This window comes from Microbispora sp. KK1-11 (genome assembly GCF_006874435.1).
GTDB classification, from domain to species: Bacteria; Actinomycetota; Actinomycetes; order Streptosporangiales; family Streptosporangiaceae; genus Microbispora; species Microbispora catharanthi.
In genome coordinates, this window is sequence record NZ_VIRJ01000022.1 from 1 (window position 1) to 114,426 (window position 114,426).

102 protein-coding genes (1 of these 102 only partly in view) are annotated in these 114,426 nt (G+C 72.1%); 39 read left to right on the forward strand and 63 right to left on the reverse strand.

What is annotated here, in order from left to right:
* Positions 1-125: 125 nt before the first annotated feature.
* From FLW16_RS27295 to FLW16_RS27305, 3 genes are all read right to left on the reverse strand, one after another.
* Positions 126-1,082 (reverse strand): YihY/virulence factor BrkB family protein, encoded by a 957-nt coding sequence (locus FLW16_RS27295; RefSeq protein ID WP_260615634.1) that lies wholly within the window; start codon positions 1,080-1,082, stop codon positions 126-128.
* Between the two features lie 91 nt (positions 1,083-1,173).
* Complete coding sequence (gene trpS / locus FLW16_RS27300) at positions 1,174-2,187, reverse strand: tryptophan--tRNA ligase (protein ID WP_142563012.1); 1,014 nt, start codon at positions 2,185-2,187, stop codon at positions 1,174-1,176.
* Positions 2,188-2,377: 190 nt separating this feature from the next.
* Positions 2,378-3,691, reverse strand: a complete 1,314-nt coding sequence (locus FLW16_RS27305) for a hemolysin family protein (protein WP_142563013.1) — start codon at positions 3,689-3,691, stop codon at positions 2,378-2,380.
* A gap of 163 nt (positions 3,692-3,854) precedes the next feature.
* Between FLW16_RS27305 and galE the strand changes: the two genes are divergently transcribed.
* Positions 3,855-4,808 carry a UDP-glucose 4-epimerase GalE gene (gene galE, locus FLW16_RS27310; RefSeq protein ID WP_142563014.1) on the forward strand — a complete coding sequence of 318 codons (954 nt, stop codon included), beginning with the start codon at positions 3,855-3,857 and terminating at the stop codon, positions 4,806-4,808.
* 84 nt (positions 4,809-4,892) lie between these two features.
* Here the strand turns inward: galE and FLW16_RS27315 are convergent, their stop codons facing one another.
* Positions 4,893-5,756, reverse strand: a complete 864-nt coding sequence (locus tag FLW16_RS27315) for a CARDB domain-containing protein (RefSeq protein WP_142563015.1) — start codon at positions 5,754-5,756, stop codon at positions 4,893-4,895.
* 117 nt (positions 5,757-5,873) lie between these two features.
* On the reverse strand, positions 5,874-7,301 hold the full coding sequence (locus FLW16_RS27320) for an MDR family MFS transporter (protein ID WP_142563016.1): 1,428 nt from the start codon (positions 7,299-7,301) through the stop codon (positions 5,874-5,876).
* Positions 7,302-7,357: 56 nt separating this feature from the next.
* Between FLW16_RS27320 and FLW16_RS27325 the strand changes: the two genes are divergently transcribed.
* Positions 7,358-7,894 (forward strand): PadR family transcriptional regulator, encoded by a 537-nt coding sequence (locus FLW16_RS27325; RefSeq protein WP_142563017.1) that lies wholly within the window; start codon positions 7,358-7,360, stop codon positions 7,892-7,894.
* A 29-nt stretch (positions 7,895-7,923) separates the two neighbouring features.
* On the opposite strand, the gene FLW16_RS27330 is transcribed toward FLW16_RS27325, so the two are convergent.
* Entirely contained in the window at positions 7,924-10,152 is a 2,229-nt protein-coding gene (locus tag FLW16_RS27330; RefSeq protein ID WP_185949615.1) for a serine/threonine-protein kinase, read from the reverse strand.
* A 262-nt stretch (positions 10,153-10,414) separates the two neighbouring features.
* On the reverse strand, positions 10,415-10,957 hold the full coding sequence (locus FLW16_RS27335; protein ID WP_221891320.1) for a helix-turn-helix domain-containing protein: 543 nt from the start codon (positions 10,955-10,957) through the stop codon (positions 10,415-10,417).
* A gap of 68 nt (positions 10,958-11,025) precedes the next feature.
* On the opposite strand from FLW16_RS27335, the gene FLW16_RS27340 reads away from it, so the two are divergent.
* Complete coding sequence (locus tag FLW16_RS27340; protein ID WP_142563020.1) at positions 11,026-11,916, forward strand: alpha/beta hydrolase; 891 nt, start codon at positions 11,026-11,028, stop codon at positions 11,914-11,916.
* 192 nt (positions 11,917-12,108) lie between these two features.
* Here the strand turns inward: FLW16_RS27340 and FLW16_RS27345 are convergent, their stop codons facing one another.
* The 3 genes from FLW16_RS27345 to FLW16_RS27355 form a co-directional block, all read right to left on the reverse strand.
* Positions 12,109-13,326, reverse strand: a complete 1,218-nt coding sequence (locus FLW16_RS27345; protein ID WP_030508449.1) for an NADP-dependent isocitrate dehydrogenase — start codon at positions 13,324-13,326, stop codon at positions 12,109-12,111.
* A 107-nt stretch (positions 13,327-13,433) separates the two neighbouring features.
* Positions 13,434-13,718: a DUF3017 domain-containing protein gene (locus FLW16_RS27350; RefSeq protein ID WP_142563021.1), complete on the reverse strand. Its 285-nt coding sequence runs from the start codon at positions 13,716-13,718 to the stop codon at positions 13,434-13,436.
* 46 nt (positions 13,719-13,764) lie between these two features.
* Positions 13,765-14,886 (reverse strand): citrate/2-methylcitrate synthase, encoded by a 1,122-nt coding sequence (locus FLW16_RS27355; RefSeq protein ID WP_142563022.1) that lies wholly within the window; start codon positions 14,884-14,886, stop codon positions 13,765-13,767.
* Between the two features lie 181 nt (positions 14,887-15,067).
* Here FLW16_RS27355 and FLW16_RS27360 point away from each other — a divergent pair, with 181 nt between their 5' ends.
* Positions 15,068-15,724 carry an FHA domain-containing protein gene (locus FLW16_RS27360; protein ID WP_030508446.1) on the forward strand — a complete coding sequence of 219 codons (657 nt, stop codon included), beginning with the start codon at positions 15,068-15,070 and terminating at the stop codon, positions 15,722-15,724.
* Between the two features lie 222 nt (positions 15,725-15,946).
* Here the strand turns inward: FLW16_RS27360 and FLW16_RS27365 are convergent, their stop codons facing one another.
* From FLW16_RS27365 to FLW16_RS27375, 3 genes are read right to left on the reverse strand one after another with little or no spacing between them, the layout of a single operon-like run.
* Positions 15,947-16,519: a hypothetical protein gene (locus FLW16_RS27365; protein ID WP_142563023.1), complete on the reverse strand. Its 573-nt coding sequence runs from the start codon at positions 16,517-16,519 to the stop codon at positions 15,947-15,949.
* Between the two features lie 6 nt (positions 16,520-16,525).
* Entirely contained in the window at positions 16,526-17,356 is an 831-nt protein-coding gene (locus FLW16_RS27370; RefSeq protein ID WP_142563024.1) for a hypothetical protein, read from the reverse strand.
* A gap of 16 nt (positions 17,357-17,372) precedes the next feature.
* Positions 17,373-18,710 carry a PE-PGRS family protein gene (locus FLW16_RS27375; protein ID WP_142563025.1) on the reverse strand — a complete coding sequence of 446 codons (1,338 nt, stop codon included), beginning with the start codon at positions 18,708-18,710 and terminating at the stop codon, positions 17,373-17,375.
* Positions 18,711-18,767: 57 nt separating this feature from the next.
* Here FLW16_RS27375 and FLW16_RS27380 point away from each other — a divergent pair, with 57 nt between their 5' ends.
* Together FLW16_RS27380 and FLW16_RS27385 are read left to right on the forward strand one after the other, a co-directional pair.
* A complete protein-coding gene (locus FLW16_RS27380) occupies positions 18,768-19,022 on the forward strand; it encodes a hypothetical protein (RefSeq protein WP_142563026.1) in 255 nt (84 codons plus the stop codon).
* An 84-nt stretch (positions 19,023-19,106) separates the two neighbouring features.
* The gene (locus FLW16_RS27385; protein WP_142563027.1) at positions 19,107-19,769 is read left to right on the forward strand and encodes a hypothetical protein; all 663 of its coding nucleotides are present in this window, start codon (positions 19,107-19,109) and stop codon (positions 19,767-19,769) included.
* Here FLW16_RS27385 and FLW16_RS27390 read toward each other — a convergent pair.
* Positions 19,708-21,492, reverse strand: coding sequence for a phosphatidylglycerol lysyltransferase domain-containing protein (locus FLW16_RS27390; protein WP_221891321.1), 1,785 nt, complete (start codon positions 21,490-21,492; stop codon positions 19,708-19,710). The two genes, FLW16_RS27385 and FLW16_RS27390, sit on opposite strands and share 62 nt — an antisense overlap.
* A gap of 174 nt (positions 21,493-21,666) precedes the next feature.
* On the opposite strand from FLW16_RS27390, the gene FLW16_RS27395 reads away from it, so the two are divergent.
* Entirely contained in the window at positions 21,667-22,920 is a 1,254-nt protein-coding gene (locus FLW16_RS27395) for an alpha/beta hydrolase family protein (protein ID WP_142563029.1), read from the forward strand.
* A gap of 109 nt (positions 22,921-23,029) precedes the next feature.
* Here the strand turns inward: FLW16_RS27395 and FLW16_RS27400 are convergent, their stop codons facing one another.
* The 4 genes from FLW16_RS27400 to purN form a co-directional block, all read right to left on the reverse strand.
* On the reverse strand, positions 23,030-23,875 hold the full coding sequence (locus FLW16_RS27400; protein ID WP_142563030.1) for a bifunctional methylenetetrahydrofolate dehydrogenase/methenyltetrahydrofolate cyclohydrolase: 846 nt from the start codon (positions 23,873-23,875) through the stop codon (positions 23,030-23,032).
* 36 nt (positions 23,876-23,911) lie between these two features.
* The gene (locus FLW16_RS43940; RefSeq protein ID WP_167538689.1) at positions 23,912-24,079 is read right to left on the reverse strand and encodes a hypothetical protein; all 168 of its coding nucleotides are present in this window, start codon (positions 24,077-24,079) and stop codon (positions 23,912-23,914) included.
* A gap of 127 nt (positions 24,080-24,206) precedes the next feature.
* Positions 24,207-25,748, reverse strand: coding sequence for a bifunctional phosphoribosylaminoimidazolecarboxamide formyltransferase/IMP cyclohydrolase (purH, locus tag FLW16_RS27405; RefSeq protein WP_142563031.1), 1,542 nt, complete (start codon positions 25,746-25,748; stop codon positions 24,207-24,209).
* Positions 25,745-26,401: a phosphoribosylglycinamide formyltransferase gene (gene purN, locus FLW16_RS27410; RefSeq protein WP_142563032.1), complete on the reverse strand. Its 657-nt coding sequence runs from the start codon at positions 26,399-26,401 to the stop codon at positions 25,745-25,747. Before purN ends, purH begins: the two co-directional genes overlap by 4 nt.
* Positions 26,402-26,568: 167 nt before the next feature.
* On the opposite strand from purN, the gene FLW16_RS27415 reads away from it, so the two are divergent.
* From FLW16_RS27415 to FLW16_RS27425, 3 genes are all read left to right on the forward strand, one after another.
* Complete coding sequence (locus tag FLW16_RS27415; protein ID WP_142563033.1) at positions 26,569-26,973, forward strand: hypothetical protein; 405 nt, start codon at positions 26,569-26,571, stop codon at positions 26,971-26,973.
* 142 nt (positions 26,974-27,115) lie between these two features.
* A complete protein-coding gene (locus FLW16_RS27420) occupies positions 27,116-28,132 on the forward strand; it encodes an NADP-dependent oxidoreductase (protein WP_142563034.1) in 1,017 nt (338 codons plus the stop codon).
* 19 nt (positions 28,133-28,151) lie between these two features.
* Positions 28,152-28,568, forward strand: a complete 417-nt coding sequence (locus FLW16_RS27425) for a MerR family transcriptional regulator (protein WP_142563035.1) — start codon at positions 28,152-28,154, stop codon at positions 28,566-28,568.
* On the opposite strand, the gene FLW16_RS27430 is transcribed toward FLW16_RS27425, so the two are convergent.
* From FLW16_RS27430 to FLW16_RS27445, 4 genes are all read right to left on the reverse strand, one after another.
* Positions 28,547-30,208 (reverse strand): DUF6350 family protein, encoded by a 1,662-nt coding sequence (locus tag FLW16_RS27430; RefSeq protein ID WP_142563036.1) that lies wholly within the window; start codon positions 30,206-30,208, stop codon positions 28,547-28,549. The two genes, FLW16_RS27425 and FLW16_RS27430, sit on opposite strands and share 22 nt — an antisense overlap.
* A 176-nt stretch (positions 30,209-30,384) precedes the next feature.
* Complete coding sequence (gene sucD / locus FLW16_RS27435; protein ID WP_079318281.1) at positions 30,385-31,260, reverse strand: succinate--CoA ligase subunit alpha; 876 nt, start codon at positions 31,258-31,260, stop codon at positions 30,385-30,387.
* Positions 31,260-32,441, reverse strand: coding sequence for an ADP-forming succinate--CoA ligase subunit beta (gene sucC / locus FLW16_RS27440; RefSeq protein ID WP_142563037.1), 1,182 nt, complete (start codon positions 32,439-32,441; stop codon positions 31,260-31,262). Before sucC ends, sucD begins: the two co-directional genes overlap by 1 nt.
* A gap of 157 nt (positions 32,442-32,598) precedes the next feature.
* Positions 32,599-33,000 (reverse strand): cobalamin B12-binding domain-containing protein, encoded by a 402-nt coding sequence (locus tag FLW16_RS27445; RefSeq protein WP_076433118.1) that lies wholly within the window; start codon positions 32,998-33,000, stop codon positions 32,599-32,601.
* A gap of 318 nt (positions 33,001-33,318) precedes the next feature.
* On the opposite strand from FLW16_RS27445, the gene FLW16_RS27450 reads away from it, so the two are divergent.
* A complete protein-coding gene (locus tag FLW16_RS27450) occupies positions 33,319-34,221 on the forward strand; it encodes a hypothetical protein (protein ID WP_142563038.1) in 903 nt (300 codons plus the stop codon).
* Between the two features lie 288 nt (positions 34,222-34,509).
* On the opposite strand, the gene FLW16_RS27455 is transcribed toward FLW16_RS27450, so the two are convergent.
* Both FLW16_RS27455 and pcrA read right to left on the reverse strand, forming a co-directional pair.
* Complete coding sequence (locus FLW16_RS27455; protein ID WP_185949616.1) at positions 34,510-35,076, reverse strand: copper chaperone PCu(A)C; 567 nt, start codon at positions 35,074-35,076, stop codon at positions 34,510-34,512.
* A 494-nt stretch (positions 35,077-35,570) separates the two neighbouring features.
* A complete protein-coding gene (gene pcrA, locus FLW16_RS27460; RefSeq protein ID WP_142563040.1) occupies positions 35,571-37,844 on the reverse strand; it encodes a DNA helicase PcrA in 2,274 nt (757 codons plus the stop codon).
* A gap of 66 nt (positions 37,845-37,910) precedes the next feature.
* Here pcrA and FLW16_RS27465 point away from each other — a divergent pair, with 66 nt between their 5' ends.
* The 4 genes from FLW16_RS27465 (at position 37,911) to FLW16_RS46005 (ending at position 41,237) form a co-directional block, all read left to right on the forward strand.
* Entirely contained in the window at positions 37,911-38,630 is a 720-nt protein-coding gene (locus tag FLW16_RS27465) for a PIG-L deacetylase family protein (RefSeq protein ID WP_142563135.1), read from the forward strand.
* Positions 38,631-38,740: 110 nt separating this feature from the next.
* Positions 38,741-39,229, forward strand: a complete 489-nt coding sequence (locus FLW16_RS27470; RefSeq protein ID WP_142563041.1) for a hypothetical protein — start codon at positions 38,741-38,743, stop codon at positions 39,227-39,229.
* A gap of 29 nt (positions 39,230-39,258) precedes the next feature.
* Positions 39,259-40,419, forward strand: a complete 1,161-nt coding sequence (locus tag FLW16_RS27475; protein ID WP_142563042.1) for a sensor histidine kinase — start codon at positions 39,259-39,261, stop codon at positions 40,417-40,419.
* Positions 40,416-41,237, forward strand: coding sequence for a response regulator transcription factor (locus FLW16_RS46005; RefSeq protein ID WP_142563043.1), 822 nt, complete (start codon positions 40,416-40,418; stop codon positions 41,235-41,237). The genes FLW16_RS27475 and FLW16_RS46005 overlap by 4 nt, the downstream gene beginning before the upstream one ends.
* Here the strand turns inward: FLW16_RS46005 and FLW16_RS27485 are convergent.
* The 5 genes from FLW16_RS27485 to FLW16_RS27505 are packed head-to-tail and all read right to left on the reverse strand — an operon-like array spanning position 41,201 to position 46,113.
* Positions 41,201-41,983, reverse strand: a complete 783-nt coding sequence (locus FLW16_RS27485) for a CPBP family intramembrane glutamic endopeptidase (RefSeq protein ID WP_260615636.1) — start codon at positions 41,981-41,983, stop codon at positions 41,201-41,203. The two genes, FLW16_RS46005 and FLW16_RS27485, sit on opposite strands and share 37 nt — an antisense overlap.
* A gap of 55 nt (positions 41,984-42,038) precedes the next feature.
* Positions 42,039-42,725 carry a neutral zinc metallopeptidase gene (locus FLW16_RS27490; RefSeq protein WP_142563045.1) on the reverse strand — a complete coding sequence of 229 codons (687 nt, stop codon included), beginning with the start codon at positions 42,723-42,725 and terminating at the stop codon, positions 42,039-42,041.
* Positions 42,726-42,784: 59 nt separating this feature from the next.
* Positions 42,785-44,245, reverse strand: a complete 1,461-nt coding sequence (locus FLW16_RS27495; protein WP_142563046.1) for a glutamate-cysteine ligase family protein — start codon at positions 44,243-44,245, stop codon at positions 42,785-42,787.
* Positions 44,246-44,302: 57 nt separating this feature from the next.
* Positions 44,303-44,941 (reverse strand): response regulator transcription factor, encoded by a 639-nt coding sequence (locus tag FLW16_RS27500; protein WP_076432599.1) that lies wholly within the window; start codon positions 44,939-44,941, stop codon positions 44,303-44,305.
* Positions 44,938-46,113 carry a PspC domain-containing protein gene (locus FLW16_RS27505; protein WP_396686811.1) on the reverse strand — a complete coding sequence of 392 codons (1,176 nt, stop codon included), beginning with the start codon at positions 46,111-46,113 and terminating at the stop codon, positions 44,938-44,940. The genes FLW16_RS27500 and FLW16_RS27505 overlap by 4 nt, the downstream gene beginning before the upstream one ends.
* A 142-nt stretch (positions 46,114-46,255) precedes the next feature.
* Here FLW16_RS27505 and FLW16_RS27510 point away from each other — a divergent pair, with 142 nt between their 5' ends.
* From FLW16_RS27510 to FLW16_RS27545, 8 genes are all read left to right on the forward strand, one after another.
* A complete protein-coding gene (locus tag FLW16_RS27510; protein ID WP_142563048.1) occupies positions 46,256-48,208 on the forward strand; it encodes a PspC domain-containing protein in 1,953 nt (650 codons plus the stop codon).
* Positions 48,198-48,404, forward strand: coding sequence for a hypothetical protein (locus tag FLW16_RS27515; RefSeq protein ID WP_142563049.1), 207 nt, complete (start codon positions 48,198-48,200; stop codon positions 48,402-48,404). The genes FLW16_RS27510 and FLW16_RS27515 overlap by 11 nt, the downstream gene beginning before the upstream one ends.
* 60 nt (positions 48,405-48,464) lie before the next feature.
* A complete protein-coding gene (locus FLW16_RS27520) occupies positions 48,465-49,052 on the forward strand; it encodes an ABATE domain-containing protein (protein ID WP_142563050.1) in 588 nt (195 codons plus the stop codon).
* Positions 49,053-49,122: 70 nt separating this feature from the next.
* A complete protein-coding gene (locus tag FLW16_RS27525) occupies positions 49,123-49,659 on the forward strand; it encodes a PadR family transcriptional regulator (RefSeq protein WP_142563051.1) in 537 nt (178 codons plus the stop codon).
* 56 nt (positions 49,660-49,715) lie between these two features.
* Positions 49,716-50,399, forward strand: a complete 684-nt coding sequence (locus FLW16_RS27530; RefSeq protein ID WP_142563136.1) for an ABC transporter ATP-binding protein — start codon at positions 49,716-49,718, stop codon at positions 50,397-50,399.
* Positions 50,396-53,020, forward strand: coding sequence for an FtsX-like permease family protein (locus tag FLW16_RS27535; RefSeq protein WP_142563052.1), 2,625 nt, complete (start codon positions 50,396-50,398; stop codon positions 53,018-53,020). The genes FLW16_RS27530 and FLW16_RS27535 overlap by 4 nt, the downstream gene beginning before the upstream one ends.
* A 91-nt stretch (positions 53,021-53,111) precedes the next feature.
* A complete protein-coding gene (locus FLW16_RS27540; protein ID WP_142563053.1) occupies positions 53,112-53,555 on the forward strand; it encodes a VOC family protein in 444 nt (147 codons plus the stop codon).
* A gap of 2 nt (positions 53,556-53,557) precedes the next feature.
* Positions 53,558-54,439 (forward strand): pyridoxamine 5'-phosphate oxidase family protein, encoded by an 882-nt coding sequence (locus FLW16_RS27545; RefSeq protein WP_142563054.1) that lies wholly within the window; start codon positions 53,558-53,560, stop codon positions 54,437-54,439.
* Here FLW16_RS27545 and FLW16_RS27550 read toward each other — a convergent pair.
* The 4 genes from FLW16_RS27550 to FLW16_RS27565 are packed head-to-tail and all read right to left on the reverse strand — an operon-like array spanning position 54,426 to position 58,316.
* Positions 54,426-55,262, reverse strand: coding sequence for a TIM barrel protein (locus FLW16_RS27550; RefSeq protein WP_142563055.1), 837 nt, complete (start codon positions 55,260-55,262; stop codon positions 54,426-54,428). The two genes, FLW16_RS27545 and FLW16_RS27550, sit on opposite strands and share 14 nt — an antisense overlap.
* Positions 55,259-56,095 carry a carbohydrate ABC transporter permease gene (locus tag FLW16_RS27555; protein WP_142563056.1) on the reverse strand — a complete coding sequence of 279 codons (837 nt, stop codon included), beginning with the start codon at positions 56,093-56,095 and terminating at the stop codon, positions 55,259-55,261. Before FLW16_RS27555 ends, FLW16_RS27550 begins: the two co-directional genes overlap by 4 nt.
* Positions 56,089-56,976 carry a carbohydrate ABC transporter permease gene (locus FLW16_RS27560; RefSeq protein ID WP_142563057.1) on the reverse strand — a complete coding sequence of 296 codons (888 nt, stop codon included), beginning with the start codon at positions 56,974-56,976 and terminating at the stop codon, positions 56,089-56,091. The genes FLW16_RS27555 and FLW16_RS27560 overlap by 7 nt, the downstream gene beginning before the upstream one ends.
* Positions 56,977-56,990: 14 nt before the next feature.
* Complete coding sequence (locus FLW16_RS27565; protein ID WP_142563058.1) at positions 56,991-58,316, reverse strand: ABC transporter substrate-binding protein; 1,326 nt, start codon at positions 58,314-58,316, stop codon at positions 56,991-56,993.
* A gap of 402 nt (positions 58,317-58,718) precedes the next feature.
* Between FLW16_RS27565 and FLW16_RS27570 the strand changes: the two genes are divergently transcribed.
* From FLW16_RS27570 to FLW16_RS27580, 3 genes are all read left to right on the forward strand, one after another.
* Positions 58,719-59,720, forward strand: a complete 1,002-nt coding sequence (locus tag FLW16_RS27570) for an SIS domain-containing protein (protein ID WP_142563059.1) — start codon at positions 58,719-58,721, stop codon at positions 59,718-59,720.
* A 66-nt stretch (positions 59,721-59,786) separates the two neighbouring features.
* Positions 59,787-60,665 carry a PfkB family carbohydrate kinase gene (locus FLW16_RS27575; RefSeq protein WP_142563060.1) on the forward strand — a complete coding sequence of 293 codons (879 nt, stop codon included), beginning with the start codon at positions 59,787-59,789 and terminating at the stop codon, positions 60,663-60,665.
* A 24-nt stretch (positions 60,666-60,689) separates the two neighbouring features.
* Entirely contained in the window at positions 60,690-61,787 is a 1,098-nt protein-coding gene (locus tag FLW16_RS27580) for a LacI family DNA-binding transcriptional regulator (RefSeq protein ID WP_142563061.1), read from the forward strand.
* A gap of 18 nt (positions 61,788-61,805) precedes the next feature.
* Here FLW16_RS27580 and FLW16_RS27585 read toward each other — a convergent pair whose 3' ends face one another.
* Positions 61,806-62,846, reverse strand: coding sequence for a sulfotransferase (locus FLW16_RS27585; protein WP_142563062.1), 1,041 nt, complete (start codon positions 62,844-62,846; stop codon positions 61,806-61,808).
* Between the two features lie 121 nt (positions 62,847-62,967).
* Positions 62,968-63,858 carry a CDP-alcohol phosphatidyltransferase family protein gene (locus FLW16_RS27590; protein WP_142563063.1) on the reverse strand — a complete coding sequence of 297 codons (891 nt, stop codon included), beginning with the start codon at positions 63,856-63,858 and terminating at the stop codon, positions 62,968-62,970.
* Between the two features lie 155 nt (positions 63,859-64,013).
* Between FLW16_RS27590 and FLW16_RS27595 the strand changes: the two genes are divergently transcribed.
* Positions 64,014-65,594, forward strand: a complete 1,581-nt coding sequence (locus tag FLW16_RS27595; protein ID WP_142563064.1) for a stealth family protein — start codon at positions 64,014-64,016, stop codon at positions 65,592-65,594.
* On the opposite strand, the gene FLW16_RS27600 is transcribed toward FLW16_RS27595, so the two are convergent.
* From FLW16_RS27600 to FLW16_RS27620, 5 genes are all read right to left on the reverse strand, one after another.
* Positions 65,561-67,231 carry a glycosyltransferase family 39 protein gene (locus FLW16_RS27600; protein WP_142563065.1) on the reverse strand — a complete coding sequence of 557 codons (1,671 nt, stop codon included), beginning with the start codon at positions 67,229-67,231 and terminating at the stop codon, positions 65,561-65,563. The two genes, FLW16_RS27595 and FLW16_RS27600, sit on opposite strands and share 34 nt — an antisense overlap.
* On the reverse strand, positions 67,228-70,227 hold the full coding sequence (locus FLW16_RS27605; protein WP_185949617.1) for a bifunctional glycosyltransferase family 2 protein/CDP-glycerol:glycerophosphate glycerophosphotransferase: 3,000 nt from the start codon (positions 70,225-70,227) through the stop codon (positions 67,228-67,230). The genes FLW16_RS27600 and FLW16_RS27605 overlap by 4 nt, the downstream gene beginning before the upstream one ends.
* A 105-nt stretch (positions 70,228-70,332) precedes the next feature.
* Positions 70,333-73,728 (reverse strand): glycosyltransferase, encoded by a 3,396-nt coding sequence (locus FLW16_RS27610; RefSeq protein ID WP_142563067.1) that lies wholly within the window; start codon positions 73,726-73,728, stop codon positions 70,333-70,335.
* Positions 73,729-73,767: 39 nt separating this feature from the next.
* Complete coding sequence (locus tag FLW16_RS27615; RefSeq protein ID WP_185949618.1) at positions 73,768-75,381, reverse strand: glycosyltransferase; 1,614 nt, start codon at positions 75,379-75,381, stop codon at positions 73,768-73,770.
* Positions 75,378-77,279 (reverse strand): glycosyltransferase family 2 protein, encoded by a 1,902-nt coding sequence (locus tag FLW16_RS27620; RefSeq protein WP_142563069.1) that lies wholly within the window; start codon positions 77,277-77,279, stop codon positions 75,378-75,380. Before FLW16_RS27620 ends, FLW16_RS27615 begins: the two co-directional genes overlap by 4 nt.
* Before the next feature lie 220 nt (positions 77,280-77,499).
* Between FLW16_RS27620 and FLW16_RS27625 the strand changes: the two genes are divergently transcribed.
* Positions 77,500-78,240 carry a polysaccharide deacetylase family protein gene (locus FLW16_RS27625; RefSeq protein ID WP_142563070.1) on the forward strand — a complete coding sequence of 247 codons (741 nt, stop codon included), beginning with the start codon at positions 77,500-77,502 and terminating at the stop codon, positions 78,238-78,240.
* On the opposite strand, the gene FLW16_RS27630 is transcribed toward FLW16_RS27625, so the two are convergent.
* The 4 genes from FLW16_RS27630 to FLW16_RS27645 form a co-directional block, all read right to left on the reverse strand.
* Positions 78,176-79,399, reverse strand: coding sequence for an acyltransferase (locus tag FLW16_RS27630; RefSeq protein ID WP_260615639.1), 1,224 nt, complete (start codon positions 79,397-79,399; stop codon positions 78,176-78,178). The two genes, FLW16_RS27625 and FLW16_RS27630, sit on opposite strands and share 65 nt — an antisense overlap.
* Before the next feature lie 78 nt (positions 79,400-79,477).
* Entirely contained in the window at positions 79,478-81,025 is a 1,548-nt protein-coding gene (guaA, locus tag FLW16_RS27635) for a glutamine-hydrolyzing GMP synthase (protein WP_142563071.1), read from the reverse strand.
* A gap of 108 nt (positions 81,026-81,133) precedes the next feature.
* Positions 81,134-81,991 carry a class I SAM-dependent methyltransferase gene (locus tag FLW16_RS27640; RefSeq protein WP_142563072.1) on the reverse strand — a complete coding sequence of 286 codons (858 nt, stop codon included), beginning with the start codon at positions 81,989-81,991 and terminating at the stop codon, positions 81,134-81,136.
* A gap of 39 nt (positions 81,992-82,030) precedes the next feature.
* On the reverse strand, positions 82,031-82,675 hold the full coding sequence (locus FLW16_RS27645; RefSeq protein WP_142563073.1) for a TetR/AcrR family transcriptional regulator: 645 nt from the start codon (positions 82,673-82,675) through the stop codon (positions 82,031-82,033).
* 101 nt (positions 82,676-82,776) lie between these two features.
* On the opposite strand from FLW16_RS27645, the gene FLW16_RS27650 reads away from it, so the two are divergent.
* Positions 82,777-84,762: an AAA family ATPase gene (locus FLW16_RS27650; protein ID WP_142563074.1), complete on the forward strand. Its 1,986-nt coding sequence runs from the start codon at positions 82,777-82,779 to the stop codon at positions 84,760-84,762.
* On the opposite strand, the gene FLW16_RS27655 is transcribed toward FLW16_RS27650, so the two are convergent.
* A complete protein-coding gene (locus FLW16_RS27655) occupies positions 84,698-86,425 on the reverse strand; it encodes an FAD-dependent oxidoreductase (protein WP_142563075.1) in 1,728 nt (575 codons plus the stop codon). The two genes, FLW16_RS27650 and FLW16_RS27655, sit on opposite strands and share 65 nt — an antisense overlap.
* Before the next feature lie 16 nt (positions 86,426-86,441).
* Positions 86,442-87,998 carry a succinic semialdehyde dehydrogenase gene (locus tag FLW16_RS27660; protein ID WP_142563076.1) on the reverse strand — a complete coding sequence of 519 codons (1,557 nt, stop codon included), beginning with the start codon at positions 87,996-87,998 and terminating at the stop codon, positions 86,442-86,444.
* Positions 87,999-88,106: 108 nt separating this feature from the next.
* Between FLW16_RS27660 and FLW16_RS27665 the strand changes: the two genes are divergently transcribed.
* On the forward strand, positions 88,107-90,056 hold the full coding sequence (locus FLW16_RS27665; protein ID WP_142563077.1) for a beta-propeller domain-containing protein: 1,950 nt from the start codon (positions 88,107-88,109) through the stop codon (positions 90,054-90,056).
* Here FLW16_RS27665 and FLW16_RS27670 read toward each other — a convergent pair.
* Positions 90,049-91,809, reverse strand: coding sequence for a glycerol-3-phosphate dehydrogenase/oxidase (locus FLW16_RS27670; RefSeq protein ID WP_142563078.1), 1,761 nt, complete (start codon positions 91,807-91,809; stop codon positions 90,049-90,051). The genes FLW16_RS27665 and FLW16_RS27670 overlap by 8 nt on opposite strands.
* Positions 91,810-91,996: 187 nt before the next feature.
* On the opposite strand from FLW16_RS27670, the gene FLW16_RS27675 reads away from it, so the two are divergent.
* The 4 genes from FLW16_RS27675 (at position 91,997) to nagA (ending at position 94,644) form a co-directional block, all read left to right on the forward strand.
* Complete coding sequence (locus FLW16_RS27675) at positions 91,997-92,446, forward strand: histidine kinase (RefSeq protein ID WP_185949619.1); 450 nt, start codon at positions 91,997-91,999, stop codon at positions 92,444-92,446.
* 159 nt (positions 92,447-92,605) lie between these two features.
* The gene (locus FLW16_RS27680) at positions 92,606-92,887 is read left to right on the forward strand and encodes a response regulator (protein ID WP_142563080.1); all 282 of its coding nucleotides are present in this window, start codon (positions 92,606-92,608) and stop codon (positions 92,885-92,887) included.
* A 9-nt stretch (positions 92,888-92,896) separates the two neighbouring features.
* Positions 92,897-93,061 (forward strand): LuxR C-terminal-related transcriptional regulator, encoded by a 165-nt coding sequence (locus FLW16_RS27685; protein WP_142563081.1) that lies wholly within the window; start codon positions 92,897-92,899, stop codon positions 93,059-93,061.
* 437 nt (positions 93,062-93,498) lie between these two features.
* Positions 93,499-94,644, forward strand: coding sequence for an N-acetylglucosamine-6-phosphate deacetylase (nagA, locus tag FLW16_RS27690; protein WP_142563082.1), 1,146 nt, complete (start codon positions 93,499-93,501; stop codon positions 94,642-94,644).
* Between the two features lie 58 nt (positions 94,645-94,702).
* Here nagA and FLW16_RS27695 read toward each other — a convergent pair whose 3' ends face one another.
* Both FLW16_RS27695 and guaB read right to left on the reverse strand, forming a co-directional pair.
* Positions 94,703-95,821: a GuaB3 family IMP dehydrogenase-related protein gene (locus FLW16_RS27695; RefSeq protein ID WP_185949620.1), complete on the reverse strand. Its 1,119-nt coding sequence runs from the start codon at positions 95,819-95,821 to the stop codon at positions 94,703-94,705.
* A gap of 191 nt (positions 95,822-96,012) precedes the next feature.
* Positions 96,013-97,494 carry an IMP dehydrogenase gene (guaB, locus tag FLW16_RS27700; protein ID WP_142563083.1) on the reverse strand — a complete coding sequence of 494 codons (1,482 nt, stop codon included), beginning with the start codon at positions 97,492-97,494 and terminating at the stop codon, positions 96,013-96,015.
* Positions 97,495-98,083: 589 nt separating this feature from the next.
* Here guaB and FLW16_RS27705 point away from each other — a divergent pair.
* Both FLW16_RS27705 and FLW16_RS27710 read left to right on the forward strand, forming a co-directional pair.
* Positions 98,084-99,088, forward strand: a complete 1,005-nt coding sequence (locus tag FLW16_RS27705) for a LuxR family transcriptional regulator (protein WP_142563084.1) — start codon at positions 98,084-98,086, stop codon at positions 99,086-99,088.
* Positions 99,089-99,171: 83 nt separating this feature from the next.
* On the forward strand, positions 99,172-99,549 hold the full coding sequence (locus tag FLW16_RS27710) for a DUF5319 domain-containing protein (RefSeq protein ID WP_142563085.1): 378 nt from the start codon (positions 99,172-99,174) through the stop codon (positions 99,547-99,549).
* On the opposite strand, the gene FLW16_RS27715 is transcribed toward FLW16_RS27710, so the two are convergent.
* The 5 genes from FLW16_RS27715 to FLW16_RS27735 all read right to left on the reverse strand — a co-directional run bounded on the left by FLW16_RS27715 (position 99,510) and on the right by FLW16_RS27735 (position 103,990).
* Positions 99,510-99,725 carry an anti-sigma-D factor RsdA gene (locus FLW16_RS27715; protein ID WP_139573619.1) on the reverse strand — a complete coding sequence of 72 codons (216 nt, stop codon included), beginning with the start codon at positions 99,723-99,725 and terminating at the stop codon, positions 99,510-99,512. The genes FLW16_RS27710 and FLW16_RS27715 overlap by 40 nt on opposite strands.
* Complete coding sequence (locus FLW16_RS27720) at positions 99,722-100,348, reverse strand: sigma-70 family RNA polymerase sigma factor (RefSeq protein WP_142563086.1); 627 nt, start codon at positions 100,346-100,348, stop codon at positions 99,722-99,724. The genes FLW16_RS27715 and FLW16_RS27720 overlap by 4 nt, the downstream gene beginning before the upstream one ends.
* A 312-nt stretch (positions 100,349-100,660) precedes the next feature.
* Positions 100,661-102,286 carry a chaperonin GroEL gene (groL, locus tag FLW16_RS27725; RefSeq protein WP_142563087.1) on the reverse strand — a complete coding sequence of 542 codons (1,626 nt, stop codon included), beginning with the start codon at positions 102,284-102,286 and terminating at the stop codon, positions 100,661-100,663.
* 66 nt (positions 102,287-102,352) lie between these two features.
* Positions 102,353-102,667, reverse strand: coding sequence for a co-chaperone GroES (gene groES / locus FLW16_RS27730; RefSeq protein ID WP_111699864.1), 315 nt, complete (start codon positions 102,665-102,667; stop codon positions 102,353-102,355).
* Positions 102,668-103,147: 480 nt separating this feature from the next.
* A complete protein-coding gene (locus FLW16_RS27735; RefSeq protein ID WP_142563088.1) occupies positions 103,148-103,990 on the reverse strand; it encodes an NAD-dependent epimerase/dehydratase family protein in 843 nt (280 codons plus the stop codon).
* 140 nt (positions 103,991-104,130) lie between these two features.
* Here FLW16_RS27735 and FLW16_RS27740 point away from each other — a divergent pair, with 140 nt between their 5' ends.
* The 3 genes from FLW16_RS27740 (at position 104,131) to FLW16_RS27750 (ending at position 106,977) form a co-directional block, all read left to right on the forward strand.
* Positions 104,131-104,736, forward strand: a complete 606-nt coding sequence (locus FLW16_RS27740; RefSeq protein ID WP_142563089.1) for a MarR family winged helix-turn-helix transcriptional regulator — start codon at positions 104,131-104,133, stop codon at positions 104,734-104,736.
* Positions 104,737-104,764: 28 nt separating this feature from the next.
* Positions 104,765-105,973, forward strand: coding sequence for a class I SAM-dependent methyltransferase (locus tag FLW16_RS27745; RefSeq protein WP_142563090.1), 1,209 nt, complete (start codon positions 104,765-104,767; stop codon positions 105,971-105,973).
* A 155-nt stretch (positions 105,974-106,128) separates the two neighbouring features.
* The gene (locus tag FLW16_RS27750; RefSeq protein WP_142563091.1) at positions 106,129-106,977 is read left to right on the forward strand and encodes a hypothetical protein; all 849 of its coding nucleotides are present in this window, start codon (positions 106,129-106,131) and stop codon (positions 106,975-106,977) included.
* 25 nt (positions 106,978-107,002) lie between these two features.
* Here the strand turns inward: FLW16_RS27750 and tsaD are convergent, their stop codons facing one another.
* From tsaD to FLW16_RS27795, 9 genes are all read right to left on the reverse strand, one after another.
* Positions 107,003-108,040: a tRNA (adenosine(37)-N6)-threonylcarbamoyltransferase complex transferase subunit TsaD gene (gene tsaD, locus FLW16_RS27755; RefSeq protein ID WP_142563092.1), complete on the reverse strand. Its 1,038-nt coding sequence runs from the start codon at positions 108,038-108,040 to the stop codon at positions 107,003-107,005.
* A 94-nt stretch (positions 108,041-108,134) separates the two neighbouring features.
* Positions 108,135-108,593 carry a ribosomal protein S18-alanine N-acetyltransferase gene (gene rimI / locus FLW16_RS27760; protein ID WP_142563139.1) on the reverse strand — a complete coding sequence of 153 codons (459 nt, stop codon included), beginning with the start codon at positions 108,591-108,593 and terminating at the stop codon, positions 108,135-108,137.
* 49 nt (positions 108,594-108,642) lie between these two features.
* Positions 108,643-109,365: a tRNA (adenosine(37)-N6)-threonylcarbamoyltransferase complex dimerization subunit type 1 TsaB gene (tsaB, locus tag FLW16_RS27765; protein ID WP_142563093.1), complete on the reverse strand. Its 723-nt coding sequence runs from the start codon at positions 109,363-109,365 to the stop codon at positions 108,643-108,645.
* 111 nt (positions 109,366-109,476) lie between these two features.
* Positions 109,477-110,031 carry a class F sortase gene (locus FLW16_RS27770; RefSeq protein WP_142563094.1) on the reverse strand — a complete coding sequence of 185 codons (555 nt, stop codon included), beginning with the start codon at positions 110,029-110,031 and terminating at the stop codon, positions 109,477-109,479.
* Positions 110,032-110,033: 2 nt separating this feature from the next.
* Complete coding sequence (locus tag FLW16_RS27775; RefSeq protein ID WP_142563095.1) at positions 110,034-110,672, reverse strand: hypothetical protein; 639 nt, start codon at positions 110,670-110,672, stop codon at positions 110,034-110,036.
* A 237-nt stretch (positions 110,673-110,909) separates the two neighbouring features.
* Positions 110,910-111,371, reverse strand: coding sequence for a tRNA (adenosine(37)-N6)-threonylcarbamoyltransferase complex ATPase subunit type 1 TsaE (gene tsaE / locus FLW16_RS27780; RefSeq protein ID WP_142563096.1), 462 nt, complete (start codon positions 111,369-111,371; stop codon positions 110,910-110,912).
* On the reverse strand, positions 111,368-112,420 hold the full coding sequence (locus FLW16_RS27785; RefSeq protein ID WP_142563097.1) for an alpha/beta fold hydrolase: 1,053 nt from the start codon (positions 112,418-112,420) through the stop codon (positions 111,368-111,370). Before FLW16_RS27785 ends, tsaE begins: the two co-directional genes overlap by 4 nt.
* Positions 112,421-112,444: 24 nt before the next feature.
* Entirely contained in the window at positions 112,445-113,590 is a 1,146-nt protein-coding gene (alr, locus tag FLW16_RS27790) for an alanine racemase (RefSeq protein ID WP_142563098.1), read from the reverse strand.
* Positions 113,591-113,644: 54 nt separating this feature from the next.
* On the reverse strand, positions 113,645-114,426 hold the 3' portion of the coding sequence (locus tag FLW16_RS27795; RefSeq protein ID WP_142563099.1) for an NAD(P)H-hydrate dehydratase. 721 nt of this gene lie beyond the right edge of the window; the window shows 782 of its 1,503 coding nt (coding positions 722-1,503); the start codon falls outside the window, past its right edge — the gene reads right to left on this strand; its stop codon occupies positions 113,645-113,647.

Sequence of the window (114,426 nt, forward strand, 5' to 3'; positions counted from 1 at the left end):
GACCCAAAAGCCGCGGCCTGACCCTCTACACGATCCTCAAAGAACTCCAGATACTCCTGGCCACCTGGACCGGCCGCTGCCCCACCTGCTCACAGCGCCCACCCTGAGCACCTAACAAAGCACTACTAGACGGGATCGGTCGTGGGCGTGGTCGCGGGCGACGGGAGCGGGGTGGGCTCGGGCGGCGGGCCCAGCGTGGCCGTCGCCGTCCACGCGGCGGCATAGAGGATCACCCGGGCCGACAGGTTGATCCACAGCAGCAGCCCCACGACCACCGCGAACGTGCCGTACACGGGGTTGCGCAGGGTGCCGGACAGGATCAGCGCCGCGAGCTGCTTCAGCACGCCGAAGCCGACCGCGCCCAGCAGCGCGCCCTTGAGCACGACGAAGAACGGCTGGGACGGCTTGGCCAGCCAGCCGAGGATGACCAGGAAGAGCAGCAGGTCGGCGACGAGGCTCGCGCCGATCCCCGCGAGCCAGACCCCGAAACCGGCCAGCGGCGAGGAGCCCAGGCCGAGCCATCCGGCGACCGTGCTCGTGGCCCCGGTGGCGAACCCGCTCGCGATCACCGAGGCCAGCATGGCGAGGCCCATCAACACGAGCGCGACGAGGTCGCGGAGCTTGCCGACGAAGTAGTTGAGCGGCGGCTCGCAGGTCATCCAGACGGTGCGCAGGGCCCCGCGCAGGGCGTCCATCGCGCCCAGCCCGGCGTACAGCAGGCCGAGCAGGCCGATCAGCCCTGCCCGGGCCCGTGCCCCGGCGAGCTGGTCGATGTGGAGCTGCCCGGCGAGCCCGGGAAGCTGGCTGTTGATCGCCTCGGTGAGCGTGGCGAGCGCGTCCGGGCGGATCGTCACGACGTAGCCGAACAGGGCGAACGCCAGCGCGATCAACGGGAAGAACGACAGGAACGCGAAATAGGTGATGGCGCCCGCCAGCCGGTCTCCCGACTGCACCTGGTAGCGCTGGACGGTCCTGATGAGGTGGTCGAGCCAGGGAAAGCGGATCCGGTCACGCTCGATCCACATCCGGCCCCATGCCCTGACTTCGTCGACGCGCCGGGTGACCTGGTCGATCATCGCCATCCCCATCGGCATTGTGTACCCGGAGAAGGCATCTCGATGCGTGCGGCGACCGCGGCCCGGCCCGGGGCGGGGCCGCGGTCTCAGGCGCGGTTCACTCGGAGTGCGACGTGGGCAGCAGGCCGAGGCGCTCGCGGACCTGCTCCATCGTCTCGCGGGCCACCTTGCGGGCCCGCGCGGCGCCCGCGACCAGCATCCGGTCGAGCTCGGCCTCGTCGGCCAGCAGCTTCTCCGTACGCTCCCGGATGGGAGAGAACGTCTCGATGACGGCCTCGGCGACCTCCTTCTTGAAGGTGCCGTACCCCTGCCCGGCGAACCGCGTCTCCAGTTCGGGGATCGGCGTGCCGGTCAGCGCGGACAGGATCCGCAGCAGGTTGGTGACGCCCGGCTTGTTCTCCTCGTCGGCGACGACGTCGCTGCCGGTGTCGGTCACCGCGCGCATGATCTTCTTGCGCAGGACGTTCGGCTCTTCCAGCACGTCGAGGATGCCCTGCGGGCTCGACGACGACTTGGACATCTTGGCGGTCGGGTCCTGGAGGTCGGTGATCTTCTCGACCTCCTTGAGGATGTACGGGCTCGGCACCTTGAACGTCTGGCCGTAGCGGCTGTTGAAGCGCTGCGCGAGGTCGCGGCTGAGCTCCAGGTGCTGCTTCTGGTCCACCCCGACCGGCACCTGGTCGGCCTGGTAGATCAGGATGTCGGCCGCCTGGAGGATCGGGTAGGTGAACAGGCCCACGCTGGCCGAGCTCTCGCCGTACCGCGCGGACTTGTCCTTGAACTGGGTCATCCGCCCGGCCTCGCCCATGCCGGTCTGGCAGATCAGATACCAGGCGAGCTCGCTGTGCTCGCGCACATGGCTCTGCGCGAAGACCGCGGCGCGCTCCGGGTCGAGCCCCGCGCCGAACAGCTGGGCGGCGGCGATCCTCGTGCGCCTGCGCAGCTCCTCGGGCTTGGGCGCGACGGTCAGCGCGTGCAGGTCGGCGATGAAGAAGAAGGCCTCATGGGTGTCCTGCAGTGCCACGTACTGACGGATCGCGCCGAGATAGTTGCCCAGGTGGAACGAGTCGGCGGTGGGCTGGATACCGGACAGGACGCGAGCAAGAGCCATACGGCAATTCTGTCAGCAGTCGCGGGCTGCCCGCGACAGACGCGGCCAGGGGCGCGGGCCCCCGATCCGGCCGGGGACGCCTCTCCCGGGCGACGGCTGAGCTTCGGCTGAGCTTCGGCTGAGCTTCGGCGGGGCTTCGGCGGGGCTTCGGCGGGGAGAGCACTCGACCCGCCCCGCACGCGCCCGCGGCTCAGCCGGCCGTCGCGGGCGCCGCGTCTTCGGGGGGATTGCGGGTGACGCGGACGCGGGAGACGCGGCGGCCGTCCATCTCCGTCACGGTCAGCCTCACGCCCGGCGCCTCGGCGACCTCGCCACGCTGGGGCAGGTGGCCGAGGGATGCCATGACGTATCCGCCCAGGGTCTCGTACGGCCCGCTGGGCAGCCGCACGCCCGTCTGCGTGTGGAACTCGTCCAGGTTGACCAGCCCCTCGACCTCGACGTCTCCGGCGATCACGCGTACGGCGTCGCCGCTCTCGTCGTACTCGTCGCGGATGTCGCCCACGAGCTCCTCGACGAGGTCCTCCAGCGTCACGATGCCGTCGGTGCCGCCGTACTCGTCCACCACGATGGCGAGGTGGTGGCCCTCGTCGCGCATCTCCGCGAGCGTGGCCAGGACCCGCTTGCTCGCCGGCACGAGCTTGACCGGGCGGATCGGCACGACCTCGCTGATCGGCTCCAGCCGCCCGGTGCGCACCGGGTCGAGCAGGTCCCGCACGTGGACGAACCCGATGACGTCGTCGTAGGTGTCGCGGTAGACGGGGAACCGGGAGTGCGGCATGGCCGCGGCGAGCACGGCGGCCTCGGCGAGCGGGGTGTCCGCCGCCATGAACTCGACCTCCGTGCGGGGCAGCATGACCTCCCTGAGCTGCCGCTTGCCCGCCGCGAACACCTCGGCGATCACGTCGCGCTCGTCCTGGGTGAGGTCCGTGTGGCCCACCACCATGTCGCGCAGTTCCTCGGTGGTCATGGCCGCCCTGTCTGCGGACGGGTTGCCGCCGAGCAGCCGTACGACGCCGTTGGTCGACTTGGACAGCAGCCAGATCACCGGCCTCGACAGCGTCGCGATCCGGTCGAGCAGCGGGGCGGTCGCGAGCGACAGGCTCTCCGCCCGCTGCCGGCCGAGCCGCTTGGGCGCCAGCTCGCCGAGCACCAGGGTCACGTACGAGATGGCCAGCGTGACGGCCACGAACGCGACGGGCGCGGCCACGCTCGGCCGCAGGCCCCACTGCTGCAGGACCGGAGCGAACCGCGGGCCCAGCGCGTCGGCGCCGAGCGCGGCCGACAGCACGGTCGCCACGGTCACCCCGACCTGGATGGCCGACAGGAAGCGGTTGGGGTCACGGGCGAGCTTCTGCACCCGCGCGCCACGGCGTCCCTCGTCGCGGCTCAGGCGGCGGATCTGGCTCTCCCGCAGCGAGACCATCGCCATCTCGGCTGCGGCGAAGAAACCGCCGATCAGGATGAATATCAGGACCAGGGCGATGGTCACCGCGACGTTGCTCACGTCATCTGTCCGTTCGGGTGTCAGGCAGGCCAGGCCGGTCGTCGCAATCTCCCGTCACTTGCTGAGATTGCGGTACTGGTGGCATTTAACCCGCTCCTCATGGGAAGCGCGTAAGCTAGGCCCTGGACGTACATAATCCAACACTTTTGAACAGGAGCAAACAGTGAAGCTGCTGGTTACTGGTGGAGCCGGGTACATCGGCAGCGTCGTGGCGGCGCAACTCCTGGAGGAGGGGCACGAGGTCACGGTGCTCGACGACCTGTCGACCGGGCACGCCGACGCCGTGCCGCCCGGAGCCGCGTTCGTGCAGGCGTCGATCACCGAGGCGGGCGGCGTGCTGTCCGAAGGATTCGACGCCGTGCTCCACTTCGCGGCCAAGTCGCTGGTGGGCGAGTCGGTCGAGAAGCCGGGGCTGTACTGGTCGCACAATCTCGGCGGCACGCTCGCGCTGCTCGACTCCATGCGGCAGGCCGGGGTGAACCGGATCGTGTTCTCCTCCACCGCCGCCACCTACGGCGAGCCGGAGCGCACTCCCATCCTGGAGACCGACCCGACCCGCCCGGGCAACCCCTATGGTGCGTCCAAGCTCGCCGTGGACACCGCGCTCACCGCCTTCGCCGGGCTGTACGGCCTCGGCGCGGTCAGCCTGCGCTACTTCAACGTGGCCGGGGCGTACGGCGAGTTCCGCGAGCGGCACACGGTCGAGACCCATCTGATCCCCAACATCCTCAAGGTGGCCCAGGGCGAGCGCGAGTCGGTCAGTGTCTTCGGCACCGACTACCCCACTCCTGACGGCACCTGCGTCCGCGACTACGTCCACGTCGCCGACCTCGCCCGCGCGCACCTGCTCGCCCTGGACGCCTGCACGCCCGGCGAGCACCGGATCTACAACCTCGGCAGCGGCACGGGCTTCTCGGTCAAGGAGGTCGTGGACGTCTGCCGCGAGGTGACCGGGCACCCCATCCCGACCACCGTCGCACCGCGCCGTCCCGGCGACCCGGCCGTGCTGGTGGCGTCGTCGGAGAAGATCCAGCGCGAGCTGGGCTGGAAGCCGGCTCACGCGACGCTGCGGGACATGGTCGCCGACGCCTGGACCGCCTCCACGATGCCCGCCTGACCCCGATGCCCGCCTGACCCCGACGCCCACCTGACCCCGACGCCCACCTGACCCCGATGTCCGCCTTGGGCCCCGCGTCGCCGGTCAGGCGCGGCGCAGGCCCACCCGTACGCTCGCCTTGTTGTTGGCCGGGCGGCGGTCGCCGTAGCGGCGCGAGTAGACGGTGGCCATCGTGGCCACGGCGTGCGAGGCCCGGGACGGCACCCGGAACACGAGTTCGAGCAGCCCGCGCGACCCCGACCTGATCGGCGGCAGCGAGCATCCCACGAACTGGCGGTTCCCCCGGCAGCGCCCGCCCCTGGCGGACAGCAGCCGGGCCTCGCGCGGCTGGAAGAACACGTAGGCGTCCCGCACGACGCGCGGCCCCCGGTTGCGCACCTCCGCGCGTACGGAGAACCAGTGGCCCGGGCGGATGAACCTGGTCGAGGAGCGGAACCGCATCGCCAGGTCGGCCCCCTCGTCGACCCTGGTCACCGCCTCGGCCGAGTTGTCGGTCTCGTCCTTGTCGAGCACCTCGGAGGACAGGTCGGCCCGCGCCCGCAGCGGACCGTGCGCTCCCGGCGCGATCACTCCCGTGATCGTCATGTCGCCCGAGCCACCGGGCAGGACGTCGTCGGACGAGTGGCAGACGACCCGGTTGCGCGCCCGGCCGGGCTCGCACTCCGCCACGCCCACGTTGACGATCTGGAAGTCCTTCGGCAGCGCGACCCGCAGCGTCGGCAGCACGGCGTCCCCCGGGCCCTTGTTGTGCACGGTGACGTGGTAGGTCAGCGGCTGCCCCGGCTGCGCCACCTTCGGCGAGGCGGTGATGCCGACCGCGAGATCGGCCGTGCCCCACTGATCCTTCACCGGCGCCGGCCGGGGTGGCTCCCCGGAGAAGGCGAGCGCCGGTTGCGGCGCTCCGGCGACGAACACACAGACCAAACCCGTGACGACCCTACGACCCACTGCCGCTCCCCCGAACGCTTGAGATCAATTCAATCGTGTCGGACGGGCCCCGCGCACCGTCCGACACGCCGCTCGGAGCGCCGCTGAAGTGCCGTCCCACGCCGTCTCACGCCCGTCTCACGCGGCGACGAGGTCCTGCTGCGGTGCCGGCCTGTCGAGCCGCACGCCGCCCCGGGGCAGCAGGGCGAGCGCGAGGAGGGCGACGACCGCGCCCACGACCCCCAGCCACGGAATGACGGTCGCGGTCGCGGCGGCGTGGGCCGCGGGCATCCCGTGCACGGGCGCCTCCCGCGTCACCACCGACGTGTACGCCGTGCCCGCGACGGCCAGCGCGACCGAGCCGCCGATCTGCCGGAAGAACGTCAGGTTCGCGCTTGCCGTGCCGATGTACCGGGGCGGGACGGACGTCTGGATCGCCACGGTCAGGCCGGACAGCATGGGCCCCATGCCGAGCCCGATCAGCGCCATCCAGGCGACGAGCAGCGGGGTCGAGGTGCCGACCTCGAGGTTCGCGCACAGCGCCGTGCCCGCGACGAGGAAGACCGGCGCGATCACCAGCCACGGCTTGTAGCGGCGCGTGCGCGAGATGAGGGCACCGGTGACCGCGCTGCCCACGACCATCGCCAGCATCAGCGGGTAGATGTGCAGCCCCGAGGAGGTCGCGCTCAGGCCGTGCGCCTCCTGGAAGTAGCGGGGCAGGAAGACCACCCCGGCGTACATGCAGAACGCCGTGAAGAACGACGCGACGTTGACCAGCGAGTACGTGCCGTTCGCGAACAGGTGGAGCGGCACGATCGGCTCCGCGGCCCGCCGCTCGACGAGGACGAACACCACGAGCAGCGCGAGCGCCGCGCCGATCGGCCCGGCCACCGGCCCGCTCGTCCAGGTGTGGCCGTCGATCCCCTTCTCGGTCAGGCCGACGAGCAGGGCGCTGATCGCGGCGCTGAACACGGCGATGCCGAGATAGTCGGGCCGCGCCCCGCCGTGCCCCGGCCGGTGCGGCAGCCGCCACACGATGATGGCCACGAGGACGGCGCCGATCGGGACGTTCACGTAGAAGGCCCAGCGCCAGCTCGCGTGGTCGGTGAACAGGCCGCCGAGGAACGGCCCGGCGATGTAGCTCAGCGCCATGACGCCGCCGAGGGCGCCCTGCACCCGCCCGCTGCGCTCCGGCGGGAACAGGTCGATCACCAGCGCCAGCGACAGCGGCAGCAGCGCGCCCGCGCCGAGCCCCTGCACGCCGCGGAAGGCGATGAGCTGCCCCATGCTCTGCGCCGCCCCGGACAGGATCGAGCCGAGCAGGAACAGGACCACCCCGACCAGCAGGAGCGGCTTTCGCCCGTACGCGTCGGAGAGCCGGCCGTAGAGCGGGACCGTGACGGTCGAGGTGAGGAGATAGGCGGTCACCACCCAGGTGTAGAGGCCGGTGCCGCCCAGCTCGGTCGTGATCCTCGGCAGCGCGGTGCCGACGATCGTCTGGTCGAGCATCGCCAGGAACATGCCGCCGAGCACGGCGAACAGGAGGAGTCCGTTTCTGGATCGCATGTGTCGAAAGTGACATGTAAGTTCTTACATGTCAATCCGGAGATATAGTGAGGGGCATGTCCCTGCGCATCGCTCTTCTCGGTCTGCTGACGGCCTACGGCTCGGCGAGCGGCTACGACCTGACCAAGGGGTTCGAGAGGTCGGTGGCCCACGTCTGGCAGGCGGGGCACAGCCAGATCTATCCCGAGCTGGCGAAGATGACCGCCGACGGGCTGGTCACGGTGGAGGCGGAGGGCGCACGGGGGCGCAAGATCTACTCGATCACGCCGGAGGGCCGCGCGGAGCTGCGTGCCTGGCTGATCGGACACGACCCCACGGGTCCCGCGCGCAGCGAGGTCGCGCTGCAGGCGTTCCTGCTCCCGCTGCTCGACCCCGGCGAAGCGCTGGACGTGCTGGAGCGGCTGAAGGCGTACGTGGAACGGAAGCTGGCCGAACTGGAGGCCCTCTGGGCGGCCAAGCACGCCTCCCCCGTCCCGGAGGGGACGTCCGGGGTCAAGTTCGGCGACCTCGCCCTGGACCTCGGCATCCGGCAGACCCGCACCACGCTGGAGTGGGCGGAGGACGCCATGGCCCAGCTCGAACGCCAGGCCTGACCTGGGCCTGACCCGCCCGGCCGGAGGTCTCAGCGGCAGGCGAGCTTGGGCGGCGCGTCCCGTTCGGGATCGAAGTCGACGTTGCCGAAGTGCTTGCGCAGCAGGTCACGCATCGTGCCGTCGCCGTACATGCGGCTGATCACGTCCTCCACGGCCCGGCAGGTGCGCACGTCCTTCCTGGGCAGGCCGACGGCGTAGCGCTGGTCGGTCAGCCGCAGGCCGAGCACCGACAGCTTCAGGCTCGCCACGCGGTCGGCGAAGCCGGCGATGATGAGGTCGTCCCCCGGGACGGCGTCGACTTTGCCGTAGGTCAGCAGATCCATGCACTCGGCGTAGTTGCCCGCCCGGACCTGTTCGACGTTCACCTTGTCGGCGACGAGCCGGGCGGTGGTGCTGCCGGCGGGCGCGCACATCCGGCGCCCGGCCAGGTCCTCCAGCTTCTTGATCCGCGATCCGGCGAGCACCAGCAGGTCGGCGTGGGCCGTGTAGTACGGCCCGGCGAAGGTGACCGCGTCGTCGCGGTTGTCGTCGTAGGAGTAGGTCGCGACGATCATGTCCAGCGCGTGGTCGGTCAGCGCGCGCACCCTGTCGTTGACGCCGATCCTGCGGAAGGTGATCCCGCTCGCGGGAACCTTGAGGCTCCTGGCGATGGACGTCGCGACGTCCACGTCGAACCCGCTGAACCCGCTGGCCTGCTCCAGGCCGACGCCGGGCACGTCCCCCCGCACGCCGATCGTCAGCCGCTTGGTCCGCCGCGCCTTCTCATAGACGGAGGCGTACGTCGGGCTGGGCCGCGGCGTGACCACGGCGTCTCCGCCGTCCTCGGACGCGCCGCCGAACGCGAAGCCGGTCTTGGCGGCGATGATCGCGCCCCCGGCGGCCACGACGGCGAGCGCGGCCGCGAGCGCGCCGACGAGGCCCCTCCTGCGGCGCCGCGCCCGACCGGTCCCGGCCGGCATGATCCCGTCCGGCCCGGCCCCGTCCGGCCCGGTCCCGTCCGGCCCGGTCCCAGCTGGCCCGATCCTCGCCGGCGCGGGCCCCGTCGCGTCGGATTTCCCCGCGCCGGGCCGTACGGCCCCGTGACCGCCGGAGCCCGCACCCTCGTGGGGGGCGCCGCCGAACCTGGGATCGGTGGGGCCGGAGGACGACAGGGCCGATCGGGACGCCCCGGTCGGCATGTCGTTCCCGGCATGACCGCCTGTGCCGCTCCACGCGCCGCTTCCGGTGCGGGCACCGGTCCCGGCCTCCGCACCGGTTCCGGTCCGCACGCCGCCCCCGGTCCGCGCGCCGCCCCCGGTCCGCGCGCCGCCCGCGGGCAGGGGGCCCGCGCCCGTCGGCAGGGCGCGGCCCGGACCCGTGCGCGCGAGGCGCGTGGCGTCGGGGTCGGCCGCGTGCGCGGCCCCCTCGGACAGCACGACCGCCGAGGCGTCGCCCGACACCGCGCGGCCCAGCAGACGCAGCAGGATCTGGTCGGCCGTCGGCCGCTCGTCCGGCGACTTGCGCAGGCACGCTCGGACCACTCCGCCGAGCGGCTCGGGCAGCATCCCGGTGTCGATGTCGTGGTTGAGGATGCGGTTGAGCACGACCGCGATCGACTTGCCGCCGAACACGACGTCGCCGGTCGCGGCGTACGCGATCGTGGAGGCCCAGGAGAACACGTCCGCCGGGGGCCCGACCCTGCCGCCGGAGATCTGCTCGGGCGCCATGTAGGCGGGCGTGCCGATCGCCCGGCTGGTGATCGTGGCGGTCGAGTCGAGGATGCGGGCGATGCCGAAGTCCACCACCCGGGGGCCGTCCACGGCCAGCAGCACGTTGTCGGGCTTGAAGTCGCGGTGCACGATGCCCGCCTGGTGGATCGCGGTGAGCGCGGTGGCCGTGCCGACCGCCAGCCGCTCCAGGCCCGAGCCGGTCAGCGGCCCGTTCTCCTCGACGGCCTCGCGCAGCGACCGGCCGTCGATGAACTCGCTCGCGATGTACGGCGTGTCGCCCTCCAGGTCGGCCGCGAGGACCCCGGCGGTGCAGAAGCTCGCCACGCGCTGGGCGGCGCGCAGCTCCCGCGCGAAGCGGGACCTGGCGGTCGCGTCGCCGGAGAACTTGACGTGCAGCAGCTTGACCGCGGCCCGCTCGCCGGCCTGGTCCTGGCCGAAGTAGACCACGCCCTGCCCGCCCTCGCCGAGACGGCCGGACAGCACGAAGGGACCGAGCCTGGTCGGATCCCCCGGTTGCAACGGCGCGATCTGCGGCATCCCGTTCCCCACGATTCGGCAAAGTACCGGCCAGCAGAACTTTACGGCCCCGGTGCGACGGTTCCGCAGCTCGATACCGCGCCGTGACGTCAGGAAACCGTGACAAAGCAGAGAGCGGTCCCTACCTCGAAGTGACGGAAAAGGGGCCGCCCGGAAACGCCTGGACGGCCCTGGGGTGTGATCGCCCGGCATTCCGGGCAACGGCGCCCTCGGACTCACCCGCGCGCCCTCGCTCTCAGACACCGCCGTTCACGGGCATGTGGGCGTCAGGGCCTCATGCGTCACCTTCCGTGACGGTGCCGCCAGTGGGGAACAGGATCGGGCTCAGCAGGTATGGCCGGCGGCCCGCCGCCGGCCCGTTGCCCCGGTGGGCCGTCATCACGGCCTGCACCTGCCTGATCAGGTCCGCGAGCTCGTCAGGTGTCAGCCAGTACGTGGACTGGGTGTACCCCACCGAGTCGGCGAACGGGTCGGCTCCCTCCCTGTCCAGGTAGGCGTTGAACTCGCTGAGCAACACTCCCAGCCCTGTCGTGAACGCCGCGCGATGGTCCTCCAGTGACATCGACGCGGCCATGTCGCGGTCGATCACCGTCCGGGCTCGCTGCAGCCGGTAGGTGCGCTCGACCGCGCCGTGCACCCGTTGCTCGCCGACCACTTCGAGCACGCCCGCCTCGGCGAGCAGCCCGACATGCCGGTACACGGTGGTCCTCGGCACATCGGCCAGGTCCGCGCACAGGTCACCGACCGTACGAGCGCGACCGCCCGACATGGCGTGCCCGATCCGCAGGCGCACCGGGTGCAGAAGAAGGGTCAGCATGTCCATACGCCTACGATCCCATCCTTGGTACCATTTCCAAAACTGGGATCGCAGGACGGACACAGGCCATGAAGCCACCCCTGGGCGAGTACTACGACGTGAACGGCCGCAAGCTGCTGCTGCATCGAGAAGGGAGTGGCGGCCCCGCCGTCGTGTTCCTCCCCGGAGCCGGCGCGGTCGGCATGGACTACTGGGACGCTCAGCGGCAAGCGGCCGCCTTCACCACGAGCGTCTTCTACGACCGGGCCGGGACCGGCTGGAGCGACGGCATCGACCTGCCTCGCTCGTCCACCGAGGCCACCGACGAACTCCGCGCCCTCCTGGACGTCGCGGAGATTCCCGGCCCCTACGTGCTGGCCGGGCACTCGCTGGGCGGCCTGTACGCCCGTCACTACGCGATCCGCTTCCCCGGAGAGGTGGCCGGGCTCGTCCTGATGGAACCGGCCCACGAGGACTACCGCGCCTACATGCCGCGCGAACTGGTCGAACGATGGGACGCATGGGACCCCGCCGACGCCCTTCCCGACGAGCTGCCCGGAGAGATCCTGGAGTTCTACCGCGTCCTGTTCGAACAGGAGATGGCCGACTGGCCCGCCGGCCTGCGCGAGCCGCTCGTCGACAGCCACGTGAGCCGTGAGTGGCTGCTCACGGGCATCCGGGAGGCCGCGAACGTCAAAGCCGTCCACGACGAGATCCGCGCCGCGGGCCCGCTGCCCGACGTACCGATGATCATCCTGACCGCGGTGGCCGTCGACCCGTTCAAGCGGGCGGTGTCGGCGGGCGCTTCCGATGAACTGCTCCAGGCGGAGACCGACGGCAAGACGCGCCTCTACAACGACTTCGCCGCCTCCGTGCCGCGCGGCGAGAACCGCATCGTGGAGGACGCGGGGCACGTCACGCTGCCGTTCCGCCGCCCCGAGGCAGCGGTTCGGGCGATCCGCGACGTTCTCGCACAGTGATGTGGTCAGCCGCTGGTCACCGCCGCCGGCGCGGTCGAGACAGGGCGGATGAGCATTCGAGCCGGAAGGCCATCGTGGCCGCCTTCCGGGTCGTCCGGGGTGCCTGACGGCCCGCAGACGGCCCGGAGAGGCGAACGGGCCTCCGCCTGACGGTGGAACCGCAGGCAGAGGCCCGTTTCGTGACGGCTTTCCTTACAGCGCCATCTTCTTCTTGAGGTTCTCGTCGAGCGCCGCGAGGAAGTCCTGCGTGGTCAGCCACTCGGCGTCGCCGCCGACCAGGAGCGCGAGGTCCTTGGTCATCTGACCGCCCTCGACGGTCTCGACGCAGACCTGCTCCAGCTTCTCGGCGAAGTCGATGACCTCGGGCTGGTTGTCGAGCTTGCCACGGTGCTGCAGGCCGCGGGTCCACGCGAAGATCGAGGCGATCGGGTTGGTGGAGGTCGGCTTGCCCTGCTGGTGCTGGCGGTAGTGGCGGGTCACCGTGCCGTGCGCCGCCTCGGCCTCGACGGTGCGGCCGTCGGGGGTCATGAGCACGCTGGTCATGAGGCCGAGCGAGCCGAAGCCCTGCGCCACAGTGTCCGACTGGACGTCGCCGTCGTAGTTCTTGCAGGCCCAGACGTACCCGCCCTCCCACTTCAGGGAGGCGGCCACCATGTCGTCGATCAGGCGGTGCTCGTAGGTGATCCCTGCGGCCTCGAAGTCGGCCTTGAACTCGGTCTCGTAGACCTCGGCGAAGATGTCCTTGAACCGGCCGTCGTACGCCTTGAGGATCGTGTTCTTGGTCGACAGGTAGACCGGGTAGCCGCGGTTGAGGCCATACCGCATGGAGGCGCGGGCGAAGTCGCGGATCGACTCGTCCAGGTTGTACATCGCCAGGGCGACGCCGGAGCCGGGGAAGTCGAAGACGTTGAGCTCGATCGGCTCGCTGCCGTCCTTCGGCGTGAACGTCAGCGTCAGCGTGCCCTCGCCGGGGATCTTCAGGTCGGTGGCGCGGTACTGGTCGCCGAAGGCGTGACGGCCGACGACGATCGGCTTGGTCCAGCCGGGCACGAGCCGCGGGATGTTCGACATGATGATCGGCTCGCGGAAGATGACACCGCCGAGGATGTTGCGGATCGTCCCGTTCGGGGACTTCCACATCTTCTTCAGGCCGAACTCCTCGACGCGGGCCTCGTCCGGCGTGATCGTCGCGCACTTCACGCCCACGCCGTACTGCTTGATGGCGTTGGCGGCGTCGATCGTGACCTGGTCGTCGGTGGCGTCGCGGTGCTCAATGCCGAGGTCGTAGTACTTCAGGTCGACGTCGAGGTAGGGAAGGATCAGCTGGTCCTTGATGAACTGCCAGATGATCCGGGTCATCTCGTCGCCGTCGAGCTCGACGACCGGGCCCGCTACCTTGATCTTGGGCATGCGTGGGGTTCCCCTTCTGAATTAACTGGCCAGCACGTCCTTTTTGAGGCTCACTGGCCGTTGAGGCTATCGGACGGGTGTGGTAAGTCCGCGACGAGGTCGTGTCCCTACGAGTCGTGCAGCCGCAGCAGCATGAGCAGCGAGCCGATGACGAGTGCCGCACCGAACGCCGCCAGCGTGAGCGCGTCCACCCGTTTGCTGCGCACCGCGAGCGCGCCCGCCCGCCGTTCGGAGACCGTCACCCGGACCAGGGATCCGGCGAGAAAGCCACATCCCATGATCGCACCACCCGCGGGCACCGGCACACCCAGGCCGATCACACACAGGCCGGCGGCCGCACCCGCCACCACCAGCAGGTACGGCCCCCAGGCCGTGTTCTCGCTCGCTCTCACGTCTCTCCCATGCCTGCCACTGCGGTCCTCGGCGCGTTCCTCACTCTCACCGCTCGTCGATGGGCACCCACTTCTGGTCGCGCTCGCCGATGTACTCGCTGTCCGGCCGGATCAGCCGGTTGTCGGCGTGCTGCTCGATCACGTGAGCGGTCCATCCGGACATCCGGCTGACCGAGAACACGGGCGTGAACAGGTCCGTCGGGATGCCGAGGTAGTGGTAGACGGTCGCCGCGTAGAAGTCCACGTTCGGGTAGAGGTGCTTGTCCGCGAAGACGACCTCCTCCATCTCCCGCGACATCCGGTAGTAGGTGTCGTCGCCCGAGGCCTCGGCCAGCTCCTGCGACATCCGCCGCAGGTGCGTCGCCCGGGGGTCCTCGGTCTTGTAGACGCGGTGCCCGAATCCCATGATCTTCTCGCCCGCCGCCAGCTTGTCCCGTACGGCCTGCGCGACGCCGCGTGGGTCCAGCGCTTCCAGCGTACGCATGACCTGCTCGTTCGCCCCACCGTGGAGGGGGCCCTTGAGCGTACCGATGGCGGCGACGATCGCCGAGTGCATGTCGGACAGCGTCGCGGCGCACACGCGGGCGGCGAACGTGGACGCGTTCATCGTGTGGTCGGCGTGCAGCACCAGGCAGGTGTCGAAGATCTCGACCTCGCGCCGCTCGGGACGGCGGCCGGTGATCTGCAGCAGGAAGTTCGCGGCGGTGCTCAGCTCGGGGTCGGGCGCCGGGAGGTCCGCTCCCGACCTGGCCGCGTGGTAGCGGGCGACGAGGACCGGCTGCTGCGCCGTGAGCCTGGCGGCCTTACGGCGGTTGGCGTCGGCGGCGTTGGAGTCCTTGTCCGGGTCGTCGGCCCCGGCCAGCGAGACCAGGGTGCGCAGCGCCTCCATGGGCCCCTGCTTCCCGGCGATCTCGGAGATGTTGCTCTCGACGAGCGCGCCCAGGGACCGGCCTTCGGCCAGCTCCGCGCCGTATTCCGCGAGCTGCCGGCGGGTCGGCAGCGTGCCGCGCTGGAGCAGGTGGGCCACCTCCTCGAAGGTGGCGTGGCCGGCCAGGTCGTGGATGTCGTATCCCCGGTAGAAGAGACGGCCGGCCTTGCCGTCGATGTCGCTGAGCGCTGTGGACGCGGCGACGACATCGGCGAGGCCTTTGGTGGGCTTGTCCGCCATAAGTGTTTCCTCCGCTTATCTCCGCCCGAAGTCTACCCGTGAGCAGGTAAAGCGCCCCTCAAAGGTCCAGACCAATTTCACGATTGATTCTGCTCGTGGCAAAGGCGATTCCCCCTCGCCACGGGTGGGTAAGCCGCAGCTATAGGGAAAGTAACGGCGGGCTACCTGGGGAGGAACTGCCGTGGAGGGGCCGTTCATACGGATCGAGGACAGCGGCGAGGTGGTGCCGCTGCGCCCCGACGTCACCACGATCGGCCGCGGCCGAGGCGTGGACATCCGGCTGACGGATCCGAGCGTGTCACGGCTGCACGCCGAATTCGTCCGTCGCGGGCCCTACCTGTACGTCGTGGACCTGGGCCTGTCCCGCAACGGCACACGGGTGAACGGCAGGCCGATCGCCAGGAGGGTGCTGGACGACGGCGACGTCGTCTCCTTCGGGGCCGCCCGGGCCCGGGTCGGCGGGATCCCGCGGGAGGACCTCGCCCCCGAGGTCGAGCTGCGCCGCGCCGCCGCGCCGGAGCTCACCCGGCGGGAGGTCGACGTCCTCACCTCGCTGTGCCGCCCCGCGCTGTCCGACGAGGCGTTCGTGGCGCCCGCGACGGCCCGGGAGATCGCCGACGACCTCGTGGTGACCGAGGCGGCGGTCAAGCAGCATCTGCTGCGGCTTTACCAAAAGTTCCGCATCCCGGAGGGCACCAACCGGCGCACCCGGCTCGCCAACGAGGTCGTCGCCCTCGGCCTGGTGCGGCCCACACCGGTCGTGCCGCCACAGCGGGCGACCGGACCGGCCGAGCCGGAACCGCAGCCGCGCACCAGCGCGGGCCGCCGCGCGTCCTGACCCAGCGGCACACCGGCCGCCGGGGGCGGAAGCCGTCCACCCCCGGCGGCCAGTGGAGCGTTCCGAACGCCCCGCAGCCGGAGCTCGGGATGCCCTGCCGCTCGTCGTCATGCCTCAGCGAATCACTCGTGCGTCGAGAAACGTCTGCGGATCCATCGCCGTCCCCAGGTTCCGAGCCACAGCTTCGGCTTCCCGGGCCGTTGCATGTAGACGATCTCGGCGTCAGACATCGCCATGGCCGGGGTACAGGAATGACAGAACACCGAAGACGGCCGTCTGCGTGATGGTCAGCCCGGTCCTGTCGGCTCCTTGCAGGACAAGAGCCAGGGCGAGGTCGATGGGGTCGGCGCCCGGCAGCACGGTCACGCCGACCGTCGAGCTGCCGAGGCGGCTGCGCTGACGCACCAGCGGGCCGCGTTCGGCGTCACGCAACTCCTCCTCACCCGCCCCAATCCGGAGGTAGGCGTAGTCGCGCTCTCCCAGCCCTATGCGGATGCCACGGCCCTTCTTCCCGAAAGAGCGCCGGTTCCAGGTAAGGGTCGCCTTGAACCCGCCAACGCTAAGCAGTGTCCGCTCGTCGATGAGGATGAGGCCCTGCTTCAGATCGTTCGGATGGGAGACCGACGCCTCCGGCAGTCCCGGTGCGGCGAGCGTGGCCTGCCGGGGAACCGTCCCTACTGTGACGGTTACTTCTCCATACGGTCCCGCCGTACCGGTAAGGGAGAGGTAGGTGCTCCGCCGCTCGGCGGAGCGGACGGGCGTTCGCCGTACGAGATCGAAAGTGAACCCGGGCACGTGTGCTCACCGTTCCATCGAAGCGGGCAGTTCCTCGGCCTTGGGGAGGAGTTCAGTGATCAGCTCCCAGACGCGTGGCACCTCGGTGAACACCAGCCTCAGCTCGCTGTCGGGCGTCATCGTCCCCGGCAGGATCGGCTCCGCGGGACGCTCGCGCAGCCAGTATCCGAGGGGACCGCAGTCGAGCACGGTGATGCCCCGGATGTCGGTGCCCTTGCCCTCGCGGTTGTTCCATGCCGCGGTCATCCGCCAGTTGCCGTTGAGCTGAAGCAGAAGGTGAGTGAAGACCGTCAGTTCGTGGTCGGCGAGCCCGCCCTTGGCGGCCAGCACCGCCCGTAACCGCTCGGCCGCCTCCTCCACGTCGTCGGTGTCCGCTTCGGCCAGCGCCACGAATCCGGCGTCCATCACACCGATCGTCGTGGTGATGATCGGCGCTGCCGGTGGCTTGGCGTCCCTGTCACGCAGGCCCACCGCCCGCGAGAGCGACCACACGAGGGTGCTGAGGTCGGTGCGGACGTACTCCGACTCCAGTTCGCCCGGCCACCCCTCGTACACGTAACAGGCGTCGTTGCCGATGACCGCGCCGTGGTTCGTGATGCCCTGGCCTCCGGTGATCTCGATGTGGACGAGCACAACCGGCTCCGCGAGGGTGCCCGTCAGATCGGCGAGTTCGGGGATGACGGCGTCGTCGCCATTGATCAGGCCGACGGCCTGCAACTCGTCGCGAGCGTTGATCAGGTCGGCCGTGACTGGCCTCCCCTCATGAAGACAGCCCAGGACCCCCAGATGGGCGGGGCCGAGCCGGAACCGGTCACGTGCGCTGTCGAAGGACGGCAACAGTCATCTCCCTGCGCTAGCCGAACGGATTGAGACTCGTGAGGAGCTTCTTGGCCCCGTCGCCGATCGCCTTACCTGCCTTCTTCGCACCGGCTTCGATGTCGTCCCAGTGTTCGACGACCTTGGCACCGACATAAACGGCGCCCGTAATGACGGTAGCGCCGATGGTGACGGGATTAGGGCAGATCATCGCGGCGGTGAGGGAGGCGTTGAAACCCACCTCGGCGATGTCAGCGACACAGCCGGCACCGTTGCGCTTGAATGCATCGATCGGATTGCCCTGCGATATGACGTTGGCCGCACTGTAGCCGGTGGAGACGACCCCGCCCGCGATGCCCAGCACCCGAAATGTGCCGGCGGTCCGGGCCACCGTCCCCAGCCGGGTGAGAGCGGTGGGCTCGACCTTGAGGACCGCGGCAGCGGCTTCCATCTTCTTCGGATCCGCGGTGGCCGACCAGACCTTGAGCAGGTTGGCCTGACTGGAGACGCTCACAGCCTCGCCCGAGTGGGTGGTTCCGCCCAGCACGGCGGCGAGCTCGTTATTGCCGAAAGCCAGATTGAGGAGATTGTTCACCCGAGCGCCAGCGAGCGTCCGCCCCGCATGCACGACCCTGTTGACCTGGTCCATCTCCGCGTATTCGGGGAGCAGGGACACGTAGTCGCGGTAGAGGCTGCTTTTCATGAACAGCTGACGGGTGAGGCTCGCGACTCCGGCCCCCGGCGCGGTGGCGGACCTCGTGGGCAAGGTCCACGCGCCCCCCGTCAACGTGCTGACGAGCGGCTGCCAGGCGCGGTTGTTCAGCAACAGACGGCTGAGGGACACGGCTTGGGTGGTGACGATCGGGGCCGTCGTGGTGACTCCGCGGACATCGCCCACGATTTTGAGGATGTTGGCGACCGTCGCCTCGTGCGGTTCGAGGGCCGGAATGGCGTGTGCGACGGCGGCGGCCTTCAACCGCGTGAGGTAGTCGTCCAGCGACTCACCGGGCTTGCGCTGGAAATCGGAATTTCCAGTCTTGTTCGCCCAGTCCGCGACCGAGTTGACGGAGATGAGAGTCGCCGGGTCGATCTTGTTGCCATTCGCAACGATTTCCAGCGGCGGAAAACCCGCCCACACGAGCCCGGCGAACGGGTCACCGGTCTGCAGTCGCCCGATCGCCGCCCGCCGCCTCAGGTCCTTGGCCGTGTCACTCCCCCAGCGGGGCATTTCCCGCAGTGGTGCGACGAATTGGGACGCCTGCAGGGGCCAGGCACGCTTAAAAACCTCATCCGCCGACCGATTCAGGTCGTCCATAAGCCCGGCCAAGCGCTCAAGGTCTTCAGGCCTGAAGCTCCGCGTCACGCCTTCCCCCACGCGGCGGGAGCCTACCTGTAACTTATCCTCTGATAAAGCGCTTTGAGAGGAGAAAACGTGCCGCCTCCGCCCGAGGTGCAGGAACTCGAGAACAGGGCCGCCAAACTTCGGGAATTAGCCAATGACGTGGAAAAACTGGTCGATCGGGTGAACGGCATGGCGGCCACTATGGAGTGGTCGGGCCCGTTGACCGACCGGGTACGCGGTGAGATCGGCACCTGGAGAACACGCTGCGGCACGGTGGCGGCGAATCTTCTCGACGAGGCCGATCGGCTGCAGCGCGAGGCCCGCGACCTGGCGAACAGGCGCTGACGGGGCGACGGGCCCGACGAGGTGGTGAACAAAATCCGCGAAGGCCCCGTCGAACGGGGTGACAACCGATCACAAGGGGGACCGATGCGCAGGGTTCTGGTTTCTCTGGCGGCGGCCACGGCGGTGACGGCCATCGGCGCGGGTCAGGCGGTGGCGGCACCGGTGGCGCACATGACGGCCACGGTGACGAGCGCGGGCCGGGCACCGGCTCCGGCCACGCTGCCCAAGGGGTTCCTGCTGGACGAGGCCAAGGTGGACGGGCCACGCAGGCCGTGGGAGCACCTGAAGCTCACCGACAGCCTGAAGAAGCCCCTTGAGGTGAACCCGTGCGGCCGCAGGACGGCCCGCGACGGCCGCAGCGCGAGCCGTACGTTCACCTATGTGGCGGAGACCGTCTACCGGAGCGAGCAGGTCGTGCTCTACCCGTCGGAGCAGGCCGCGAAGGCGGCGATGAAGTCCGTACGCGCCGACCTGGCCGAGTGCGGCACGGGAGGCCGCGGCCCGAACCGTCACTCGTACACGTGGAAGAGCACCGACGTCGGCGACGAGGCCCTCCGGGTCGGCGGCTTCTTCTTCGAGAACCGCTCCCGCACCGTCATCGTCCGCAAGGGAAGCGCGGTGGCGGTCTACGTCAGGACCGGTCTGGTGACCAAGAGCCTTCCGGTCTCCCAGTTCCGCCCGCTGATCAAGGACGCCCGGACGATGGCCGCCAAGCTCTGCGACCTCCCCGGCGTCTGCCGCCGGTGACCGCGTCGGGGACGGCCTGCGGGCGGCGCCATCGCCGGAACAGGCCGCTCCCCCAGCCCAGGCCCGGCAGCGTGATGAACGCCTCCGCCTGGAGCGCGGAGACGCCGATGCGCGGCAGATCGCGGGCGGTCGGGTAGACCAGGAACCTCGGCTCCCACAGCGGCCTGAACTTGGCGTTGAAGCGGTACAACGACTCGATCTGGAACCAGCGGGACAGGAAGACGAGGATGCCGCGCCACGCGCGCAGCACCGGCCCCGCCCCCAGCCGCTCCCCCCGCGCCAGCGCGGAGCGGAACATCGCGAAGTTCAGCGACACTCTGGTCACGCCGAAGTCCGGCGCGGCCTGCAGGGCCCGTACGATCAGCAGTTCGTTGAGCCCGGGGTCGGCCTCGCGGTCGCGCCGCATGAGGTCGAGGGAGATGCCGTCGGCTCCCCAGGGCACGAAGTGCAGGACGGCCCGGATGTCACCGCCCGGCGGCTCCTCACCCTCGGGCGTGGCCCGGTGGGCGGTGACCACCAGGCAGCCGGCGTCGGCGGGGTCGCCGAACCGGCCGAGCGCCATCGAGAAGCCCCGCTCGGTCTCGGTGCCTCTCCAGAAGTCGGCCGCGTTGCGGATGCGCTCGCGCTCCGCCTCGCTCAGGTCGCCCGCCCGCCGCACCCGGCAGGTGTAGCCGAGCCGCTCCACCCGCTTGACCATCTGGCGCACGTTGCGCATGGCCCGGCCTTCCAGTGTGAAACCGGCCACCTCCACGACGGCCTCGTCCCCGATCTCCAGCGCGTCGAGGCCGCCCTCTCTGGTCCACACCTCGCCGCCGGTCTCGCCGCACCCGATCACGGCAGGGACCCACGCGTGCCGCCTGGCCTCCTCCAGGAACCGCCTGATCGCGCCGGGCCAGGCCTCCGGGTCGCCGATCGGGTCGCCGCTGGCCAGCATCACCCCGGCGACGACGCGGTAGGCCACGGCGGCCTTACCGCTGGGTGAGAAGATCACGCTCTTGTCCCGGCGGAGCGCGAAGTATCCGAGCGAGTCCTGCCGGCCATACCGGCCGAGCAGGGCCCGCAGGCGCCGCTCGTCGTCCTCGGTGAGCGCCGCGACCGGCCGTTCCGGCCGGAGGGCCAGGTAGATCGTGGTCACGGCGGTGAGCGCGCCGAGCCCGGCGAGCGAGAAGTAGACCAGGTCGCCGGTGCGCTCGGACGTGAACACGACCGGCCCCTCCAGGCCGACCAGGCCGAGCACGACGTGCCGCACCTGGTCGCCGAAGCCGGGGTGGCCTGCGACCGTCCGGTGGTGCGCGGCGACGAGGATCCACCCGATCACGACGTCGAACGCGCCGAGCGCCAGCAGGTTCCACAGCGCCCGCCAGCGCGAGCGCGGGTCGGACAGGGCGTAGAACTCCCGTCTGTTGACCAGCAGCACCACGCACAGGAGCAGCGACACCGACGCGGCGACCGGGTGCCGGTGCAGCCCCTCGAGCACGGTGCCCACCGGCAGCAGCACCACGACCGCGCGCCAGGCCCGTGCCTTCCGCCGCCTGAGAGCGTGGGCAAGCATGATCAGCAAAATGCCGACCAGCAACGACGCCGTCTCGGCGAGCGTGGTCACGCTGCCCGGCAGGACGCTCGCGATCTCGCTGATCCTGCTTCCGCGCAGGCGCGGGAACACGCCTTTGACGATGTCCAGGATGCCGATGAACAGCGCGGCGTACGCTGCCGCTGCGGGCACCCATGGACGCGCTATCCCGTTCCGGGAAATGTGTGTCCGACGGCTCACGGGACGAGACCTTAAATGGCGATATCCGCTTCGCGAGCGAGGATCGCAATCCTTAACCGCTCTCTTACGCCTCGCGAGTACCTTTGCATGAACCGGCACTACGGGGGACTTTAGGAGAGGCCGGATTTGGAGCTGACAACGGCGCAAGTGCAGGTCCTGTTCGTCGCGCTCGCCGTCGGCGGGCTGGTCGCGACGGTCTTGGTGTGGCCCCGGCTGAGCGGGCGGTCCTGGCGCTCCGTCGCCGGGCGGGTGGGCGTGCTGGTCGCGGACCAGACCCTGCTGCTGCTCGCGATCGCGGTCGTGATCAACGCGTACTTCGGGTTCTTCGGCTCGTGGGGCGACCTGCTGGGGACGAACGCGGCCGACGCGCCGGCGATCACGGCAGGCTCGGCGGGTACGGCGGCCGGTGGGGCGGGCCTCGTCCGGGTGCTCGGCAGCAGGCCGGTGGAGGTCACCAAGCCGAAGGCCGGCCTGCCCGCGGGGCGTCTGGAGCAGGTGACGATCGCCGGGGTGAGGACCGGACTGAGCTCGTCGGCGTACGTGTACCTGCCGCCGCAGTACTTCGAGGCGAAGTACGCCGGCCGGCGCTTCCCCGTGATCCTCGGGCTGACCGGCTATCCGGGCGACGCGGAGAACCTGGTCACCCGGCTCGACATGCCCACGCTCACGGCGACCTCGATCCTCACACACGAGATCGGCCCGACCGTCCTGGTGCTCATGCGCCCCACGGTCGCGCCGCCCCGGGACACCGAGTGCGTGGACGTGCCGGGTGGGCCGCAGGTCGAGACGTACTTCACCTCGGACGTGCCGCGGGCGGTGGCCGCGGCGTTCCGGGTCGGCACCGGAGCCGCCAACTGGGGCGTTCTCGGCGAATCGACCGGGGGCTACTGCGCACTCAAGCTGACCATGCGGCACCCCGAGGCGTTCTCGGCCGCGGTGTCCCTGTCCGGGTATTTCCACGCCCCGGTGGACGTGACCACGGGCAACCTGTTCGGCGGGAACCGGCGGCTCCAGGACGAGAACGACCTGATGTGGCGGCTGGCCAACCTGCCGGCCCCGCCGGTGTCCGTCCTGGTGGCGAGCAGCCGTCAGGGCGAGTCCGACTACCTGGCGACGACGGAGTTCCTGGCGGCGGTGAAGGCGCCCATGCGGGCGTCCTCGCTGATCCTGCCGAGCGGGGGCCATAACTTCGCCACCTGGAACAGGGAGCTTCCCCAGGCCCTGCCCTGGCTCGCCCAGCAACTGCACGCGCCCGCGCAGGCGCCGTCCCGGCCCACGAGCGAACAGGAAACCAAGAGCCTCGCCCGCGAATCGCCCCGGCGGCCTCGCCCCGGCCGTCGCTCCCTCGCCCACAAGGTCGCGAAGAGGAGGACGCCGTAGGCCGGCGGGGAGGACGTGACAGGCGGCCGCACCGCCCGCCTCCGCCGCCACCGCGTCGGCGCGGGTCGGGCTTCCCGGCGCCGCGGAGGGGCGCCGGGATGCCCCTGGATCAGTGCCGCTCGGCGGCCTCGACGACGTTGGCCAGCAGCATGGCCCGGGTCATCGGCCCCACCCCGCCGGGGTTGGGGGCGACGAAGCCCGCGACCTCGCGTACGTCGGGGGCCACGTCACCGGTGAGCTTCCCGTCGACCCTGGAGACGCCCACGTCGAGCACGGCCGCGCCGGGCTTGACCATGTCGGCGGTCACGAGGTGGGGCACCCCGGCCGCGGCGACCACGATGTCCGCCCGGCGCACGTGGGACGCCAGGTCCTGGGTGCCGGTGTGGCACAGCGTGACGGTGGCGTTCTCCGCACGGCGGGTGAGCAGCAGGCCCAGCGGCCTGCCCACGGTGATGCCCCGGCCGACCACGACGACCTCGGCGCCCTTGAGCGGCACGCCGTACTCCTGGAGGAGGACCACGATGCCGCGCGGGGTGCACGGCAGCGGAGCGTCGACCATGTGGACGAGCCTGCCCAGGTTGACCGGGTGGAGACCGTCGGCGTCCTTGGCCGGGTCCATGCGCTCGATGAGCGCCTGGGTGTCCAGGTGGCGCGGCAGCGGCAACTGGACGATGTAGCCCGTGCAGGCCGGGTCGGCGTTCAGCTCGTCGACCGCGGCCTCCACGTCCGCCTGGGTGGCGCTTTCCGGAAGGTCCTTGCGGATGGAGGTGATGCCGACCTCCGCGCAGTCGCGGTGCTTGCCCGCGACGTAGATCTGGCTGCCCGGATCGTCGCCGACGAGGATCGTGCCCAGGCCGGGGGTGACACCCCTGGCGGCCAGGGCCTTCACCCGCTCCGCCAGCTCACTCTTGATCTTGGCAGCGGTCGCCTTGCCGTCCAGAAGCCGCGCGGTCATGGCTCTCCCTGTCCTTCCGGGGTCCTTCCGGATGCTTTACTGTCCCCCCTCGCGCCGCTCGATGATCCGGCGGGTGAAGGGGATGAACTCCACGATCCGCCAACCGAAGTAGGCGGCCAGCGCGGCGACGGGCAGCAGCGCGATGGGGCTGTTCCACACGCCGTTCATCGTCGCGAAGGAGCTCATGATCGTATCAAGGGGCATGGAGGGACTCCGTGGGGAGGATGGGGTGGGGCGCTTCAGGCTAACCGCCCCATAGGGGTGATCGTGCCCTTTTCCCCTCATCCATCCCAACAGCCGCCCCTCCGTGGCGGTACGTCGGCTTTCTGGATCAGTGGAAGAAGTGCCGGGTGCCGGTGAAGTAGAGCGTGATGCCCGCTTCCTTCGCCGCCTCGATGACCAACTCGTCGCGGATCGAGCCGCCCGGCTCGACGATCGCCTTCACCCCGGCCTCCGCCAGCACCTGCAGGCCGTCCGGGAACGGGAAGTACGCGTCGGACGCGCCGACCGACCCGGCCGCGCGCTCGCCGGCCCGGGAGACCGCCAGCCGGGCCGAGTCCACCCGGTTGACCTGGCCCATGCCGACGCCGACGGTCGCGCCGCCGGACGCGAGCAGGATCGCGTTGGACTTCACCGAGCGGCAGGCCCGCCAGGCGAAGGCCAGGTCGGCCAGCACCTCGGGCGAGGCCGCCTCGCCGGCCTTGAGCTCCCAGGTGGACGGGTCGTCGCCGGGCGCGTCCACCCGGTCCACCGTCTGCACGAGCAGGCCGCCGTCGATGCGGCGGAACTCCGCGGCGTTCGACGGCCCCTCCGGGCAGGCGAGCAGGCGGATGTTCTTCTTCTCCCTGAGCACCTCGAGCGCGTCCGCCGCGAACGACGGCGCGACCACCACCTCCGTGAAGATCGGCGCGATCTGCTCGGCCAGCTCGCGGGTCACCTCGCGGTTGACCGCGATCACCCCGCCGTACGCGGAGACCGGGTCGCACTCGTGCGCCTTGCGGTGCGCCTCGACCACGTCGGCGCCCACCGCGATGCCGCAGGGGTTGGCGTGCTTGATGATCGCCACGCACGGCTCGGCGAAGTCCCAGGCGGCCCGCCAGGCGGCGTCGGCGTCCACGTAGTTGTTGTAGGACATCTCCTTGCCGTGGAGCTGCTCGGCGTTGGCCAGGCCGTCCTTGCCGCCGGTGTAGAGGGCCGCTCCCTGGTGCGGGTTCTCGCCGTACCGCAGGGCGGTCTTGCGCTTCCACGCCGCGCCCATGAAGGACGGCCAGTCGCCCTCGGGCGCGTACACATCGGCGAACCAGGACGCGACCGCGACGTCGTAGGCGGCGGTGTGCGCGTACGCCGTGGCGGCCAGCCTCCTGCGCTCGGTCAGCGTGAAGCCGCCCTCGGCGACCGCGGCGAGCACCTCGCCGTACGCCGCGGGGTCGACGACCACGGCCACCGTGCCGTGGTTCTTGGCGGCGGCGCGGATCATCGCGGGCCCGCCGATGTCGATCTGCTCGACGCACTCGGCGTCGGAGGCGCCGGAGGCGACCGTGGCGGCGAACGGATACAGGTTCACCACCGCGAGCTGGAACGGCTCGATCTCCAGCTCCTCCAGCTGCTTGACGTGGGAGGGGTTGGCGCCGTCGGCGAGCAGCCCGGCGTGGACCCGCGGGTGGAGGGTCTTGACCCGTCCGTCCAGGCACTCGGGGAATCCGGTGAGCGACTCCACCTTCGTGACCGGCACGCCGTAGGAGGCGATCGCGGCGGCGGTGCCGCCGGTCGACACGATCTCCACGCCCGCGGCCTCGAGCCCCCGCGCCAGGTCTTCGAGACCCGTCTTGTCGTAAACGGTGATCAGCGCACGGCGGATGGCGATGCGGGTCACTTCGTGATCCTTCCTGCTGTCGGGCCTTCTGCGGCCTGTCCTGCGACTCGTCCCGTCCCCAGGCGCACGGTCCGCCCGGTCAGGGTCCAGCCCTCGCGGGCCATGCGGCCCACCGTCTCGACGAGGAGGCGTCGCTCGACGGTCTTGATCCGCTCGTGCAGCGACTCCTCGTCGTCCCCCTCCCGTACGGGCACCGCCTCCTGGGCGATCACCGGGCCCGTGTCCACGCCGGCGTCGACCAGGTGGACCGTGCAACCGGTGACGCGGACGCCGTACGCGAGGGCGTCGCGCACGGCGTGCGCGCCGGGGAAGGCGGGCAGCAACGCTGGATGGGTGTTGACGACGGGGAACGCGCCCAGCACACGAGGGCCGAGGATCTTCATGAACCCGGCGGAGACCACCAGATCGGGCTTGTGCTCGGCGATACGCCCGGCCAGCCTCTCGTCCCACTCCTCCCGGGTGGGGTGGTCGCCCACCCTCTCGACGAACGTGGGGACGCCGGCGCGCTCGGCCCGGGCCAGACCCTCGATGCCGGTGCGGTCGGCCCCGACGGCCACGACGGTCGCGCCGAACGCGTCGTCTGCCGCCGCGTCCAGCAGCGCTTGCAGGTTGGTCCCCGAACCCGAGACGAGGACGACGAGCCGGACGGACAGAGCGGAACTCCTTCGTGAGCTGCCTTCGTTTTGCAGGTGATTGCCGGGAGATGGTTCCTTAGAGAGTGGTCGAGCGTGGAGGGCCGTCCCTCGACGCAGCTAAAGCGTATCGGGCGCCGGCCATCAGGACTTACGACGGGCTATGCGGAACGCGAGGCGAGGAGACCGTGACAACACCCCTACAGACGCCGACCCCTGCGACCGGAGGGCGCAGGGCCCTCGTGCTCGCCATCATGGCGCTCGTCTTCACGCTCATGCTGCCGGCGGCCGGGCTGGCGCTGTCACTGTTCGCGATCGTCATCGCGATCCGTGACCTGCGCCTGCTCAACCGCGAACGACGCGGGATCGGGATGGCGACCGGGGCCGTCGTGCTCTCGTCGCTCGCGTTCGTCCTGGGCATCGTGACCACGGGATTCCAGCTCTACTTCTCCGACGAGCTCACCGCGTACAACGAGTGCCGCAAGGGCGCGGGCACGGTGGCGGCCCAGCAGGACTGCTCCGAGCAGCTGATGCGGGCGTTCGAGCAGAAGATGGGCGTGGCCTGGCCGACGGGCGTCCCGGCGCCGGCCTGACCACACGACCGCAGGGAAGCCGTCCGCGCCGTCGCGGACGGCTCCCGGGTCTTGCCTTTGACCCGCGGGTCAGGGGTTAGCGTCGCGGGGCCGTGCGGCTGTGCCGCACGAGCGGTTCCCCTCCGACACCGTGGAGTTCCCCATGCCCCGAACCCTGCCCCGCACCGCACGGGAGATCCGGCTCGCCGAGATTCCTTCCGGCCTTCCCGGCCCCGAGCACCTGACCGTGGCCGAGGTCCCGCTGCCCGTGCCGGGCACCGGTGAGGTCCTGGTGCGCAACCGCTGGTTCCAGGTCTTCCCTTCGCTGCGCACGCTGATCGCCGGAGGCGTGCCGGGCACGCCCTTCCCCGCGCTCCGTCCCGGGGACACGCTGTTCGGCCCGGCCGTCGGCGAGGTCGTCACGGCACCTGAGGACAGCGGGCTGCGGCCGGGCGACCTGGTCGCGCACTTCCAGGGCTGGCGCGAGTACGCCGTGGTCCCCGTGTCCGCGCCACTGGGGGACGCCCTGCCCGATCCGGCCGCGCACCTGGCGTCGGGCGCCACCGCGTACGCCGCCCTGACCCGGATCGCCGGCCTGCGCGCGGGCGAGACGGTGCTCGTCACCGGGGGCGCCGGAGGCGTCGGGTCGCTCGCCGGCCAGATCGCCCGGCTGCTGGGCGCGGCACGCGTGATCGGCACCACCGGCTCACCGGCGAAGGCCGAGCGCATGACCGCCGAGCTCGGCTACGACGCGGTGGTGCTCCGCGACGGGAGCCCGATCGGGGGGCGGCTGGCCGAGGCGGCGCCCGACGGCGTCGACGTGGTCGTCGACACGGTCGGCGGCGAGCAGCTTCAGGCCGCGGCGGCCGCGGCGCGGCCCGGTGCCCGCCTCGTCGTGCTCGGCACCCTGGCCACGCAGTTGTCGGCCGCGTCCGGCGGCACGACGGCCCCGGTGGAGCTGGACGCCTTCCAGCTCATCGCCAAGAACATCACCCTCCGCGGCCTCACCGGCGTCGGCGACGAGATCCACGCGGAGTGGACGGAGCGTTTCGGCGCCTGGCTCCGCTCTGGCGCCGTCGTCTTCCCGCACACGCGGATCGCGGGCATCGAACGCGCCCCGCGGGCGTTACGTGAGTTGTTCGAGGGGCGGCACGTGGGAACGGTCGTCGTGGAAGCCTGAGGGCGGCACAGGAGGTCTCATGCGGATCGGCGACGCCGCGGCGGCGGCCGGGACCACGCCACGCGCGTTGCGCCTGTACGAGCAGCGTGGGCTGCTCCTGCCGCCCCCGCGGACCTCGTCGGGCCAACGGGAGTACGGCCCTCGGGACATCGCCCGCATCCGCCTGGTGCGCCAGTTGCTCACCCTCGGCCTGACCATCGAGGACGTCGCCCGCTGCGCCGACCGCCTGGACCTGCTGGAGGGCGACACGCTCCCGCCGTACGGCAGCCCCGGCTGCTCTGGTGGCAGCGGCGGCAGCGGCGGCGCAAGCGGCATCGTGCAACGCCGGATCGCCGCCCTGGACGCCGAGATCGCCCGACTGACGGACCTGCGGGACCGCCTCGCCTCGGCCGTCGCCGAGCCGCCCCGGAAGGCTCAGTCGCGGTCCCAGGCGTAGGGATCGACGTAGATGACGTGACCCCCGCGGTCGTCGGTCTCGTCCACGATGTCCTTGCGCGGCTTCGGCGGGGGGCTCGGGGCACGACGCTTCGCGGCCGCCTTGCGCGAGATGTCGGCTGCCGGCGGGACGGCGCCGGCCCGCCGCGCGCCCATGTCGTCGAAGGTCTCCGCCGCCGCCACGGCGTGCTCGTCGGTCCAGTCGTCCCTGATGACCGGGATCGGCTGGGTGTCCGCCTCGGTGGCGTCCAGCCAGTGGCCGGGCAGGTGCGCGCCGCGGGCCGGCCGCACCCGCCCGGCCGCCTTGGCGATCACGGCGCCGGCCTTCCGCACCGGCTCGGGCGGGGTGACCGGCCGCCGGGAGATCAGCCACCAGTTGGCGATGCCGGCCGAGATGCCGGCGGCCACGCCGACCTCCAGCGTGATCGACAGCGCCACCTCCCAGGGAGACGGCCCCACCGCGGCCAGGCCCGCCCCGCCGAGCGGGCCGCCCGACAGCGCGGCGAACGTTCCCGCGACGAGGCCGGAGGTGATCCCGCAGACGAACCCCCACAGCGGCGCGGCCTCGATCGACGGGGTCGGCGCGACGCGGGCCGTCACCACGCCGGCGACCGCCCCGGCCGCGAACGGCACCGCGATCACGCCCATGACCCAGGTGGGCGCGGCGCCGGACGACGGCAGGGCGCCCAGCAGCGGCAGCATGGGCACCGCGCTCAGCTTGACCCCGGTGGGCGCGACCAGCGTCCCGGCGCCCACCGCGAAACCGGGTCCCGAGATGTACGCCATGCCCCAGATGACGGCGTTGAAGAAGTACAGGACCTCCAGGAGCAGGAGCAGCAGGCCGCCGACCACTCCGGGGCTGAGTACCTCCGACATCTGCTGGATCCGGGCGAAGTTGACCACCACCGCCCCGAGGACCAGCACGGCCCCGGCCACGAACATCAGCGAGGTCGCGACGGCCGTGCCGACCACGAGCGACCGCGGCCGCTCGGGCAGCAGGCGCAGCATCGACCGCCACGGCCCGATCGTGCGGGCGGTGGCAACCGAGCCGGTGACGAAGGCCAGCAGCAGGTGGCTGACCAGCGCCTCCCCCAGGAACGGCTGCATGACCTCGTTGCCGGAGACGAGGGCGATCACCCCCGCGAGCAGCGCGTACGGCGCGGCCAGCGAGATGCCGGCCTGGGCGATGAGCACGAGCTGGGCGCGGCGCCGGGCGTTCTCGAGGTCGCGCGGCGTGCCCTTGGGCAGCCGGGCCGGCATCCGCACCCGCAGGTCGGCGTCCCGCGCCATCCACAGTCCGGCCCGGTAGAGCAGCACCCCCGGCAGGATCATCAGGCCGATGGGCAGCAGGCCCACCCGGCCGCCGGGGATCGCGAAACCGGCGTGATGGGCGGCGAGCCAGAGCTGGCAGGCCGTGCGGAAGACGCCGGGCAGGCCCTCGCCGAACGGCCCGCGGGGCGCGGCCATCCAGCCGATGAGCGTGAGCGTGGTGAGCACGGCGAGGCCGACGCCGAGCGTCCCGACCGCGGCCAGCATGCCGGAGACGGGGAGCGGACGGCGGGTCTCCTCGTCGTCGCCACCGCCCATGCGGCCGAGCACGGCACGGGGAGCGGTCCTGAACTGATCGAGAAGGCCCGTCACGCTACCGCATCATCCCAGCCCCGCGGCCTTCCTCCACGTCGCCACGCCGAGGAGTACGCAATCCGGACGCATCGGCACGCGTACCGGCCGGGCCGGAAAACGACCGCGACCTTGCGCTCGCACCGCCGGGGCGGTGGGAGCGCAAGGTCGCGGACGACAGTCGGATGTACGCGCGATCAGCGGCTGGACATGATCTCGCGCATCAGGCGGGCGGTCTCGCTGGGCGTGCGGCCGACGCGGACGCCGACCTTCTCCAGGGCCTCCTTCTTGGCCTGGGCGGTGCCGGCGGAGCCGGACACGATCGCACCGGCGTGGCCCATGGTCTTGCCCTCGGGCGCGGTGAACCCGGCGACGTAGGCGACGACCGGCTTGGTCACGTGCTCGTCGATGTAGGCCGCCGCGCGCTCCTCGGCGTCGCCGCCGATCTCGCCGATCATCACGATCGCGTCGGTCTCCGGGTCCTCCTGGAACGCCTGGAGGGCGTCGATGTGCGTCGTGCCGATGACCGGGTCGCCGCCGATGCCGACGCAGGTGGAGAAGCCGATGTCACGCAGCTCGTACATGAGCTGGTAGGTCAGCGTGCCGGACTTCGACACCAGGCCGACGCGGCCCTTGGTGGTGATGTCGGCCGGGATGATCCCCGCGTTGGAGGCGCCAGGCGAGGCGATGCCGGGGCAGTTCGGGCCGATGATGCGGGTCTTGTTGCCCTTGGAGACGGCGTACGCCCAGAACTCGGTCGTGTCGTGGACCGGCACGCCCTCGGTGATGACCACGCACAGCGGGATCTCGGCGTCGATGGCCTCGCGGACGGCGGCCTTGGTGGCGGCCGGGGGCACGAAGACGACGGACACGTCGGCGCCCGTCTGCTCCATGGCCTCCTTGACCGTGCCGAAGACCGGCAGGCCCTCGTGCGTGATGCCGGCCTTGCGGGCGTTCACGCCGCCCACGACCTTGACGCCGGCGGCGAGCATGCGGCGGGTGTGCTTGGTGCCCTCACCGCCGGTCATGCCCTGAACGATGATCTTGCTGTTCTCGGTGAGCCAGATAGCCATTACGCACCTACCGCGGCGAGCTCGGCGGCGCGCTTGGCCGCTTCGTCCATGGTGTCGACCAGCTCGACCCGCGGCAGCGCGGCGTCGGCCAGGATCTGCCGCCCCAGGGCGGCGTTGTTGCCGTCCAGGCGGACGACCAGCGGGTGGGTCACTTCCTCGCCCCGGCCCTGCAGGAGCTGGAAGGCCGAGACGATGCCGTTGGCGACGGCGTCGCAGGCGGTGATGCCGCCGAAGACGTTCACGAAGACCGACTTCACCGACGGGTCGGACAGGATGATCTCCAGGCCGTTCGCCATGACCTCGGCCGAGGCGCCGCCGCCGATGTCGAGGAAGTTGGCCGGCTTGGGCCGGCCGGGGAACTCCTCGCCCGCGTACGCCACGACGTCGAGCGTGGACATGACCAGGCCCGCGCCGTTGCCGATGATGCCGACGTTGCCGTCGAGCTTGACGTAGTTGAGGTGCTTCTCCTTGGCCCGGGCCTCCAGCGGGTCCTCCGCGGCCTTGTCGACGTACGCGGCGTGCTCCGCCTGGCGGAAGTTCGCGTTGTCGTCGAGGGTGACCTTGCCGTCGAGCGCCTTCACCTGGCCGTCGGCCGACAGGATCATCGGGTTGACCTCGACGAGCGAGGCGTCCTCGTCGACGAAGACGGCCCAGAGCTTCTCGATCAGCTCGGCGGCGCCGTCCAGCGCCTGCTGCGGCAGGCCGCCCGCCACCGCGATCTCGCGGGCCCTGGCGCGGTCGACGCCCGTCAGCGGGCTGACCGGCACCTTCGCCACCTTCTCCGGCGCGGTGTGCGCGACCTCCTCGATGTCCATGCCGCCGGAGGCGGAGCAGATGGCGAGGAAGGTGCGGTTGGCACGGTCGAGAAGGAAGGAGAAGTAGTACTCCTCCGCGATCTGGCTGGCCTCCTCGATCAGGACCTTGTGGACCGTGTGGCCCTTGATGTCCATGCCGAGGATCTGCGTCGCCTTCGCCTGCGCGTCGGCGGCGTCGTCGGCCACCTTCACGCCGCCGGCCTTACCGCGCCCGCCGGTCTTGACCTGGGCCTTGACGACAACGCGTCCGGTGAGCTGCTCGGCAGCCGCCCGCGCCTCCTCCACGGTGTGCGCGACGATTCCGCGCGGCACCGCGATGCCGTACTCCGCGAAGAGCTCCTTCGCCTGATGTTCGAACAGGTCCACGAGGGTCCGTCCCTTTTGATGTCCGAGGCCGGGCGCCGTCGTCCCGCCCGGCGTTTCCGCGCATGAAGCCTAGTCCCCGTACGAGCGTGGGCGCGTCGTCGGGTCCCACTGGAGCCTTGCCAACAACCATGGAGTACGGCAAGGTTGGGCAAAATGCCTAAACGGTGGCTGGAACCGCCGAACGGACCCATTCCACGATCTCCTGCGTCGTGGATCCCGGCGTGAAAATCCTGGCGACGCCCATCTTCGCGAGTTCGGGGATGTCGGCCTCGGGGATGATGCCCCCGCCGAACACGACGATGTCCTCGGCGCCCTCCTCGCGCAGGACCTCGAAGAGCCGGGCGAACAGCGTCATGTGGGCGCCGGACAGGATGGACAGCCCGATCGCCGCCGCGTCCTCCTGGATCGCCGTACGGACGATCTGCTCCGGGGTCTGATGCAGCCCGGTGTAGATGACCTCCATACCCGCGTCGCGCAGCGCCCGCGCCACCACCTTGACCCCGCGGTCGTGCCCGTCGAGCCCCGGCTTCGCGACGACGACCCGAATCCTGCCTGCCATGAAGACCTCCCTACGGTGCCCGCTGCCCGAAGCGTAACCGCCGCCGGAGGCCCGGCCACGGAACGGCCCCGCGTCAGCCGCCGATCGAACCGGTCGCGCATGCGCGCGACGCGTCCCCCGGCTCTCGGCACGCCCGATCCATTCGGCGGCCGCACATCCGCGCTTTTCGCGGCCGAAACAATATTCAGCGCGCATATCGCGTCACTCTCTGAATACTCACAGGAAATGTTGATTTTCGTTACTTTCCTGTGATCATAAGCCGCAAGGATTCCCAAGCTGCCCTCCGGATCTTGAGGGCACTTACGGGAGGAATCACCCTTGAAGCGAGCATTCATGGCGCTGGCGTGCGCCGCGACGGCCGCGCTCGTGGCGCCCGCCGTCGCCGCCCCCGCGCAGGCTCAGACCTCGACACAGGCGCAGGCCCCCGCCGCCGACCCGGTGGCCGCGCTGCGCGGACAGTACGTCGCCGGGCACGGCGTGCGATACGTCTCCACGGGCACGCTGCGCATGGCCGGCATCACGGCCATCAAATTCACCTCGAACGGCGGCCTCGCCTTCGGCCGGTCCGGCATCGTCGCCTCCGACAGCAGGCAGACGCTGAAGTACAACGACTTGCTGAAGGAGGAGAACGAGGACCTGAAGGACGCGGAGAAGCCCCTCCGCGCGATCGTCATCGGCAAGACGGGCTACCTCTCGGGCGGGATCTACACGAGCCTGCTGCCCGAGGGCAAGACCTGGCTGCGTCTCCCCGCCCAGCGGCCGGGCTCCTCGTCGAGCCTGGGCGAGCTCGTGAACCCCGCCGACTGGCGCAGCCTCAAGACGGTCCTCGCGACCACCAAGGCCAAGGGTCCGGGCGGCAGCGTCAACGGCGCGAAGACCACGCTCTACCGCGGCACCATCCCGCTGACGCAGCTCATCAAGGTCAGCCCGGGCATCAAGAACAGCTTCGCCAGCCTGGGGTCCAACCCCGCCAAGACCGTGGTGTCGTGGAAGCTGTGGATCGGCGCCGACCAGCTCGTCCGCCGCGCCTCGGCCACCGCCGACCTGAAGCTGAAGGTCCAGGGCGACACCGTCACCCTCACCCTCAGCGACGACACCACGTTCGCCGGCTGGGGCAGGAAGGTCACGGTCAAGGCGCCGCCGAAGAGCAAGGTCGCCAACCTGGCCGACCTCGACGGCAACGTGCCGGACACGCAGGGCACGGTCATCCTGCCCAACTGAGCCGGACGGCCGGTCAGGTGCTGGTGAACACCGCGCGGCCGAGCCCCACGCGCGGCGTAGACACAGCGGCGGCAGGCCCCCGGGTGATCTCCACCCGGGGGCCTGCCGCCCCGTTCGTTCCGGCCGCGCGCGCCGCTTCGGATGCCTGCGGCGGCCGCCGTTTCGGGCGCACCGAAATCGGCATCCTTCCAAGTCGGGCGACTTCCACGGACGTGGCCTACCTGACGCACCCGGTGCACCCCGCCGCGGCCACCCCCACCTACGGCGAGACGAAGCTCATGACCGCGACTAACTGCGGGCGGGTGTGGGCGATCCGGCCCCTCGTGACAGCGGGAGGACGGGGATGCGGAGGGTGATCGTGCCCGCGGTGGGGAAGCGGAACGTGACGTCGACGGGAGTGGCACCGAGTGGGCGGTGGATGTCGACGAGCTCCAGGTGCGGGCGGTCGTGGCCTTGCTGGAGGGAGACGGCCCCGTGAGCGGGGATCGTCACGTTCACGGCCTGCTGGAGGGATGACGGCCCTTGCCGGTAAACGACCCGCTCGGCGTGGACGGTGCTGACGCCGTCGAGCGTCTGCGGTCTGTCGCTGTTGTTGACCAGAGTCAGGTACAGCCCCAGGTCGTCGCCGGCCTTCTGCTCGTCCATGGGCGGGGCGAGGATGTGGACGTGCAGCAGCCGCACCGGGCCGACCTGACCGTCGACCAGGCCGCCCCTGCTCCAGGTGGCGTGGGGCCTGGCCCGCTGCCGCGGGGAGTCGCACGCCTGGAGCGCCAACGCCAGGCAGGTCGCGAGCAGGATGCACAGCGCCGCTACTCGCCGGTGATCCGTACGACGACGGTGAGATGACGTGTTCATACGGCGCTCCCTGGTCAGGCAGCTGAGAATGCGGCGCTGCGGTCGGTCCTTCCGGCAGGCGGTCCGATGATGTGAACATGAGCCGGCTGGAACCGCCGGCTGCGTCGCCGACGGTGATCCCGCCGAGTTCGCCGCTGATCGCCCCCCGCTTCGCGGGTCTTGCCCGGGCTCGGAGAAAGCCTCCACGCGCTCGCAGAATGCCCCGTCACGATCACACGGCGACGTCGTCGCGTTCATACGTGGCCATGGCGCATACACGCCAGGCCTCCCCGCGCGCGAGTGAGACCACCCCGCGCGCGTGTGGCATCGCTCCACGCCAGTATGCGACCGGTTCCGCGGCGGTCGCAAGACGACGGAAACGCCCGTGACCTGGGCTCTTACCTGCTCTCCAACGCTCGGGCAACGGCATGGCCGCGTTTCCCCGCCACCCAGTACCCGAGGAGCATGGGTACCCGGGGTGCGGGACTCAGAGCTTGTCGATCAGAGCTTGTGGATCAGAGCTTGTCGATAGGGGCGTAGGCGAGCAGCAGGGTCTTCTCGCCCTCGCTGCCGAAGTCGATCTTCACCCGCGTCTTCTCGGCCTGACCGTCCACCGCCACCACGGTGCCGAGCCCGAACGTGTCGTGGGTGACCCGGTCGCCGGGCGACAGGTTCGGGATCTGCCGGCCGCCGGTCTTCTGCGCGGGAGCCGTACGGGCGGCCGGGCGGGAGGTCGCGGCGGACCAGGCGGTCTTGCCCGGGTCGCCGCGCCACTCGACCAGGTCGCCCGGCACCTCCGACAGGAAACGCGAGGCGGGGTTGAACGACGGCGCGCCCCACGCCGAGCGGACCGCCGACCTGGACAGGTAGAGCCGTTCCTTGGCCCGGGTGATGCCGACGTACGCCAGCCTGCGCTCCTCCTCCAGCTCCTTCGGATCGCTCAGGGAGCGCATGTGCGGGAAGACGCCGTCCTCCATGCCCGTGAGGAACACCACGGGGAACTCCAGGCCCTTGGCGGTGTGCAGGGTCATCAGCGTGACCACCCCGCCGTGGTCGTCCCCCTCCGGGATCTGGTCGGCGTCGGCGACCAGCGAGACCTGCTCGAGGAAGTCGACGAGCGTGCCCTCCGGGTTCGCCTCCTCGAACTCGGCGGCCACCGAGATGAGCTCGTTGAGGTTCTCCAGCCGGCTCTCGTCCTGCGGGTCGCCCGAGGTCTCCAGCTCCGTCCGGTAGCCGGTGGCGCTCAGCACCTCCTCCGCCAGGTCGGACAGCGGAAGCTCCTTGGCGCGCAGCTCGTCGAGCAACGTGACGAAGTCGCGGATCGCGTTCAGCGAGCGGGTGGCCACGCCCGGCGCCTCGTCGGCCCGGCGCAGCGCCTCCCAGAAGGCGATGCGCTCCCGGTTGGCGAACGCCTCGATCATCGCCTCGGCGCGGTCGCCGATGCCGCGCTTGGGCACGTTGAGGATGCGCCGCAGCGACACGGTGTCGTTCGGGTTGGCCAGGACCCGCAGGTAGGCGAGCAGGTCCTTGACCTCCTTGCGCTCGTAGAACCGCACCCCGCCCACGACCTTGTACGGCAGGCCCGTGCGGATGAAGATCTCCTCGAACACGCGGGAGGCGGCGTTCGTGCGGTAGAAGACCGCCACGTCGCCGGGGGTGACGCCGTGGTCGTCGCTGAGCCGGTCGACCTCCTGCGCGACGAACATGGCCTCGTCGTGCTCGTTGTCGGCCGCATACCCGATGATCTTGGCGCCCGCGCCCTGGTCGGACCACAGGTTCTTCGGCTTGCGGCCCTCGTTGCGAGAGATGACCGAGTTGGCGGCGTTCAGGATCGTCTGCGTGGAGCGGTAGTTCTGCTCCAGCAGGATCGTCCGCGCGTCCGGATAGTCGCGCTCGAACTCAAGGATGTTGCGGATCGTCGCGCCGCGGAAGGCGTAGATCGACTGGTCGGCGTCGCCGACGACCACCAGCTCGGAGGGCTCGACGCCCTCCCGCACCACGTCGCCGTCGGCGGTGCGCACCTCGGGCCGCCCGACCAGCTCACGGATCAGCATGTACTGCGCGTGGTTGGTGTCCTGGTACTCGTCGACCATCACGTGCCGGAACCGCCGCCGGTAGTGCTCGGCCACATCGGGGAAGAGCTGGAACAGCGTGACCGTCAGCATGATCAGGTCGTCGAAGTCCATCGCGCCGGCCTCGGTGAGCCGCCGCTGGTAGGTGCGGTACGCCTCGGCGAGCGTCCGCTCCAGATGGGTCGAGGCCCGGTCGGCCGCCGTCTCGTAGTCGATCAGCTCGTTCTTGAAGTTGCTGACCTGGGCCGAGAAGGACCGCGGCGGGTAACGCTTGGGGTCGAGGTCGAGCTCACGGCACACCATCGCCATGAGCCGCTGGGAGTCGGCCTGGTCGTAGATCGAGAAACTGGAGGAGAAACCCAGCCGCTTCGCCTCGCGCCGCAGGATCCGCACGCAGGCGCTGTGGAACGTCATGACCCACATGGCCCTGGACCGCGGCCCGATGAGCCTGTCGACCCGCTCCTTCATCTCCCGGGCGGCCTTGTTGGTGAAGGTGATCGCGAGGATCTCCCCCGGCTGGACGTCACGCTCCGCCAGCAGGTAGGCGATGCGATGCGTCAGCACCCTGGTCTTCCCGGAGCCGGCCCCGGCGACGATCAGCAGCGGACTGCCCTGGTGGATGACGGCGTCCCGCTGTTGCGGGTTGAGGCCGTCGAGCAACGGATGAGTGGCGGCTCGGGTGGACACTCTCCTTAGGTTATGGCCGCGCGCCGACATTCGGAGCCCACTCGCCCGGCAAGTCACGTTTAAGGTGATGTGCCGGACCATGAGGAGGGGCTGCTCGTGCTGGACGAGGCGGAATTCAACAAGGTGCTGGTGGTCGTCGCACACCCCGACGACATCGACTTCGGCGCGGCGGGGACGGTCGCCCGGCTGACCGAGGCGGGGGCCGAGGTGGCGTACTGCCTGGTCACGGATGGCGACGCGGGCGGGTTCGACCGTGCGGTGGACAACGGGGGCATGGCGGCGCTGCGCCGGACCGAGCAGACGGCCGCGGCCAAGTGCGTGGGCGTGAGCGACCTGCGCTTCCTCGGCTATCGGGACGGCGCGGTCGAGCAGACGCTCGGCCTGCGGCGGGACATCGCCCGGGTGATCCGCCAGGTGCGGCCGGACCTGGTCATCACCTCGACCCCCGAGCGCAACTACGTGCGGATCAGTCCGAGCCACCCCGACCACCGGGCGGTCGGCGGCGCCACCCTCGACGCCGTCTACCCCGACGCCCGCAACCCCTACGCCTTCCCCGAACTGCTCGCCGACGAGGGCCTGGAGGCCTGGACCGTCCACGAGGTGTGGCTCACGGGCGGGATGACCGTCAACCACTACGTCGACGTCACCTCTACCATCGATCGCAAGATCGCCGCGCTGCGCGCGCACGAGAGCCAGACCGCGCACGTCCCCGACCTGGACGGCATGGTCAAGGGCTGGCTCTCCGGTCACGCCGCCGCCGCGGGCCTCCCCGAGGGCTCGTACGCGGAGGCGTTCCAGCGGGTTGTCACCGCCTGAGCCGGGCGGGCCGGGTCCTCCACCTCCGGGTGGAGATCGCCTGATCTCCACCCCGGTTCTCCACCCTCGCGCCGATCCGGGGCACGCCCGGTCTTCCTACCGTCGTGCCCATGGAAACCGCGCAGATCCTCGCCCTCGCCCTCGCCGTCGTCGCCTTCGTGATCTACCGGCAGATGACGCCGAGGCCCGTCGCCAGGCCCGTGGGGCTGATCATCGCCGCCGTGATGGTCCTGGCCGGTCTCGGCGGCGGCGGGCTCGTCGACCCCCGTCACACGACGCTGAGCCTCGCCGTGCTCGTCGCGGAGCTCCTCGTGGCCGCCGGCCTCGGTGTGCTGCGGGCCATGACGACGCGCGTGTGGCGCGACCAGCACGGCGTGGCGTGGTCGCAGGGCGGCGTCGCGACCCTGATCGCCTGGGTGGGCTCCGTCGCCGTCCGGGTCGCGATGGCCGCCCTGACCTCCCTCCTCGGCCTCGCCTCGGCGCAGACCTCCGTGCTCCTGTTCGTCGGGGTGACCCTCGGTGTCCAGTTCCTCGTCGTCGCCCGGCGGGCGAGCGCCCTGCCCACCGTCCCCGTATCGGGTGTCCGGACGGCCCGCTAGCGCGGCGGGAGGGGCGCTAACGTCGGGGCGTGCCCAGTCGTGACGGACATGCCGAGGCCGGCCCGGAATTCCGCCGCAGGAACGCGATCGCCGGCGCGTGCCTGCGGCTTGCCATGATCGCCCTGCTGGTCGGCGGGCAGGCGACCAGCCCGCCGGGGTTCGGCCTGACCGGCGACCGGCTCGCCGTCACCGCGCTGACCGCCGCGATCGCCGTCACACTGACGCTCATGGTCGTCATCCGCCTGCGGCCTGTCCTGCCGGGACTCCGGAACGACGGGCCGGCGGAGGCCGTCCTCATCGGGCTCACCCTCGTGGCGACCATCGCACTCGACATGGTCGCGGACAGCGGCCCGGCCGTCGCCGTGCTCATGTTCAGCGTCGGGGCCGCGGCCGTACGGCACCCGCTCAGCCGGTCGCTGCCGCTCCTGCTGCTGGCGCTCGCGGGCCTGGGATCGAGCGTCGCGGGCCTGCTGCCGCCGCCGATCACCCCGGAAGCGCAGCAGCGCGACCTCAGCCTGTGCGTCTCGATCTGCGTGGTCTTCGCGGTCGCCTACGCCATCAGGCAGCGCAGGGCCGCCACCGCCGCCCAGGCGGGCGAGGCCGTGCTGGCCGAGCGCGCCCGGATCGCCAGGGAGATCCACGACATCCTCGCGCACTCCCTGTCGGCGCAGATCGTGCACCTCGAAGGCGCCCGGCTGCTGCTGCGCGCCGACCGGTCGCAGGAGGCCCTTGACCGGGTCGAACGCGCCCGCGAGCTGGCCAAGCAGGGCCTCGAAGAAGCGCGCAGAGCCGTGGCCGCGCTCCGCGACGACGCCCAGCCGCTGCCCGCCGCGCTGGACGCGCTCGCCGAGGAGTTCCGCGACGCGACCGGCGAGGAGTGCGCCGTCGTCGTCTCCGGGATCGAACGCCGGCTGCCGCCCGAGACCGAGCTGGCGATGATCCGCACCGCCCAGGAGGCCGTCACCAACGTGCGGCGGCACGCCCCGGGCTCCCCCGCCACCGTACGGCTGAACTTCGGCGACCGGGAGTGCGAGCTGGAGGTCGTCAACCCCCCGAGTGACGGGCCCGGGACGCCGGGGGGAGGATACGGTCTCGTGGGCATGCGCGAACGCGCCGAACTCCTGGGCGGCACCCTGGAGGCCGGCGAGACCGAGGACGGTTTCCGGGTCCGGCTGCGGGTGCCGGCATGACCGCCCGCGTGCTCGTGGTCGACGACCAGGCCGTGGTGCGCGACGGGCTCGTCCTGCTGCTCGGCCTGCTGCCGGACATCGAGGTGGTGGGGTCGGCGTCCGACGGCGAGGCCGCGCTCCGCCTGGTCGCGGACGAACGGCCCGACGTGGTGCTCATGGACCTGCGCATGCCCCGGATGGACGGGGTCGAGGCCACCCGCAGGATCCGCGCCGGGTTCCCGGACACCCAGGTCGTCGTGCTCACGACGTACACCGACGACGAGTCGGTCTTCGCCGCGCTGCGTGCAGGGGCACGCGGCTTCCTCACCAAGAGCGCCGACGCCGAGGAGATCGCCCGCGCCGTGACCACGGTGATGAACGGCGACGCGCAGCTCGACCCCGGCGTGCAGCGCCGCCTTCTGAACACCGTCACCGGCACGGGCGGCGACACCGGCACCGCGCGGCCCGGTGAGACGCCCGGCCCGGCCGCCGCGCCGGCTCACCGGTCGCGGTTCTCGCCGCGCCACGCCCGCGAGGCGCCCCGAGCGGGCCGCATGCCGGGAGCGGGGACGCCCCCTGATGCCGGGGCGGCGCGAGGCGCCGGGCCGTCGTCCGGCGCCGGCACGCCGCCCGACGGGCTGACGCCGCGCGAGGCGGAGGTCCTGCGGCTCATCGCGCGCGGCCTGTCGAACGCCGAGATCGCCGCCGCGCTGTTCATCAGCGAGGCGACGGTCAAGACGCACATCAACAACCTCTTCGCGAAGGTCCGGGTGCGCGACCGCGCCCAGGCGGTCGCGTACGCCTACCGGACCGGCCTGGCCGACCCCCGCGAGGGCTGATCCAGGCGGCGGGCCGCCCGGGCGGCGGCGTAGCCGAGAGAGTTCGTCGCCAGGTGGAGCAGCGCGGGCGCGAGCAGCCCGGCACGGTGACGCAGCCCGTGGAACACGAGCCCCGCGACCGCGGTGGACGCCACCGTCCCCGCCACCAGCCGTCCCGTCTCCAGCCGCGCCGTCTTCATGGGGCCGGCCGCCTCGTCCGGGGCCTCCCCCGCGGTCAGCCGGCCGAGGGCGGGGTTGGCCCTGGCCATGTCCATGGCGGGCAGCACGTGCCACAGTCCGAACAGCGCGGCCGAGACGGCGACGGCCGTACGCGGCGGGAGCGAGCGGCCGAGCAGGGCGGGCAGCGCGCCGCGGAAACCCACCTCCTCCAGCAGCACGGTCCCGAAGGGCACCTGGACCAGGGCCTCCTCCAGCACCCGGCGGCGCGACAGCGCCAGCGCGCGCTCGTCGTGGAACAGCGCGCGGGTGCGGGGGTGGGCGACGCCCGCCGCGTAGACGGCGGCGACGCCGGCGGCGAGCGCTCCCCCGGTCGCGGCACCGGCGCGGGCGCGGCGGAAGCCCAGCTCCCGCCAGGTGATCCCCTCCCCGCGGGCGATCAGCAGCAGCGTGCCGGTCGCGACCGCCGAGGTCAGCGGCGCCCACCGCCGGGCGACCCGGTTGTTGAGCACGTTCGCGGCCATGAGCACGCCGAGTGCGCCGAGAGCGCCGCCCAGCGCACCCGCCCGCCTCGTCCGGTTCGTCGTCACGTCCGTCATGCTCCCATCGCCGCCGGGGCGTAGGGGGCTTCCGGCGACCGCCGCCTCAGCAGGCCCCTGCCCCCTCGGTGTAGCCGTGGGCGAAGTACTGCTGGCGCTGCTGGGGCGTGCCGTGGGCGTCCGGCGCCCACCAGATGTCGGTGGGATCACCCGCCGCCTGGAGGTTGGTGAGCAGCTCCTCCTCGTCGCCCTGCTCCGCGTTCAGCACTCCCACCCGGATCAGGCCGCTCAGCGCGGCGCCCGCGTAGCAGTCGGCCTGGAGCTCCCGCTGCACGTTGAAGCTGAAGTCCTCGACGAGCTGGGCCTGCACGGCGTGCCCCAGTTCGTGCGGGATCACGACGTAGACCGCCCCGTCGCCCATCTGGTCGTACATCGCCTTGAGCCAGGTCGCGTCGTAGGCGATGAAATGGCCGTACGGGCAGTAGAAGGCGTTCTCCGGCACGGCCGGCTGCCCGCCGCAGTCGGGCCCGTTGGTCCCCTGATAGGCCACGAAGCGGGTGATCGGGCGGTAGGCCCCGCCGCTCTCCTGGAAGCGTTGCGACCAGAACCACTCGGTGAGGCACCGGGCCAGCTTGACGTCGCCGGGGAAGTCGTCGCCGGTGCCCTCGCACGGCGTCCCCCGGGACGCCGCGTCCCCCGGCTGGGCGCGGTCGGGCGGGGAGCCGGTGAGCGTGCCGCAGGAGGCGACGAGGACCGCCAGGAGCAGGAGCACGGCCAGTGTTCGGCGGGTCATTTCCATGTGAATACCCATTTAGGCGGCGAAGATTTGCGCCGCCGCCGAACGCGGGAGTTTTACATGCCCCAGGTGTGGACGGGCTCGTTGGTGTGCATGTGCTGCAGGTAGCGGAGCGTCATACGGCGCAGCGCCTCGTGGTCCCCGCCGAACGCGCGGGCCGTCCTGACCTGCCAGTCCGCCCCCGTACGGCCGGTCACGCAGCGCCGCTCGATGATGCCGAGCAGCCGGTCGCGCTGGACCGGGTCGACCTCCCACAGGTCGAGTCCGTGGTAGGCCATGGGCAGCAGCCTGCGCAGGATCAGCTCGGCGGCGGGCACCTCCCCCAGGCCCGGCCAGTAGAGGCGGGCGTCGAGGCCGTGCCGCGCGGCGTTGCGGAGGTTGTCCTCGGCGGCGGCGAAGGACATGCGCGTCCACACGGGCCGCTCGGCCGCCGGGAGCACGCCCATGAGCCCGTAGTAGAACGCGGCGTTGGCGGCGATGTCGGCCACCGTCGGCCCGGCGGGCAGCACGCGGTTCTCCACCCGCAGGTGGGGGACCCCGTCGGAGACGTCGTAGACGGGCCGGTTCCAGCGGTAGACGGTGCCGTTGTGCAGGCGCAGCTCGTGCAGCTCGGGCACCCCGCCCTCGTCGAGCACCCGCCTCGGGTCCTCCTCGTCGCACAGGGGCAGCAGCGAGGGGAAGTAGCGGACGTTCTCCTCGAACAGGTCGAAGACCGACGTGATCCACCGCTCCCCGAACCAGACGCGCGGCCGCACGCCCTGGGCCTTCAGCTCCTCGGGCCGGGTGTCGGTGGCCTGCTCGAACAGGCTGATCCTGGTCTCGCGCCACAGCTCCTTGCCGAACAGGAACGGCGAGTTGGCCGCGACCGCGACCTGCGGACCGGCGATGACCTGGGCCGCGTTCCAGTGGTCGGCGAACGTCTCGGGGCTGACCTGCAGGTGGAGCTGCACGCTCGTGCACGCCGCCTCAGGGGTGATGCTGTCGGCGTAGGTGTCGAGCCGCTCCACCCCCTCGATCATGAGGTGCAGATCCTCGCCGCGGGCGGCGAAGATCTGCTCGTTCAGCAGCTTGTAGCGGGGGTTGGCCGACAGCGTCCCCTCGCTGACGTCGCTCTCGCGCAGCGTCGGCAGGATGCCGACCAGCATGAGCTGTCCGCCGACGCGCGCCGCCCGCTCCTGCGCCCGGTTGAGGCGCAGCCGTACGGACTCCTCCAGCAGGCGGCTGCCCTCGCCGGACAGCACCTGCGGCGGAATGTTGATCTCGACGTTGAACTGGCCCAGCTCCGTCGCCCAGTCGGGCTCCGCGATGGCGGCCAGGACCTCGGCGTTCTTCATCGCCGGCTCGCCCCGGGAGTCGACCAGGTTCAGCTCGATCTCCAGGCCCATCTGGGGCCGGTCGAACCCGAACCGCGACTCCCGCAGCATCTCGGCCAGGACGTCCAGCGACAGCTTCACCTTGTCCCGGTAACGACGGCGGTCCTCCCGGCTGAAGGAGACGGAGGGTACGTCACGGCCCATTCACTGAGCGTCGCACGCCAAGGGGCGATCGCACCAGACGGGTCCGCACAGATGGGTTCAGACCAGACGTCTGGCGGTGGCCCAGCGCGACAGCTCGTGGCGGTTGGACAGCTGCAGTTTGCGCAGCACGCTCGACACGTGCGTCTCGACGGTCTTCACCGAGATGAACAGCTCCTTGGCGATCTCCTTGTAGGCGTAACCCCGGGCGATCAGCCGCAGCACCTCGCGCTCCCGCTGGGTGAGCGAGTCGAGCTCCGGGTCGATGGGCGGGGCCTCCGTCGAGGCGAACGCGTCGAGGACGAACCCGGCCAGCCGCGGTGAGAACACCGCGTCGCCCTCGGACACCCGGATGATCGCGTCGGTCAGCTCCGCGCCGCTGATCGTCTTGGTCACGTAGCCCCGGGCGCCGCCCCGGATGACCCCGATCACGTCCTCGGCCGCGTCCGACACCGACAGCGCGAGGAAGCGCACCTGGGAGCCGGAGCCGAGCACGCGCCGCAGCACCTCCTGGCCGCCGCCGCCCGGCATGTGCACGTCGAGCAGCACCACGTCGGGCTGCAGCTCGCCGATCGCCGTCACCGCCGACTCCACGTCCTCGGCCTCGCCGATCACCTGGATCGACGGTCCCAGCTCGGCCCGTACGCCGGACCGGAACAGCCGGTGGTCGTCGACGATCAGCACGCGTACGGTCTTCATTGCTCCCTCTTCATGGTCAGCATGACCTCGGTTCCGTCGCCCGGCTCGGTCCTGACCCGGGCGCTTCCCCCGTTGCGCTCCATCCTGCCGATGATCGACTGGCGGATGCCCATCCGGTCACCGGGGACGTCGTCGAGCACGAAGCCCTTGCCCCGGTCCCGGACGAACACCGTCACCTCGTCGGGCTCGACCTCGGCGTAGACGGAGACGACCGGAGCCCCACTGTATTTGCACGCGTTGACCATCGCCTGCCGGGCGGCGTGCAGCAGGGCCACCAGGCCCTCGTTCAGCTCGCAGTCGCCCACGCAGACCACCTCGATCTGCACGCCGTGGGCGTCCTCCTCCTCGGCCGCGACCCGCCGTACGGCGGCGGCGAGGCTGGCGTCGGCGTCCTGCTTGGGCTGGTAGAGCCAGTTGCGCAGCTCACGCTCCTGCGACCGGGCGAGCCGGGCGACCTCCCGCGCGTCGTGGGCGTTGCGCTGGATGAGGGTCAGCGTGTGCAGCACCGAGTCGTGGACGTGCGCGGCCACCTCGGCCCGCTCCTCCTGCCTGATGCGCTCGGTGCGCTCCCGCTGGAGCTCCTTCACGAGCGAGGCCAGCCAGGGCGCGGCGATCATCAGCATGCCGCCGACGACGACCGCGGTGAACACGAGCCCGGTCCCGGCCTTGGCCAGCTCGCCGCTGGCGGCCAGGAAGCCGATCGCGCCCACGACGACGAGCAGCGCCCCGATGCCGGTGCGCACCCAGGTCGTGCTGACCTGCTTGACCGCGCCCGACATCCACCGCTGCCGCCGTCCCGGGTCGGCCTGCTGCCACAGGATCAGCGCGCCGATACCGCCGACCGCGATCGGCCACGTGCCGAACCCGCCGCTGGAGGCGCCCGTCATCCAGGCGAAGCCCGCGAGCGCCAGCCACAGCACGCCGTACGCGGCGAGCTGGCCCCACTCGCGGGCCGGCTCGCGGCCCTTCACCTCCTCCTTGGGGGTGAACATCCACAGCGCGGCGTACGCCACGACGCCCAGCCCGTCGACGACGGTGAGCAGCACGAACGCGAGGCGCAGCACGACGGGGTCGAGCCGCAGCTGGGCGGCGGCACCCTGCGCGACGCCCGCGACCACCCGGCCCGAGACGGGCCGGACCATCCGGGGGTACGCCGCGGGGGCGTTAGTCATCTCAGACATCTCGGAAGCATCGTCACACGTCACCGAGCATGAGCGCATCAGGGCATGCCCTGACGCCGCCCCTGAGGGGTCGGGGACGAGTCAGGGGTTCCCCCGATGGCAGGGGTATGGCAGGCAAGGCCAGGATGGGACCATGACCGAGGCACCACCGACCCCTGCTCCCGACTCCGCCGGCACGCCCGAGCCCGAGAAGGTGCTGAGCCGCTCCAGGGACGGGCGCATGATCACGGGCGTCTGCGCGGGCCTCGGCAGGTTCACGGGCATGGACCCCGTGCTCTTCCGCGTCGGATTCGCCGTGCTTGTCCTCGCTTCCGGCATCGGCGTCATGCTGTACATCGCGGCGTTCCTGCTGATGCGCCAGCCGGACGGCGGCCCAGGCCACCTGGAGCAGTGGACCCGGCGGACGTTCGACGCCGAGACCGTGCTCGCGCTGCTGGCCGCGGTCTTCGCGTTCGGCCTGATCATCAACGTCGCCTCCGGAGGGATCAACCGCGGCACGATCGTGGTCGGCACGCTGCTGGCCATCGTGCTGATGGCCGCCCACGCGCGCGGCGTCGACCTGCTGACGATGGCCAAGTCGATGCCCGAGCGGGCGACCGGACGGCGCGGCATGACCCGGGCGACGCCGAACTTCGCGCCGTTCTCGCCCTTCACCCCGCCGCCCGCGGGGGAGCCGTACGGAGCGGCCGGCGCCCCCGGGGCGCAAGCGCCGATGACGGAGACTCCGCTGCGGGAGACCCCGGCGCCGCAGGCACAGACACCGCAGGGGGCCACACCGCAGGCGCCCGGGGCGGACACCGCGGCCCCCGGCCCGGCCGCGGACAGGGCCACGGACAGGGCCACGGACGACACCGCGATCCAGGACACGATGGTCCAGGCCGCGGCCGTGGACGACACCGCGATCCACGACACGATCACCCAGGACCCGGTGGCGGCACCCCCGAAGGCCGTGGACGACACGCTCGTCCAGGAGGCCGTCGCGGGGGACGCGGCCGCACCGGCGGGGCGGGCCGACGGCGACCCGCCGACCCGGCCCTTCGAATCCGTCGCCCGGCTGGCCGCGGAGCCCGCCCCCGGCACGTCGTACCCCCCGGACCCGAGCGCCGCAGGCCCGAGCGTCCCCGGCCCGAACAGCATGGGACCGGACGTCCACGGGGCGCCGGCCGGCTGGGCTCCCGGAGGGCCGGGGCCCTCCGTCCCCGCGCCTCCTGCCGGCGACGGCTACCGGCGGCTGTCCGACCTGGCCCGCGAGGCACGGGCGGGCGCGTACGGTGACACCGGCGCCCGGGACCACCGGCACGGCATGCGGGGACACGGAGCCGGAGGGCACGGCTACGGAGCCGGAGAGCCCTTCGCCCCCCACGGCCCCTTCACGCGGCGGGAGCCGTACCAGCCCTACGGGTCGCCCTACCCCCCGCCGAGCCCCTACGCCCCGCCCACGCCGCCGCCCCCGCGGCCGGCGAGGCCCAAGCGTCCCAGGTCGTTCGTCGGCGGCCTCACCATCTGCCTCGCCCTGATCGTTGGAGGGATCATGGTCACCATGCAGCGGACCGGCTCCGGCTCGGTCGGCCTGCCGGTCGTCGGCGGGGCGGTCCTCGTCACGATCGGGGCGGGCCTGCTGGTCGCGGCCTGGTTCGGCCGGGGCGCGGCGCTGATCGCCGCGGGGACGATCGTGGCCCTCGTGCTGGTGGGAAGCTCGACGGTGAACGGCATCCCCCGCAAGGTCGGCAGCTTCGTCTGGCACCCCGTCGGCTCCGTCCAGTCGCCCGGCGCCTACGAACTGGGCATCGGCGAGGGCAAGCTCGACCTGAGCGACGTGACGCTCACGCCGGGCGGCCGGGTCAGGTTCGACGCCTCGGTGTCGATGGGACAGCTCACGGTGATCGTCCCGACGACCGCCCGCGTGGAGGTGCACGGCTCCGTCAAGCTGGGCGAGGTGAAGATCGACCACAAGGTCGAGGACGGCAGCGACGTGCAGTTCGACCGCGTCCTCGAGCCGGAGACGCCGGTCGAGGGCGACGTGCCGACGATCGAGCTGCACGTCAAGGCCGGGCTCGGCGACGTGGAGGTGCGCCGTGCGGCCTGAGTCGCAGCCCGAGCGCCCGCGCCGGGTGCACCGTACGAACTGGATGTGCCTGCTGTGCGGCCTGCTGTTCATCGGTATGGGCATCCGCTACCTGACCGGGCCCGATCCCGACGCGGTCATCATGGCGCCCGTCCTCGTCGGGGGGCTGGGCTTCGCGGCCTTCGTCGCCATCCTCGCCAAGGCCATCCGCCGCTGAAGCCTCCAGGCGCCTTCGGGTCTCACGGGTACGCCGGGCCGGTCACGTTAGACTGAACCGATGTCCTCGTTGCTGGCCCTGGAATTCGTGAGCACCGTCCGCGCGGACCGGTCCGGCCCGGTGGATGCGCTGGAGGACGTCGGCGGCCTTACCGCCTGGGCCGGAAACCACGCGCCCGAGCTCGGCATCGACCCCGCCACGTTCGTCGCCACTCCCGAGATGCGCGACGAGGTCGTGGCGCTGCGACAGGCGATCCGCGCGCTGTTCGCCCGGGCCGTGTCCCCCGGGCCGGTGAGCGGCGCGGACGCGGCCCGGCTGCCGGCCTTCGAGCCCTCCCTCGATCTCGTGAACGCCACCGCGGCGGCGGTGCCCGTCGCCCCCCGGCTCGAATGGCCGCCGGACGAGGCGCCCCGCGCCCGGACCCTGCCCGCGCGGGCCGCCGACGACTCCGCCCGCCTGCGGGCGGCCCTCGCCGCCGCCGCCATCGACCTGCTGGCCGGACCGCGCCGTGAGCAACTCCGCGCCTGCCCGGCGCCCCGGTGTGTGCTGTATTTCGTCAGGGAGCACCCGCGCCAGGAGTGGTGCTCGGTGGCCTGCGGAAACCGCGCCCGCGCGGCCCGTCACTACCGCCAGCACAAGAACGCCTGAGCCCCTCCGCATCCACTCTTTCCGATCCGACCGCTGACAGAGGCATACTCAGTATGCATACTGAGTATTCATGTCGGTACGACACGGCCTGCTCGCCCTGCTGAGCCGGGGCCCGCGCTACGGCTATCAGCTCAGGGCCGAGTTCGAGGCGTCCACGGCGACGACCTGGCCACTGAACATCGGGCAGGTCTACACGACGCTGTCCCGCCTCGAACGCGACGGCCTGGTGTCCCGCGACGACCAGGGCGACCAGGACGAGCAGGGCCGGGTCCGCTACGCCATCACCCCAGAAGGCCGCGACGAGCTCGACCGGTGGTTCGCCAAACCCGTCTCCCGTGCCGACCGGCCCCGCGACGAGCTCGTCATCAAGCTCGCGATGGCCGTCACCACGCCCGGCGTGGACGTGGCCGCGGTCATCCGCGCCCAGCGGTCCGCGACGATGCGGGGCCTGCAGGAGCTCACCCGTGCCCTGCGGAGCCTCGACACGTCGGCCGAGGCCGCACAGCGCCTGGTCATCGACTCGATGATCTTCCATGCCGAGGCGGAGCAGCGCTGGCTCGACCACTGCGAGGCCGTCCTCGCCCGTCCCTCCGAGGAGAACCCGTGACCGAAACCCGATCTCCGGACCGGTTACCCGCGCCGGACGGCGAGCCGGTCGTCCGCATGACCGGCGTCGTACGCGTCCACGGCGAGGGGACGGGGGCCGTCCACGCACTGCGGGGCGTCAGCCTGGACGCCGCCGCCGGAGAGCTGGTCGCGGTCATGGGCCCGTCCGGGTCCGGCAAGTCCACCCTGCTCAACCTCGCAGGCGGGCTGGACCGCCCGACGGAGGGGTCGGTGACGCTCGAAGGCCGCGAGCTGCGTGATCTGTCACCGAAGCAACTGGCGGAGCTGCGCCGCAGGAGCGCCGGTTATGTCTTCCAGGACCTCAACCTCATCCCGTCGCTGACCGTCGCGGAGAACGTCGCGCTGCCGCGCGAGCTGGACGGGGTCCGTACGGCGAAGGCCAGGCGTGAGGCCATGGCGGCGCTGGAGGAGGTCGGGCTCGCCGACCTGGGCGACCGGTTCCCCGACGACCTGTCGGGCGGCCAGCGCCAGCGGGCCGCCATCGCCCGCGCGCTGGCCGGGGAGCGGCGGCTGCTCCTGGCGGACGAGCCCACCGGCGCTCTCGACACCCGGGCGGGCGACGAGATCATCCAGGTGCTCCGGCAGCGGGCCGACGCCGGTGCCGCCGTGCTGCTGGTCACGCACGAGCCGCGCTACGCCGCCTGGGCCGACCGCGTCGTCTTCCTCAAGGACGGGCAGATCGTCGACTCGGCGGCCGCCGGGATGGAGGCCGCCCGATGAGCGGGCTGAGCGCGGCATTACGGATCTCCCGCCGCAACGCCCGGCGGTCGAAGTGGCGCAGCGCGTTGATCCTCGCGATGATCGGGCTTCCTGTCGCCCTCGTCTCCTTCGTGCTGAGCGCCCTCTTCGGCCCGGGGCCGGTGCCCGACCGTCAGCACTACCCCCTCGGGCAGGCCGACGCGCTGGTGACCGGCGCCCGCGAGTGGACAGGTGTCACCCAGGACGCGTGGGGAAACCGGATCGCCGCGCAGCCCGGGAACGATCCGACGCCGTTCACCCCGGCCGAGATCGCAGCGGCCCTCGCCCCCGGCAGCCGGATCGTCCCCTTCGCCCAGGCGGATTTCCGCTACCTGACCCCGCAGGGGTACGACATCGGACAGATCCGTCAGGTCGACCTGAACGATCCGATGTCCCGGGGCACCTTCCGGCTGACCGAGGGCAGGCTTCCCACCGCTCCCGGCGAGGCCGTCGTGTCCGCCGACCGGCTGGCCCCGGACACGGCCCCCGGTGTGACACTCTTCGTCGGCGAGAAACGCCGGCCGCTCCGGGTCGTCGGCGTCGCCCTGTTCGACCTGACGGGTACCCCGCCCGGCCTCGTGGCCTTCCCCGGCAGCCTGCCCGACGCCGCCTTCGGGCCGGTCCATCCCGAGCTGATGTCGCGCGGCTGGCTGGTGGACTCTCCGCGCCCCGTGACGTGGGCGGACGTGCGACGGCTCAACGCACGCGGCCTCGTGGTCGTCAGCCGCACCGTCGTCGAGGCGGCGCCGCCGGACGAAGCGCCGTCGCGCGTGCGCGTGTCCTCCCTCACCCAGAGCGCGCCGTGGGTCGCGATCATGCTGCTGGAGGTCGTCCTCCTGGCCGGGCCGGCCTTCGCCATGGGACGGCTGCGAAGGTCACGCGAGTTCGCGCTCGTCGCCGTCCAGGGCGGCTCCCCCGCCCACCTGCGGACGATCGCGCTCGCCGACGGCCTGCTGTTCGGCGTCGCCGCCTCGCTGCCGGGCGCAGCCCTGGGCGTCGGCGCGGCCTGGCTCGCGAGACCGCTGCTGGAGCGGCGCGCCGGATACCTGCTCGGCCCGTTCGCCGCGCCCTGGGCGGCGGTCGCGACGGCCGCGGCGCTGGGCGTCCTCGCGGGGTTGCTGGCCGCGCTCGCCCCGGCCGTCGCGGCGAGCCGTACGGACCCCGTGGCCGTGCTGTCGGGCAGGCGCGAGCGCGGCCGTGAGCGCGCGGGCCGGCCGCTGCTCGGGATCGTGCTCGTCGTCGCGGGCACGGCGGCGACCGTCGCGAGTGCGGATCACGAGCTCGGCTGGATCGCGACCTCGGCCCTGGTCACCCAGCTCGCCCTGGTCGCGCTGACGCCGGCGCTCATCGCGGCCGTGGCCCGGCTCGCCGCCCGGCTCCCCCTGCCGCTCCGGTTCGCCGCCAGGGACGCCGTACGCAACAGGGGCCGTACGGCGCCCGCCGTCGCCGCGGTGATGACCGCGGTCGTGGCGCTCACGGCGGTGGGCGTGACCTGGCAGAGCCGGCTCGCGCGGAACCCGGCGTACGCGCAGAGCCACCCGCAAGCGCCGGCCGGGGCACTGTGGATCGCCGGGACGAACCTCACTCCCGGCCTCTGGGATCGCGTCCGCTCCGCCGTGCGCGAGGAAGTGCCCGCCGGCGTGCCGCTGGTGGAGGCGCGGACGCTCACGTCGAGGTCCGGCGTCCCGGTGTACGCCTCGGTGCCGGACAGCGCCTCCGACGTCAGCAGGGTGGAATGGTCGGACGCGACGGAATCCGGAGGCCTTCTGGTCGGAAACGACGACCTGCTCCGCTACGTGCTGCGGCGTGACGACCCGCAGGCGGTGGCGGCTTTCCACGAGGGGAAGGCCATCGTGCTCAACCCCGTCGTCGTCCGGCAGGGGCAGGTGAGGATCGATGTCTCGCCCGCCGTCGCGCGGGGCGACTCGGCGCCGCTCACGCTGCCCGCCGTCGGCATACGGGCCACCGGGGAGGGCTGGGCCCGCGCGGTCGTCGCGCCCGAGGTGGCCGCGAAGAACGGGTACGGCACCGCGACCGCCATGCTCATGGTGGATCCCGCGGACTTCCGCGTCCCGAGGGCGACGGCGGAGCGGATCACCGCGAAGGTGGAGCGGATCAGCGGCAAGGCGATCGTGCGGCTCGAGGCTCCGGAGGCTCCCGACGACACGTTCCTCCTGGTCGTGCTGGGCATCGCCGCGGCCGTGCTCGTGCTGGGGATGACGTTCGTCGCCACCATGCTGGCCACCGCCGAGGCGCGTCCTGACCTGGAGACCATGTCGGCCGTGGGGGCGGCCCCACGGGTGAAGCGCGCGGTCGTCGCCGGGCAGGCCCTGGTGATCGCGTTGCTGGGCTCGGCCACTGGCGTGCTCGCCGGCTTCGCTCCGGGCATCGCCGCGGCCCGGCAGGCCGTGCCCCACCACGCGGAGGTGTTTCTGCGTCCCGACGGAGTGCAGGTGACCGCGCCGGCGGACGACACGTCGACGATCGCGATTCCCTGGCTGCTCGTCGGCCTGCTCGTCGTGGCACTTCCCCTACTGGCCGCGCTCGGCGGTGCGGTGTTCACGCGGTCGCGCCTGCCACTCCCCCGGCGAAGGATCACCTGATCTTCTAATGGACTTTTCCGCAGAGCCCCGTTAGCCTGCTCTCATGTTCTAACGTAACCATCCGTTAGACACCGGCACGGAGGGAGAGGCCATGAGCTTCACCACGGGGCACGTCGGGCTGAACGTCTCCGACCTCGACAGGTCGGTCGGCTTCTACCGGAAGGTCTTCGGCTTCGACGTGGCCGGCGAGTCGGCTGACGAGACGCGCCGGTACGCGTTCCTCGCCCAGGACGGCACGCTGGTGCTGACGCTGTGGCAGCAGAGCGAGGGCAGGTTCGCCGCCGGCCTGCCGGGGCTGCACCACCTGTCCTTCCAGGTGCCGGACATCGACTCCGTACGCAGGGCGGAGGCCGTCGTCCGGGAGACCGGGGCGACGATCCACCACGGCGGCATCGTGCCGCACGGCGAGGGCGCCTCCTCGGGCGGCCTGTTCTTCGAGGACCCCGACGGGATCCGGCTGGAGATCTACGCGCCGAGCGGCGCCGAGGAGCGCCCGGCTCCCCGGCCCGACGCCCCGACCTGCGGGTTCTTCTAAAGATGCGGCACGCGGGAGAGGTCGCGGTCCAGCGCCGCGCGGGCGTCCGGCTGGCCGGGCACGGATCGGCCCGCGTACGGGCCGAGATCCCGGAGGTCGCGGCGCGGTTCCTGGAGTCCCAGCGCATGGTCGTGATCGGCGCGGAGGACCGTGAAGGCCGGGTGTGGGCCGCGCCGCTCACCGGCCGGCCGGGGTTCGTCACCGCGGCCGGCGACCGCGCGATCCTCGTGGACGCGGTGCCCGGCGCGCCGCTCGCGGGACTGTTCGACGACGAGCACGACATCGGCATGCTGGCCATCGAGCCGTGGTCCCGGCGCCGGATGCGGGTCAACGGCCGGGCCCGGAGGGACGGCGACCGCCTGAACGTACGGACCGAGCAGGTGTACTCCAACTGCCCCAAATATCTGCAGAAGCGTGCGATCACCGAGGATCTGGAGCCCGGTGAGGGGACGTCGTGGTCCGGGGACCGCCTGTCGGAGGCCCAGCGGGAGTGGATCAGGGCCGCCGACACCTTCTTCGTCGCGACGCACGCGCCAGGGCTCGGCTCGGACGTCTCGCACCGGGGCGGCAACCCCGGGTTCGTCGAGGTGGTGGACGCCCGGCGGCTCGTCTGGCCCGACTACGCGGGCAACCTGATGTACATGACCCTCGGCAACCTGGAGCTGAACCCGGCCGCGGGCCTGCTCTTCCTCGACTGGACCACCGGCGACGCGCTGCACCTGACCGGCAGGGCGCGGGTCGACTGGGACCCCCATGGGGTGCCGGGAGCCCAGCGACTCGTGGAGTTCGACGTCGAGTGCGTGCTCCAGGTCGGCGGCGCGAGCCCGCTGCGCTGGGCGTTCGAGGAGTACTCCCGGTTCAACCCGCCCGTCAGGGGTGCGTGAGGGCGGCCTCCACGGCGGACAGGCAGCGCTCGACGACGGGCCGGGGAGCGAAGGCGTAGGTGCCGTCGCCGAACAGCTCGAACGTCATGAACCCGGCATAACCGCGGCGGGAGAAGGCGGCGAGGTAGTCGGCCAGCGGCAGCTCCCCGTCGCCCCACGCCAGGTGCCCGGCCGGGCTGCCGTCGATGAGGTGCACGTGGCGGACGCGGTCGCCGAGCGCGTCGAAGTAGTCGTCCACGCTCTCCCCCGCGACCGCCATGCCCACGGTGTCGAGCACGGCGGCGAGGTTCGGCGCGCCGACCTCGTCCAGCATCCGGGCGAGCGCCCGCGAGTCGTTGAGCAGGTTCGACTCCACCCGCTGGAGCGGTTCGAGCACGCAGGTGACCCCGAACCCCTCGGCGTACCCGGCGATCTCGGCGAGCGCGTCGGCGGACCTGCGCCACGCCGCCTCCACCGGCTCGTCCTCGTAGCCCCGGCCCGGCGTGAGCAGCAGCAACTCGGCGCCGAGCTCCGCGCACAGCTCGGCCGCCCGGCGGAACATCGCGATGCTGGAGGCGCGCAGCCGCGTGTCGGCCGAGGCGATGTTGACCGGGTACATCACCTGCTCGGGTGTGAGGCAGCGCACCCGCAGGCCGCGTGAGGCGGCCCGGCGGCGTACGGCGCGGGCCTCGGCGTCGCTCACCTGCGGCACGTGGAAGTGGGGGGCGATCCCCCACAGCTCCAGTTCCTCGTGGCCGAGGTCGGCGGCGTCGTCGAGGAACCGCTCGAACGGCAGGTGCTGATAGGAGAAGTTCGATCCGGTGATGAGGGGCATGGGACTCATTTTCCGACTCCGTCCGCGAGTCCTTTGACGATGTAACGCTGCCCGGCGAAGAACAGCAGCACGACAGGGAAGGCCGCGATCGCCATGCCGGCGAAGACGACGGGAAACTCGGTGCCGTGCTTGCTCATGAGGCTCATCAGGCCGACGGGAAGGGTCTGCACGCCCGCGCCGCTGGTGAAGACCATCGCGAACAGGTACTCGTTCCAGGCGAACAGGATGTGCAGCAGCACGGTCGAGGTGATGATCGGCTTGCACATGGGCAGGATGATGCGCCAGAAGGCGGTCCACCGGCCGCAGCCGTCCATCTCGGCCGCCTCGTCCACCTCCCGCGGCAGGTCGAGCATGTACGCCCGGATGAGGAAGGTGGTGAACGGCACCCGGAAGGCCGTGTAGAGGATGAGCAGCGCCCAGAAGCTGTTGTACAGGCCCATGGCCTGGAACATCTTCACCAGCGGCACGAGCGCCACGCTCGGGGCGAGCATGAGCCCGCCGAGGATGATCCCGGTGGTCAGCTTGGAGAACGGGATGTTCACCCGGGTGAGGCCGTACGCGGCCCACGCGCTGACGAACACGGTCGCGATCGTCGAGGTCACGGTGACCAGCACGCTCGTGGTGAGGTAGTTGCTCACCCCGCGGTTCCAGGCCTTCTGGTAGCTGTCGAAGCTCCAGTGGGAGGGCAGCGAGAAGGGGTTGCCGAAGATCTCGCCGTTGGTCTTGAACCCGTTGAGCACCATCCACAGCAGCGGATAGACCACCACCGCCGCGAGGCAGAGCAGGAACGCCCACAGGAACACCCGGGCGACCACTCCCAGGAAGCCGATGCGACTCACCACGCCACCCTTCTCCTGCGCGCGACCCACAGTTGCGCGACGGCGATGCCGAGCGTGACCACGAAGATGACGGTCGCGATCGCGGCGGCGTAGCCGAAGTCGTTGCGGACGAAGCCGCTGCGGTAGAGCCAGGTCCCCAGCACCTGGGTCGAGTTGTCGGGCCCGCCGCTGGTCATCACCATGACCTCGTTGAACACCTGGAACGCCCCGGAGATCGTGACCATCGACATCACGCCGGTCATCTCCCGCACCAGGGGGACGGTCACGTGGTAGAAGCGGCGGACCGGCCCGGTGCCGTCGAGGGCCGCGGCCTGGTAGATCTCGCGGGGGATCCGCTGGATGGCGACGGCGAACAGCAGCGTGGAGTAGCCGAAGCCCTGCCACTGGCTCATCGCGATGATCGCCGGCATGGCCGTGCTCTCCTCGCCCAGCCACGAGTGGCCGAGCCCGCCGAGGCCGACCGCCTGCAGCAGGTGGTTGAGCAGGCCGAGGTCGGGCTCGTAGATGACGTAGAAGAGCAGGCCGGCGACGGTCAGCGAGATCGCGGAGGGGATGAAGTAGATCGCCCGCAGGACGCGCTGCCACCGCTCGCTGCGCACGCCTTCGATGAGCGCGGCCAGCACGAGCGCGCCGAACACCTGGAACACGATCGACACCACGGCGTACAGCACGTTGTTGCCGAGCGACCGCCAGAAGACCGGGTCCTCGACGAGCTTGGTGTAGTTGGCGAAGCCGACGTACTCCTGGCTGCCGCTGTAGATGTCCCACTTGAGCGTGCTGAACCCGAGGTTCTCGGCCAGCGGGAAGTAGACGAACACCCCGACCAGCACGAGGGCGGGAACGACCCACGCGAGCCCGAGCGCCCTTTTGCCGATGGTGCGCACCTGCTCTCCTCCGGTTACTTCGCCGACGCCGAGGCCTGGCGGACGCTCTCGAGCACCTGCTCGGGGGTCTTGCCGCCGGTGATCAGCGCCTCGCCGCCGGACAGCCAGGCGTCGGCGACGTCGGGCACGGTGACGGTGTCGAGCCAGGCGGCCAGCTTCGGCGCCTTGTTGACCAGCCCGACGCCCTCGTAGACCGCCTTGCTGGAGGTCTCGGGCGTGACGGCCCCGATGACCGTGCTGGGCTGGCCGTACGGCGGGGACGACAGGGTCTTGGCGTTCTTCACGCTCGTGACGAACTTCATGAAGTCGACGGCGAGCGGGATGCGCGGGGAGGCGGCGTTGACCAGGTATCCCTCGGGCGCGCCCTCGATCACCGTGGGGTCGCCCTTCGCCCCCTGCGGCGCCGGCAGCTGGAAGATGCCGAAGTCGTCCGTGGGGAGCTTGCCCTTGGCGGTCTCGTTGTCGAACTCCAGGATCTCCTGGTAGTACATGGCCGCCTTGCCGTCGGCGAACTTCTCCTGCGCCGAGCTGTACAGCACGCCGTTGGTGCCGCTCTTGGTGTCGGTGCAGGTGTCGACGAGGGTCTTGAAGCGGGTCAGCGCGGTGACGTAGCCCGGGTCGTCCAGCTTCGCCGTCGCGGGCTTGAGGTCGGCCTGCAGCGTGTCCCACGGCACGTCGTAGGCGAACATCTGCTGCAGGTAGTGGAGGGCCGGCCAGCCGTCCTTGTTGCCGAACGCGATCGGCTCGTACCCGGCCTTGCGCAGCGGGCCGCAGGCGGCGATCAGGTCCTCGAACGTGGCGGGCACCTTCACCCCCGCCTTGGCGAACGCGGCCTTGTTGTAGCCCATGAACTTGCCGTTGCCGTACAGCGGGATCCCGTAGTACTTGCCGTCGTAGGCGAAGGCCGACAGCGCCCCCTCGCTGAAGGTCTTCCCCCACTCCGTGCCGGGCCCGACGACATTGGTCAGGTCGGCCGCGCGGCCGCCGCGGACGAAGTTCTCCGCCCAGTTACCGGTCCAGGTGAAGTAGACGTCCGGCAGGGCGTTCGACGCGGTCAGCGTCTTGGTCTTGTCCTTGATGCTCTGGTCGGTCTCCTGGATGAGCTCGATCTTCACCCCGGGATGGAGCTTCTCGTACTCGGCGGCCAGGTCCTCGAAGTACGGCTCCAGCGGCTCTCCGGCGAACTTGGTGAGGATGCTCAGGGTGCCCGAGTAGTCGGGGGCGGCGGTCACGTCGGCCGCGGGAGCCTTGTCCGCCTGCCCGCCGCCGGTGCACCCGGCGAGGGCGAGCACCGACGTCCCGGCGATCGCCGCGAACGTCGTGAGTGCGCGAGGGCGCATGGGCTTCCTCTCTCTCTGGTCTGTCTGGGGGCTGGTCCGTCTGCGGAGGGAGGACCGCCGGTGCCGGGGCCTGGGATGCCGGAGCACTGGGATCCCCAGACGCTGGGACCCCCGGGCACTGGGATCCGCCGGGACGCGCCGCCGGCACGACCCGCTGGTGTGGGGTGACTGTACAGAGCATCTGATACCGGTACCAGACCTAGTTCCAAGAATTTTTTCCCGCACGACGCGCCCAGGGCCGCGAGAGGCAAGAAAGCGCAGCTAGATGCCGCTTTATCAGGAGAAAAAAGGTGGCGGTGTTGACGTCTCACGTTCACCTGTGCCAGCGTGACCCCGGCGTGATACCGGTATCAGGCAGCAGGGGCGCCGCCGGTCCGCAGGTGATCCCGAAAGGACGCGACAATGCTCGGATTCAACGAGCCGGAATTCCTCTCCCAGCTGGCGAGCGCGGTGGCGCTGCGCCCGCAGATCGAGGAACTGGTCGATCGGCTCGTGGACGGGGGATTCGACAACCTCTACCTCGTCGGCGCCGGCGGCACCTACGCCCAGATGTGGCCGTACGAGCGCCTGGCGCGCCAGCGGTCCACCCTCGACGTGCGCGCGGTGATCGCGGCCGAACTGGTCGCCGCGGACGAGAAGGCGCTCGGCGAGCGCTCGGTGGCGATCTTCACCTCGGTCTCCGGCACCACCGAGGACGTCGTCCGGGCCATCGAGTTCTGCAAGTCGAAGGGCGCCTACACCGTCGGCTTCACCGGCTACCCCGACTCCCCGATCGCCCGGAACGTCGACCTCGCGCTGCTGACCGAGCCCAAGACGTGGCCGTTCGACATGCAGATGCTGCTCTTCATGGGCCGGCTGCTGTCGCGGCGGGGCGAGTTCGACGGCTACGAGAAGTTCGCCGCCGAGTTCGACGACATCCCGCGGATCCTCCTGGAGGTCTCCAAGCAGGCCGAGCCGGTCGCCGAGGCGTTCGCCGACGCCCACAAGGACAGCGACTACTACTTCCTCATCGGCGGCGGGAACCTGTGGGGGTTCACCTACCTCTACTCCATGTGCATCCTCGAGGAGATGCAGTGGCTGCGCACCACGCGGGTGCACAGCGCCGAGTTCTTCCACGGCTCGCTCGAACTGGTCGAAGAGAACACCAGCGTGCTCGTCTTCCAGGGCGAGGACGAGGCGAGGGCGCTCACCGACCGCGCCGAGGCCTTCGCCAAGCGGATCTCCAAGGACGTCACGGTCTTCGACACGAAGGACTACCCGCTCGACGGCATCAGCCCCGAGTTCCGCGGCCTGCTCGCGCCGCTCGTCCTCGACACCGTCATGAGCCGCGTCAGCAAGCACCTGGAGCGGGTGCGCGACCACTCGCTCGACCTGCGCCGCTACTACCGCGTCATGGACTACTGATCCCGCCGTCCCCCCTTCCGGGCCCTCGCGCGTGCCTGCGCGGGGGCTCGTCCACAGGAGAGTCCCTTGAGAGTCCTCGGCTTCGGCGACAACATCGTCGACCGGTTCGTAGACCGCGGCGTGGAGTACCCCGGCGGCAACAGCGTCAACGTGGCCGTCTACGCCCGCCGCCTCGGCCTCGATGCGGCCTACCTGGGCGTGTTCGGCGACGACGAGCTCGGCGACTTCCTGCGCGCCTCGATCGCCGACCAGGGAGTCGCGATCGACCACTGCGTCGTGCGGACCGGCGAGAGCGGCGTCTCCACCCTGCGCGTGGACGACGGCGACCGCGTCTTCCTCGGCTGGAACGGCGGCGGCGTCACGCTGCGGGAGCCGCTCGTCCTCGGCGACGACCTGCTGCGGTACGCCGCCTCCTTCGACCTGGTGCACTCCAGCGTGTACTCCCGAAGCGAGACCGAGCTGCCCAAGCTGGCCGGGCTCGGCCCGGTGGTGAGCTTCGACCTGTCCAGCGAGGATGAGTTCCGCACCCCCGGCTACCTCGACCTGATCTGCCCGCACGCCGACCTGGTGCTGCTGTCGTGCTCACATCTCGACGAGGCCGCCACGCGGGCGCTGCTGGCCGAGGCCGTACGGCGCGGCGCGCGGCTCGCGCTGGCCACGCGCGGCGTGGAGGGAGCGATCGCGCACGACGGCAGGGTCACGGTCGCGACCGCCGCGCGCCGGGTGGAGGACCCCGGCCTGATGGTCGACACGATGGGCTGCGGCGACGCCTTCCTCGCCGGGTTCGCCGTCTCGCTGCTGCGCGGCGGCTGGACCACCGGCACGTCCCCTGACCGCGACGCCGTCGAGCGCGCGCTCCACGACGGCGCGCGGTCGGCCTACGAGCAATGCCGGGTGGAGGGCGCGTTCGGCCACGGACGGCCCGTTCTCACTAAGCTTCCGTAGCATCGAGAGGGAGGGACGCCAGCCATGCCAGCTGAGCGGAGCCAGGCCGCCGGGCGGGTGACGATCTCCGAGGTGGCGGCCGAGGCGGGCGTCGGGCGGGCGACCGCCGCCCGCACGCTCGGCGGGTATGGACACGTCAGCCCGGAGCTGCGCCAACGCGTGCTCGCGGCGGCCGAGAAGCTCGGCTACCGCGCCAACGCCCTGGCCCGCAGCATGTCGACCGGCGTGAGCCACACCATCGGGGTGATCGTCGCCGACATCGGCAACCCCTTCTTCGCCGGACTGGTCCGCGGCGTCTGCGACGCGTCCCGGGCCCGCGGCTTCGACACGATCGTGCTGAGTACCTACGAGGACCTCGACGAAGAGGTCGCCGCCACCAACGTGCTGATCGACAAGCGCGTCGACGGCATGATCATCGCGTCCGCCGCGGTCAGCGGCCGGGAGGTCGGCCACGTCAAGGAGGCGCTGACGCGCGGCGTCCCGGTCGTCCTGGTCGACCGGGCCATCCCGGCGCTCGACCTCGACGCGGTCGTCATCGACAACCGCGACGCGGCGCGTGAGGCGGTCGAGCGGCTGATCGCGGCGGGGCACCGGCGGATCGGCTTCGTGTGGGGCCCGCCCATGGCGCAGCCGCCCGCGACCCGGCGCGAGCTGCTGGCGGCGGCCTCCCGCAACCTGTGGACCGACGGCGAGCGCCTGCGCGGCTACCTCGACGCGCTCGACGACGCGCGGATCCCCTTCGACCCCGAGCTGGTGATGGTCGGGCGCAAGGTCGAGGAGCGGGCGACCGAGGAGGTCGCGCGCATGCTCGCCCTGCCGAACCGCATCACCGCGCTGTTCTGCACGGAGACCGAGGCGATGACGGGGGCCCTGCGCGCCCTGCGGGCGGCCCGGCTGTCCTACCCGCGCGACGTCGCCCTGATCGGGTTCGACGACAGCGCCTGGGCCGCGGTCATGGATCCGCCGCTGACGATGATCGCGCAGCCGGTGCACGGGCTCGGTGCGAAGGCGGCCGAGGTGCTGCTCGACATCGTGCAGGGGGCCGAGGCCGGCCGGGAGACGCACACGCTCCGCTCGCGCCTCATCGTGCGGTCGTCGGTCGGCCCCCCGCCGGGCGCCTGAGATGGCCGAGAGGGGATGTCAGCGGGGAAGCAGTTCGTAGGAGCGCTGCTGGGGCAGGCCGGCGAGCCGCCGCTGGCCCTCCGTCAGCAGCGCGGCGATCGGACCGGGCTCGCGCAGCCGGGTGAGCCGGTCGCGGTTGTACTTGCGCAGCCGCGCCGCGCGCCGCTTGGCCGCCGCCGCCTTGAACGCGGCGACGTGCTCGCGGTCGGGCTTGCGCGCGCCGCTCAGCTCGTAGCCGTACGCGGTGAGCCGCTCGCCGAGCACCTCCTCGCACAGCGAGATCTCCCAGGGCTCCAGCCGGGAGGCCCACTTGCCCGAGTGGGCGGTGGTCACCTCCTCGTGCGTGTTGCTGTGCCACACCTTGTGCTTGGGCACGGCCAGCTCGGCCATGTCGCGCGGATCGCACATCGCCGGGTCGTACTCCTCGCCGATGAACACGCACAGCTTCTTCAGCTCGGTCTCCGGGTCGGCGGTGAGGTCCTCGTACCGCAGCTCGTAGAAGCTGTCGGCCGGCAGCTTGCGCGCGTGCCGGCGGCCGAAGTCGACGGCCTCGGCCCAGTTGGCCATGGCGTGCACGGCGTCCGCCTTGTACCAGGGCATCTGCTTGAGCGAGGCCACGCAGTCGCGGCCGTCCCTGACGAGGTGGACGAACTGCGCGTCGGGGAACATCCGCATCAGCATCTCGACGTGCCGGTAGTAGCTGGGCCGCTTGTCGCCCCAGCGCGGCTTGCCGAAGCGCTCGGCGTAGCACTTGAAGACCATGCCGACGACCGAGCCGAAGCTGCCCGGGCCGAGCATGGCCGCCTGGACGAAGTCGGGGCCGCTCAGCCCGAGCTCGTGGAACTTCGTGGTCCGGCCCTCGGCGATCCAGGTCGCCAGCCTGCGCCTGTTGTCGGCCAGCCGCATGTCGCCGTACGCCCGGCGGGAGAAGTAGGCCGGGACGAGGAACCGCGTCTCGGGCGGGACCGCGATGCGCGGGTGCGAGTGCAGCATGAGCTGCAGCATGGTGGTGCCGGAGCGCGGGCAGCCGACGACGAAGACAGGTCTGTCCGAATGCATGAGTTCTATCCCCCGTGGTGAAATTGCCAGACGCCAGGCCGCCCTCCCCCGAGCGCGGCTTGTGACGCGGGTCCTACGGCGTCACGCCGTAGGAACGTGCGGATCCGGCCGGGACGGCCGGTCAGACAAGGATCTTCTGCTTCTCGGCGGCGGTGCGGGGCACCTGGCGCGCCGCCAGCCAGACGCGGTAGACGAGGCTCATCTCGAACGTGAGCAGCAGCGCGCCGGCCACGACCGAGACCGGCACCAGGGCCTTGGGACCGAACAGCGGGCCCACGACGAAGATCGCGGCGTGGAACTCGATGCCGCTCACCACGTGGGTGCGCACCCGGTGCCGCACGAGGAAGACGCGGAACCGGTCGTACCAGGGGAAGCGGGCGTGGAACGCCTTCTGCAGGTCGACCACCGTCGCGCCGTCGTCGGCGGCGACCCCGCCGAACTCCGCGGCGGCCTGCCCCAGCTCGGTCCGCGGCCTGGAGCGAAGGACGCTCTCGGCGAGGACGTACTGCCCGTCCAGCCGCGCCTCCAGCAGCGCGCGGGTGGCGTCCTTGACCCGCTTCAGCTGCGGGCCGTTGATGTAGCGGAACAGGTCGAGCACGACGACGCCGACGGCGGCGAGCACCACGTCGGTGTCCCCCGTGCGGGTGTACTCCCCGAACCCCCAGCCGAAGGCGCAGCAGACCACCCGCACCCGGTCGCCGACATAGTCGAGCCACAGGCCGAAGGGCGTCCCCGTGCCCTTGAGCCTGGCGATCTTGCCGTCCATGCAGTCGACCGTGAAACTCAGATAGAACAGAGCCGCGCCGGCGACGAGCATGCCCTCCGCGAAGGCGGCCGCCGAGGCGAAGCCGATCAGCATGGACAGCCGGGTCAGCCCGTTCGGCGTGATCGAAGTGTGATTGGCCACGAGCAGCGCGAGCCGGCAGGCGAGCGGATCGACCATGAAGACGGTCCACCACGAGTCTCTCGGCTTGCGCGTCGCGAGTATGTCGTCCAGCGTGAAGCCTCCCATGCGAGCAAGAATGACTACAAGGGGTAGCCGTTGGCCTGCTCTTCGGTAACAGGCAGGGCATCTCATTGCCGGTTCTTGACCATCTCCCCCATCTGCGTAAACCATGCGCCAATCCGGTCGCCGATCGGTTACAGTCCGTGTTCGAGGGGGAGACCATGCCCGTTGTCACGTTGTACCGGCGGCTGCAGGGGCGGCTGCCGTCGTGGGAGCCCGCGCCGCGGGCCGCGCTCATCCGGGCGGACGCGGGTCCGCTCCAGGCCCAGCGCGAGACGCTGGACGTGGTGTGCGCCCTGCTGACCGAGGCGAATGTGCCGTACTTCTGTGTGCGGCCACTGCCCAACCGGCCGCCGGTGATCGCCGTGCCCGAGGACGACCGCACCCGCACGTTCGCCGCGCTCGCGGCCGGCAGTCATCCGCTGTTCGCGGCGCGGCAGCCGTACGGCAGGCAGGGGGCGCGGGCGCGCCAGGCGGACGCGGGCCGGATGCGCCCGGTGCGGCGGGCGGCGGCGCTGCTCGGCGACGCCAAGGTCGTGCGGCTGGCCATGTATTTCGCCAGTCCCTCGCGCACGCTGATGCTCGGTCCTGAGAACGGGTGCGACCTGGAGTTCTGGGCCCGGGAGGGCGACGAACTGGTCGCCCCGAGGCCGAACCCCGCCTGTGACCGCGTCCCCGCCGACGGCCCCGCCGTGGACGGCGGCGAGGAGCTGTTCACGCCGCTGGCGTGCGCCGCCCGCCGCGCCCGCGCCTACCGCACCCGGCCGGAGTTCGCCCGGCGGCTGCTCGACGACATCGACTTCCCGATCGACGCCGTCTACACCTGGGTGGACGGGGACGACCCGGCCTGGCGGGCGCGCCGCGACCAGGCCGAGCGCGACGAGGCGCTGCGCACCGGCGCCCCGCTGAGCGAGATGGCGACCACGGAGGCACGGTTCACCAGCAGGGACGAGCTGCGCTATTCGCTGCGCTCCCTGCTGATGTACGCCCCCTGGATCAACCGGATCTGGATCGTCACCGACGGCCAGACGCCGTCGTGGCTCGACACCTCCCACCCCATGGTCGCGGTGGTCGACCACAAGGAGATCTTCACCGACCCGTCGGTGCTGCCGGTGTTCAACTCCCACGCCATCGAGACGCAGCTTCACCACATCGACGGGCTCAGCGAGCACTTCCTGTATTTCAACGACGACTTCTTCCTGGGGCGGCCGCTGCCTCCCCGGACGTTCTTCGAGGGCAACGGGATCACCCGTTTCTTCCCCAGCACCGTCCACGTGCCGTTCGGCGTTCCGGAGACCGAGGAGTCCCCGGTCCACGCCGCGGGCATGAACAACCGGCGCATCCTGGAGAACCTGACGGGCCGCACGATCACGCAGAAGCTCAAGCACGTGCCGTACGCGCTGCGCCGGTCGCTCATGTACGAGCTGGAGGGGCGTTTCGCGGCGGAGTTCGCGGCGACCGCCCGCAGCAGGTTCCGCACGTCGCGGGACATCTCGGTGGTGTCCTCGCTGGCGCACTACTACGGCTACCTGAGCGGGCGGGCGGTCCCCGGCACGGTCGACTACACCTACGTGGACCTGTCGCTGCCGAAGACGCCGGCCAAGCTGCGCCGCATGCTCGCCCGGCGCAGGCACGACGTGTTCTGCCTCAACGACACCGCGCCCACGACCGATGACCAGGACGCGCTGCTGGCGCGGTTCCTGGATGCCTACTTCCCCACCCCGGCGCCGTTCGAGCGGTGAGCGTGCCGCAGGACGTACCTGTCCACGAACAGGCCGCGGAAGGTCCAGCGGCCGGCCGGGGCGAACGAACGCGCGACCAGGGCGCGTCTGCGGGCGGGCATCGCGTTCTTGCCCGTGTGGCCGACGACCCAGAGCGTGCGCAGCCCGTCGAGCCGGGCGGCGAGCACCCGGGTGCCCACCTCGCGGCCCGGGAAACTGCCGTCCTGCTCGGGTGACCGGGCCAGCGCCACGTCGCGGAGCCTGCCGAAGACCGACGGGTAGACCGTTTCGTACTTCCTGACCTTGGCGGGGACGAACAGCACCCCGTCGCCCGGCTGCGCCTCGGCCGCGAGCAGCGCCATGACCGGCCGCGGGTCGTCCTGCCTGCCGTCCGGCCCCCGTGTGGCGAGCTGCCCGGGAACCGACAGGCCGAGCCAGGCGGTCAGCACGGCGGCGGCGAGGCCCGGGGGCAGCGCGGCCAGGCCCGCCCCGGCGAGCAGCGCCGCCGCGGGGACGCAGCAGAAGACGTAGCGGAACACATACACGGGATGGGCGGCCCAGGAGGCCGTGAGCAGCGCCAGCGCGGGCACGAGCAGCCACGGCAGCGTCAGCCGCACGAGCGCGTCGAGCGTCGCGGGAGGCTTTTCCGCGGGCGTCTCGGCGGGCTTTTCGGGCTTTTCCGCGGGCTTTTCGGGCTTTTCCGCGCTGCGGGCCGCGCGAGCCCTGCGGACGCCCACGACCGCGGCGTACGCGAGGCCGAAGAGCGCGAGCGCCCAGGTCAGGGGGGCCACTCCGGGCCCGGTCGCCCCGCCGAGGTCGCCGAACAGCTGGACAGCCAGCCTGCCCACGTCGGCCGCCGCCGGCCGGGGAATCCACTCCACCTGCGCGCTCTGCCGCGAGCCGAGCCAGGCCAGCGGCGCCACGGCGGCGAGCGCCGGCGTCGCCGCGCACGCCCACCGGAGCAGCGGTCCCCTCGACAGGATCACGGCGACGCCGTGCGCGCCCACGACCAGGAACGCGAACAGGTTGAGGTAGGCCAGCACGGTCAGCGCCGCCGCGTACGCCGCCAGGACCGCCGACGTGGGCGACCGCAGCACGCGCAGGAACAGCAGGGTCACGCCGACGGTCGCCGCCGCCGTCATCGCGTACGGCCGGGCCTCCTGGACATACCTGGAGAAGATGGGCATCAGGGCCAGCAGCACGCCGCCGTACAGGCCCGCCCGGGGGGCGCCGAGCGCGCGGCCGATCGCGCCGGTCCCGGCGGCTGCCAGCGTGCCCGCGAGGACCGACGGGATCCGCAGCGCCACCTCGGCGGTGCCGGACAAGCCCGCGACGACGTGCATCAGCGCGTAGTAGAGGCCGTGCACCGCGTCGACCGACTGCAGCAGGTGCGCCAGCTGGGGGAAGGTGCGGCCGACCGCGCTGACGGTGGCCGCCTCGTCCCGCCACGGCGGCGGCCCGCCGAGGTCCCACAGCCCGGCGGCCAGCGCGAGAACGGCGGGCACGACGATCACGACGGGCGGCCGGTCCAGTCTCGCGGCCCGCTCGGGCGTCTCGGCCGGGCCCGCCGCGGGGACCGCGGGCGCGGTGCGTGGCGTCGGCGTTTCGGCCGTACGGCGGGGTGAATGGCCGGCCGCGTGCCGGAACGGGCGGGTCATGGCCGCATGCGCGCGACCACGCGCGCCGAGGCGTGCCCGTCGTCCCACGGGCAGTATCTGCGGGCGAACCGCTCGTAGCGCCCCGCGAACTGCCCGAGGTCGCCGTACCGCAGCACGTCGATCACGTCGTCGGCGGTCCCGAGGACGGGCCCGGGGGCCTCGGCCTCGAAGTCGAAGTAGAAGCCGCGCACCTCGTCGCGGTAGCGCTCCAGGTCGTGTGTGAAGAACACCATGGGCCTGCCGGTGCACGCGAAGTCGAACATCGCCGACGAGTAGTCGGTGACCAGCACGTCCGCGGCGGCCAAGAGATCCGCCATGTCCGGAAATCTGGAGACATCGCGGACGCGGTCGCCGTTCGGGATCGCCATGTCCCGCGCCACCAGGTAGTGCGCCCGCACGAGCAGCACGTCGTCGTCGCCCAGCGCCCCGGCCGCCCCGACCGGGTCCAGCGCGAGCCGTCCGGTGGTGTCGTCGTCCCGCCACGTCGGCGCGTACAGGATGATCCGCCGGTCGTCCTGCAGGCCCAGCCGTCGCCGGGCCGCGCGGGCGCGTGCGGGATCGAACAACACGTCGTTGCGCGGATAGCCCGACTCCAGGATCTCCCCCTCGTAGCCGAACGCGCCGCGCAGCGCGGAGGTGGCGAACGGGCTCGGCGACAGCAGCAGGTCCCAGGTCGCCACCTGCCGCGCCAGTTCGTCGCGCGGCACCCGCTGCGCGTACGGCATGCCCTCCAGGTCGAGCCCCAGGCGTTTGAGCGGCGTGCCGTGCCAGGTCTGCACGACCGTCTGTCCGCGCGGCTTGCGATACCACCCCGGCTGCGTACGCCGGTTCGCCACCACGAAGCGGCTGGTGCGCAGCGCCTCCTCGTGCTCGCGGGAGCCGTACAGGACCAGGCGCACCCCCGGCGGGACCGCGAACTGCCCGTCCCGGGTGACCCAGACGATCTCCATGTCCGGGTGGCGGCGCGCCAGCTCCTCCGAGACGGCCCGGGGATTGCACGAGTACTGCCCGCCGCCGTAACTGTCGAACACCGCAGCGTCCCGCAGGGTCGTGCGGCGCGGCGCCGCCGCCTGCCGCCTGCGCGTCGCGTACGGCCCACGCTCGTGCGGGCCGAGCGCGGGGCGCACCGCGAGGCTCAGGTCGCCGTCGCGTGAGGTGCGGACGGAGATCTCGTGGAACCCGGTGACCCGCGGCCGCGGCGGATCGGCGATCAGGGCCGGGCTCAGGCGCACGCGTACGTCCCCGCCCGCCGGCGCCGGGGCGAGCACCCGCCACGTCCCGCTGCGGAGCGGAAGACCCTCGGCCGTCCTGCCGACGGCGGCCGTCCATGTCTCCTCGTCCTGGCGGACCGGCCAGGAGTGCCGCTCCGCGCCGCGCTCCAGGACGATCCGGCCGGCCGGGCACCGGCCCGTCCCCTCCAGGACCAGCTCGCCGGACTCCGTCCACCGGACCATGCTTATCTCGCCGTCGGACTCCGTCTGCCGGACCGTGCTTATCTCGCCGTCGGACTCCGTCCACCGGACCGTGCTGACGTGGCCGCCGGGATCGGGATGCGGGCCGCCGGCGGTGCGGGGGCCGAGCGTCAGCCCACGGTCACGGGTGAGGGAGACACGCACGTTCCCTGCGTCGAAGACGCGCTCGCCCGGGGCTCCGATCGCCCGGCCCGTCCGGGTCACGCCCCGCGCCCGGACCCGCGCGTGCAACGCCCACCGGCCGGCGGGCAGGGTGTCGAGGGCGATCACGGTCTCGAAGCCGGAGTCGTCGTGGCAGGCGACCGACTGGCGGGAGTCGGCGGTCACGTCGGGCCTGCGGGTCCGCCGCACCGGCAGCGTGATCCGCTCCTCCCCCCGCTGGAGCCACAGCTCGATCCGGCTGCGCCCGCTGTCCAGATGGGCGATGTACGCGTGGCCGGTCAGGGCGAGCCTGTCGTCCGCGCGGCGTACGTCGTCCACGCAGGCGACGAGCCGCAGGTCGCGGGTGGCGTCGAACAGGGAGCGCGGGAGCCGGGGGTCACGGCGGAAGGGGTAGTCGAGATACCAGCGGCGGGGCCGCAGCCCCCGCCGGAGCACGCCCCTGTGCCTGATCTCCGACGCGGCGAACGTCCGCAGCTCCGCCAGCTCGCCGGTCATGCGGTGGGCGGCGAAGTGGATCTGGAGCCGCCTGAGGACCGGCAGCCGTTCCACCGCGGCGGGGTCCAGGCGGCCCAGGCGGCCCAGGACCTCGGCCAGCGCGTCGGGAACCCGGCCGCGTACGGCCTCCAGCACGGCGTCGAGGTCGGGGCCCTCCGCCAGGCGCAGGTCGTAGGCCGTGCGCAGCCGCGGCGCGTGCCGTCCGAGCAGGTCCGACACCTCCAGCATCGCCTCCAGGCGGCGCAGCGGGTCGGCCGGCGGCCGGGACCCGCGCGTGAGGCAGACCACGTCGCCGAGCACGTCGGCCGAGGTGGACAGCACATGCGCGGGAATCGTCACCGGGAAGTCCTCACCCAGGCCCGTGGGGAAGGCGAACCCGTGCCGGTTCCAGAACTCCCGGCGGAACACCATGCCGCCCGCCCGCGGGTCGTCCAGCAGCTTCTGATGCCGGGTGATGTGCGTGCGCAGCCTGGGCTTCGCCGCCGGGACGGGGGCCTGGCCCGGCGCGTACGGCGTCCAGGTGCGGATCCGGCCGCAGGCGAGGTCGGAGCCGGTGTGGTCGAGGGCGCCGACCAGCGCGCGGTAGGCGTCCGCGGGGACGACCGAGCCGGGGTCGGCGAAGGCGAGGTAGCGCCCGGTGGTGAAGGCCGCGCCCGCGTTGCGGGCCGTGCCGGGGTCGTCGCCGCCGTCGCCGAGTGTGAGGAGCGTGAACCTGTGGTCGGGCGGGCGAAGGCCACGCGGGCGGCCGACGAGGATCACCTCCATGTCGTCCAGGGTCTGGTCGCGCAGGGATTCGAGGCACTCCTCGGCGTGTTCCTCCCCGCCGTGCAGGGGGACGACCACCGAGAGCCTGGCAGGCACCGTCACGCCGTCAGGATGCCGACGCGAGGCCACACGCCACCCGGCCCATCCCCATTGCCTTACGGTCGCTTGGGCAGCTCTTGACCCACGAGCCATCCCGGATGGCGGCGGTCAGCCGAACAGGGCGTCCACCACCCGGCGGGCGGCCTGCCCGTCGGCCATCGGGCGATACCTCGCCAGGAACGCGGCGTACGCGTCCCGGTGCTTGTCCGCGACCTCGCCGAGGTGCGCGAGCGCGTCAAGCACCTCGTCCTCTCCCCCGGCGCCACCATGCAGCACCGGCCCCGGCGCCTCGGGCAGGAGCCACAGGTCCCGCGGCCGGCCGGCGTGCAGGAGCACCGGGCGTCCCGTCACGGCGAAGTCGAACACCGCCGCCACGTCCCCGGCGATCAGGACGTCGGCGGCGAGGTACAACTCGTGCGGGTCCGGATGGCCGCTCACGTCCCGCAGACGGACGCCGTCCGTCCCGGCCCCCATCGGATGACGGACCAGCAGGACGTGGTCGCCGGTCAGTCGCGCCGCGAGGCGTCCGGCGTCGAGCGTGTCGTGCTCCCCCGCGACGTACAGCAGGACGTGGGCGCGCTCCGGCAGGCCGAGGCGGCGCCGCACATCGGCGGCGCGCTCCCGGGCGCCGGGTCCGGTCAGCAGGTCGTCGCAGGGCAGGCCGGTCTCCAGCGCCTCTCCCTCGAAGCCGAACGCCCGCCGCAGCAGCGGCGTCCACCACGGGCCCGCGGAGACGAGATGGGTCCACTGACCCGCCCGGGAACCGCCGACGGCGGCGTCCCTCGATGTGTGCACGGGCTGCTGCCAGGTCTGCACGACCACCTGGCCGGGCCTGCGCTCGAACCACGGCGGCAGCGGCGCGTCGGTGACGACGTAGCGGCACCGGGCGAGGGCCTCGTAGTGCTCCCGACCCAGCTTGCGCACCGGTTCGACGTCGCCGGGCAGGGCGACCTGGCCGTCCCGCACGTTCCACAGCAGCGGCAGGTCGGTCCCCCGGCGGCGCAGCTCCTCGCAGACCGCCCTCGGACTGCCGCCGAAGCGGGTGCCCGCGCCGCCGTCGAACAGGACGGCGTCCCGCAGCGGCCTGTCCCTCATCTGGGGATAGGTCCTCGTGCGCAGCACCCGCTGGGCCTTCTTGCCGCGCTCGTCGGCGGTCAGGTCGCCGCTCACGGTCAGCACGGCCCGGCCCGGACCCGACGTGACGACCCCGAACGTACGGCGGGCCGTCTGGTGGGCCGCCGGCACGTCCGTGTCGAACTCCAGCGGCAGGTCCGTCCACTCTCCCCCGGCGGCGCGTGCCCGGATCGCCAGGGCGTACCGGCCGCGCGGCAGCGGCAGCGGCCCGGCGGGCGAGCCGACCTGCTCGGGCGTCAGCCGCGCCCGGAAGCGGGTTCCCGCTCCCTCGATCGGCAGCAGCCACTCGCCGCGCCCCGAGGTGATGGGGCCGAGGGCGGCCACCACCAGCGCCGACATCACGTGCGGCACCGCGAGGCCGCCCTCGATGAGCAGTTCGCCGCCTCCCCCTCGGCGCGCGGGCAGCCATTCTGCGAGATCGGCGTACGCCGCGACGGGCTGATCCCGCAGCACCAGGACGCCCGTGCGGTCGCGCGTCACGACGATCTCCCGTCCGGCCAGGCCGTACCGGCCGGTGGGCACGTCCTCGGCGACGGTCACGGGCGTCACGGTGCCGTCGGCGGCCCGCACCTCGACCTCCCACCACGCCTCGGGCGCGGCGACCTCCGCCGGCACGGCGATGCGCGGGGTCCGGGACGCGGGCAGCAGGTCCCGCAGGTCGACGACGGCCTCGAACGTACGCCGGTCGACGTGCACGGGATAGGTGCGGGGAACGCCTCCGGGCCGCCGGGTGACCTGGAGCACCGGGCTCGGGCCGAGGTCGTTGACGACGTGGCCCACCAGGCGCAGGCGGCCGTCGCGCACCTCACGCGTGACGACCCGGGCGGTCTCCCGCTCGGCCCGCAGCACGAGGACTCCGGTCTCTCCGAGCAGCGGCGCGACGTAGTGGTCGGGGCCCACGGTGCGATACCCCGCCTGCTCGACGGCCGAGGCGGCGGCGCGCGGGTCGCTCAGCCGTCCGCGCCGCAGGACGCCCCGGTGGAGCACGCGCAGCTCGACGTGCCACCGCCCGAGCCGGCCGGGCCTGGCCAGGGTCGCGGGGTCGATGGTGAGCCGGAAGCCGCCCCAGTCGCGCTCCTTCGACTTCGTGGACACCCGGGCCCTGATGACCGAGGCCGGCACCCGGACGCGCCGCCCGGTCCGCTCGTGGACGAGGACGGCGAAGACCTGCTGGTGGACCCGCCGGGTGGGGCGCAGGAACGGCGGGGCCGCGCGTCCCTCCACCACGAGCACGCCGTTCTCCCAGCGGACGGCGTCGATGCGGTGACGCGGGACGAGTTCGTCCCTGGCCCTGGTCACGGCGGCGGGGATCTCACGGTCGGCGGCGCGGGCGAGGGGCACGTTCAGATGGTGGCCGCCCATCCTGCGGACGAGCCGCCGGTCGGGGGTCACCTCCCGGTCCCAGGCCAGGACCTCCAGCAGGTCGGCCAGGCGGCGCAGGCGCACCAGGTGCCACTGTAGGCGCCGCAGCGCGGGCAGCCCGTCGAGCACCGGCGGCGCCACGTCCTCCAGGTACAGGCCGGCGAGGTCGAGGAAGCGCTCCCGGAACGCCGGGGAGGCCTGGTCGAGCACGTCGAGGAAGTTCGTGAGGTCGCCGTCGAGCACGGCGTGGTCCCAGGCGTGGATGTGCGCGGTGAAGTTGTGCTCGCTGAGGAAGCGGCGGACCTCGGTGACGGCGGCGAACCGGTCCTCCAGATGCACGGCCCGCGTCTTGTCCTGCGTGATCGAGCGGCCGCCGCCCTCGCGCCGCCGCCACAGGTAGACCGGCGCGGGCAGCACGTCCACGGCCCGCGCCAGGAAGTGGGCGCGCAGGGCCACCGCGATGTCCTCGTAGAGCACGCCTTCGGGGAAGGCGAACCCGTGGGCGTCCCAGAACGAGCGGCGCCACAGCTTGTTGGTGACCAGCCGGTCGCGCAGGAGCGCGTGCGCCCGGGTGATGTGGGTGGCCGCGGCGGCGTCGGCGAAGACGGCCCGGTGCATGGCCGACTGGCGGGCGCCGCGCCCGTCGAGGCGCAGCACGTTGCCCGTGGCGAGGTCCGATCCCGACCGCTGCAGGGACGCCAGGAGGCATTCGAGGGCGTGCGCCGGCAGCAGGTCGTCGCCGTCGAGGAACATCAGGTGCTCCCCGGTCGCGTGCCGCACGCCCGTGTTGCGCGCCGCCCCGAGCCCCGCGTTGGCCTGGCGGACCAGCCGGAACCTGCCGTCGCGCGCCGCGAAGCCGGCGGCGATCTCGGCGCTGCCGTCGGGCGAGCCGTCGTCGACCATGACGACCTCGATGTCCTGCCAGGTCTGCGCGGCGACCGAGGCCAGGCAACCGGCGAGGTACGGTTCCACGTCGTAGATCGGGATGATCACGCTGAGGCGGGGCACGGGCGGTCCTTAGGGTCGGCGAAGCGGGAAACACGCGGCTCAGGCCGGGCGCACGAGCGCGCGCAGGCGCCTGCGGAGCAGCCGGGCGGTGCGGCGCAGCGGCCGGGAACCGGAGCGGCCCTGATGGCGGGGACCGCCCAGCGCCCTCGCGGTCCCCGCCTCTCCGGGAGCGTCCGTCCAGGCGCGGCCGGGCACCGGCGGGGCGGTCGTCGCGGCGAGCGCGGCGGGCAGGAACCCCCATTTGTCGCCCGCGTCCCACACCGTGCCGTACATCTCGTGGACCAGGTCGCCGAGGTCGTCCCCCGGCCCCGCGCAGTGGCGGGCGCGGCTCATCGCGGCGGTCCGCTCCAGCCGGGCGTGCACGACACGGCCGTCCTCGCGCTCGTCCAGCGCGAGCGAGACGATCCCGAGCCGCTGCCGGTCGGCGTGTTTGACCACCGAGCCGATGGCGCCGCGCGACGGCACCCAGCCCGGCGGGCAGTGGAAGCGGAACGGCACGGGGAAGCAGTCGTCCGGCACGGCCTCGCGGAACCGCACGCGCGGCTCGCCCTGGTAGCACGCGAGCACCAGCCGCAGGTCGAGCGAGGGGTCGCCGAGCGGGTCCCGCCGCCCGCCGCCGAGCCGTCCCCACGGCCCGACGACCGTCACCCGCACGTCGGGCAGCCGCCCGGCGAGCACGGCGTCGACGGTCGCCCTGACCTCCTCGAACGACGCGTCCCCCACCTCGACCACGACCTCGACGTACGGCACGAGGTAGGTGCGGTGGGGGTGCCTGCGCAGCCAGCGGAAGCTCGGGACGCGCTCGGCGAGGTGGGGCCAGTTGTGCCGCTTCACGTCGGGCTCGCGGCGCATGACGGTGGACCGGCCGAGGTGCCAGCACCGGCTGCGGCGGTCGGGCACGAACACGGCCCCCGCCTGGGCCAGCCGGTAGCCGAGCTCGGTGTCCTCGCCGAGGACCAGCGAGGCGTCCAGCCCCCCGGCGGCGCGCAGCAGGCGGGCGGGCAGCGACGCGGTCGCCCCGACCATCACGGAGAACGCGCTGAAACCGGCCGCACGCAGGTCGTCGGTCTGGTCCCAGCGCCGCTCGGTCCACTGCGGCGTGGCGTCCTCCTCGGCGAAAAGCTTGGGCACCGCACCCGCCTCGACGGCCGCGAGCACCTCGCTCGCCGGGACCTCGTCGAGGCCGGGCACGAACCGCAGGTGTCCGAGGACGACCAGGTAGTCGGCCAGGTGGTGCCAGCGCATCTGGGCCTCCACGTGCTCGGGGAACAGCACGAGGTCGGCGTCCAGGTAGAGGATCACCTCGCCCTTGGCGGCCTCCGCCCCCGCCGCGCAGGCGCTCGCCCTCCCCCAGGCCCCGCCGCGCGGGCGGACCACCCGCAGCCGCTCCGGCAGCGGCCCGGATGATGACACTGCCGGCGACTCGGGCGGCGGCTCCATGGGCCGCTCGCCGTCATCCACCACCACGACCTCCATGAGGTGGGCCGGGTAGGTCTGCCGGGCCAGACTGGCCAGCGTCAGCGGCAGCGTGCGCTCCGCGCGGTATGCGGGGATCACCACGCTCACCGTGAGCGTGGGGGTCCACTCCCCCGGCGCGGGCGGCTCTCCCAGCACCCCGTAGTCGTTGAGCGGGATGCGCGCAGCCCCCGTCACGTCCTCACCTCCGCCCGCCATCGGGCACCGTCCTCCATCAGTTCGTTGAAGACCAGCCCGCGCCACTGCTCCTGGTAGGACGCGAGGAACGACTGCACGGGCTGGCGCCAGGTGTGGCCGTAGGCGCTGCGGCGGCGCAGCACGTAGCCGAGGCCGTGGGTGCGGTAGATCCGGCCGCCGACGGCCTCCACCGCCTGCAGCAGCTGACCGTCCACGGTCCTCGCCAGAGGCCGGAAGCCGCCGGCCGCCTCGAACGCCGCCCGGGTGACCAGCATCGTGCCCCCGGCCACCAGCGGCGCGAACCGCTCGGTGCCGATGCACCTCCTGATCGTCACGTCGAGCGGCTCCAGGTAGACGAACTCCGCGGCCGAGCCGACGAGGTCGGCGCCGCTGTAGCGCCGGGCGAGCAGGAGGTCGGCGAGATGGTCGGGCCCATACCAGTCGTCGTCGTCCACCTTGGCGAGGTACGACCCGGAGGCGACGGCCGCCATCCGGTTCAGGACCTCCCCGAACGGCGTCGCGGCGGGAGCCTCGATGACGGTGATCGGCAGCCGCGTGCGGGGGATCGCCGCCTCCCGCGCGGTGAAGCCGTGGAGCCCCACGATCAGCTCGGCGCTCACGCCGCGCTGGCGCTCCATCTGCTCGACCGCGAACGGCACCATCTCCGGGCGGCGCGTGCACAGCAGGATCGAGACCCTCGGGTCCGGCGGCACCGGCAGGCCGGCGGCCAGGGCCAGACGCCGCCAGCGGGCGGCGGCCCCGTGCGCGCGCAGCGCGGCCCTGCGCAGCCGGATGCTCAGCTCCTCGCGGCGCAGGTCGGACGCGAGCGCCTCATCGGTCGCGGCGGCGAGCGCGGCGGCGAGGGCGGGGCCCAGCGCCCGGTCGCGGGCGGGATCGGGCGCGGCGAGCACCGGGATCCCGGCGGCCGAGAGGGCGGCCACGACGCGGGCGACCTCACTCGCCCGCCCCTGCCCTGCCTGTGGGGCGAGCACGGGCACCTCGATCCCGCGCACGTCCCGCAGGCGGGCGACGTCCACGTCCGTGACCCGTCCACAGGCCGGAAGCCGTACGAGCCGGTCCGCGCCGAGGGTGACGACGAACCCGTCCCGGTGCGCGGCGAGCGCCGCCATCCCCTGCGAGGGATGCTGGCGGAATCCGATGGGGTTGACCACGGCCTCGTCCAGCGGCGGCAGCGGGCCGTCCACCACCGGGCCGGCAACAACAGAGCCGGCGGCCACAGGGCCGTCCGCCTCCGCCCCGCGTAGCGGCAGGTCGCAGCCCGGGGCGTCGCGGCGGTCCGGCACCGGCCCGCCGGGGGGCGACAGCGTCACGTTGGGGTCGCCGGGCCGCCAGTCGGCCGTGACACCGCCCTCCAGTCCCGCCACGGGAGTGGTCGCCTCGCATCCGCCGAACAGTCCGTGCGCGACGTGGGCCACGACGTCACCGGCAGGCACCGGCTCGGTGAAGGCGGCCTCCAGGTGCCAGCCGCGGCCTCGGCGGGAGACCCGCATCTCGGTCAGGTGCCGCCAGCAGGCGCCCGGCGCGGCGACCGGCAGCGGCTGGGCCGCCCAGGGCGGCACGTCGGCGACGGCGATGCGCACGCGCGTCGTGGCGGGCAGCAGGCCGCGCAGCGGCACCGCCCTGCGCAGGTCGGCCGGGGACCGCGTGGCGAGCACGACGCATCCGATCGCGCCGGTTCCGTCCGGCGCCGCGTCCCGTGCGGCGTCCCTGCTCGCGTCCGCGTCGTCCACCGGAGCGGTCGGGAGGCCGGGGACGGGAACGTCCTCAAGTGGGGTCCAGGGACCGGCGAAGCCCTCGACGAGGCGGCCGAGCAGCGTGGGACAGGACTCGAACCCGATCCACGTCCCCCACGCCGACCGGGTGGCGGTTCGCGTCACCCGCCCTCCTCACGCTGCCCGGTTCCTCTTCCGACCGGCCCAGCATCGCGAACCCCACTCGCGAGGGGGCAGCCTTAGTCCCTTCCTTGGCCGAAGGTTTAATCGCTCCCATCCCAGGTGGACGAAGGTTTCCGGTCAGTACGAAACCGGACTGAAGAGGAGGAAGTTACGCGGAGCACGTTACGATGCCGCGTTATAGATCCCCCCGAGGAGTTATCCCATGGCTGTACGTCGTCTGATCCCTCTGGCCGTCGCGTGCGCCCTCGCCGCGGCCGCCGCCACTCCTGCGCAGGCTCGCGGGACCGATGAACCGTACTGCGCGACCCACAAATGCATCGCCCTGACCTTCGACGACGGTCCGGGGCCATACCTGCAGACCCTGCTGAAGACCCTCGCCACCTACAAGGCGAAGGCGACGTTCTTCCTCATCGGCACCGAGGTGAAGAAGCACCCGAAGCTCACTCAGCAGATCGCCAAGTCGGGCCACGAGATCGGCAACCACTCGTGGGACGCCAGCTATCTGACCGAGCTGACGTACGCCCAGATCAACAAGAAGATCGGCGACACCCAGCGACTGATCAAGAAGACGACGGGGAAGACGCCGAAGCTCTTCCGCGCGCCCGGCGGGCTGCGCAACGGCGGCGTGGAGGAGATCACCGCCAAGTTCGGGCTCATCCAGGTGCCCGGCACGACCGCCACGAAGGACTACATCAAGGATTACCGGCATGTGGACCTTCTCACCACCCGGGCCCTGGATGTGGCCGGGGAGGGCGAGGTCGTGCTGATGCACGAGACCGTCAAGGAGACGGTGGAGTCGATGCCCGAGGTGCTCCAGACGCTGACCGCGGAGGGCTACAGCTTCGTGACGGTGTCCACCCTGCTCGAGGGCCAGGAGCTCACCCCGGGACAGGTATATCCCGACCGGTCGGGGACGATGGAGACGACGACCGCCGTCGAGTGATCCTGCGGCCCAGCGCCTGGGCCGGGGCCTCCACGAAGCGATAGGTCAGCCAGCTCAGCGTGAGCAGCGCCACGAGATAGCCCAGCGCGACGGCCGCCTGGCCGGTCGGCGTGAGCGACCGCAGGTCTCCGGCGAGGGCGTTCAGATACTTGAGCAGCGGGTGGTGCACCAGGTAGACCGAGTAGCTGATCAGGCCGAGCCAGGTCAGCACGCCGGGGACGCGCCGCCCGCGCAGCACCATGCCGAGCGCGAACGTCCCGCCGGCGAGGACGATGGTGGTGATCCACACGTCGGGCTGCACCCACCACCAGCCCGCCTGGATCGACCACACCGGCGCGGCGGCCACCAGGGCCGCCGCGGCCACGACCGGGCCGAGCCCGCCCGTGCCCCGCTCCCAGCGGTACAGGGCCGTCCCCGTGAACATCACCGCGAGGATGGCCGCGCCGAACCACGGCACGAAGCTGCCGAACACGAGCAGCACGAGCGCCATCAGGCCCAGCGCGTACGCCGCGACCGTGCGGAACCGGCCGGTGATCAGACAGGCCAGACCGGCGAGGAACAGCACGCAGGCGGCGACGGCGGGCCACGGCCCGGGCAGCAGCGGCGCCGACAGCACCAGTCCGGCGGCGACCGCCACGGCGCCGAAGGCGATCGCCAGCGTCCCGCTGCGCCGGTGCACCCCGCCCACGAACAGCGCGGTCACCAACAGGTAGAACACCATCTCGTACGACAGCGTCCACATCGGGTCGGCCAGGGCGCCGGTGTGGACGACGTCGAGCAGCATGCTCACGTGCGCGGCCACGGCCGACGCATGCCGGGGCACCTCCTGGCGCACCGGAACCCAGAACGCCATGACGAGCACGGCGGCGATCACCAGCAGGTAGAGCGGGTACAGCCGGAACACCCGGCTGACCCAGAACGCTCCGACGTCGCCCCTGTTCTCCAGGGACGCGGGGATGATGTACCCGCTGACCAGGAAGAAGACCAGCACGCCGTACATGCCGAGGCTGAACCAGTAGGGGCGCAGCGACGGCATGAGCCAGGGCAGCGCGTGCTCGGCGACCACCGCCATCGCGCCGATCCCCCGCAGGGCGTCGAGCCATGCGAGCCGGGTGACCTTCGCACCTGACCGATCGGTGACGGGGTGAGTGGCAATCACACCGCGCCACTCTATCCGGCACGGCCGGGATCAATCCGATTGATCCCCACTCATTGATCCCCGATCAGTGGTCCGCGGTCACTCCCACTCGATGGTGCCCGGCGGCTTGCTCGTCACGTCGAGGACCACCCGGTTGACCTCCCGGACCTCGTTGGTGATCCGGGTGGAGATGCGCGACAGCACGTCGTACGGCACCCGCGCCCAGTCGGCGGTCATGGCGTCCTCGGAGGTCACCGGCCGCAGGACGACGGGATGGCCGTAGGTGCGGCCGTCGCCCTGCACGCCGACCGAGCGGACGTCGGCGAGCAGCACGACCGGGCACTGCCAGATGTCGCGGTCGAGACCGGCGCGGGTGAGCTCCTCGCGGGCGATGGCGTCGGCCTCGCGCAGCAGGTCGAGGCGCTCGCGGGTGACCTCGCCGATGATCCGGATGCCGAGGCCGGGCCCGGGGAACGGCTGGCGCCAGACCATCGCCGCGGGCAGGCCCAGCTCCTCGCCGGCCCGCCGCACCTCGTCCTTGAACAGCGTGCGCAGCGGCTCGACCAGTTCGAACTTGAGGTCCTCGGGCAGCCCGCCCACGTTGTGGTGCGACTTGATGTTCGCGGTGCCGGTGCCGCCGCCGGACTCGACCACGTCCGGGTAGAGCGTGCCCTGCACGAGGAAGTCCACCGGCCCGTCCGCGAGGATCGCGCGCTGCTCGTCCTCGAAGACCCGGATGAACTCCCGGCCGATGATCTTGCGCTTCTCCTCCGGGTCGGTGACGCCCGACAGCGCCTTGAGGAAGCGCTCCGAGGCGTCCACGACGCGCAGCTTGACGCCGGTCACCTCGACGAAGTCGCGCTCGACCTGCTCGGCCTCGCCCTTGCGCAGCAGCCCGTGGTCGACGAAGACGCAGGTCAGCCGGTCGCCGATGGCCCGCTGGACGATCGCGGCGGCGACGGCGGAGTCGACGCCGCCCGACAGCGCGCAGATCGCCCGGCCGTCGCCCACCTGGGCGCGCACGGCCTCCACGGCGTCCTCGACGATGTTGAGCATGGTCCACGAGGGGCGGCACCCGGCCGCCTCGAGGAAGTGCTTGAGCACCTGCTGCCCGTGCTCGGAGTGGAGCACCTCGGGGTGGAACTGCACGCCGTACAGGCCGCGCGAGGGGTCCTCCATCGCGGCGACCGGGGTGGCGTCGGTGGCGGCGGTGACGGCGAACCCGGCGGGGGCGCCGACCACGGAGTCGCCGTGGGACATCCAGACGGTCTGCGCGACGGGCAGGCCGGCGAACAGCAGGCCCTCCTGGAGGACCTTGAGCGCGGTCCCGCCGAACTCGGCGGAGTCGGTCCTGGCGACCTCGCCCCCGAGCGCCCGGGCCATGGCCTGGAAGCCGTAGCAGATGCCGAAGGTCGGCACGCCGGTCTCAAACAGGCCGTCGGGCACCGGCGGGGCGCCCTCGGCGTACACCGACGAAGGGCCGCCGGACAGGATGATCGCCTTGGGCTTCCTGGCCAGCATCTCCGACACCGGCATCGACGACGGGACGATCTCGGAGTAGACGTTGCACTCACGCACCCGTCGTGCGATCAGCTGCGCGTATTGCGCGCCGAAGTCAACGACGAGGACCGTGTCGAACTCAGACACTGGAAAGGACCCCCATGAAGGCAGCGAGGCGGTAACGCCAGTCTATCGGCGCGGTGACGCTGCCCGCCCGGGCGTGCCTGCGCCGACCCGGCGCGGGGACCGGCCCCGTCAGGCCCTCCGGCGGGCGTGGGTGATCACCGAGATCCCGCTGGCGGCCAGGGCGTCCGCACGCTCCCGGAGGGCGGGGCCCGCGGCGTCGCACTCCGGCACCTGCTCGACCACCTCGTAGCCGTGCTCCTCCAGCAGGCCCGCCGCCTCTCGCGGGCTCAGGAAGGTCAGCCAGGGCTCACCGTCGTCCGCCACCAGCGGCATCAGGGTCTCGGCGTACGCCTTGGCGCGCGGGCCGCGCAGGGCCTCGGGCAGCAGGTGGTCCACGACGATCTCGCTGCCGGGGGCGAGGCGGCCGAGCCCGGCCAGCGTACGCGCGACGGCCTCGCGAGTGAGATAGACGGTCACGCCGAGCCAGCTCGCGAACGCCGGCCGGGCGAGGTCGAAGCCGTGCGCGACGAGCCGGTCGACGGGGCACTCCCCGGCCTCGATGTCCGCGGGGACGTACGTGAGGCGGGGCGGCGCCGGGAGACCCGCGCGTGCCGACGCCTCCCGCTTCCAGCGCTGGGTGCCCGGGTGGTCCACCTCGAAGACCTCCACGGAACCCGAGGCCGACCTGCAGGCGTAGGTGTCCAGCCCCGCGCCGAGGATCACGTACTGGCGGACGCCACGCCGTACGGCGCCGGCCAGGCGGTCCTCGGTGTAGCGGCCTCGGGTGACCACGGCCGCACGCAGCCCGGCGACGACGGGGTGGTCCGCCATCTCGCGGTGCGGGCGCACGTAGCGCTCGGCGCGCTCGCCCAGCAGGGCGTACGCGAACGGGTCGCGGAAGACGACCGGCTCCCCGTCGACGATCAGGTGGGCGGCGCGCGCCGCCGCCGTGTGGAGCGCGGTCCTGCTGGGCCCCTCGGTCTGCACGCGTTGAGCGTAGACCGCCTCAGCGATCTCGGCGATGGGTCACAGGCCGTGCGCCCGAGCGCCGTGCCGTAGCAGTTCGAAGGCGGTGCCGGCGGCGGCGACGGCCTCGCCGTACACCTCGCCGGCCGTCCGGCCGGACGCCAGCGCCGCATAGTTGTCCCTGGCCAGGATCTGCCGGACGGCGACGTACTGCGCGGCCACCAGGCGCGACGTCAGGCGCGGCGCGGGACCTGCGTCGGGACCCGCCGCCTCGTTCAACGCCTGCGCCAGCGCCTCCGTGTCCGCCACGGCGTACTCGGCCACGCGGGACGCCAGGCTGGGGGTGTCGAACACGAGGCGGTGGTAGGCCATGACCGCCGGGTGGTCGCACAGGCCGGTGGTCGGCTCGCGGGCGTCCAGTCCGGCCATGAAGGCGTCGTGCAGCGCGTCCAGCGGGGTCCGCCCCGCCGGGCGGGCGCGCACCACGGCCGCCGCCTCTCCCCTGTGGTCGGCGATCCGATGCAGGACCAGATCCTCTTTGGAGGGGAAGTACCGGAACAACGTGGGCTTGGAGACCTCCGCCGCGGCGGCGATCTCGGCCACGCCCACCCGGTCGAAGCCGTGTTCCAGGAACATCGCGATCGCGACCTCGGAGATGGCCTGGCGGGTCCGCTCCTTCTTCCGCGTCCGCAGCCCCTCGACCATGCGCACAGGCTAGCAGCATCGCCGAGAAAACTTAACCGAGTTGCATTTTTAACCGAGTTGCTGTTCCATGCCCCTACGAAACCGGGGGAAGGAGACGGCGGATGACCCCGCTGGAGGAGGAGCAGGCGTACGTCGAACGCTGCAGGGAGGGCCTGCGCCGGATGCTGGACGGCGCCCGGCACAACGTGGTCGTCGGGGAGACCGTGGCGGGCGACCGCTACAGCGCCGAGCGGCTGGGCCGTCATCTCAAGAGCCTGGCGAAGGAGCTGAGCGAGGACGACGGAGGGCCGCCGTTCTTCGGGCGCCTCGACTGCGGCCCCGAGGCCGGCGAGCACGCCGGGCGGCGCTACCACATCGGCCGCCGCCACGTCTCGGCCGACGGCGGCACCCAACCTCTGGTGATCGACTGGAGGGCGCCGGTCTCGCGGAGGTTCTACCAGGCGTCGGCCCGGGATCCCCGGGGCGTGGCCGTACGGCGGCGCTTCGGCTGGGCCGGCGGCGAGCTGACCGGCTTCGAGGACGAGCGCCTCGACCTCGGCGTGGATCTGGGCGGCGCCGGGCGGATCCTGACGGCCGAGATCGAACGCCCCCGGGTCGGGCCGATGCGCGACATCGTCGCCACCATCCAGCCGGAGCAGGACGACCTGGTCCGCGCCGGCCTGGAGGAGTCCCTGTGCGTCCAGGGCGCGCCCGGCACCGGCAAGACCGCCGTCGGCCTGCATCGCGCCGCCTACCTGCTCTACGCCCACCGCAAGCGGCTGTCGCGTGGCGGTGTGCTCGTGCTCGGCCCGAACCGGGCCTTCCTCGGCTACATCTCGGCGGTGCTGCCGGCCCTGGGCGAGGTCGACGTCGAGCAGACCACGCTGGACGCGCTCCTCTCCCGGGTCCCGGTCAAGGGGATCGACGGCCCGGACGCCGCCGTGGTCAAGCACGACGTGCGCATGGCCGAGGTGCTGCGCAGGGCGCTCCACCGGCGCGTCCGCGAGCCCGCGGAGCCGCTCGCCGTCGCCGACGGCTCCTCCCGCTGGCGGGTCTCGCAGGACGAACTGCGCCACGTGGTCGAGGAGACCCGGCGCGAGGCGATGCCGTACGGCGTGGGCCGCGAGCGCGTCATCGCCCGCGTGGCGTCGCTCGTGCGGAGCCGGGCGGAGGCCCGCGGCCGGACGATCGACACGGCGTGGACGCGCAGGACCACCCGGGCCGTCGCCTCCGCCGTGGACGCCTTCTGGCCGGCCGTACGCCCCGAGGAGGTGCTGTTCGAGGTGCTCCGCGACCCCTCGGAGGCCGCCGAGGGCGTGCTCACGGCGGCCGAGCGGGCGGCGATCGCCTGGGCGAGACCGCCGCGCACCTACCGGAGCGCCGCCTGGACGGCCGCCGACCTGATCCTGCTCGACGAGCTCGCCGGCCTGGTCGAGCGCCCGCGGGGATACGGCCACGTGATCGTCGACGAGGCGCAGGACCTGTCGCCGATGCAGTGCAGGGCCGTCGCCCGGCGCAGCGAGCACGGCTCGCTCACCGTGCTCGGCGACCTGGCGCAGGGCACGACCCCGTGGGCGGCCCGCGACTGGGGCGAGCAGATGGCCCACCTGGGCAAGCCGGACGCCGAGGTCATGGCGCTCACCACCGGCTTCCGCACGCCCGCCGCCGTCGTCGAGCTCGCCAACCGCCTGCTGGCCGAACTCCCGGTGGAGGTGCCGCTCTCCCGGTCCTTCCGGCGCGACGGCCGGCTGCGCGTGCTGCGCGGGGACGACCGGGCGGTCGTGACGGCGGTGCGCGAGGCGCTCGGCCACGAGGGCTCGATCGGCGTCATCGCCGCCGACGCGTCGGCCGGCCGCCTGCGCGCCGCGCTCGCGGACGCCGGGCTGGCCGTCGCCGACGGCCCCACGCCCGACCCGTCCGTGCGGATCTCCGTGGTGCCCGCCACCCTGTGCAAGGGCCTGGAGTACGACCACGTCGTGCTGGCCGAGCCCGCCGAGATCGTCGCGGCCGAGGAGCGCGGGCTGGGCAGGCTCTACGTGGCGCTCACCCGCGCGGTGTCCCGTCTCGACGTGGTGCACCGCCGTCCGCTGCCGTCCCCCCTGACGTGATGCCCACGATCGGCAGGCGCAGCGCGCCCGGCGCCGACATGGGGACCACCGGCCGCACGGGCGCGACCGGCCCGAGCCGCACGTACGCGGAGCCGAGGGCGGGGCGCGGGTCCGGCTCGCCCTTGTTCGGCCACAGCGCCATCGCGCGCTCGGCCTGGGCGGTGATCGTGAGCGAGGGGTTCACGCCGAGGTTGGCCGACACGGCCGAGCCGTCCACGATGTGCAGACCCTCGTATCCGTAGACCCGGTGGTAGGGGTCGATCACCCCGGTCTCGGCCGAGTCGCCGATCGCGCAGCCGCCGAGGAAGTGCGCCGTCGCCGGGATGTCGAACAGGTCGAGCCAGGAGCCGCCGGGAAGGCCGCCGATCTCCTCGGCCGCCAGGCGGACGGCCTCGTGCCCGGCGGGGATCCAGGTGGGGTTCGGCTCGCCGTGGCCCGGGCCCGCCCGCAGCTTCCCGCCCTTCAGCGAGAGCGTGATCGAGTTGTCCTTGGCCTGCATGACGAGGGCGATGACCGTGCGCTCCGACCACCTGCGGTGGTTGAACAGCCGGGGCAGCAGATGGGGCCGCCGCAGGGCCGCACCGACGAACTTCAGCCAGCGCGGCACCCGCCCGCCCCCGTCCACGAGCAGCGTGCGCAGCAGGCCCATGGCGTTGGAGCCGTCGCCGTACCGGACCGGCTCGATGTGCGTCTCGGCGTCCGGATGGATCGAGGACGTGATCGCCACGCCGCGGTTGAGCTTGGCGCCCTTCGTGGTGAGGCGTTCGAAGCCGAGCAGGGCCTCGGAGTTCGTCCTGGTCAGCGCGCCGAGCCGGGGCGAGATCCGGGGCAGTGTGGACGCCCTGAGCCGGTGGAGCAGGTGCTGCGTGCCGTACGTCCCGGCGGCGAAGACCACCTGCCCGGCGGTCAGCGTGCGGGTGGGGCCGAACGGCCCTGTGCGCCTCACCGTGATCTCGTAGCCGCCCTCGATGGGCCGCACGCCGGTCACGGTGGTCTCCGGGTGGACCTTCGCCCCGGCCTTCTCGGCCAGGTAGAGGTAGTTCTTGATCAGCATGTTCTTGGCGCCGTGGCGGCAGCCGGTCATGCACTCCCCGCACTCGGTGCAGCCGCGGCGGCGCGGCCCCACTCCGCCGAAGTAGGGGTCGTCCACCCCGACGCCGGGCTCGCCGAAGAACACCCCGACAGGGGCGAGACGGAACGTGTGGCCGACGCCCATCCGCTCGGCGACCTTCTTCATCACCTCGTCGGCGGCGGTGACCGTGGGGTTGTCCACCACGCCCAGCATCCGCCTTGCCTGGTCGTAGTAGGGCGCGAGCTCGGCCTTCCAGTCGGTGATGTGCGCCCACTGGGGATCGCGGAAGAACGGGTCGAGCGGCTCGTAGAGGGTGTTGGCGTAGACGAGCGAGCCGCCGCCCACCCCCGCGCCCGCCAGCACCATCACGCCGTTGGAGCCGCGCAGGACGTGGATGCGCTGGATGCCCTTCAGGCCGAGCGCGGGCGCGAACAGGAAGTCCCCGGCCCGCCAGGAGGTCTTCGGCAGGGTCTTCTCGTCGAACCGCCGGCCGGCCTCCAGGACGCCGACCGAATAGCCCTTCTCGGTGAGCCGCAGCGCGGTCACGCTCCCGCCGAACCCCGACCCGATCACCGCGACGTCGTAGTCCAACGCCCCGCCTTCCTTCTTACTTGAGGTGCAGCCGCTTCATCGTCTTGAGCAGCCCCGCGAGCGTGTCGGCGTACTTGTCGTAGGTCATGCCGAGGATCGGCTCGAAGCCCAGCCAGGTCGCCTGGCTGGCCACCGTCTGGACCTCCGTGTACTTCAGCAGGCCCTCGGTGCCGTGGCGGCGGCCGAGCCCGGACGACTTCATCCCGCCCATCGGCGCGTCGTAGGAGGCGTACGCCGAGCCGTACCCCTCGTTGATGTTGACGGTGCCCGCCTTGATCAGGGTGGCGAGGCGGCGGCCCCGCGCGACGTCCCTGGTCCAGATGGAGGCGTTCAGCCCGTACGCGGTGTCGTTGGCCGCGTGCACCGCCTCGTCCTCGTTCCTGAAGCGGTAGAGCGACACGACCGGCCCGAACGTCTCGTCCCTGCAGACGGCCATGTCCTCGCCGACGCCGTCGAGGACGGTCGGCTCGTAGAAGAACGGGCCGAGGTCGGGGCGCGGCCTGCCGCCCGTCAGCACCGTGGCGCCCTTGGCCACGGCGTCCTCGACGTGCGCCGACACCCCGTCGAGCTGCCTCTGGGACGTGAGCGAGCCCATCTGCACGTCCCAGTCGAGGCCGGGGCCGATCCTCATGTTCTCCACCGCCCGGACGAACTTGTCACGGAAGGCGTCGGCGATCGCCTCGTGCACGTAGAGGCGCTCGATCGAGATGCACAGCTGGCCCGCGTTGGTGAAGCAGGCCCGGATCGCGCCCTGGGCGGCCACGTCGAGGTCGGCGTCGTCGAGCACGATCATCGGGTTCTTGCCGCCGAGCTCGAGGGAGCAGCCGATGAGCCGCTTGGCCGCCTCCTCGGCGATCCTGCGCCCGCCGCGCGTCGAGCCGGTGAACGCCACGTAGTCGGCACCGTCGATCAGCGGGTCGCCGACGTCCTCCGGATCGCCGAGCACGACCTGCCAGATGTCGCGCGGCATGCCCAGCTCGGCCAGCAGGTCGATCGTCCACAGCGTGGACAGCGGGGTCTGGGTGTCGGGCTTGTGCACGACCGCGTTGCCCGCGATCAGCGCGGGGACCACGTCGGTGACGCCGAGGGCCAGCGGGTAGTTCCATGGGCTGATCACCGCGACGACGCCCTTGGGGTGGCGCAGCTCGGCCGTGCGGGTGGCGATCGGGAAGATGCCCTGCCTGCGCTGCGGCTCCAGCAGTCCGGGCGCCCGCCGCGCGTAGTAGAGCGTGCAGCCCGCCACGTCCGCCACTTCCTCGTACGCGTGGCGCCGCGCCTTGCCGGTCTCCCACTGCACGATGTCGAGTAGCTCCCGGCGACGGTCGAGCATCGCGTCGTGGAGCCGCAGGAAGGGCCTGATCCGCTCCCGGACCGGCAGCGCCGCCCAGGCCTCCTGTGCCGCCCTCGCCCTGGCGTACGCCGCGCGGACGTCCTCGGGGGTGGAGATCGGGACCTCGGCCAGGACCTCGCCGGTGAACGGCGTGACGATCTCCCTCGTCTTGCCCTCGGAGGAGACGTGCGTGAGGATCCGGTCGACCATGGCCGCGTCGAGCGTCCGATTCATGGCACCCATGGCGGAAGAATATTCCGGACCCCCGCTCGTGGCTACCGGTAAGTAATGCCGGAGCTCCAATCGGCCGTGGCCGTCGAACCGGGACGGGAGGTGATCCGTCTTGGGGGCATGAGGACATCGATTCGTACGGCGGGCATTCTCGCCGCGCTGCTGGCCACGGGAGCCACGGGCTGCGCGGGGGGCCGTACGACACAGGACTTCCCGCCCCCTCCCACGGACCTGACCGGCAAGGTACGGCTCGTCGCGTACTCCGGCTGCGACGAGATGACGGAGGGGCTGCGGCAGGCGGCCGCGCGGAACGTGACCCCCTGGGGCTTCGGGGACGCCATGCTCTACGCGGTCACCGACGCCGCCGCGGCCAAGCGGGCGACGCCCGAGCAGCAGTCGTACTCGACCACGAACACGCACGAGGCGGGCGTGGACGAGCCCGACCTGGTCAAGACCGACGGCGACCGGGTGATCACGGTCACCAGGGGCGTGCTGCGCGTCGTGGACGCGAGGACCCGGAAGGTCACCGGGACGCTGCGGCTCGTCGCCGAGGACCAGTCGTGGGCCCAGGCCGACCTGCTGGTCCAGGGCGACCGCGCGCTCGTGCTGTTCCAGGGCGGCGGGATCGTCCCGTTCGGGGCGACGGCCAAGACCCGGGTCGGCCCCGGCGGCCCGAGGTATGTGCTCGTGGACCTGTCCGGCGAGCCGCGCGTCCTCGGCGCGATGACCGTGCACGGGCAGCACGTCGACGCCCGGCAGGTCGGCTCCACGGTGCGGCTCGTCGTCCGGTCGCAGCCGGAGATCGCCTTCCCGACGCCGAAGCAGGACGAATCGGAGAAGGAACTGCTCGAAGGCAACCGGAAGGCCGTGCTGTCCGCCCCCGCCGACGCGTGGCTGCCGTCGTACGACGTCGAGTCCGGCGGCGCGAGCCGCACCGAGCGGGTCGGCTGCGACCAGGTCAGCCACCCCGACCGGTTCACCGGCACCTCGATGCTGACCATCCACACGATCGACCTGGCCGCCGCCACGCCGTTCGGCTCGCTCACGCCGATCGCGGTCGCGGCCGACGGCGACACCGTGTACGGAACGGCGGGCAGCCTCTACGTCACCAGCAATCCCCGCTGGTGGTCGGCCCGCCCGATCGACGTGGTGCCGCTGCCCGACTCGTCGGCCGCCGCGCCCACGGCCACCCCGGCGGCGCCGCCCGAGCGCACGGAGGTGCACCGCTTCGACGTCTCCGCCCCCGGCGCCCCGCGCTACGTCACGTCGGGCTCCGTGCCGGGACGGCTGCTGAACCAGTACTCCCTGTCGGAGTACGACGGTCACCTGCGGGTGGCGACGACCAGCGGCGCCGAGGTGTTCGACGCGAGCCGGGGCACGAGCGAGAGCGGCGTGTACGTGCTGGACGCCGGCACGCTCGCCCAGACGGGCTCGGTGACGGGCCTCGGCAAGGGCGAGCGGATCTACTCGGTGCGGTTCATGGACGGCCTCGGTTACGTGGTGACGTTCCGCCAGACCGACCCCCTGTACACGCTGGACCTGCGGGACCCGGCCGCGCCGAAGGTCACCGGCGAGCTGAAGATCACCGGTTTCTCCGCCTACCTCCACCCGGCGGGCGAGGGGCGGCTCATCGGCATCGGCCAGGAGGCGAGCGAGAAGGGCCGGGTGCTCGGCACGCAGATCTCGCTGTTCGACGTCTCCGACCCGGCCGCGCCCGCGGTGCTGTCGCGGTTCCACCAGAAGGAGTCCGGCTCGGAGGCCGAGTGGGACCCGCACGCCTTCCTCTACTGGCCCGCCACCGGGCTGGCCGTGCTCCCGCTCCAGAACTGGGCCGAGGGCGGGATCGCGGGCAGCGCGGCCCTCGCGCTGCGCGTCGGCGACCGCGAGATCACCAAGCTGGGCGTCGTGACCCACCCGCGGCCGCCCGCGAAGAGCGACTTCGCCCCGGCCGACCAGGGCATCCGCCGTTCCCTCGTCATCGGCGACGACCTGTGGACCGTGTCCGACACCGGCCTCAAGGTCAGCGACGCCGCCACGCTGGCCGACCGGGCGTGGATCCCCTTCAGCTGATGTCCCCCGGCGCCTTCGCGAGGTCACGCGGGGGCGCGACGGGGACGATCTCCGGCGCGCCGAGGCGGATCGCGTCGGCCTCCTGGTCGGTGTCCTGCTCCTGGGAGGCCCGCTCCGCCTCGACCCGCTTGGTGTAGTACTCGACCTCACGCTTGACCTGGTCGGCGTCCCAGCCGAGCGGGCCGGCCATGAGCTCGGCGGCCTCCTGGGCGACCGCGGTCCCCCGGTGGAAGGTCTCGATCGAGATGCGCGTGCGCCGCGTCAGCGCGTCGTTGAGGTGCCGGGCGCCCTCGTGCGTCGCCGCGTACACGATCTCCGCGCGCAGGTGGTCGTCCGCGCCGTCGAGGGGCCGGCCGAGCGAGGGGTCGCGCTCGATGATCGCGAGCACCTCGTCGATCAGCGAGCCGTACCGCTCCAGCAGGTGCTCGATCCTCGCCACGTGCAGCCCGGAGGAGCGCGCCATGCGGTGGCGGGAGTTCCACAGGGCCTGGTAGCCCTCCGCGCCGGCGAGCGGCACCTGGTCGGTGCAGGACGGCGGCACGCGCTGGTCGAGGCCGTGCGCGACCGCGTCGACGGCGTCGGCCGCCATGACCCGATACGTCGTGAACTTCCCGCCGGCCACCATGACCAGCCCCGGCACGGGGTGGGTGACGACGTGCTCGCGCGAGAGCTTGGAGGTCTCCTCGGACTCCCCGGCCAGCAGCGGCCGCAGGCCGGCGTACACGCCCTCGACGTCGTCCCTGGTCAACGGCACCGAGAGCACCGAGTTGACCCGGTCGAGCAGGTAGTCGATGTCCGCCCGCGAGGCCGCGGGGTGGGCCTTGTCGAGGTTCCAGCGGGTGTCGGTGGTCCCGATGATCCAGTGCCGGCCCCACGGGATGACGAACAGCACCGACTTCTCGGTGCGCATGATGAGCCCGCTGAGCGAGTGGATGCGGTCGCGCGGCACCACCAGGTGGATGCCCTTGGACGCCCGCACGTGGATCTGACCCCGGCCGCCGACGAGCTGCTGGATGTCGTCGGTCCACACGCCGGTCGCGTTGACGACCTGGCGGGCCCGCACGTCCAGCTCGGCGCCGGTCTCCAGGTCGCACACGCGCACCCCGGTGACCCGCTCCCCCTCGCGCAGGAAGCCGACCGCCTGCACCCGGGAGGCGACGTGCGCGCCGTACGTCGCGGCGGTGCGCAGCGTGGTCATCACGAAGCGGGCGTCGTCGACCTGGGCGTCCCAGTACTGCACGGCGCCGGTGAAGGCCGACCTGCGCAACGAGGGGACGACCCGCAGCGTCTGGCGGCGGGTGAGGTGGCGGTGCCCCGGCACGCCACGCGTGAGGCCGAAGGACAGCCCGAGCGTGTCGTAGAGCGCGAGCCCCGCCCCGATGTACGGCCGCTCCCAGCCCGTGTGCGTCAGCGGGTACAGGAACGGCACCGGCCTGACCAGGTGCGGCGCGATCCGCTTGAGCAGCAGCGACCGCTCCCGCAGGGCCTCCCTGACGAGGTCGAAGTTGAGCTGCTCCAGATAACGCAGCCCGCCGTGGATCAGCTTCGACGACCGGGACGACGTGCCGGAGGCGAAGTCGCGCGCCTCGACCAGGCCCACCGAGAGCCCGCGGGTCGCGGCGTCGAGCGCGACGCCGGCGCCGACCACGCCGCCGCCGATCACGACCACGTCGAGTTCCTGCGCCTCCATCCGCGCCAGGGCGGCGGTACGTTCTGCCGGGCCGAGCCTCGCCGTCCCCATCCTCGCCGTCATATGGCTCCTTCTGTACCGCTTTCGCCTCGTCCGAGTAAATCTACCCGTGAGTAGTTACCCGCGAATCCATCTTTTCCGTCGCCTTTCCCAAGGATCTCCGTAATAGTCGGTGAACCCTTCGGCGCGGCCCCCTCGCCGTCCCCGTCGGCGAGGCGAACACGGTGCGCACCCGCGCCGGGACGTGACGTTGAGCGGCATCCACCAGGTCATCGAGTTCGCCATCACCCGCTGGGAGACCCAGAAGGCGTCCGAGCGGCTGGCCGGCGAGCGCGAGCGCCGCAGGCTGTCCCGGGACCTGCACGATCTGGTCGGCCGCGGCCTGGTCGCCCTCATCATGCGGGCCGAGGTCGCGGCGCAGCACGACCCCGAGACCTCGACGGGCGAGGAGCTGCGCCGCATCGCGGCGCTGGCGCGCACCGCTCTGAACAACACCCTGGCGGTGGTCGAGGAGATGCGCTTCCCGGACATCGTGACGGAGCTGGAGGAGGCCAGGGAGTTGCTGGGCTGGGCGGGGATCGACCTCGCCGTCTTCGGCCGTCCGGTGAGGGCGCACCAGAGGGCGCCGTTCGCCTGGCTCCTGCGCGAGGCCCCGTCACCAACGTCACCAAGCACAGCGGCGCCAGGACGTGCCGGGTGATCTTCGGCCCCGGCCGGCTGACGGTCGAGGACGACGGACGGCCGAAGGAGCCCCTGGTGCCGGGCGCGGGCCTCACCGGACTGCGGGAACGGCTGGAGCAGGCCGGTGCGGAACTGGTCGTCTCGCGGTCCAGGGAAGGCGGCGTACGCGTGACAGCGGGTGGTCGGCGCGGCGCGCGGGGTCGAGGAGGCGGTGGCGCTGGCCGCAGAGACGCGCCCGCACATCGCGCTTGTCGACCTGCACCTGCCGTCGGACGGCGCGGCCGTCCAGGAGGACGCCCCGAACGGCGTGGAGGTGGTCGCGGGGCTGCGCAGACGCTCTCCCGCCACCAGGTGCCTGATCCTCTCGGCGTTCCGTCAGCCGGGCGCCCTGCGTGCCGCGCTCGCCGCGAGCGCCTGCGCCCGCATCGCCCTGGCCAAACCGTGCCCGCTCACTCCGTAGGAGGTCGCGGTGCTCCGCCACGCCCAGGACGTCCTCACGGTCGCCGACATCGCGAGGGTCATGCGCCTCAGCACCGGCACCGTGCGGAACCACATCACCCGGGCCATCCACAAGACCGGCGCGCGCAACCGCCACGAGGCCGTACGCATCGCCGCCGCCAACGACTGGCTCTGAGTCAGCCGGCGGGCTGAGGGCCCCGGGGCGCAGCCGGGCCAGGGCCACCACGAGCGCCAGCGCGGTCCAGCAGGCCAGCACCACCGCTGGCGCCGCAGGCATGCCGCTGCCCACCGGGCAGATACCATGCTCAGGACCGCCCGCCTGCTCTCACCTGCTTATTCGGGACTTCGCCCCAGCCGACGGGGCAGGTGCCATCCAGGTGGTGTCCAGCACGCCGACGGTCACGAGGATGGCCGTGAGTCATTGCGGCCTGCACGCGGGTCGGGCCCGGCTTCCTCGTCGCGGCCTTCATCCCTCTGCTCCGGCACGAGACGTCCCTCGTGCCCGCGCACGTACGCGCCCTTCTCGCGCCCGCTCCGGCCGGTCGCTGACCGCCGGTCCCGCCCCGCAGACCCGGGGCGGCGGGCACGCGCGGGACGCGGGAGGATGGCGGCATGAGCGTGACTCTCTCCGATGCCCGCATCGTCACTCCCGACGGCGTCCACGACGGCTGGCTCACCATCGAGGACGGCAGGATCACCCACATCGGGCGCGGGCAGGCTCCGCGCGACGGGCTCGGCCTGGGTGGGCGCGCCGTCGTCCCCGGCTTCGTCGACATCCACAGCCACGGCGGCGCCGGCGGCAGCTTCCCCGACGGCGACCCGGAGACCGCCGCCGCGGTCGCGGCCCTTCATCTGAACCGGGGCTCGACCACGCTCATGGCCAGCCTGGTCACCGCCGCGCCCGACACGCTCGCGCGGGCCGCCTCCGCGCTCGCCGACCTGTGCGAGCAGGGCCTGCTCGCCGGCATCCACTTCGAGGGGCCGTACATCGCCAGGTCGCGTTGCGGCGCGCACGAGCCCACACTGCTGCGCGAGCCCGACGTGGCGGAGTTCCGGGCGCTGGTGAAGGCCGGGCGTGGCCACGTCCGGATGCTGACGATCGCGCCCGAGCTGCCGAACGCGCTCGACGTGATCAGGGAGGCCGCCGCCGAGGGCGTCGTCGCCGCGCTCGGCCACAGCGACGCGACCTACGAGCAGACGATCGAGGGGATCGACGCCGGGGCGACGGTGGCCACCCACCTCTACAACGCGATGCCGCCGCTCGGCCACCGCGCGCCCGGACCGATCGCCGCCCTGCTCCAGGACGAGCGGGTGACCGTCGAGCTGATCAACGACGGCGTCCACGTGCACCCGGCGATGCTGCGCCTGGCCATGCACGCCGCGGGCGCGGGCCGTACGGCGCTGATCACCGACGCGATGGCGGCGGCGGGCATGGGCGACGGGCGCTACCCGCTCGGCCCGATGACCGTCGACGTCGTGGACGGGGTGGCCCGGCTCGCCTCCGACACCCCCGGAGGCGGCTCGATCGCCGGCAGCACGCTCACGATGGACGTGGCCTTCCGCCGCACCGTGCGGGAGGTCGGGCGCTCACTGGTGGACGCCGCGCTGATGGCCTCGCTCACCCCCGCCCGCGTGCTCGGACTGGACGGCGAGATCGGCTCGATCACGGTCGGCAAGCACGCCGATCTCGTGGTGCTCGACGACGACCTGCGCGTCGGCGGCGTGATGAAGCGCGGCGCCTGGGTCCGCCGGCCCTGACCGATCCCCGGAAAGCCGAAGGCCGGGCCCGGCGGGCCCGGCCTTCCCTGGCAGCGGCTCAGCGCTGCGGCGGGGCGACGACCACCTCGACGCGCTGGAACTCCTTGAGGTCGGAGTAGCCGGCAGTGGCCATCGTGCGGCGCAGCGCGCCGAGCAGGTTCATCGAGCCGTCGGCCAGCGACGACGGGCCGTGCAGGATCTCCCGCAGCGTGCCGATCGTGCCGAACTCGACCCGCTTGCCTCGCGGCAGCTCGGGGTGGTGGGCTTCGGAGCCCCAGTGGAACCCGCGGCCGGGGGCCTCGGTGGCCCGCGCGAGCGGCGAGCCCACCATGACGGCGTCAGCGCCGCAGGCGATCGCCTTGGCGATGTCGCCGGAGCCGCCCATGCCGCCGTCGGCGATGACGTGGACGTAGCGGCCGCCCGACTCGTCCATGTAGTCGCGGCGGGCCGCGGCCACGTCGGAGATCGCGGTGGCCATCGGCACGACCACGCCCAGCACGTTGCGGGTGGTGTGCGAGGCGCCGCCGCCGAAGCCGACCAGCACGCCGGCCGCGCCGGTCCGCATGAGGTGCAGCGCCGCCGTGTACGTCGCGCAGCCTCCCACGATCACCGGGACGTCGAGCTCGTAGATGAACTGCTTGAGGTTCAGCGGCTCGGCCCGGCCGGAGACGTGCTCGGCGGAGACCGTCGTGCCGCGGATCACGAAGATGTCCACGCCCGCGTCGATCACGGCCTTGTGGTGCTGCACGGTGCGCTGCGGCGACAGCCGTACGGCGGTCGTGACGCCGGCCGCGCGGATCTCCTCGATGCGCCGGCCGATCAGCTCGTCCTTGATCGGCGCGGTGTAGATCTCCTGCAGCCGCCTGGTCGCGGCCTCCCGGTCGAGGGTGGCGACCTCCTCCAGGAGCGGCGCCGGGTCCTCGTAGCGGGTCCACAACCCTTCGAGGTCGAGCACGCCGAGGCCGCCCAGGCGCCCGATCTCGATGGCCGTCTGCGGCGACACGACGCTGTCCATCGGGCTCGCCACGAGCGGAGACTCGAACCGGTAGGCGTCGATCTGCCAGGAGATCGACACCTCCTCCGGGTCACGGGTGCGCCGGGAGGGCACGATGCCGATCTCGTCCAGCGCGTAGGCACGCCGCCCGCTCTTGCCGCGCCCGATCTCCACCTGTGTCATATCGCCTGTTCTTTCCGTTTCTTCCGGTACGACCTAGGAGTCTCTGACAAATGCTGCCCGTCGCGAGCGTGGATCCAGGTGGATGCAGCGCAAGGCGGAGGAGCCGATAACAGCGTTATCGGCGACGACGACAACGTAGCGAGGCGCCGCCTGGGCCACGCGCAGCAGGGCCATGATTTGTCAGACACGACCTAGCGCCCGTGGTAGTTCGGAGCCTCGACCGTCATCTGGATGTCATGCGGGTGGCTCTCCTTGAGCCCGGCCGCGGTGATCGGCATGAGCTGCGCCTTCTCGTGCAGCTCCTCGATCGTCCGGGAGCCGGTGTACCACATGCCCTGCCGCAGGCCGCCGACCAGCTGGTGGGCCACCGCCGCGACCGGGCCGCGGTAGGGCACCTGGCCCTCGATGCCCTCGGGGATGTACTTGTCCTCCCCGGACACCCCGGCCTGCGCGTACCTGTCCTTGCTGAACGACGCGCCGCCGCGCTCGCGGTTGCGCACCGCGCCCAGCGATCCCATGCCCCGGTACGACTTGAACTGCTTGCCGTTGATGAAGATCAGCTCACCGGGCGACTCCTCGCAGCCGGCCAGCAGCGAGCCGAGCATGACCGTGTCGGCCCCGGCGGCCAGCGCCTTGGCGATGTCGCCCGAGTACTGCAGGCCGCCGTCGCCGATGACCGGGACGCCGGCCGGGCCACACGCCAGCGCGGCCTCGTAGATGGCGGTGAGCTGTGGGGCGCCCACGCCCGCGACGACCCGGGTGGTGCAGATAGAGCCGGGCCCGACGCCCACCTTGACCGCGTCGGCGCCCGCGTCGACCAGCGCCTGCGCGCCCGCGCGGGTGGCGACGTTGCCGCCGATGACGTCCACCCGGCCGTTGGCCTTGATCTTGGCGATCATGTCGCACAGGCCGCGCGAGTGCCCGTGCGCGACGTCGACGATGATGACGTCCACGCCCGCCTCGATCAGCGTCATGGCGCGCTCCTCGGCGTCGCCCGCGACGCCGACCGCCGCGCCGACCATCAGGCGGCCGTCGGCGTCCTTGGTCGCGAGCGGGTACTGCTCGCTCTTGGTGAAGTCCTTGACCGTGATGAGGCCCTGCAGGCGACCGGCCTCGTCCACGAGCGGGAGCTTCTCGACCTTGTTCTGCCGCAGCAGCCGGAACGCCTCGTCGCGGTCGACGCCCACCGGCGCCGTCACCAGCGGCATCGGGGTCATGACGTCGCGCACGACCCTGCTCTGGTCGCTCTCGAACCGCATGTCGCGATTGGTGACGATGCCCACGAGCACGCCGTCCGCGTCGGTGACCGGGACCCCGGAGATCCGGTAGGTCGCGCACAGCCGCTCGACGTCGGCGAGGGTGTCCTCGGGAGAGCAGGTGACGGGGTTGGTCACCATCCCCGCCTCCGACCGCTTGACCAGGTCGACCTGCTGCGCCTGCTCCTCGATCGAGAGGTTGCGGTGCAGGATGCCGATGCCGCCCTGCCGGGCCATCGCGACCGCCATGCGCGCCTCGGTGACCGTGTCCATCGCGGCCGACACCAGCGGGATGCGCAGCGTGATGGTGCGGGACAGCCGGGTCGTCGTGTCGGCCTCCCCCGGCTGCAGGTCCGAATAGGCCGGAACGAGTAGCACGTCGTCGAACGTGAGTCCCGGTTCGGTGAACTTGGCCATCTGCTGCACCCCTCCTGCGCTGTGGGTCCTCGCGCGTGGGTCCCTCGCCAGACCCGAGGTCAGTCTAGTGGGCGCCCCAAACCGCATCCGGCAGACCTGTCAAGGGGGAGGGCACAAAAAGTGGGGGGACCGGCTTCCGGTCCCCCCACTTCCCCGCGTCGCGCCCGCCACGCCCGTCGAGCCCCCCTCCGCGCCCGGCAGACGGGGCGTTCCCGGCTAACGCTGGGTCAAGAATGCGTCACACAGCGTCTACGCGCAATGGCGTAACGTGCAACTGCACAAAGATGCATTTCCTGTCTCTCGAAACTACGCCCGAAACAAATGCCGAACCCTCACATCCATACAAAAGCCGCCACGCTCAGCCCTGCCAAATGTGTGAACGGGACGGACAGCGCGGAAAATCCGAGCTATTCTCGCGATCCGAAGCGAGGCGGGGATGGGGCGGAAGTCGGCGCAACGGACGCCGGGAAACGTTTTCTCCCAGGGGCCGGCGAGCCAGTGGATCAGTGCGCCCAATGCGATCAGCGCGGCGCGACCGGTGCGGTGCCATCGGCGCCGCGCGACCAGTGTGACCACCGACGGAGCGAGCATGAGTACGACGCGCAACGCCGCCTCCCCGGCCGACCCCTTCGAAAGCCTCGGCCTCTCCCCCGACCAGGCGGCCCTCTACACGGCCATGCTGCGGCTGCACCGCGCCACGCTGACCGAACTCGCCGAGGCGGTCGACCGGCCCGCGGAGGACGTGCTCGACGCCCTGGACGGGCTCGTACGGCTCGGCGCGGTGAACCGGCGGCGGGAGGAGTTCCTCGCCCGCCACCCGGCCGCGGCGATCGGGCGACTGGTGGCGGAGAGGCTGGACCGCATGGCGCGGGAGACGCGCCAGATCGACGAGGTGCTCGCGGCGGCGGGGCGCCTGACCCACCACTACGACGCGGGCCTCGACTGGCGCAGCGGGCGGTTCTCGGTCGAGCCGGTGAGCGGCGCGGACGAGCTCTGCGAGAGCGTGATCGGCCTCGCGCTGCAGGCGCCCCCCGCCGAGCTGGTCATGGCCGTGCCGGACCGCCGCACCATGGCCAGGTTGGCGGACGGGTACGGCGGCCAGTGGATCCAGGCCGCCGCGGACGGCATCCTGCGCCCGCGGATGGTCGTCGCGCTCGACGCCGTGTCCGCACCCGCCATGCGTGAGGTGTGCGCGCGGTTCTCGGCGGCGGGCGCGGGGCTGCGCGCCCTCGACGCGGTGCCGAGCTGGTTCTTCGCGCTCGGCGACGGCACCGCCGGGCTGCCCGCCGAGTGGGGCGTCCCGCTGCCCGAGCACTCCTACAACTGCTACCTGGTCCACGCCCCGGTGGCGGTGGGGGCGCTGCGGGCGCTGTTCGAGGCGCTGTGGGCCCGGGCCGCGCCGATCTCCCCGCACAACAACGCGCTGCAGGTGCTGCGGCTGGCCGCGCACGGCCTGTCCGACGACGCCATCGCCCGCCACCTCGGCGTCTCCGTGCGCACGGTGCGGGCCAGGTTCGCCGAGGCGATGTCGGAGCTGGGGGCCCAGTCCCGCTTCCACGCCGGGGTGGAGGCCGCCCGCCGCGGCTGGCTGTGACGCCCGCGTCCGGGGCACGGCCCGACGAGCAGATGGGGCGCACTTTCGCTCGTGGAGGGGGCCGTGGTCATAAGGTGGGATGCGTGCTGGAAGACGTCCCCCGCGACCCGTTCGCGGATGACCCCAACGACCCCGCGGCGGAGCTTGGAGCGCCCGACGACGTGGAGCCGCTGACGCTCGCGGAACGCGACGAGGCGCTGACCGATCTCGCCGACGTGGAGGTCTTCCGTTCCCTGCTCGAACCCCAGGGCGTGCTCGGCCTGGTCCTCGACTGCCCGGAGTGCGGCGAACAGCACTACTTCGACTGGGACCTGCTGCGCGGCAACCTGCGCCAGATGATCGACAACGGCCGGCCTCAGGTCCACGAGCCGGCCTACCAGCCCGACCCGGCCGACTACGTCAGCTGGGAGTACGCCCGGGGCTACGTGGACGGCGTGATCGACACGGAGGAGAGCCACTGACCGTCCACGTCGGCGACGAGCGCGCCGAGCAGGCGGATGGCGGCGTCCGTGCCGCCGACCGGCTCGCGGCGGGCGAGCGCGTCGAGGACGGCGTCCGTCCGCATTACTTCGCCCTCCACGTCGGCATCGCCGTACGACCCGAGGTGGCGAGCCGTACGACGACGTTTCGTGGTCACGCAATCGACTCCAGCTCGGCCAGCTGCCGGAGCCTGGCGAGCGCACGATGCTGCGCGACCCGGACGGCACCTGGTGACATGCCGAGTACATTACCCGTCTCCTCGGCGGACAGGCCCGAGACCACCCGCAGAATGAGGAGCTCGCGCTGGGTGTCCGGGAGCCGGGCGAGCAGGTCGCGGGCGTGCTGCGCCTCGATGTAGCGCACCACCGTCTCCTCCGGCCCCGGGCCCTCGTCGGGCCCGTCCGGCAGGTCCTGCGTGGGCACGGCCGAGCGGACCGAGCTGCGGAGGGCGTCGGCCACCTTGTGTGAGGCGATGCCGAAGACGAACGAGGCGAACGGGCGGCCCATGTCGCGGTAGCGCGGCAGCGCCGACAGCACCGCGATGCACACCTCCTGGGCCACGTCGTCGGCGATGTGGTACTGACCGGACACCCTGCCCAGTCGAGCCCTGCAGTAGCGGACCACCATCGGGCGCAGGTGTCCCAGCAGTGATTCGATCGCGGTGCGATCTCCCTGTACGGCAAGGCTGGTCAGTTCCCTGAGGTCGGGCTCATCCGATCTCGTCGCAAGCCTTACCCCAGTTACGGCGTCGGCGACGCATCCCTCGGTCACGTTAGGCATGATGCCCGTCACGATCGTTCATGTCGTCATGGTTAACGGCTACGGATTGGTCACATTGACGCGTCGATAACAGTCCGTAATCGACTGATCACTCGACCGTTGGAACATTCCAACCGTAATGCCCAAAACAAGGGATATACGGCTGACGGCTTGACAGGGAAAAAGAAGCATGCCGGTCGTTCGCATTGCCCGCGAGCCGGCTTCGCCCCCGACGGCCCGTCCGCACACAGAACGGGCAAGAGGCAAAAAAGCGGCGCCCCGCGGTCCGCCCTTGCGGGCGGGCGCGGGGCGCGATGCGCGGAAGGCGCGGAATCAGTGGCCGTGACCGTGGCCGTGACCGTGACCGCCGTTGGCGGCCGGAGCCTCCTCCTCGGGCTTGTCCACGACGAGGGCCTCGGTGGTGAGCAGCATGCCGGCGATGGACGCGGCGTTCTGCACGGCCGAGCGGGTCACCTTGACGGGGTCGATGACGCCCTGGCCCACCAGGTCGCCGTACTCGCCGGTGGCGGCGTTGAGGCCCTCACCGACGTTCAGAGCGGCGATCTTGGTGGTGACGACATAGCCCTCCATGCCCGCGTTCTCGGCGATCCAGCGGGCGGGCTCGATCAGCGCCTTGCGGACGATCGAGACGCCGGTGGCCTCGTCGCCGGTCAGGCCCAGGTCGTCGAGCTCCTTGGACACGTGCACGAGCGCGGAGCCACCGCCGGAGACGATGCCCTCCTCGATCGCGGCGCGGGTCGCGGAGATCGCGTCCTCGAGGCGGTGCTTCTTCTCCTTCAGCTCCACCTCGGTCGCGGCGCCGACGCGCAGCACGCACACGCCGCCCGCCAGCTTCGCGAGGCGCTCCTGGAGCTTCTCACGGTCCCAGTCGGAGTCGGACTGCTCGATCGCGACCTTGATCTCGCGGACGCGGTCCTCGATCGCCTGGGCGTCGCCGGCGCCGTCCACGATCGTGGTGGTGTCCTTGTTGACCACGACGCGGCGGGCCGTGCCGAGCACCTCGAGGCCGACGTGCTCCAGCTTGAGGCCGATCTCCTCGCTGACGACCTGGCCACCGGTGAGGATGGCGATGTCCTGCAGCATGGCCTTGCGGCGGTCGCCGAAACCGGGGGCCTTGACGGCCACCGAGGTGAAGGTGCCCCGGATCTTGTTGGTCACCAGGACGGCCAGGGCCTCGCCCTCGACGTCCTCGGCGATGACCAGGAGCTGGCGCTTGCTCTGGGCGACCTTCTCCAGCAGCGGCAGGAAGTCCGCGATGGAGGAGATCTTGCCCTGGGTGATGAGGATGTACGGGTCCTCGAGGACCGCCTCCATGCGCTCGGAGTCGGTCACCATGTAGTGCGACAGGTAGCCCTTGTCGAACTGGAGGCCCTCGGTGAACTCCAGCTCCAGGCCCATCGCGTTGGACTCCTCGACGGTGATGACACCGTCCTTGCCCACCTTGTCGAACGCCTCGGCGATCAGGCCGCCGATCTTCGCGTCCTGCGCGGAGATCGTGGCGACGTTGGCGATCTCCTTCTTGTCCTCGACGTGGCGGGCGCTGCCGAGCAGCCGCTCGCTGACGGCCTGCGCGGCCTTGTCGATGCCGCGCTTGAGGCCGAGCGGCTGCGCGCCGGCGGCCACGTTGCGCAGGCCCTCGCGGACCATGGCCTGGGCCAGGACGGTCGCGGTGGTGGTGCCGTCACCCGCGATGTCGTTGGTCTTGGTCGCCACTTCCTTGGCGAGCTGGGCGCCCAGGTTCTCGTACGGCTTGTCCAGCTCGACCTCGCGAGCGATGGTCACACCGTCGTTCGTGATCGTCGGGGCACCGAACTTCTTGTCGATGACGACGTTGCGGCCACGCGGGCCGAGGGTCACCTTGACTGCGTCGGCGAGAGCGTTCACACCACGCTCGAGAGCGCGCCGCGCGTCCTCTTCGAACTCCAGGATCTTCGGCATTCAGGTCTCCTTATGAGCGCGCGGAGCCCCGGGCGCGAGTCCCGGGGCTCCACTGGCCGACGCGGCCTACTTCTCGATGATGGCGAGCACGTCGCGGGCCGAGAGCACCAGGTACTCCTCGCCGCCGTACTTGACCTCGGTGCCGCCGTACTTGCTGTAGAGGACGACGTCGCCCTCCTTGACGTCGAGCGGGATGCGCTTCTCGCCGTCCTCGTCCCAGTTGCCCGGACCCACAGCGAGGACGCGGCCCTCCTGCGGCTTCTCCTTGGCGGTGTCCGGGATGACCAGGCCGGAGGCGGTGGTCTGCTCGGCCTCAAGCGGCTGGACCACGATGCGGTCGCCAAGCGGCTTAACGGGAACCTTGGTGGCGGTCGTCACGATCGGACCTCCCCTTCAGATTGCGATGAATGAGCTGAAGAGGCGACCAGCGGCCTGCCGTCGCGGGTGTCAGACCTGTCTCGTCGCTGTTGGCACTCTCACTGGGAGAGTGCCAACACGAAACAGTATGCAAGTGGCGCGTGACAGTCAACACGAACCGGCATCGCAGGTCAGACGCATCCGGCGGCAACGCGCCCGAGATCGCCCGTTCAGCCGCCCGCCGTGCCGGCGTCATCATCGCGGCCTCCGGAGGGAGCGAAGGGGCGACTACGCGGAGCAGGTGATGCAGAGGGTGGCCACAGCGGTGTGCAGGAAGTCCGTGTTCTGGTACCAGACGGAGTAGAGCCGGTCTTGGGGTGTTCTTGGCCTGATCGCCTTTCGGGGCTTGGCGGAGGCTTGGTCCGGACCCCGCCCGGCGGGATCCGGATCTCGACGTCACGGGGCCGGTCCGGCAGGCCCCGCCCCGCATCCTCCGCGGAACGGTCAGGCGCGGGAGGCGTACGAACCGGAGCGGACGTCGTCGACGATGCCGGGGCGGCTCGGCTGCCAGCCGAGGACCTTCCTGGCGAGGTCGCCGCTCACCACCTGGCTCAGGGCCAGGCCCTCGGCGAACGGGCGGCCGAGCACCTCGCTCGCCTCGCCGATCGGCCACGGCACCGCCTTCCCCGTACGGCCCGCGGCCGCCGCCACGTCGGCGACGCTCACCGCCTCCTCGGCGATCGCGTGGAAGAGGCTCCCCGGCTCGGCCTTCTCGATCGAGGCCACGAGCAGGTCCGCCAGGTCGTCGACGTGCACGGTCGCCCAGGTCGGCACCGGGCCGCCCGCGTGGACGTACCGGCCGCCCTCTCCCTCGGGGGAGGCGAGCAGCGTGGGGATGCCGGCGCCCCGGCCGTACACGATGCCGGGCCTGACGACGACGCCGCCCCCGTCCAGCACGAGCCTTTCCAGGCGCGGACGGTAGCGGGAGGCGGGGATGGGGTTCACCGGCGCGTCCTCGCCCGCCGCCTCGGTGGTGGTGCCGAGCACCCAGACGCCGCTGATGTAGACGAGCCGCGCGCCGCCGCCGGCGAGAGCCTCGATCGCCGCGACGTCCACCGCCTCGTCCCCGACGGGGTTGGCGGCGTGCACGACGACGTCGATGTCCGGCGTGACCGCCTCGCGGAGCGTCTCGGGCTCGTGGATGTCGCCGTGGCGCACCTCACCCGGTAAGGCGGCGTCGCGGGCCTTCGGCCGGACGAGCGCGACCACCTCGTGGCCGCGTTCCGTGAGGCGCTCCGCCAGCGCAGAACCGATGTACCCCGTCGCGCCGAGCACCAGGACCTTCATCTCTTCCACCTCTAACACTTCGACGCCTTACTGTTCGACGCAGAAGGTATCGCACCTCTGGCTTATATTTCAACGTCGAAGTGTCGGATACGATGGCCGATGGAGGAGGAGCGGCGAGGAGGACCCGGACCGCGCGCGCCATGAACGACACCCTCACGAACGACACCGCCGGCGACGGCACCGCGGGCGACTGCGCTCCCGGCGACCGTGCTCCCGGCGCCTGTGCTCCCGGCGACCGTGCTCCCGCCAACGACGCCGTCGACCGGATCCTCGGCCAGTGGGCCCGGGTGCGCCCGGACGTGGACTGCTCGGCGATGGGAGTGGCCGGGCGGATCTCCCGCGCGTCCCGCCTGCTGGAGAAGGGCATCAAGGAGTACTTCACCGGGCACGACCTCGAACCGTGGGAGTTCGACGTGCTCGCGACTCTCTTCCGGTCCACCCCCGATCACCGGCTCTGCATGAGCGATCTCGCCACGGCCGCGATGGTCAGCTCCGCGGCGCTCACCAACCGGGTGGACCGCCTCGTCGTCAAGGGCCTGGTGCACCGGGAGGTCTCGCCGTCCAACCGCCGCATGGTCCTGATCACCCTCACCGACGAGGGCCGGGCGGCGGTCGACGGCCTGCTTGCGGGTCACGTGGCCAACGAGGAGCGGCTGCTGGCCGGCCTCACCGACGAGGACCGGGAGCGGCTGTCCGGCCTGCTCTGCAAGCTGCTCACCTCGCTCGGCGACGTCGGCTCCTGCTGACCGCCGGGCAGGCGGTAGCGTCGCGGGCGTGGACCTGGACGCCTTCCGCACGCTGCTCACGCCCGCCGGGCGCGGAGCCCTCGACGAGGCCGTGAAGATACTCGCCGGCGGCGCCGATCCCGTGGCCGCCGCGAGCGCGTTGCGCCGGAGCCACCCGGCGGACCTGGCGGCGGCGGCGCTCACGCAGGCGTCGCTGCGACGGCGGGCCGAGGCCAAGTTCGGCTCCGACGCCGCCGTCATGTACTTCACCCCCCACGGGCTGGAGCAGGCCACGCGCCCCGAGGTCGCCGCACACCGCGCCGCCAGAATCCGGGCCGCCAGAATCCGGGCCTCCGGAGAGCCGGAGGACGGCCCTGCCGTGCTGGACGTCTGCTGCGGGATCGGCGGGGACCTGCTCGCGCTGGCGAGGGCGGGCTGCCCGGTGGACGCCGTGGACCTCGACCCGCTGACCGTGGAGATCGCCCGTGCCAACGCGGCGGCGCTCGGCCTGTCCCGTCTGGCCGGCGTCCGCATGGGCGACGCCGCGCTGGCCGACCCCGGCGGATACGGCCTGCTGTTCGCCGACCCCGCCAGAAGGGGGGCGAGGGGACGGACCTTCGATCCGATGGCGTACTCCCCCACGTGGCCGGTCGTGCTCGACCTGGTGGCCCGCGCCCCGGCGGCCTGCCTGAAGGTGGCCCCCGGCATCCCGTACGAGTTCATCCCGGAGGGCGCCGAGGCCGAGTGGGTGTCGTACCGCGGCGAGGTGAAGGAGGCGGCGATCTGGACCGGGATGGGACCGGGCGGCCGGCGCGCCACCCTGCTGCCGTCCGGGTCCACGCTCACGGCGTCCGGCGCGGAGGCGGAGACCGGACCGGTGAGCCGCTACCTCTACGAGCCCGACGGCGCCGCGGTGCGGGCCCACCTGGTCGCCGAGGTCGCCGCCCTCGTGTCGGGCCGCCTCGTCGATCCGCGGATCGCCTACATCACGAGCGACCGTCTCGTACGCACGGAATGGGCGCCCTGCTACGAGGTGACCGACGTCATGCCGTTCTCGCTGAAACGGCTCAGAGCGGTGCTGCGCGAACGGCGCGTCGGCGTGGTCACCATCAAGAAGCGCGGGTCCGCCGTCGACGTCGAACGGCTGCGCAAGGATCTGCGGCTTTCCGGCGACAATTCCACCGTGATCGTTCTCACCCGCATCGAGGAACGGCCGTTCGCCCTGCTCTGCCAGCCCGTGACCAGCATGAATGGCTGAAATCGGAACAATTCACCGGCAATTACCGCCTTTCTCATTCCCCGCCTGATGGCCGCGGGTCAGGGCCTAAAGTTGACCGTCGGGCGTCCGCCTGTTCGTTCATCTGCGCGAGACCGGGCCGAACCGATGTTTCGGCGAGTGAAGGAGCATTCTCGGTGGAGCATTCCAGCCACAACCTCCTCCAGGCGGGCAGCCAGACCGCCATCTCCGACCGGATGCGCGAACTGCTCGCCCGGGCGGCCCAGGACCACGTCTACGAGCAGCGGACGCAGGGCGCCGTGCTCGACGAGATCCGCCAGCGGCTGGAGGGCATGGAGTGGCTCCTGCGCGAGGTGCGCGAGCGCGAGCTGGGCGGCCTCGGCATGGCACTCGAGGTGATCACCCAGCGGCTCGACGACATGACGGTCAGGCCGCCCGCCTGGGCGGAGGGGCTGGCCCAGCACATGGAGCTGCTGCGCGACCACGTGGACGAAGTCGGCGGCCACACCCAGGGCCTCGCCGACCGGATGGCGGACGTCGTGCACCGGCTCGGCAAGTTCCAGGGGAGCATGGAGGCCGCAGCCGGGCGGTTCACCAGGATCGACAAGGCCCTCGCCGCGCTCACCGAGCGCACCGAGCGGCTGGAGGCCGTCGTCGTCGAACGGCTGGACTCGGTCGGGGGCCGGATCGAGGCGGTGGAGAGCGGGGTCGAGGGCATGGACGCCAGGGTGACCGCGCTGGGCGCCGGCGTCGGCGACGTCGCCGCCGGCGTGGACGAGATGAGCACCACCATCGCGGGCATGAACGCCGACCTCACTTTGGCGGCGGGGGCCGTCGTGCCCCTCGCGGACGCGGTGCGCAGCAGGCCGGACCGCGAGCAGATCGCCGAGACCGTCTCCGACGCGGTCACCCGCGCCATGGAACCGGCCCGGGGCGACGTGGCCCGGCGGCTCGCCGCGCTGGAGGAGACCATGCTGGCGCTCGCCGAGGTCCTCCTGCGCCCCGCCCGCGGCCACGCCGACTGAGAGAACCCGCCCCCCCGCCGCGCGATCAGACGTTGACGACGGTGATCGGAAGCGACGAGTCGGCCGGGATCTCCAGGGTGGAGGGGGTCGCGCCCGCCGCCACCAGGTCCGCGCCGAGCGCCGCGACCATCGCGCCGTTGTCGGTGCACAGGCCGGGCCGCGGCACCCGCAGGCGCACCCCGGCCGCGTCGCAGCGCTCCTGGGCCAGGGCCCGCAGCCGGGAGTTGGCGGCCACGCCGCCCCCGATCAGCAGGTGCTTCACGTCGTAGCGGGCGCACGCCTGCAGGGCCTTGCGGGTGAGCACGTCCACGACCGCCTCCTGGAACGACGCGGCGACGTCGGCCACGGGCACCGCCTCGCCGGCCGCCTCGCGGGCCTCGACCCACCGCGCCACGGCCGTCTTCAGGCCCGAGAAGGAGAAGTCGAGGGTGCCGTCGTCGTACTTGCCGCGCGGGAACGCCACCGCCGTGCCCGAGCCCTCGCGGGCGGCCCTGTCGATGTGCGGCCCGCCGGGGAACGGCAGCCCGAGCACCCGGGCCACCTTGTCGAACGCCTCCCCGGCAGCGTCGTCCACCGTCGACCCGAGCGAGATCACGTCCTGCGCCACGTCGGGCACCAGGAGCAGCGAGGAGTGCCCTCCCGACACCAGCAGCGCGATCGAGGGCTTGGGCAGCGGGCCGTGCTCCAGCTGGTCCACGGCGACGTGCGCGGCGAGGTGGTTGACCCCGTAGAGCGGGACGCCGAGCCCCAGCGCGTACGCCTTGGCGGCGGCTACTCCGACGAGCAGCGCACCCGCGAGACCGGGGCCCGCGGTGACGGCGACCGCGTCGATGTCGGAGAAGCGCAGCCCTGCGGAGGCCAGCGCGCCTTCGACCGTGGGCGTCATCGCCTCCAGGTGGGCCCGCGAGGCCACCTCCGGCACCACACCGCCGAAGCGGGCGTGCTCGTCCATGCTGGAGGCGATGGTGTTGGCCAGCAGCGTGTGGCCGCGGACGATGCCCACGCCCGTCTCGTCGCAGGACGTCTCGATCCCCAGCACGATCGGCTCGTCACGCCTGCTCATGCCACCTCCTCGCCTTGCGGCTCGGAGTCCCGTCGTGCCGGAGGCGCGCAGGTGACCCGGCCGCGGGTCGCACTGTGTTCACGTATTCGCTCGCTCATGCCCCGCCCCCCGTATCTCCGTGTCGTGGCCCGAGGTCCTTCACCATGGTGATGGCGTCCGTGCCGTCGTCGTAGTAGCGCCGTCGCAGGCCCAGCCGCCGGAAGCCGAACCGCTCGTACATCGCCTGCGCCGGCGGGTTGTCGGCGCGCACCTCCAGGAACACCGAGACCGCGCCGCGCCGTACGGCCTCGGCGAGCAGCGCGTCCATCAGCGCGGTCCCGACGCCGGCACGCCGGTGATCGGCGAGGACCGCGATCGTCTGGACGTCGGCCTGGTCACCCGCCGCCGCCAGGCCGGCGTAACCCACGACGCGGTCGCCCACCTCGGCGACGACGTAGTGCCGGGTGCGCGGCTGGTCGGCCAGCTCGCCGCGCAGCATGGCCTCGCTCCAGGCGTCCGCGGGGAACGTGGTCCGCTCGATGTCCATCACGACGGCCAGATCCTCGTGGGTCATCTGGCGCAGCACGACCTCGGTCTGCCTCACGACATGCCCCCGCGGCGGATCACGCCGTCACCCGCTTCGGCGCCCCGGGCACCTGCGCGTCGGGACGCCGCAGGTAGATGGGCCGCGGCGGGCCGAGCACGGCCAGCTCCCGCGCCTTCTCGACCGAATCCACGCGTCCCTCGGGCACCCGGGCGAGCTCCGCCGCCTCCTCCTCGCTCAGCGTCGCGAGGTGCTCGGCCGCCAGGGCCGCGAGCGCTCCTGCCGAGGGATGCTCGGGACCGCGCACCCGGCCGGCGCCGATGACGTCGGCGTACATGGCGCCGCCCGCGCCGATCACGGGCAGTTCCCCGGGCAGGTCGTGCGGCCGGTCCACACGCGGCCCGTCGAGCCGCGTACGCGGGTCGCCGTACCGCGCCCAGAAGACCTCCTTGCGGCGCGCGTCGGTCGCGACGAGGAACGGCCCGCTCTCCCGCGCGGAGTACGCGAGGGCGTCGAGCGTGCACACCCCGAACGCCGGCACACCGGCGGTCATGGCCAGCGCCGTCGCCGTCATCAGGCCGACCCGCAGACCGGTGTACGGCCCGGGGCCGGTCCCGGCGACGATGGCGGTGACGTCCTTGAGCGTCACGCCGGACTCGCGCAGGACATGCTCGACGGCGGGTGCGAGGAGCTCTCCGTGCCGCCGCGCGTCGATCGTCGTCGACTCCGCCACCACGCGCTCGCCGTCGTACAGCGCGGCGGTGACGGCGGGAGTGGCGGTGTCGAAGGCCAAGACAAGCACGAAGGTCAAGCGTAGTCGCTGTGCGGAGGCGGACGACCACGCCCGTAGCCGACTCCGGCCGCTCGGTCCCCGGCGCCGCGACGGCCCTTGCCCACGCGGCCGCCGACCGCGTCAGGCGGCGCGGATCAGGGAGGCGTAGACGATGATGTTGTCGCGGTATTCGTGCCGCGACCAGTCGAAGTTCCCGCCGCAGGTGATCAGGCGCAGGCCGTCCTCGGTGTAGACGCGCTCGGCCGGGAAGTCGTCCTTCGGCACGCGCTCCACCGAGTCGACGCGGTAGGAGGCGGTCTTGCCGTCGCTGCGCACCACCTTCACGACCTCTCCCTCGCGCAGGTCGCGCAGCCGGTAGAAGACGGCGGGAGCGGTCTTGGTGTCCACGTGGCCGATGATCACGGAGGCGCCGGGGTCGCCGGGCACGGCGCTTCCCGTGTACCAGCCCGCGGTGGACGGCTTGTCGAACGGCGGCAGTTCGACGTCGCCCTCGTCGGACAGGCCGAGCTTCATCAGGGGGGCCTTGAGGTGCAGCGCCGGGATGTCGATCCGCTTGGGGACGACGGAGGACCTGACGGCGGGCTGGTCCGTCATCCCCTTTCCGCCGGCGACCGCGGCGAACGCGAGCCCGGTGACCACCCCGGCGATGATCACCCCCCGGGTGGACAGTGCCAAGGTCAGGCTCCGGAGCGCCTGCGGGCCACGCCGATGCCGACGCCGAGCGCGGCCAGCAGCACGACGACGGTCACGCCCGTCGGCAGGCCGGACTCGTCTTCCGGGCCCCCGGCCGCCGTGCCGCCGCCGCCCGCGTGCGGCGCCCGGGTGGGAATCCTCGTGTGGTCCTCGGTGTGGTCGGGCTCCGGCGCGACGATCCTGAACGACGCGCTGCCGATGTCGTTGGTGGCCTCACAGCGCACCTGCACGCGGTAGCCGCCCGCCTTGGCCCCGGCCCTGATGGTCGCGCTGCCGCGCACCATCGGCACGGTCGCGGTCGGGGTGGCCGACGGCGGCGGCGGGGCCACCAGCGTGACGAGCCCGGTGAAGGCGTCGGATCGGGCGGTCGCCCGATATTCCGTGCCGCCCTGGGGCAGCGGGCACCTGGCGGTGATGTGGATGCTCTTGGTCGACCCGCCGACGATCCGCTTCGGATCGACCTCCACCCGCACGTCCTGCCGCGAGAGCGAGACGAGCGGCGTCGGCAGAGCCGGGGTCAGCGTCATCGTGGGGTCGGCGGAGACCGTCTCGGCCGACGCGGTGCAGCCCAGCGCGCCGAACAGTAAGGCTCCCCCGACGGCGACCTGCGTGATCCTGCTCAACGGCACACCTCTTCCACGCCGGTCCCTTACCCAGAAAATCCTTACCGACTCATGACCTAGGATCTTCCTTGTTCCCGATGATCCACAGGAACGCGGACAGGCGTCAAGGACTGTGCGGCGGACCGGTCTGGATCGCGTACGGACGACGCCCGGCTTGTCCCTCCAGATCCTTCTCGCACGTCAGAGTCCGGGTTGCGGCCTTTTATGCGGCTCCGGGCGGCTCCGGGTGGCGGGTGCTCAGGTGAGGGAGAGCCCCGACCAGCGCGGGCCCACGCCCGTCACCCGTACGCGGCGCTCCTCACCCTCGGCGCCCCGCTCGACGTGGACCTCCAGACGGTCCTCGGACAGGCCCTCGACCAGGCCCTCGCCCCACTCGACCACGGTCACCGACTCCTCCAGCGAAGCGTCGAGGTCGAGATCGTCCACCTCCAGCGTGCCGCCCAGCCGGTAGGCGTCCGCGTGCACGAGCGCGGGCCCGCCGGACAGGGACGGGTGGACCCGGGCGATCACGAACGTGGGGGACGTGATCGGCCCGCGCACCTTGAGGCCCTCGGCGATGCCCTGCACCAGCGTCGTCTTCCCCGCGCCCAGCGGCCCGCCCAGCACGACCAGGTCTCCGGGAGCGAGCAGCGCGGCCAGCCGCGCGCCCAGCGCCCGCGTCTCCTCTGCGGTCGCGGCCCGGAACTCGGCCGTGGTCACGTGTTCCCCCTCTCGGCTCGCTTCAGCAGCTCGCGCAGCGCCTCGTTCACGGCGTCGGGGCGTTCGAGCTGCACGAGATGCGATGTCTCCGGCACCGTGGTGAGCTGCGCGGTCGGCGCGGCCGCCGCGATCGCCCTGCTGTGGTCGAGCGGCGTCAGCCAGTCGCGTTCGCCCACGATTATCGCGGTGGGCACCTTGTTGAGCACGTCGAGCGCGGTGAGCTTGTCGTGCGTCATCAGCGCCGGATAGAAGTCGGCGATCACCTCGGAGGGGGTCGCCCTGATCATGGACTCGACGAAGTCCACGACGGTGGGGCTGACGTTCTTGGAATCGCCGAACCCGAGGTGACGCAGCGCCAGGAACGACAGGTCGGTGCCGGCCTCGCGGCCCCGGTCGACCAGCGCGCCGCTCCTGCGCATGATCGAGACGGCCGACGGCACCGCGAGGTTGACGAGCTTGGAGACCAGGGCGGGCAGGCCCAGAGTGATCTCGGCGAGCTTGCCCGCCGAGGTCGCGATCAGCGACACGCCCCGGATCTTGTCGCCGAACAGCTCGGGCCGCCGCTCCGCGAGCGCCATGATCGTCATGCCGCCCATGGAGTGGCCCACCACCACGCACGGCCCAGGGACGAGCTCGTCCAGCACCAGCGCGAGGTCCTCACCGAGGCGCTCGATCGTGCAGTCGCTGGCCATCGCGCGGGCGGACTGGCCGTGGCAGCGCTGGTCCCACAGCACCAGCCGGTAGGAGTCGCGCAGGTCGCGCCGCTGGTAGTGCCAGGAGTCCGAGGACAGGCAGTAGCCGTGGCACAGCACCACGGTCAGCGGCGCGTCCTCCACGCCGTCGATCTCGGCATGGATCTTCACACCGTCCGAGGTCGTGAGCGTCACCGAACGTCCGTGCAGCTCGCCGAAGGGCTCACTCGCCTCCAGGTCCGGCCGCAGACGGATGCGGCCGACGGCGTACCTCTTGGCGAGCGTGGCCGCCGCCACTCCCGCCGACGCCGCGCCGAAGACCGCTCCGGCGATCCCGACCTTGCGACGTGTGCTCATGCCTGCCCTCCTCGCAGCCGCGGCTCAGCGTCCATCCGTATGGACACGAGGCACGCGGGATCCGATCCTCGTCACGATCTCATGAGTAATCGTGCCCAGGGAATCCGCCCATTCCTGACAGGTCGGCTCGCCATTGTCCCCGGGGCCGAAAAGGATCACCTCGTCCCCCGATTCCGCCGGATCGTCACCGAGGTCGATGACGAACTGGTCCATGCACACCCGCCCGGCGATCCGCCGCCGCCGGCCCGCCGCCAGCACCTCCGCCCGATTGGTCGCGTTTCGCAGGATGCCGTCCGCATACCCGAGAGGGACGAGGCCAAGCGTGGTCTCACGCTCCGTGACGTACAGGTGCCCGTACGACACGCCCGAGCCCGGGGCGGCCCGCTTGACCTGCGCGAGCCTGGCCGTCAGCGTCATGGCGGGGCGCAGCCCGAAGTCGCCCAGCTCGGGGATCGGGCTCAGGCCGTAGACCCCGATGCCCGTGCGGACCATGTCGTACCTCGCCCGCGGCAGCGTGACGGTCGCGGCCGAGTTGGCGAAGTGACGGATCGCATCGCTCGGCACGCCCGCCTTGTCGGCGACGGCGAGCGCCTCCTCGAACGTCGCGAGCTGGCTCTCGATCGAGGGATGGCCCGGGATGTCCGCGCAGGCGAAGTGCGACCACAGCCCGGCGATCTCGATGGCTCCGCTCGCCCGCGCGGCGAGCGCGTGCTCGACCAGCGACGGCCAGTCCGCCGGCGTCGCGCCGCCGCGGGAGTTGCCCGTGTCGGCCTTCAGGTGCACCCGGGCGGTGCGCCCGGTGCGCCGGGCGGCCTCGACGATGTCGTCCACGACCCACGTCGCCCCGGCCGACAGTTCGACGTCCGCGAGCAGCGCGGCGTCCAGCGGCTCGCCGGGTGTGATGAGCCACGACATGACCGGCGCGGTGACGCCCGCCTCGCGCAGCGCCAGCGCCTCGCGGACGACGGCCGTGCCGAGCCGGCTCGCGCCCGCCTCCAGGCACGCCTTCGCCACCTGCGCCGCGCCGTGGCCGTACGCGTCGGCCTTGACGACGGCCATCATCTCGGCACCGGCGGCAGACTCGGCGAGCAGCCGCACGTTGTGCGTGATGGCGGACAGGTCCACGCGTGCCTCGGCCGGGGTCGCGGAGCGCACCGTTGAAAAGCTCATTTTTCCAGTGTGTCAGGTGGACCCGGGTGGATGCGCCCGCCCTGACACCGCACGTCAGAGCGTACGCAGGGCCTCGGGCAGCGCCTCCGCGACGTCGAGGGCGGCGATCGGCGCCTGTCCGCGTCCCGCGGCCCCGCCTCCGGCGGCCGTCCGCGCCGCCAGCCCGTGGACGTACGCCGCGCACGAGGCCGCGTCGTAGCCCGTCAGCCCGGCGGCGAGCAGGGCGCCCGCGATGCCCGACAGGACGTCGCCCGTGCCGCCCGTGGCCAGCCAGGGCGTTCCCGTGGTGTTGACCCGCACCGGCCTGTGCTCCTCCGCGACGAGCGTGGTCGAGCCCTTCAGCAGCACCGTCGCCCCCAGCTCCGCGGCTGCCCTGCGCACGTGTTCGAGCCGCCCGGCCTCGATCCGCTCGCGCGGCACGCCGAGCAGCCGCGACAGCTCCCCCGCGTGCGGCGTGAGCACGGTGGGGGCGGCCCGGCGCAGCAGCGTGCGGTCCTTGGCGACCAGCGTCAGCCCGTCGGCGTCCACCAGCACGGGCACCCCGGTGGACAGCACCGCGCGGGCCACCGCGTGCGCCTCCGGGCCCGTGCCGAGCCCGGGGCCGAGCACCCACGCCTGCACGCGGCCGACCTCGTCCAGCGAGCTCTTCAGCACCAGCGACGGATCGAGCACGGTCGTGACGGCCTCCGGCCAGCGGGCCCTGACAAGCCGCACCGGCTCGGCGGAACTCGCGAAGCGCACCATCCCCGCGCCGGCGCGCACCGCACCGCCGACCGAGAGCACGGCGGCCCCGGTGTACGTGTCGCTGCCCGCGGCGATCCCGACGACGCCCCGCC

What these genes read in the sequence shown, in the direction of transcription:
- FLW16_RS27295 (WP_260615634.1), bottom strand. Translation starts at nt 1,082, where the DNA reads ATGGCGATGATCGACCAGGTCACCCGGCGCGTCGACGAAGTCAGGGCA.
- trpS (WP_142563012.1), bottom strand. Translation starts at nt 2,187, where the DNA reads ATGGCTCTTGCTCGCGTCCTGTCCGGTATCCAGCCCACCGCCGACTCG.
- FLW16_RS27320 (WP_142563016.1), bottom strand. Translation starts at nt 7,301, where the DNA reads ATGCGATCCAGAAACGGACTCCTCCTGTTCGCCGTGCTCGGCGGCATG.
- FLW16_RS27325 (WP_142563017.1), top strand. Translation starts at nt 7,358, where the DNA reads ATGTCCCTGCGCATCGCTCTTCTCGGTCTGCTGACGGCCTACGGCTCG.
- FLW16_RS27335 (WP_221891320.1), bottom strand. Translation starts at nt 10,957, where the DNA reads ATGCTGACCCTTCTTCTGCACCCGGTGCGCCTGCGGATCGGGCACGCC.
- FLW16_RS27340 (WP_142563020.1), top strand. Translation starts at nt 11,026, where the DNA reads ATGAAGCCACCCCTGGGCGAGTACTACGACGTGAACGGCCGCAAGCTG.
- FLW16_RS27345 (WP_030508449.1), bottom strand. Translation starts at nt 13,326, where the DNA reads ATGCCCAAGATCAAGGTAGCGGGCCCGGTCGTCGAGCTCGACGGCGAC.
- FLW16_RS27355 (WP_142563022.1), bottom strand. Translation starts at nt 14,886, where the DNA reads ATGGCGGACAAGCCCACCAAAGGCCTCGCCGATGTCGTCGCCGCGTCC.
- FLW16_RS27385 (WP_142563027.1), top strand. Translation starts at nt 19,107, where the DNA reads ATGCGCAGGGTTCTGGTTTCTCTGGCGGCGGCCACGGCGGTGACGGCC.
- FLW16_RS27400 (WP_142563030.1), bottom strand. Translation starts at nt 23,875, where the DNA reads ATGACCGCGCGGCTTCTGGACGGCAAGGCGACCGCTGCCAAGATCAAG.
- FLW16_RS43940 (WP_167538689.1), bottom strand. Translation starts at nt 24,079, where the DNA reads ATGCCCCTTGATACGATCATGAGCTCCTTCGCGACGATGAACGGCGTG.
- FLW16_RS27420 (WP_142563034.1), top strand. Translation starts at nt 27,116, where the DNA reads ATGCCCCGAACCCTGCCCCGCACCGCACGGGAGATCCGGCTCGCCGAG.
- FLW16_RS27425 (WP_142563035.1), top strand. Translation starts at nt 28,152, where the DNA reads ATGCGGATCGGCGACGCCGCGGCGGCGGCCGGGACCACGCCACGCGCG.
- sucD (WP_079318281.1), bottom strand. Translation starts at nt 31,260, where the DNA reads ATGGCTATCTGGCTCACCGAGAACAGCAAGATCATCGTTCAGGGCATG.
- FLW16_RS27445 (WP_076433118.1), bottom strand. Translation starts at nt 33,000, where the DNA reads ATGGCAGGCAGGATTCGGGTCGTCGTCGCGAAGCCGGGGCTCGACGGG.
- FLW16_RS27455 (WP_185949616.1), bottom strand. Translation starts at nt 35,076, where the DNA reads ATGAACACGTCATCTCACCGTCGTCGTACGGATCACCGGCGAGTAGCG.
- pcrA (WP_142563040.1), bottom strand. Translation starts at nt 37,844, where the DNA reads ATGTCGGCGCGCGGCCATAACCTAAGGAGAGTGTCCACCCGAGCCGCC.
- FLW16_RS27470 (WP_142563041.1), top strand. Translation starts at nt 38,741, where the DNA reads ATGGAAACCGCGCAGATCCTCGCCCTCGCCCTCGCCGTCGTCGCCTTC.
- FLW16_RS46005 (WP_142563043.1), top strand. Translation starts at nt 40,416, where the DNA reads ATGACCGCCCGCGTGCTCGTGGTCGACGACCAGGCCGTGGTGCGCGAC.
- FLW16_RS27490 (WP_142563045.1), bottom strand. Translation starts at nt 42,725, where the DNA reads ATGACCCGCCGAACACTGGCCGTGCTCCTGCTCCTGGCGGTCCTCGTC.
- FLW16_RS27495 (WP_142563046.1), bottom strand. Translation starts at nt 44,245, where the DNA reads ATGGGCCGTGACGTACCCTCCGTCTCCTTCAGCCGGGAGGACCGCCGT.
- FLW16_RS27500 (WP_076432599.1), bottom strand. Translation starts at nt 44,941, where the DNA reads ATGAAGACCGTACGCGTGCTGATCGTCGACGACCACCGGCTGTTCCGG.
- FLW16_RS27505 (WP_396686811.1), bottom strand. Translation starts at nt 46,113, where the DNA reads ATGACTAACGCCCCCGCGGCGTACCCCCGGATGGTCCGGCCCGTCTCG.
- FLW16_RS27510 (WP_142563048.1), top strand. Translation starts at nt 46,256, where the DNA reads ATGACCGAGGCACCACCGACCCCTGCTCCCGACTCCGCCGGCACGCCC.
- FLW16_RS27520 (WP_142563050.1), top strand. Translation starts at nt 48,465, where the DNA reads ATGTCCTCGTTGCTGGCCCTGGAATTCGTGAGCACCGTCCGCGCGGAC.
- FLW16_RS27525 (WP_142563051.1), top strand. Translation starts at nt 49,123, where the DNA reads ATGTCGGTACGACACGGCCTGCTCGCCCTGCTGAGCCGGGGCCCGCGC.
- FLW16_RS27530 (WP_142563136.1), top strand. Translation starts at nt 49,716, where the DNA reads ATGACCGGCGTCGTACGCGTCCACGGCGAGGGGACGGGGGCCGTCCAC.
- FLW16_RS27535 (WP_142563052.1), top strand. Translation starts at nt 50,396, where the DNA reads ATGAGCGGGCTGAGCGCGGCATTACGGATCTCCCGCCGCAACGCCCGG.
- FLW16_RS27540 (WP_142563053.1), top strand. Translation starts at nt 53,112, where the DNA reads ATGAGCTTCACCACGGGGCACGTCGGGCTGAACGTCTCCGACCTCGAC.
- FLW16_RS27545 (WP_142563054.1), top strand. Translation starts at nt 53,558, where the DNA reads ATGCGGCACGCGGGAGAGGTCGCGGTCCAGCGCCGCGCGGGCGTCCGG.
- FLW16_RS27550 (WP_142563055.1), bottom strand. Translation starts at nt 55,262, where the DNA reads ATGAGTCCCATGCCCCTCATCACCGGATCGAACTTCTCCTATCAGCAC.
- FLW16_RS27565 (WP_142563058.1), bottom strand. Translation starts at nt 58,316, where the DNA reads ATGCGCCCTCGCGCACTCACGACGTTCGCGGCGATCGCCGGGACGTCG.
- FLW16_RS27570 (WP_142563059.1), top strand. Translation starts at nt 58,719, where the DNA reads ATGCTCGGATTCAACGAGCCGGAATTCCTCTCCCAGCTGGCGAGCGCG.
- FLW16_RS27580 (WP_142563061.1), top strand. Translation starts at nt 60,690, where the DNA reads ATGCCAGCTGAGCGGAGCCAGGCCGCCGGGCGGGTGACGATCTCCGAG.
- FLW16_RS27585 (WP_142563062.1), bottom strand. Translation starts at nt 62,846, where the DNA reads ATGCATTCGGACAGACCTGTCTTCGTCGTCGGCTGCCCGCGCTCCGGC.
- FLW16_RS27590 (WP_142563063.1), bottom strand. Translation starts at nt 63,858, where the DNA reads ATGGGAGGCTTCACGCTGGACGACATACTCGCGACGCGCAAGCCGAGA.
- FLW16_RS27595 (WP_142563064.1), top strand. Translation starts at nt 64,014, where the DNA reads ATGCCCGTTGTCACGTTGTACCGGCGGCTGCAGGGGCGGCTGCCGTCG.
- FLW16_RS27600 (WP_142563065.1), bottom strand. Translation starts at nt 67,231, where the DNA reads ATGACCCGCCCGTTCCGGCACGCGGCCGGCCATTCACCCCGCCGTACG.
- FLW16_RS27625 (WP_142563070.1), top strand. Translation starts at nt 77,500, where the DNA reads ATGGCTGTACGTCGTCTGATCCCTCTGGCCGTCGCGTGCGCCCTCGCC.
- FLW16_RS27645 (WP_142563073.1), bottom strand. Translation starts at nt 82,675, where the DNA reads ATGGTCGAGGGGCTGCGGACGCGGAAGAAGGAGCGGACCCGCCAGGCC.
- FLW16_RS27650 (WP_142563074.1), top strand. Translation starts at nt 82,777, where the DNA reads ATGACCCCGCTGGAGGAGGAGCAGGCGTACGTCGAACGCTGCAGGGAG.
- FLW16_RS27660 (WP_142563076.1), bottom strand. Translation starts at nt 87,998, where the DNA reads ATGGGTGCCATGAATCGGACGCTCGACGCGGCCATGGTCGACCGGATC.
- FLW16_RS27665 (WP_142563077.1), top strand. Translation starts at nt 88,107, where the DNA reads ATGAGGACATCGATTCGTACGGCGGGCATTCTCGCCGCGCTGCTGGCC.
- FLW16_RS27670 (WP_142563078.1), bottom strand. Translation starts at nt 91,809, where the DNA reads ATGACGGCGAGGATGGGGACGGCGAGGCTCGGCCCGGCAGAACGTACC.
- nagA (WP_142563082.1), top strand. Translation starts at nt 93,499, where the DNA reads ATGAGCGTGACTCTCTCCGATGCCCGCATCGTCACTCCCGACGGCGTC.
- FLW16_RS27695 (WP_185949620.1), bottom strand. Translation starts at nt 95,821, where the DNA reads ATGACACAGGTGGAGATCGGGCGCGGCAAGAGCGGGCGGCGTGCCTAC.
- guaB (WP_142563083.1), bottom strand. Translation starts at nt 97,494, where the DNA reads ATGGCCAAGTTCACCGAACCGGGACTCACGTTCGACGACGTGCTACTC.
- FLW16_RS27705 (WP_142563084.1), top strand. Translation starts at nt 98,084, where the DNA reads ATGAGTACGACGCGCAACGCCGCCTCCCCGGCCGACCCCTTCGAAAGC.
- FLW16_RS27720 (WP_142563086.1), bottom strand. Translation starts at nt 100,348, where the DNA reads ATGCCTAACGTGACCGAGGGATGCGTCGCCGACGCCGTAACTGGGGTA.
- groL (WP_142563087.1), bottom strand. Translation starts at nt 102,286, where the DNA reads ATGCCGAAGATCCTGGAGTTCGAAGAGGACGCGCGGCGCGCTCTCGAG.
- FLW16_RS27735 (WP_142563088.1), bottom strand. Translation starts at nt 103,990, where the DNA reads ATGAAGGTCCTGGTGCTCGGCGCGACGGGGTACATCGGTTCTGCGCTG.
- FLW16_RS27740 (WP_142563089.1), top strand. Translation starts at nt 104,131, where the DNA reads ATGAACGACACCCTCACGAACGACACCGCCGGCGACGGCACCGCGGGC.
- tsaD (WP_142563092.1), bottom strand. Translation starts at nt 108,040, where the DNA reads ATGAGCAGGCGTGACGAGCCGATCGTGCTGGGGATCGAGACGTCCTGC.
- rimI (WP_142563139.1), bottom strand. Translation starts at nt 108,593, where the DNA reads ATGACCCACGAGGATCTGGCCGTCGTGATGGACATCGAGCGGACCACG.
- FLW16_RS27785 (WP_142563097.1), bottom strand. Translation starts at nt 112,420, where the DNA reads ATGAGCACACGTCGCAAGGTCGGGATCGCCGGAGCGGTCTTCGGCGCG.
- alr (WP_142563098.1), bottom strand. Translation starts at nt 113,590, where the DNA reads ATGAGCTTTTCAACGGTGCGCTCCGCGACCCCGGCCGAGGCACGCGTG.